This window comes from Erwinia persicina (genome assembly GCF_014838825.1).
Classification (GTDB): Bacteria; Pseudomonadota; Gammaproteobacteria; order Enterobacterales; family Enterobacteriaceae; genus Erwinia; species Erwinia persicina_A.
Genome location: NZ_JACYMO010000001.1, coordinates 172224 through 287566, shown reverse-complemented (window position 1 = coordinate 287566; position 115343 = coordinate 172224). Strand labels below are relative to the sequence as shown.

At 57.6% G+C, this 115343-nt stretch carries 99 protein-coding genes (2 of these 99 cut by a window edge); 40 read left to right on the top strand and 59 right to left on the bottom strand.

All coding sequences use genetic code 11. The features are described from left to right. The 3 genes from IFU29_RS01315 to IFU29_RS01305 form a co-directional block, all read right to left on the bottom strand. Positions 1-1995, bottom strand: partial view of a TonB-dependent receptor domain-containing protein gene (locus tag IFU29_RS01315; RefSeq protein ID WP_191932320.1) — the 5' portion only. Its footprint begins 396 nt before the window's first position; 1995 of the gene's 2391 nt are visible here — the first part of the coding sequence; its start codon is at positions 1993-1995; the stop codon falls past the left edge of the window. Positions 1996-2248: 253 nt separating this feature from the next. Beyond that, positions 2249-2728 carry a GNAT family N-acetyltransferase gene (locus IFU29_RS01310; RefSeq protein ID WP_191932319.1) on the bottom strand — a complete coding sequence of 160 codons (480 nt, stop codon included), beginning with the start codon at positions 2726-2728 and terminating at the stop codon, positions 2249-2251. Between the two features lie 74 nt (positions 2729-2802). Beyond that, complete coding sequence (locus tag IFU29_RS01305; RefSeq protein WP_191932318.1) at positions 2803-4143, bottom strand: LLM class flavin-dependent oxidoreductase; 1341 nt, start codon at positions 4141-4143, stop codon at positions 2803-2805. 234 nt (positions 4144-4377) lie between these two features. On the opposite strand from IFU29_RS01305, the gene IFU29_RS01300 reads away from it, so the two are divergent. Together IFU29_RS01300 and IFU29_RS01295 are read left to right on the top strand one after the other, a co-directional pair. Beyond that, a complete protein-coding gene (locus IFU29_RS01300; protein ID WP_191932317.1) occupies positions 4378-5295 on the top strand; it encodes a bestrophin family protein in 918 nt (305 codons plus the stop codon). A 139-nt stretch (positions 5296-5434) separates the two neighbouring features. Continuing rightward, positions 5435-6466: a Gfo/Idh/MocA family protein gene (locus IFU29_RS01295; protein ID WP_191932316.1), complete on the top strand. Its 1032-nt coding sequence runs from the start codon at positions 5435-5437 to the stop codon at positions 6464-6466. Positions 6467-6546: 80 nt separating this feature from the next. Here IFU29_RS01295 and IFU29_RS01290 read toward each other — a convergent pair whose 3' ends face one another. Continuing rightward, positions 6547-7551, bottom strand: coding sequence for a Gfo/Idh/MocA family oxidoreductase (locus IFU29_RS01290; protein ID WP_191932315.1), 1005 nt, complete (start codon positions 7549-7551; stop codon positions 6547-6549). Between the two features lie 111 nt (positions 7552-7662). Between IFU29_RS01290 and IFU29_RS01285 the strand changes: the two genes are divergently transcribed. Further along, a complete protein-coding gene (locus IFU29_RS01285; protein ID WP_191932314.1) occupies positions 7663-8694 on the top strand; it encodes a substrate-binding domain-containing protein in 1032 nt (343 codons plus the stop codon). Positions 8695-8711: 17 nt separating this feature from the next. Here the strand turns inward: IFU29_RS01285 and IFU29_RS01280 are convergent, their stop codons facing one another. Next, positions 8712-9086 (bottom strand): hypothetical protein, encoded by a 375-nt coding sequence (locus IFU29_RS01280; RefSeq protein WP_191932313.1) that lies wholly within the window; start codon positions 9084-9086, stop codon positions 8712-8714. Positions 9087-9369: 283 nt separating this feature from the next. On the opposite strand from IFU29_RS01280, the gene IFU29_RS01275 reads away from it, so the two are divergent. After that, entirely contained in the window at positions 9370-10524 is a 1155-nt protein-coding gene (locus IFU29_RS01275) for an MFS transporter (RefSeq protein WP_191932312.1), read from the top strand. Here the strand turns inward: IFU29_RS01275 and IFU29_RS01270 are convergent. Continuing rightward, positions 10521-11435 (bottom strand): LysR family transcriptional regulator, encoded by a 915-nt coding sequence (locus IFU29_RS01270; RefSeq protein WP_191932311.1) that lies wholly within the window; start codon positions 11433-11435, stop codon positions 10521-10523. The two genes, IFU29_RS01275 and IFU29_RS01270, sit on opposite strands and share 4 nt — an antisense overlap. 101 nt (positions 11436-11536) lie before the next feature. Between IFU29_RS01270 and IFU29_RS01265 the strand changes: the two genes are divergently transcribed. Continuing rightward, positions 11537-12043 carry a phenolic acid decarboxylase gene (locus tag IFU29_RS01265; protein ID WP_191932310.1) on the top strand — a complete coding sequence of 169 codons (507 nt, stop codon included), beginning with the start codon at positions 11537-11539 and terminating at the stop codon, positions 12041-12043. 58 nt (positions 12044-12101) lie between these two features. On the opposite strand, the gene IFU29_RS01260 is transcribed toward IFU29_RS01265, so the two are convergent. The 4 genes from IFU29_RS01260 to IFU29_RS01245 form a co-directional block, all read right to left on the bottom strand. Then, positions 12102-12659 (bottom strand): hypothetical protein, encoded by a 558-nt coding sequence (locus tag IFU29_RS01260; protein WP_191932309.1) that lies wholly within the window; start codon positions 12657-12659, stop codon positions 12102-12104. A gap of 87 nt (positions 12660-12746) precedes the next feature. After that, a complete protein-coding gene (locus IFU29_RS01255; RefSeq protein WP_191932308.1) occupies positions 12747-13091 on the bottom strand; it encodes a hypothetical protein in 345 nt (114 codons plus the stop codon). Positions 13092-13208: 117 nt separating this feature from the next. Next, complete coding sequence (gene fabV, locus IFU29_RS01250; protein WP_191932307.1) at positions 13209-14408, bottom strand: enoyl-ACP reductase FabV; 1200 nt, start codon at positions 14406-14408, stop codon at positions 13209-13211. A 152-nt stretch (positions 14409-14560) separates the two neighbouring features. After that, entirely contained in the window at positions 14561-15889 is a 1329-nt protein-coding gene (locus IFU29_RS01245) for a D-serine ammonia-lyase (protein ID WP_191933086.1), read from the bottom strand. Between the two features lie 405 nt (positions 15890-16294). Here IFU29_RS01245 and IFU29_RS01240 point away from each other — a divergent pair, with 405 nt between their 5' ends. Continuing rightward, a complete protein-coding gene (locus tag IFU29_RS01240; protein ID WP_191932306.1) occupies positions 16295-17569 on the top strand; it encodes a Glu/Leu/Phe/Val family dehydrogenase in 1275 nt (424 codons plus the stop codon). Positions 17570-18014: 445 nt separating this feature from the next. On the opposite strand, the gene IFU29_RS01235 is transcribed toward IFU29_RS01240, so the two are convergent. From IFU29_RS01235 to IFU29_RS01225, 3 genes are all read right to left on the bottom strand, one after another. Next, a complete protein-coding gene (locus IFU29_RS01235) occupies positions 18015-18440 on the bottom strand; it encodes a hypothetical protein (protein ID WP_191932305.1) in 426 nt (141 codons plus the stop codon). Between the two features lie 47 nt (positions 18441-18487). Next, positions 18488-18934: a DUF441 domain-containing protein gene (locus tag IFU29_RS01230; RefSeq protein ID WP_062743327.1), complete on the bottom strand. Its 447-nt coding sequence runs from the start codon at positions 18932-18934 to the stop codon at positions 18488-18490. Between the two features lie 125 nt (positions 18935-19059). Beyond that, a complete protein-coding gene (locus IFU29_RS01225; protein WP_191932304.1) occupies positions 19060-19692 on the bottom strand; it encodes a hypothetical protein in 633 nt (210 codons plus the stop codon). 254 nt (positions 19693-19946) lie between these two features. On the opposite strand from IFU29_RS01225, the gene hpxO reads away from it, so the two are divergent. Continuing rightward, the gene (gene hpxO / locus IFU29_RS01220) at positions 19947-21104 is read left to right on the top strand and encodes an FAD-dependent urate hydroxylase HpxO (RefSeq protein WP_191932303.1); all 1158 of its coding nucleotides are present in this window, start codon (positions 19947-19949) and stop codon (positions 21102-21104) included. A 25-nt stretch (positions 21105-21129) separates the two neighbouring features. On the opposite strand, the gene IFU29_RS01215 is transcribed toward hpxO, so the two are convergent. The 9 genes from IFU29_RS01215 to ssuD all read right to left on the bottom strand — a co-directional run bounded on the left by IFU29_RS01215 (position 21130) and on the right by ssuD (position 31813). Then, the gene (locus IFU29_RS01215) at positions 21130-22335 is read right to left on the bottom strand and encodes an acyl-CoA dehydrogenase family protein (protein WP_191932302.1); all 1206 of its coding nucleotides are present in this window, start codon (positions 22333-22335) and stop codon (positions 21130-21132) included. Beyond that, on the bottom strand, positions 22328-23791 hold the full coding sequence (locus IFU29_RS01210; RefSeq protein WP_191932301.1) for an MFS transporter: 1464 nt from the start codon (positions 23789-23791) through the stop codon (positions 22328-22330). Before IFU29_RS01210 ends, IFU29_RS01215 begins: the two co-directional genes overlap by 8 nt. A 288-nt stretch (positions 23792-24079) precedes the next feature. Then, complete coding sequence (locus IFU29_RS01205; protein WP_191932300.1) at positions 24080-24955, bottom strand: MetQ/NlpA family ABC transporter substrate-binding protein; 876 nt, start codon at positions 24953-24955, stop codon at positions 24080-24082. After that, a complete protein-coding gene (locus IFU29_RS01200) occupies positions 24952-25656 on the bottom strand; it encodes a methionine ABC transporter permease (protein ID WP_191932299.1) in 705 nt (234 codons plus the stop codon). The genes IFU29_RS01205 and IFU29_RS01200 overlap by 4 nt, the downstream gene beginning before the upstream one ends. Next, entirely contained in the window at positions 25653-26666 is a 1014-nt protein-coding gene (locus IFU29_RS01195) for a methionine ABC transporter ATP-binding protein (protein WP_191932298.1), read from the bottom strand. Before IFU29_RS01195 ends, IFU29_RS01200 begins: the two co-directional genes overlap by 4 nt. After that, on the bottom strand, positions 26663-28069 hold the full coding sequence (locus tag IFU29_RS01190; RefSeq protein ID WP_191932297.1) for an LLM class flavin-dependent oxidoreductase: 1407 nt from the start codon (positions 28067-28069) through the stop codon (positions 26663-26665). Before IFU29_RS01190 ends, IFU29_RS01195 begins: the two co-directional genes overlap by 4 nt. 85 nt (positions 28070-28154) lie before the next feature. Beyond that, positions 28155-29546: an FAD/NAD(P)-binding protein gene (locus IFU29_RS01185; protein ID WP_191932296.1), complete on the bottom strand. Its 1392-nt coding sequence runs from the start codon at positions 29544-29546 to the stop codon at positions 28155-28157. Continuing rightward, a complete protein-coding gene (sfnG, locus tag IFU29_RS01180; protein WP_191932295.1) occupies positions 29539-30630 on the bottom strand; it encodes a dimethylsulfone monooxygenase SfnG in 1092 nt (363 codons plus the stop codon). Before sfnG ends, IFU29_RS01185 begins: the two co-directional genes overlap by 8 nt. Positions 30631-30640: 10 nt before the next feature. Beyond that, the gene (gene ssuD / locus IFU29_RS01175) at positions 30641-31813 is read right to left on the bottom strand and encodes an FMNH2-dependent alkanesulfonate monooxygenase (RefSeq protein ID WP_191932294.1); all 1173 of its coding nucleotides are present in this window, start codon (positions 31811-31813) and stop codon (positions 30641-30643) included. Between the two features lie 278 nt (positions 31814-32091). Between ssuD and IFU29_RS01170 the strand changes: the two genes are divergently transcribed. Both IFU29_RS01170 and IFU29_RS01165 read left to right on the top strand, forming a co-directional pair. After that, positions 32092-33993, top strand: a complete 1902-nt coding sequence (locus tag IFU29_RS01170; protein ID WP_191932293.1) for an aliphatic sulfonate ABC transporter substrate-binding protein — start codon at positions 32092-32094, stop codon at positions 33991-33993. A 457-nt stretch (positions 33994-34450) separates the two neighbouring features. Then, positions 34451-35491, top strand: a complete 1041-nt coding sequence (locus tag IFU29_RS01165; protein ID WP_191932292.1) for an acyltransferase family protein — start codon at positions 34451-34453, stop codon at positions 35489-35491. A 43-nt stretch (positions 35492-35534) separates the two neighbouring features. Here IFU29_RS01165 and IFU29_RS01160 read toward each other — a convergent pair whose 3' ends face one another. Next, positions 35535-36806, bottom strand: a complete 1272-nt coding sequence (locus tag IFU29_RS01160) for an MFS transporter (RefSeq protein ID WP_191932291.1) — start codon at positions 36804-36806, stop codon at positions 35535-35537. Beyond that, entirely contained in the window at positions 36803-38227 is a 1425-nt protein-coding gene (locus tag IFU29_RS01155; RefSeq protein ID WP_191932290.1) for a M20 family metallopeptidase, read from the bottom strand. Before IFU29_RS01155 ends, IFU29_RS01160 begins: the two co-directional genes overlap by 4 nt. A 161-nt stretch (positions 38228-38388) precedes the next feature. On the opposite strand from IFU29_RS01155, the gene IFU29_RS01150 reads away from it, so the two are divergent. Beyond that, the gene (locus IFU29_RS01150) at positions 38389-39312 is read left to right on the top strand and encodes a LysR family transcriptional regulator (RefSeq protein WP_191932289.1); all 924 of its coding nucleotides are present in this window, start codon (positions 38389-38391) and stop codon (positions 39310-39312) included. A 55-nt stretch (positions 39313-39367) separates the two neighbouring features. Here IFU29_RS01150 and IFU29_RS01145 read toward each other — a convergent pair whose 3' ends face one another. Next, the gene (locus IFU29_RS01145; RefSeq protein ID WP_191932288.1) at positions 39368-40960 is read right to left on the bottom strand and encodes an ABC transporter substrate-binding protein; all 1593 of its coding nucleotides are present in this window, start codon (positions 40958-40960) and stop codon (positions 39368-39370) included. A gap of 127 nt (positions 40961-41087) precedes the next feature. Here IFU29_RS01145 and pepT point away from each other — a divergent pair, with 127 nt between their 5' ends. Next, positions 41088-42320 carry a peptidase T gene (gene pepT / locus IFU29_RS01140; RefSeq protein ID WP_191932287.1) on the top strand — a complete coding sequence of 411 codons (1233 nt, stop codon included), beginning with the start codon at positions 41088-41090 and terminating at the stop codon, positions 42318-42320. A gap of 286 nt (positions 42321-42606) precedes the next feature. Here the strand turns inward: pepT and IFU29_RS01135 are convergent, their stop codons facing one another. The 4 genes from IFU29_RS01135 to IFU29_RS01120 form a co-directional block, all read right to left on the bottom strand. Beyond that, entirely contained in the window at positions 42607-42975 is a 369-nt protein-coding gene (locus IFU29_RS01135; protein WP_191932286.1) for a VOC family protein, read from the bottom strand. A 62-nt stretch (positions 42976-43037) separates the two neighbouring features. Then, positions 43038-43739: a helix-turn-helix transcriptional regulator gene (locus tag IFU29_RS01130; RefSeq protein WP_191932285.1), complete on the bottom strand. Its 702-nt coding sequence runs from the start codon at positions 43737-43739 to the stop codon at positions 43038-43040. Positions 43740-43809: 70 nt separating this feature from the next. Further along, a complete protein-coding gene (locus IFU29_RS01125) occupies positions 43810-44586 on the bottom strand; it encodes a transporter substrate-binding domain-containing protein (protein WP_191932284.1) in 777 nt (258 codons plus the stop codon). 24 nt (positions 44587-44610) lie between these two features. After that, positions 44611-45780: a pyridoxal phosphate-dependent aminotransferase gene (locus IFU29_RS01120; protein ID WP_191932283.1), complete on the bottom strand. Its 1170-nt coding sequence runs from the start codon at positions 45778-45780 to the stop codon at positions 44611-44613. A 114-nt stretch (positions 45781-45894) separates the two neighbouring features. Between IFU29_RS01120 and IFU29_RS01115 the strand changes: the two genes are divergently transcribed. After that, the gene (locus IFU29_RS01115; protein ID WP_191932282.1) at positions 45895-46743 is read left to right on the top strand and encodes a LysR family transcriptional regulator; all 849 of its coding nucleotides are present in this window, start codon (positions 45895-45897) and stop codon (positions 46741-46743) included. Here the strand turns inward: IFU29_RS01115 and IFU29_RS01110 are convergent. Together IFU29_RS01110 and IFU29_RS01105 are read right to left on the bottom strand one after the other, a co-directional pair. Continuing rightward, the gene (locus tag IFU29_RS01110; RefSeq protein ID WP_191932281.1) at positions 46740-48386 is read right to left on the bottom strand and encodes a methyl-accepting chemotaxis protein; all 1647 of its coding nucleotides are present in this window, start codon (positions 48384-48386) and stop codon (positions 46740-46742) included. The genes IFU29_RS01115 and IFU29_RS01110 overlap by 4 nt on opposite strands. A 237-nt stretch (positions 48387-48623) precedes the next feature. Further along, a complete protein-coding gene (locus IFU29_RS01105; RefSeq protein ID WP_191932280.1) occupies positions 48624-50153 on the bottom strand; it encodes a carboxylesterase/lipase family protein in 1530 nt (509 codons plus the stop codon). A gap of 165 nt (positions 50154-50318) precedes the next feature. On the opposite strand from IFU29_RS01105, the gene IFU29_RS01100 reads away from it, so the two are divergent. Next, positions 50319-50753 carry a DoxX family protein gene (locus tag IFU29_RS01100; protein ID WP_191932279.1) on the top strand — a complete coding sequence of 145 codons (435 nt, stop codon included), beginning with the start codon at positions 50319-50321 and terminating at the stop codon, positions 50751-50753. Between the two features lie 97 nt (positions 50754-50850). Here IFU29_RS01100 and IFU29_RS01095 read toward each other — a convergent pair whose 3' ends face one another. Next, positions 50851-52176, bottom strand: a complete 1326-nt coding sequence (locus IFU29_RS01095) for an MFS transporter (RefSeq protein ID WP_191932278.1) — start codon at positions 52174-52176, stop codon at positions 50851-50853. A gap of 347 nt (positions 52177-52523) precedes the next feature. Here IFU29_RS01095 and IFU29_RS01090 point away from each other — a divergent pair, with 347 nt between their 5' ends. Beyond that, positions 52524-53447, top strand: a complete 924-nt coding sequence (locus tag IFU29_RS01090) for a LysR substrate-binding domain-containing protein (protein ID WP_191932277.1) — start codon at positions 52524-52526, stop codon at positions 53445-53447. Positions 53448-53450: 3 nt separating this feature from the next. Here IFU29_RS01090 and smrA read toward each other — a convergent pair whose 3' ends face one another. After that, complete coding sequence (gene smrA / locus IFU29_RS01085; RefSeq protein ID WP_191933085.1) at positions 53451-54011, bottom strand: DNA endonuclease SmrA; 561 nt, start codon at positions 54009-54011, stop codon at positions 53451-53453. A gap of 346 nt (positions 54012-54357) precedes the next feature. Between smrA and IFU29_RS01080 the strand changes: the two genes are divergently transcribed. Beyond that, positions 54358-55113: an FNR family transcription factor gene (locus IFU29_RS01080; protein ID WP_062743357.1), complete on the top strand. Its 756-nt coding sequence runs from the start codon at positions 54358-54360 to the stop codon at positions 55111-55113. 116 nt (positions 55114-55229) lie between these two features. After that, positions 55230-56180, top strand: coding sequence for a universal stress protein UspE (uspE, locus tag IFU29_RS01075; RefSeq protein WP_191932276.1), 951 nt, complete (start codon positions 55230-55232; stop codon positions 56178-56180). A 58-nt stretch (positions 56181-56238) separates the two neighbouring features. On the opposite strand, the gene IFU29_RS01070 is transcribed toward uspE, so the two are convergent. Continuing rightward, positions 56239-57642 (bottom strand): PTS fructose transporter subunit IIC, encoded by a 1404-nt coding sequence (locus tag IFU29_RS01070; RefSeq protein ID WP_191932275.1) that lies wholly within the window; start codon positions 57640-57642, stop codon positions 56239-56241. Between the two features lie 200 nt (positions 57643-57842). On the opposite strand from IFU29_RS01070, the gene IFU29_RS01065 reads away from it, so the two are divergent. Further along, positions 57843-58409, top strand: a complete 567-nt coding sequence (locus tag IFU29_RS01065) for a DUF2946 domain-containing protein (RefSeq protein WP_342214435.1) — start codon at positions 57843-57845, stop codon at positions 58407-58409. 252 nt (positions 58410-58661) lie between these two features. Then, positions 58662-58931 (top strand): DUF2534 family protein, encoded by a 270-nt coding sequence (locus IFU29_RS01060; protein WP_191932274.1) that lies wholly within the window; start codon positions 58662-58664, stop codon positions 58929-58931. Positions 58932-59008: 77 nt separating this feature from the next. On the opposite strand, the gene pntB is transcribed toward IFU29_RS01060, so the two are convergent. Further along, the gene (pntB, locus tag IFU29_RS01055) at positions 59009-60397 is read right to left on the bottom strand and encodes a Re/Si-specific NAD(P)(+) transhydrogenase subunit beta (protein WP_062743362.1); all 1389 of its coding nucleotides are present in this window, start codon (positions 60395-60397) and stop codon (positions 59009-59011) included. A 10-nt stretch (positions 60398-60407) separates the two neighbouring features. Then, entirely contained in the window at positions 60408-61937 is a 1530-nt protein-coding gene (gene pntA / locus IFU29_RS01050; protein ID WP_191932273.1) for a Re/Si-specific NAD(P)(+) transhydrogenase subunit alpha, read from the bottom strand. Between the two features lie 516 nt (positions 61938-62453). Here pntA and ydgH point away from each other — a divergent pair. Together ydgH and IFU29_RS01040 are read left to right on the top strand one after the other, a co-directional pair. Next, a complete protein-coding gene (gene ydgH, locus IFU29_RS01045; RefSeq protein WP_191932272.1) occupies positions 62454-63404 on the top strand; it encodes a DUF1471 family protein YdgH in 951 nt (316 codons plus the stop codon). A 209-nt stretch (positions 63405-63613) separates the two neighbouring features. Then, positions 63614-65005: an amino acid permease gene (locus IFU29_RS01040; protein ID WP_191932271.1), complete on the top strand. Its 1392-nt coding sequence runs from the start codon at positions 63614-63616 to the stop codon at positions 65003-65005. Positions 65006-65008: 3 nt separating this feature from the next. On the opposite strand, the gene IFU29_RS01035 is transcribed toward IFU29_RS01040, so the two are convergent. Beyond that, positions 65009-65440, bottom strand: a complete 432-nt coding sequence (locus IFU29_RS01035; protein ID WP_191932270.1) for a hypothetical protein — start codon at positions 65438-65440, stop codon at positions 65009-65011. Positions 65441-65617: 177 nt separating this feature from the next. Between IFU29_RS01035 and rstA the strand changes: the two genes are divergently transcribed. From rstA to IFU29_RS01010, 5 genes are all read left to right on the top strand, one after another. Next, complete coding sequence (rstA, locus tag IFU29_RS01030; RefSeq protein WP_187509203.1) at positions 65618-66346, top strand: two-component system response regulator RstA; 729 nt, start codon at positions 65618-65620, stop codon at positions 66344-66346. Further along, a complete protein-coding gene (gene rstB / locus IFU29_RS01025) occupies positions 66343-67632 on the top strand; it encodes a two-component system sensor histidine kinase RstB (RefSeq protein WP_191932269.1) in 1290 nt (429 codons plus the stop codon). The genes rstA and rstB overlap by 4 nt, the downstream gene beginning before the upstream one ends. A 19-nt stretch (positions 67633-67651) precedes the next feature. Next, positions 67652-69136 (top strand): carboxypeptidase M32, encoded by a 1485-nt coding sequence (locus IFU29_RS01020; RefSeq protein ID WP_191932268.1) that lies wholly within the window; start codon positions 67652-67654, stop codon positions 69134-69136. A gap of 185 nt (positions 69137-69321) precedes the next feature. After that, complete coding sequence (gene asr, locus IFU29_RS01015) at positions 69322-69846, top strand: acid resistance repetitive basic protein Asr (protein WP_191932267.1); 525 nt, start codon at positions 69322-69324, stop codon at positions 69844-69846. A 290-nt stretch (positions 69847-70136) separates the two neighbouring features. After that, positions 70137-70943: a trypsin-like serine peptidase gene (locus tag IFU29_RS01010; RefSeq protein ID WP_191932266.1), complete on the top strand. Its 807-nt coding sequence runs from the start codon at positions 70137-70139 to the stop codon at positions 70941-70943. Positions 70944-71082: 139 nt separating this feature from the next. On the opposite strand, the gene hrpA is transcribed toward IFU29_RS01010, so the two are convergent. Further along, complete coding sequence (gene hrpA, locus IFU29_RS01005) at positions 71083-74982, bottom strand: ATP-dependent RNA helicase HrpA (RefSeq protein WP_191932265.1); 3900 nt, start codon at positions 74980-74982, stop codon at positions 71083-71085. Positions 74983-75218: 236 nt separating this feature from the next. On the opposite strand from hrpA, the gene IFU29_RS01000 reads away from it, so the two are divergent. Then, positions 75219-75824, top strand: a complete 606-nt coding sequence (locus IFU29_RS01000) for an FMN-dependent NADH-azoreductase (protein ID WP_062743373.1) — start codon at positions 75219-75221, stop codon at positions 75822-75824. Between the two features lie 65 nt (positions 75825-75889). On the opposite strand, the gene IFU29_RS00995 is transcribed toward IFU29_RS01000, so the two are convergent. From IFU29_RS00995 to IFU29_RS00985, 3 genes are read right to left on the bottom strand one after another with little or no spacing between them, the layout of a single operon-like run. Continuing rightward, a complete protein-coding gene (locus IFU29_RS00995) occupies positions 75890-76213 on the bottom strand; it encodes a YdbL family protein (protein WP_191932264.1) in 324 nt (107 codons plus the stop codon). Between the two features lie 13 nt (positions 76214-76226). Next, the gene (locus IFU29_RS00990) at positions 76227-76418 is read right to left on the bottom strand and encodes a YnbE family lipoprotein (protein ID WP_191932263.1); all 192 of its coding nucleotides are present in this window, start codon (positions 76416-76418) and stop codon (positions 76227-76229) included. Next, the gene (locus IFU29_RS00985; RefSeq protein ID WP_191933083.1) at positions 76402-79032 is read right to left on the bottom strand and encodes a YdbH family protein; all 2631 of its coding nucleotides are present in this window, start codon (positions 79030-79032) and stop codon (positions 76402-76404) included. Before IFU29_RS00985 ends, IFU29_RS00990 begins: the two co-directional genes overlap by 17 nt. A gap of 191 nt (positions 79033-79223) precedes the next feature. On the opposite strand from IFU29_RS00985, the gene IFU29_RS00980 reads away from it, so the two are divergent. Next, complete coding sequence (locus tag IFU29_RS00980) at positions 79224-80219, top strand: 2-hydroxyacid dehydrogenase (RefSeq protein ID WP_191932262.1); 996 nt, start codon at positions 79224-79226, stop codon at positions 80217-80219. 114 nt (positions 80220-80333) lie between these two features. Here the strand turns inward: IFU29_RS00980 and IFU29_RS00975 are convergent, their stop codons facing one another. Continuing rightward, positions 80334-80606, bottom strand: a complete 273-nt coding sequence (locus IFU29_RS00975; RefSeq protein ID WP_191932261.1) for a putative hemolysin — start codon at positions 80604-80606, stop codon at positions 80334-80336. A gap of 181 nt (positions 80607-80787) precedes the next feature. On the opposite strand from IFU29_RS00975, the gene IFU29_RS00970 reads away from it, so the two are divergent. Next, positions 80788-81444, top strand: a complete 657-nt coding sequence (locus IFU29_RS00970) for an MgtC/SapB family protein (RefSeq protein WP_191932260.1) — start codon at positions 80788-80790, stop codon at positions 81442-81444. A gap of 117 nt (positions 81445-81561) precedes the next feature. Then, positions 81562-81849: a putative quinol monooxygenase gene (locus IFU29_RS00965; RefSeq protein ID WP_191932259.1), complete on the top strand. Its 288-nt coding sequence runs from the start codon at positions 81562-81564 to the stop codon at positions 81847-81849. Between the two features lie 67 nt (positions 81850-81916). Here IFU29_RS00965 and dbpA read toward each other — a convergent pair whose 3' ends face one another. The 5 genes from dbpA to zntB form a co-directional block, all read right to left on the bottom strand. Further along, positions 81917-83296, bottom strand: a complete 1380-nt coding sequence (dbpA, locus tag IFU29_RS00960; RefSeq protein ID WP_191932258.1) for an ATP-dependent RNA helicase DbpA — start codon at positions 83294-83296, stop codon at positions 81917-81919. A 559-nt stretch (positions 83297-83855) separates the two neighbouring features. Further along, complete coding sequence (locus IFU29_RS00955) at positions 83856-83993, bottom strand: hypothetical protein (protein WP_191932257.1); 138 nt, start codon at positions 83991-83993, stop codon at positions 83856-83858. An 89-nt stretch (positions 83994-84082) separates the two neighbouring features. Continuing rightward, entirely contained in the window at positions 84083-84976 is an 894-nt protein-coding gene (gene ttcA / locus IFU29_RS00950; RefSeq protein ID WP_191932256.1) for a tRNA 2-thiocytidine(32) synthetase TtcA, read from the bottom strand. Between the two features lie 181 nt (positions 84977-85157). Further along, positions 85158-85307 carry a hypothetical protein gene (locus IFU29_RS00945; RefSeq protein WP_191933142.1) on the bottom strand — a complete coding sequence of 50 codons (150 nt, stop codon included), beginning with the start codon at positions 85305-85307 and terminating at the stop codon, positions 85158-85160. Positions 85308-85589: 282 nt separating this feature from the next. Beyond that, a complete protein-coding gene (gene zntB / locus IFU29_RS00940; protein ID WP_191932255.1) occupies positions 85590-86573 on the bottom strand; it encodes a zinc transporter ZntB in 984 nt (327 codons plus the stop codon). 341 nt (positions 86574-86914) lie between these two features. On the opposite strand from zntB, the gene bglF reads away from it, so the two are divergent. After that, on the top strand, positions 86915-88798 hold the full coding sequence (gene bglF / locus IFU29_RS00935) for a PTS beta-glucoside transporter subunit IIABC (RefSeq protein WP_191932254.1): 1884 nt from the start codon (positions 86915-86917) through the stop codon (positions 88796-88798). A 20-nt stretch (positions 88799-88818) separates the two neighbouring features. Then, complete coding sequence (locus IFU29_RS00930; RefSeq protein WP_191932253.1) at positions 88819-90213, top strand: glycoside hydrolase family 1 protein; 1395 nt, start codon at positions 88819-88821, stop codon at positions 90211-90213. 50 nt (positions 90214-90263) lie between these two features. Here the strand turns inward: IFU29_RS00930 and bioD are convergent, their stop codons facing one another. The 3 genes from bioD to IFU29_RS00915 form a co-directional block, all read right to left on the bottom strand. Further along, on the bottom strand, positions 90264-90929 hold the full coding sequence (gene bioD, locus IFU29_RS00925) for a dethiobiotin synthase (protein WP_191932252.1): 666 nt from the start codon (positions 90927-90929) through the stop codon (positions 90264-90266). 122 nt (positions 90930-91051) lie between these two features. Continuing rightward, positions 91052-92269 (bottom strand): sugar metabolism global transcriptional regulator Mlc, encoded by a 1218-nt coding sequence (mlc, locus tag IFU29_RS00920; RefSeq protein WP_191932251.1) that lies wholly within the window; start codon positions 92267-92269, stop codon positions 91052-91054. 223 nt (positions 92270-92492) lie between these two features. Further along, a complete protein-coding gene (locus IFU29_RS00915; RefSeq protein WP_191932250.1) occupies positions 92493-93392 on the bottom strand; it encodes a LysR family transcriptional regulator in 900 nt (299 codons plus the stop codon). A 103-nt stretch (positions 93393-93495) separates the two neighbouring features. Between IFU29_RS00915 and IFU29_RS00910 the strand changes: the two genes are divergently transcribed. After that, positions 93496-94764 carry an MFS transporter gene (locus IFU29_RS00910; protein ID WP_191932249.1) on the top strand — a complete coding sequence of 423 codons (1269 nt, stop codon included), beginning with the start codon at positions 93496-93498 and terminating at the stop codon, positions 94762-94764. A gap of 6 nt (positions 94765-94770) precedes the next feature. On the opposite strand, the gene IFU29_RS00905 is transcribed toward IFU29_RS00910, so the two are convergent. Further along, positions 94771-95637 carry a LysR family transcriptional regulator gene (locus IFU29_RS00905; protein WP_191932248.1) on the bottom strand — a complete coding sequence of 289 codons (867 nt, stop codon included), beginning with the start codon at positions 95635-95637 and terminating at the stop codon, positions 94771-94773. Positions 95638-95746: 109 nt separating this feature from the next. Here IFU29_RS00905 and IFU29_RS00900 point away from each other — a divergent pair, with 109 nt between their 5' ends. Both IFU29_RS00900 and tus read left to right on the top strand, forming a co-directional pair. Further along, entirely contained in the window at positions 95747-96721 is a 975-nt protein-coding gene (locus IFU29_RS00900; RefSeq protein ID WP_191932247.1) for a quinone oxidoreductase family protein, read from the top strand. Between the two features lie 172 nt (positions 96722-96893). After that, positions 96894-97823: a DNA replication terminus site-binding protein gene (gene tus, locus IFU29_RS00895; RefSeq protein ID WP_191932246.1), complete on the top strand. Its 930-nt coding sequence runs from the start codon at positions 96894-96896 to the stop codon at positions 97821-97823. A gap of 64 nt (positions 97824-97887) precedes the next feature. Here tus and fumC read toward each other — a convergent pair whose 3' ends face one another. After that, a complete protein-coding gene (gene fumC / locus IFU29_RS00890; protein ID WP_191932245.1) occupies positions 97888-99285 on the bottom strand; it encodes a class II fumarate hydratase in 1398 nt (465 codons plus the stop codon). Positions 99286-99480: 195 nt separating this feature from the next. Between fumC and manA the strand changes: the two genes are divergently transcribed. Together manA and IFU29_RS00880 are read left to right on the top strand one after the other, a co-directional pair. After that, entirely contained in the window at positions 99481-100665 is a 1185-nt protein-coding gene (gene manA / locus IFU29_RS00885; RefSeq protein ID WP_191932244.1) for a mannose-6-phosphate isomerase, read from the top strand. Between the two features lie 136 nt (positions 100666-100801). Continuing rightward, positions 100802-102304: a YdgA family protein gene (locus IFU29_RS00880; protein ID WP_191932243.1), complete on the top strand. Its 1503-nt coding sequence runs from the start codon at positions 100802-100804 to the stop codon at positions 102302-102304. A 40-nt stretch (positions 102305-102344) separates the two neighbouring features. On the opposite strand, the gene IFU29_RS00875 is transcribed toward IFU29_RS00880, so the two are convergent. Both IFU29_RS00875 and malI read right to left on the bottom strand, forming a co-directional pair. Beyond that, a complete protein-coding gene (locus IFU29_RS00875) occupies positions 102345-103691 on the bottom strand; it encodes a hypothetical protein (RefSeq protein WP_191932242.1) in 1347 nt (448 codons plus the stop codon). A gap of 129 nt (positions 103692-103820) precedes the next feature. Beyond that, a complete protein-coding gene (malI, locus tag IFU29_RS00870; RefSeq protein ID WP_274604271.1) occupies positions 103821-104840 on the bottom strand; it encodes a Mal regulon transcriptional regulator MalI in 1020 nt (339 codons plus the stop codon). A 192-nt stretch (positions 104841-105032) separates the two neighbouring features. Between malI and malX the strand changes: the two genes are divergently transcribed. The 3 genes from malX (at position 105033) to add (ending at position 108948) form a co-directional block, all read left to right on the top strand. Continuing rightward, complete coding sequence (gene malX, locus IFU29_RS00865; RefSeq protein ID WP_191932240.1) at positions 105033-106619, top strand: maltose/glucose-specific PTS transporter subunit IIBC; 1587 nt, start codon at positions 105033-105035, stop codon at positions 106617-106619. A gap of 39 nt (positions 106620-106658) precedes the next feature. Continuing rightward, positions 106659-107840, top strand: coding sequence for a MalY/PatB family protein (locus tag IFU29_RS00860; RefSeq protein WP_191932239.1), 1182 nt, complete (start codon positions 106659-106661; stop codon positions 107838-107840). A gap of 109 nt (positions 107841-107949) precedes the next feature. Continuing rightward, positions 107950-108948, top strand: a complete 999-nt coding sequence (gene add / locus IFU29_RS00855; RefSeq protein ID WP_118664198.1) for an adenosine deaminase — start codon at positions 107950-107952, stop codon at positions 108946-108948. 155 nt (positions 108949-109103) lie between these two features. Here the strand turns inward: add and IFU29_RS00850 are convergent, their stop codons facing one another. The 5 genes from IFU29_RS00850 to IFU29_RS00830 form a co-directional block, all read right to left on the bottom strand. After that, on the bottom strand, positions 109104-110144 hold the full coding sequence (locus IFU29_RS00850; protein WP_191932238.1) for an oxidoreductase: 1041 nt from the start codon (positions 110142-110144) through the stop codon (positions 109104-109106). A gap of 75 nt (positions 110145-110219) precedes the next feature. After that, positions 110220-111137 (bottom strand): arabinose operon transcriptional regulator AraC, encoded by a 918-nt coding sequence (gene araC / locus IFU29_RS00845; protein WP_191932237.1) that lies wholly within the window; start codon positions 111135-111137, stop codon positions 110220-110222. 11 nt (positions 111138-111148) lie between these two features. Beyond that, positions 111149-112129, bottom strand: coding sequence for an L-arabinose ABC transporter permease AraH (gene araH, locus IFU29_RS00840; RefSeq protein ID WP_062743402.1), 981 nt, complete (start codon positions 112127-112129; stop codon positions 111149-111151). A 17-nt stretch (positions 112130-112146) separates the two neighbouring features. Beyond that, the gene (araG, locus tag IFU29_RS00835) at positions 112147-113670 is read right to left on the bottom strand and encodes an L-arabinose ABC transporter ATP-binding protein AraG (protein ID WP_191932236.1); all 1524 of its coding nucleotides are present in this window, start codon (positions 113668-113670) and stop codon (positions 112147-112149) included. A gap of 119 nt (positions 113671-113789) precedes the next feature. Then, the gene (locus IFU29_RS00830) at positions 113790-114773 is read right to left on the bottom strand and encodes an arabinose ABC transporter substrate-binding protein (RefSeq protein WP_062743404.1); all 984 of its coding nucleotides are present in this window, start codon (positions 114771-114773) and stop codon (positions 113790-113792) included. A 388-nt stretch (positions 114774-115161) separates the two neighbouring features. On the opposite strand from IFU29_RS00830, the gene IFU29_RS00825 reads away from it, so the two are divergent. Continuing rightward, positions 115162-115343 carry the 5' end (the start) of a ribulokinase gene (locus tag IFU29_RS00825; RefSeq protein ID WP_191932235.1) on the top strand. The gene runs 1504 nt beyond the window's last position, so only the first 182 of its 1686 coding nucleotides appear in the window; the start codon lies at positions 115162-115164; the stop codon falls past the right edge of the window.

The following is a 115343-nucleotide window of genomic DNA, read 5'->3' as shown; positions in this document are numbered from 1 at the left end:
GTCAACATATCTGTCACCGTCATAGCGGGACTTTGCCTGACCTTTGCTGTAGCCCAGCGCAAAGGTGGTGCTCAGGCCGTTTACCTCTTCAAACCAGGTACCATAGTTAATTTTGGTGCTGACTTCCCCACCCCAGATATAGGCTTTATCGCGGTTTTCCGCCTGATAGATGGTGGCAATATTCGCCGGGACATTGACGAACTTGTCCGGTGCGCCCGCGCGGGTGTAGCGGGTGGAGGCAATAAAGTTTTTATAGGTGTTGTAGAACATGGCCCCGTGCAGCGTGACGCCTTCGGTGGCCTGGCCTTTTATGCCCCACTCAACGTTATTGCTGGTTTCAGTATCCAGATCGGTATTGCCTAACAGGGCATACTGACGGTTACCTAAATAGCTGGAACCCAGGTTCCACGAGCCGTAGAGCTGGCTGGCGTTCGGGAACTGCGCACCGCGCCTGTACTGCACGTACGTCATCAGCTGCGGGGTAAGGTCGTAGTTGAAACTGATGGACGGTAACAGCTGAGTGTCGCTGTTGGTTTTCCCGTACAGCTTCTCTGCGTCTTCCGGCGTCAGTACGTCAGTACCGGCGGCCATATTCCCCAGGTTCTGCGGTTTGGTTTCCTGATGCGCAACGCGCACGCCCGGCACCACTGAGAACGCATGACCGTCGAGGTCAAACAGAATACTGTCCTGGACAAAGGCACCCAGCACCAGGGTGCGGCTGTCGCCCTCGGGCTTTGTGGTCATGCCCGTACCGCTCTGTGCCGGTGACTGGCTGAACGGACGTTCCGTTTCCGAGAGGCGTCCGTTGATCCCGGCCAGCAGATCGTGACGGCCCAGGTTTTTTGTCAGCTGTGCCTCATAGCCCCAGGTGTTGACGTTGTAGTCAGAGTAAACGCGCTGCATCGCGCCGCCGGTCGCTAACGGCATCAGCGTGTTGTCGTGCGCTTCCGTATGCTGGTAGTAAATCTTATTGCTCAGGCTGTCGATCCACGCGCTGGCTGGCGTCCACTCATCTTTCAAACTCATGCCCCAGCGCCGGGTATTGCTCTGCTGGCTGGCAGTGCCGTCAATAGCCGTGCCGCTATTGTTCCAGCTGTCGTAATGGGTGTGATTCACTTTGCTGTAGAAGTCGACCGTACCGGTGAGCTTGTGCTCGTCGTTCGGCTGCCAGATGCCCGAGGTTAACAGCGCATCGGAGTGCCAGTTGGCCGGGTAAGCGTCAAACTCATCGCTGTTATTACGCGTCTGCTGGCCATCACGGCGGCTGTACACCACCAGGCCACGCAGCGTGTCATCTCCGGCAGCGGCGGTAATGCCGTTATGCCAGCTGCGGCTGGCGGAGTCGTAATCGCTCTGGAAGCCGAATGCCGTGTGCTTATTCGGGGTGAGATAATCATCGGCAGATTTGGGCAGGAAGGAGACGGTGCCGCCCAGCGCGGTATTGGCGCGCTGTGTGGCCGTGGCACCGGATTCGATCTCAACGCGACCGTAGAGATACGGGTCAATGTAGTCACGCCCGATCCCGAAGGTATTGACCCCGGCACGGCTGGCATAGCTGCGCCCGGTGGCCTCAGGCTGAGGGATCCCGTCGACGTCGAGGGCAACGCGGTTGCCTTCCAGCCCGCGAATGTTATAGCCGGTGTAACCACCGCGATCGAAGCCACTTTTCCCGGTTGAAGAACCACCACTGCTGCCTACCGCGCCGATCAGCGGCTGGTAGCGCATGATGGAGCCAAAATCATTGCCACCGCGCTGCTGCATCTCTGCGGCACTGAGGGTCACCGAACTGCCGGCCACATTTTTTACCACCGGCGACAGCACGGTCATCACCGCGTCGTCGTCAGGCGTTGTGGCTGCATTCTGCTGCCGGGCTTTGGCGGTCACCGCGTTACGGTCGCTATCGGCGGCTGCGCTGCCGGAGAGGGTCACGCTGAGCAGGGTCCCTGCCACGAGTGAGGTGTGCAGTAATCCCTGAGGGGATGAAAACTTAATCATGCGAAATACCTGCGATGTTTTTATTGGTATTCGCTCAACAACAGCTTCAGAAATATCAACGAACAAGGCCCTGCAGGCAGGGCAAAAAGCGTTATAATTTGCGACATCATATACAAATGATAATCATTATCAATCATAATGTGACAGAAATAGTCAATTCATTGCAACATGATACTCAGCGGTCTCTGATGCTGAAATAAAACAGGCACCCCATCCGGGGTGCCTGTTGGTGAAGCGCTCATGCTGTGAGGGGTCAGGACGCGGCGAAGTCCGTCAGTACCTGGCCTTCCATGCGGTAGCGTACCCACTCATCCTGGGGCGCAGCACCGATGCTTTTGTAAAAGTCGATGGCCGGCTGGTTCCAGTCCAGCACGCTCCACTCCAGACGGCCGCAGCCGCGCGCCACCGCCTGCTGCGCAATATGGCGCAGCAGGGTTTTTCCGGCTTGCTGGCCGCGAAAACGCGGACTGACGTACAGGTCTTCCAGGTAAATACCGTTTTTTCCCAGCCAGGTCGAGTAGCTGGTAAAAAACACGGCATATCCGGCCGGTTCGCCGTCCACTTCACACATCAGCGCCTCGGTGGGTGATCCGGGCGCGAAGAGTGAATTTTCAATATCCTGCTGGCTGGCCACCACTTCGTGCAGCGCTTTTTCATAGTCGGCCAGCTCGGCGATCATCGCGAGGATCAGTTTTGCGTCCTGACGCTCTGCGCGACGGATAACAGTAGTCATGCTTATTCCCTGAGTGTGACGGTTGATGACCGTCAGCATAACCGCTTCATCCTGCTGACTAAAGTGAAAATGCCCTAGCCTGCCTGGCGCAAATGTTCACGTGCCAGACTGTAACGGTTAGGCCGCGCCGGGATAGCCAGCCGATCGCGCAGGGTGATGTGGGTATCATCGTTGTGCCAGTAGCCGCGGGCTTCAAGGACAGGCAGCACGTGGCGCACCACATCGTCCAGCGCTTCATTCAGTACCGGCCCGCAGAGAATAAACCCGCTGGCACCGCCCTGCTCCACCCAGCGAATAAAGGTCTCTGCCACCTGTTCCGGCGTGCCAAAGAACTCCCCCTTCGGCAGCGTGGTGCGGAAGGCCAATTCGCGCAGCGTCAGCTGCTCTTCTGCCGCCAGGCGCTTAATCTGATCGGTGGTGGAACGGAAACTGTTTTCTCCCAGCGTACCCAGTTCCGGGAACGGGCCGTCCGGATCGTACTGGCTGAAGTCATGATGGTCAAAGAAGCGGCCGAGATAGTTCAGCGCCTGCTCCAGCGACAGCAGTGACAGAAGATAGCGGTATTTTTCTTCCGCTTCTGCCGCCGTTGCGCCAACGATCGGATTGATCCCGGGGAAGATCCCTACCGGGGTGCGGCCCTGCTGCTGCACCTGCCGGTTAAGCTCAGTGGCATAGGTCCGGGCCTCTTCCAGCGTGCGCGCATTGGTGAATACCGCATCCGCCGAGGCGGCGGCCAGCCGGATACCCGACGCCGAGGCACCGGCCTGGAAGATAACCGGCTGGCCCTGCGCAGACCGCTGGATATTCAGCGGCCCTTCCACTGAAAAATGCGTGCCCTGGTGATTCAGCTTGTGCAGCTTGCTGGCATCGAAGAACTCGCCGCTCTGCCGATCGCGAATGAAGGCCCCCTCTTCCCAGGAGTCCCACAGACCCTGTACGACCTCAATATATTCGCGGGCGATCTCATAGCGCTCACCGTGCTCCGGGTGATCTTTACCAAAGTTACGCGCCGAACCGGCCAGCGGCGAGGTCACCACATTCCAGCCCGCCCGGCCGTTGCTTAACAGATCGAGCGACGCCAGCTGGCGCGCCACAGTGAACGGATCGCTGTAGGAGGTCGAAATGGTCCCCGCCAGGCCAATACGTCGGGTCACCGCCGCCAGCGACGACAGCAGAGCGACAGGTTCGAAGCGGTTGAGGAAATGCGGCGGAGATTTTTCATTGATATGCAGGCCGTCGGCGACAAAGAGAAAGTCCAGCCCCGCCTCTTCTGCCTGATGGGCTAACTGGTGATACCAGCTGACGTTAACGCTGGCATCGGCAGGCACGCTGCGGTGACGCCAGGCGTTCATAAAGCCACCTGCGCCCTGTAGCATCAGGCCGAGCTTGATCCGCTGTGGGGTTTTCTGGCTCATGGTTCTCTCCCTGTGATGGTGAATATGCCCCCAGATTTCCATAAAACCGCTGCGGAATTAAATACCAATATCCGCTTTGCAATGCCGCATTTAGACTATCCAGCGCGCGTTTCCGCCGGCCGGAGAGAGTATGGCAGCAGGTTTACGTTTTCCTCGCCCGTGCGGCCCGGTATGATGTGGCGCTTTGGTTAACCCGATGTTATTTGCCCGCTACTACTCTGGAAGTCCTGCGTTATGATCGTACGTCCCCATCAGCACTGGTTCCCGCGCCTGTTCTCCTGGCACGGGGCGGTATTATCGAAAATTCTGTTCCGCCTCAGCCTTAACCTGCTGATGGCCGTCTTCGCCGTGATCTGTTATCAGTGGTATGAAACTCTCGGCGTTCGCCTGACCACCGCCCCATTCAGCCTGCTGGGGGTGGCGATTGCCATCTTCCTCGGCTTTCGTAACAGCGCCAGCTATGCCCGTTTTGTTGAAGCGCGCACGCTGTGGGGCGGTCTGCTGATCGCCCAGCGTTCCCTGCTGCGCCAGGCCCGTGGCGCACTGCGCCGTGACCCCGCCGCCGTGCGTGAGCTTGGCGGCCTGCTGATGGCGTTTAGCTGGAGCCTGAAGCACCAGCTGCGCGGCACCGACGCCCGCGAGGATATCTGCCGTCTGGCCCCGAAAAGCGTACAGGAAGAGGTACTGGCCAGTCCGTTTCGCGCCAACCGTCTGCTGCTGTGTATGGGGAGCTGGCTGGCAGACCGCCGTGACGAAGGTGCAATTCCTGACCTGCTGTATAACGGCATGGACGGCAATCTTAACGATCTGGCGCATATTCTGGGGGGCTGCGAGCGTATCAGCACCACGCCGATCCCCTTTGCCTACAGTCTGATTGTTCACCGCACGGTTTATCTGTTCTGCACCCTGCTGCCGTTCGCTCTGGTGGCCGATCTGCACTACATGACGCCGCTGGTGTCGGTGTTTATCTCTTACACCTTCCTGTCGCTGGAGTCGCTGGCGGAAGAGCTGGAAGATCCGTTTGGCATCGCCCCGAACGATCTGCCGCTGGACGCCATCTGTAACACCATTGAACGCATTCTCAGCGAGATGAACGACCTGACCCCACTGCCGCCGGCACACCAGCCTGACGCGAAATTTAATCTGACCTGATGGCTGACGGGCGAACCGCCACCGCAGGCTCGCCCGTCTGCCTGCCGATTGATGGGAACCCATCATCAAAGCCGTTCCGCCTGTTCCTGCTGCTGACTATAGTGAAATCATCACCCTACCCCTTATGTCAGGAGCGTTCATGTTTCCTTCGCAGTTACCCCAACCCCGTACCCTTGATGCCAAAACCGTGCCTGTCCTGCGCTGGGGGATTATCGGCCCGGGATGGATCGCCGAACGGTTTGCCAGAGCCCTGAAAACAGGCACCGCACAGCAGCTGGTGGCGGTCGCCTCTCGCTCACAGGAACGTGCCGACGCTTTCGCTCGTGAGATGGCGATCCCGCAGGCTTTTGGCAGTGCCGCAGAGCTGCTGGCCCAGCCGGATATTGATGCGGTATATATCGCCACGCCACACAACCATCACTACCCGGACGGACTGCAGGCGTTGAACGCGGGTAAACACGTACTGATTGAAAAACCGCTGGCGCTCAACGCCGCTGAAGGCCGGGCGCTGGCGGCACTGGCACAGCAGAAAGGCCTGCTGTGTATGGAAGCGATGTGGTGTGACTTCCTGCCAAAATATGACGTCATCAGTCAGCTGCTGGAAGACGGTGCGCTCGGCGATCTGCATACCCTGCTGGCCGACCACGGGGAATATTTCACCCCCGATCACCGTATTTTTAACGCCGATCTCGCCGGTGGCCCGATGCTCGATCTGGGCAGCTATCTGATTGGCTTCAGCGTCAAGGTGGCCGGTGCGCCTGCCAGCATTTATGCCACCGGGCAGCCGGTGCCTGGCGGGGTGAACGGACAGGCCTCGATGCTGCTGACGCACCACAACGGAATGCACTCGGTGCTGAATACCACGCTGTTCAGCAATACGCCGGGCGGTGCGGTGATTGCCGGGCGCGATGCCTCGCTGAATATTGCCGGGTCGTTCTATGCCCCCGGCCCGTTTACGCTGACCGCCAGCCAGGGAGGGAAAGTGCTGCACTTCGACGAGCCGCGTAACCGTTACGATCAACTGTTCCATGAGGCGGTGCATTTTGCCTGGTGCGTCGGTCAGGGGAAAACTGAATCGCCGGTGCGTCCGCTGTCGGCGTCGCTGGCCACGTTAAGCGCGATGGATGAAGTACGTCGTCAGATTGGTCAGGTGTTTAACGAGGAAAAATAACCTTTCCCCCCGGCCCGACGGCTGTACCACGACAAACGGCAGTACACTTTCAGGGGGCCTGTACGGGCCCCCTGCTGATGTTATATCGTCTGCACCTGACAGAAACTGCCTGTTTCCAGCGACCTCACCGCGGCTTCAGCTATCGCCTGCGCCTGCAGCCCGTCCTGCAGGCCGGGAACCGATACCGCCTCGCCGTTCAGTGAGCGCACAAAGGCATCCAGATGCAGATAATAGGTCTCTTTCACCCGGCTAAACCAGTCAGCATACAGGGCCGGACGGGTGATCCCTTCGGTGGTATAGAGCGTGGCTCCCTGCGGGCTTTGTGCGCCGGATTCCGCCATGCCTTTTGACCCCAGTAGGGTGATACGCTCCTCATAGCCATACCCGGTACGGCGGGTGTTATCCAGCTGTGCCAGCGCCCCGCTGGTCATCTTCATCATCAGCACTGACGTGTCCACATCGCCAAATGCGCTGATCTCAGGCATCGCCAGCGCCGAACCCAGTGCGCCGATGGTGTCGACCTCGTCCCCGGTCAGCCAGCGCAGCAGATCGAAGAAATGGATGGCCTGGTCACGCATCTGCCCCCCGGAGGTTTGCAGGTAACTCAGCGGCGGCAGCGCAGAGGCGCGACAGACCATCTGGATCAGCTCGGCTTTACCCAGCAGGCCCTGCTGCAGATGCTGCTTTAATTGATTGTGGCTGGGGTCAAATCGCCGGTTAAACCCGACGGTGACCGGCACCGGATAGCGGGAGACGTCATCCACCACCCGCCGCGCTTTATCCAGCGACAGGTCAATCGGTTTTTCACAGTATACCGCCTTGCCTGCGGCGGCAGCGGCGGTCAGGAACGCCGCATGGGAGGGCGTAGAGGTGGCAATCAGCACGCTGTCGATGGCATCACTATTGATGGCATCCAGCACGGTACTCACCCGTGCGCCGTAACGCGCGGCAACCTCACCGGCGCGGGCGCTGTCCTGGTCAGCCACCATCACCAGCTCAACATCCGGGTGGTCGGCCAGATTTTTTGCATGAACCTGACCGATAAATCCTGTGCCCAGCAGGGCAAACTTACGTTTCTGTGCCATGGTTGCGACGCCTGTTTTGGTTAAATGTTAACGTTTCGTTGCCAGGATAACGTTAACGAATATACTTGCTGAAACGACATTTTGATGGGAAGCCATCATACGGAGTGAAGGGTGAAGAAGATCACGCTGGAAGCGGTGGCAAAGCAGGCAGGCGTGGGCATTGCCACGGTTGATCGGGTTATTAATGAACGGGGTGGCGTGTCACCGGCCACCACGCGGCGGGTGCTGCAGGCAGCAAAAGAGGCGGGGCTGAAGCGAGAACTGCCCGACGCGCATCGTCAGCCCTGGCAGATTGAACTGCTGCTCAGTAGCAGCGACGCCTTTTTCTTCAGCCAGCTTTCTCAGGATTTCAGCCAGCTTGCCGGCCAGCTGGGCTATGGTCATGTCACCCTGCACCGCACGCTGATCGCAGAAGCCGAGCCGGAAAAGCTGGCAGCACATATCGTGCGGGCAGCAGCCAGCCGCGACGGGATTATCGTTTTTGCCCATGAACACCCGGCGATCTTTGCCGCGCTGGAACACTGCCGGGAACAGCAGGTACCGGTGATCACCCTGGTGACCGATCTCCCCGGCGCGGCGCGGTTGTGCCATGTCGGGATCAACCAGCTTCAGGCGGGGCGAACGGCGGGGTTACTGATGGGCAACATGCTAAACGCCCCCGGGGACATCATCATTATCAGCGGACGCTTCGACTACCTGGCGCATCGACAGCGGGTGGAGGGATTCAGTGCGGTGATTGCCGACAGGTTTCCCCATCTGCGGGTGCATAAAGTGCTGGCTGCCCGGGACGACCGCCAGCAGGTCAGCCGCCTGTTGGAAGAACAGCTTTATCATCGCCAGGAGATTCAGGGTATTTACAACACCGGACTGGGAAATCGTGAAATTGCAGAGGTGCTCGCCCGGCACCGGCTGTTGAACCGGTCCCGCTTTATTACGCACGAGCTTTACCCCACCACGCGCACACTGCTGGCAGATCATGCCGTGGTGCTGACGCTGGATCAGAATACGCGTGAACACGCCCGCCGGGCGATGGCGCTGATGTTAAACCGGCTGGAGCGGGAGATCGTCCCCACGGAATATCAGGACGGGAAAGTCGAGTTGATGTTATATACGCGGGAAAATATGTCCCCGGGGCCGGAATAACCTGCCCGGAGATCGCATCAGACTTCTTTAATGATCAGCTGCATCAGCGTACTGCGGATATCTTCACAGACCCGGCGCACGTTGTATTCATATTTCGGGGTGGCGACATCAGCAATATCGCTGCCGATTTTGTCACGTATTTCCAGGTATTTTTCCAGCTGGCCAGTGACCCGGTCGAAGCGCTGATTATACTGCTGATAAACACTGACGTTATACGCCTGCATCACCTGCAATTCATTACGACACTGAGCGACCCGGGAGTCGAAGCTGGATAACGTCTGCGGCTGAGAGACAGGCGGTGGCGGTGGATTACCCGCCGGAGCCGATCGATGAGGCAGGGTACAACCCGTCGCCAGCAGTGCGACTAACAAAACCGGAGCAAATTTATTCATCTTCTCACCAGGTCAGTATCCTGCTGTTGCAGGATTATTTACGATTTTTCCTAATGATAGCAAAAAATGTCGCCAGCTATCCACAGTACTTGCCGGGCAGGGTTAAATTTTATTATTTCCTCCTACGCGACACATTTACAGCATGCCTGAGATAACTGAGGTCAACCCCCGCCCAATATTTTATTAATGCCACAAAGTTACCCTTTCCGCTGCTGACATTGCCCTATTATCCGCTTTTCATCCCGCCATTGAACAATAAATCGGCTATTTCAGGAGCAAAACTATGCCAGCGAAATCAGTGTCCGCCCCCCTTTCATCGCCTGCCGTTCACTTCCCGCCCGGCTTATTTGCTGCGGTGGTCATACTGGCCGCCGTTTCGCCCGGTGTATTAATGATGGCACCGGCAGTCGCCACGCAGTTACACAGCCAGTGGCAGCTTTCGACACTACAGATCGGCCACCTGTTTTCCTGCGAACTCGGCGGAATGAGTGCAGCTACGCTGCCGGCCTGGTGGTGGAGCGGGAAAGTAAACTGGCGGAAAATAGCGGCGCTGGCCGGTGCGGTGTTTATTCTGGGTAATCTGTTGTCGGCGCTGACCCACCGCGTCGACCTGCTGATGGTCTGCCGGTTTATTGCCTCGCTGGCCGGTGGCACGCTGATGATCCTGAGCATCACCTGCGCCGCCGCCGCGGCCAACACCGGGCGCATCTATGCTTACTGGGTGCTGGGCCAGTTGCTGCTGGGCACCGTCGGCCTGCTTGCCCTGCCGCCGCTGTTCGCTCATTTCGGCCTTGCCGTGGTCTATCTGCTGCTGGCATTCCTGATGTTGTGCAGCCTGCCGCTGCTGCGCTACCTGCCTGCGGGGTTTCAGCCTGCGGCGGCCAGCGCCAGTGCGCAGAGACCGGCCCCGAAGCGGCGCAAACTGTGCGCGATCCTTGCCGTCCTGCTGTTTTACGTCAGCCTGAGTGCCGTCTGGACGTTTATCGGTGAGATTGCTGTACGCGCCAGCCTGTCCGCGCAGCAGAGCGGTGACATTCTGGCCGTGGCGACAGTGGCGGGTATTATTGGCGCAGTGGGCGCGGCAGTGACGGCCGCACGTTTCCGCCCCGGCACGTTGCTGTGGACAGGCTATATCCTGCTGGCGCTGGCGATTATGCTACTGGTCCATCATCCGCTGGCGATCCGCTTTGTGCTGGCTGCCATCATCTTTAAATTTACCTGGACCTTTTTGGCCCCCTTCACCATGGCGCACGTCGCCGCGCTGGACAACGACGGAAAGCTGATGAATAACATCAATCTGGTGATTGGCGGAGGCATGGCGCTGGGGCCGTCGCTGGGGGCCACCCTGCTGACCTCTTACGGTGGGATGAACGGCCTGCTGGCAGGGGCGCTGGCGAGCGCCGTGGTCTCCGGACTGCTGCTGTTTGACTTCAGCTAAGAAGAAACTCCGCCCTCCTCTGCCGCAGTTTGCGCCGGGCGCAGGGCACGAAACAGGGTCTGCAGCGTGACGATCTCGCCTTCCTCAGCCTGAACGCGTGGGTCAACCAGCATACACAGCGAGCTGGTGCGCCGCTGGCCGCTGCTCAGGGGCAGCCGCTGCAGCTCCCCGCTTTCCAGCCATGGGGCAATCTGTGACGCCGGTAGCCAGGCGTATCCCACCTGGTGCAGAACCGCCTCAACGGCGGCTTCGATACTGGTAAACGTCCAGTTCTCTGAGGCAGCCGGCTGGCCATCCTGCTGACGCTGACGGTCGCGAATTTCCACCCGAGGAAAGCTGGCCAGCGTGCTGTGGCTCAGGGGGGACGCCAGCGCCAGCAGCGGGTGGTCGCGCTGGGCTACAGCGATAAAATCAATATCCAGCAAGCTTTCGGCCGGGCACTGCCCGCAGCTTTCACGCGTCAGGATCAGAATATCCGCCTGCCGCTGCTGCAACTGCTGTGCGCTTTCCCCGCGCAACACCTCCGTCAGGTGTACCTGGGTGGCCGGGTGGCGCTGCTGAAACTGACGCAGCACGCCAAACAACAGTCCCCGGGGAAAGATGCTGTCGACCACCAGATCAATTCGCGCCCGGCTCCCCGCTTTCAGCGAAGCAGCGCGGTTCTCCAGCTGGTGAAACGCATCCAGTAATGGCCGGGCCTGTGCCAGCAGGATCTGACCTTCCGGGGTCAGCACGGCCCGCCGCCCCTGCGGCGTCAGCAGCGCAATGCCCAGCCGCTCCTGCATCAGCCCCAGCTGATAGCTGATCGCCGACTGGCTGCGATTGACCCGTTCGGCGGCGCGCGCAAAGCTGCCGCAGGCGATCACTTCCTGTAATAGCTCCCACTGTTCAATGCTGGTTTTGCTTAACATGGACTTCTCATCGAAAATTTAGATCATTTTGTCACAAAATTAGCGTTATTCATCGAAAAAATCCAGAGTTACAGTAGGGGCTGACATTATTAAGGAGAAACATGATGACCCGTTTTAATCAGCATGACCTGAGTCAGTTCGTGGGCAAACATCTGGTGTATACCTACGACAATGGCTGGGATTACGAGATCTATGTGAAAAATGCCAACACGGTAGACTACCGTATCCACAGCGGGATGGTAGGAAATCGCTGGGTGAAAGATCAGCAGGCCTTTATCGTCCGCATTGCTGCCGAAGTCTATAAAATTTCATGGCATGAACCCACCGGGACCAGCGTGAGCCTGGTGGTGAATCTGAGCGATAACATTTTCCACGGCACCATCTTCTTCCCGCGCTGGGTGATGAATAATCCGCAGCAGACCGTCTGCTTCCAGAATGATCATATTGCACAGATGGAGGCCTATCGCGATGCAGGTCCAGTCTGGCCGGTTGAAGTGATTGATGAGTTTGCGACGCTGACGCTAATCCGCGACTGCGGAGAGAACAATGAAGAGGTGATTAACTGTGCAGCCAGTGAATTACCAGCAGATTTCCCGGCGGGATTATAGCAGAAGGGGCGGCCCCGTCAGGGCCGCCCCTTGTCACCGTTATTGACAGTATCGGGGCTTATTTAGCGAGGATATTGTTCACGGCGGCAGCGTGGCCGGTTTTGTCTTTGGCGTTCGAGATCACCTGAATCACGGTGAACTTGTTATCTGCCGCAGAAAGCAGCGTGGCCTGCTGCACGTTATTACCATCCATCTTATCGGTGGCTTCGATGTGATAGACTTCCAGACCTTTGACATTTTCTGTCTTTTCGCTGAGAACTTTATAGTCCGGCGAAGCCTGTTTCTGTTTGTCTTTGATGGATTTCATGCCATTAATGAAATCGGCATCCGTTGCACCGCGACCGGCGACCGGGATGTCATCTTCACCGATCAGCATGACGCGTTTTTCCGCCTTGTTGACGTACATTTTGCCCGGGCCACCGCCGGGAACAGGCTGTACTTCATACCCTTGCAGGTTGAAAGCAAGATGGTCGCCCAGCAGCGAGACTTTTTGCGATGCTGCCGCGCCTGCTGTCGTCGTTTTCGCTTCTGCCGCTACGGCAATATTTGCAGCACTGCTTAATGCAACAGCCATACACAGGGAACCAGCCAGAGTCATTGATTTAGTGAATTTCATTTATTCGACCTTCCATCTTCAAATTAAGTTTTATTGTATTAATATTACCGGCGTGGGAACTATCAGATTACTCTCGAAAGAGTCAGTCTATTTACCATACATTTCCCACATGCACAGCCCGACTCCCGTTAAGAATAAAATTAACGGCCAGTAACGCACAGGAACAAAAAAGAATTGATGCGTTATCTCTGCCTGATACATCGGACGGCTGTCCGTCATCCGGGCAATCAGCAGTATAAATGCTTCTTTTCTCAGGGCTAAAACCAGAGCCAGCGACAGGGTGGCGGACAGGATCAGGGTTACCCCCACCGTCCATAAGTGCGCCGAATAATAACCGACCGGCCAGAAAACATCGAATAGCCATTGACAGATGACGTAGGCGATGGAAATAAACACGGCAATAAAAAAACCAACGCCGCTCCAAATCATCATAAATTTGCCTTAAATGCCGAACTACCCTGAAGGTGAAAAATAAGTTTATTCTATTTTCTCTGGATTGCCATAAAAAAAGGGCAGCCTGAGGCTGCCCTTTTATTCTCTGTGACAGAATTACATCTGTACCAGGTTTTTAATTTTCACATCGGGATTCACATCCGCGGCATAATCCACGCCGTCCAGACCAAAGCCGAACAGATGCATAAACTCGGCCTTGTAACCGGCAAAGTCAGACACATCGTTCAGCGTTTCGTCGGTTACGGTCTGCCACAGGCGGGCGACTTCGTCCTGCACTTCTGGCTGCAGCTCTTTGTAATCAGCGCGCAGACGTCCGGTGTCATCCAGAATCGGCGAGGCGTTATAAAGACTGTCTTTAAACAGGCCGTAGACCTGCTCAATACAGCCCTCATGGGTGCCTTTCTCTTTCATCACCTTGAACAGCAGTGACAGGTACAGCGGCATCACCGGGATAGCAGAGCTGGCCTGAGTCACTACTGCTTTCAGCACGGAAACGCGCGCGTCGCCGTTGCCGTGAGCGGCCAGGGTATCGCGGATGGTCAGAACACGCTTATCCAGATCCTTCTTCGCTTCACCGATAGAGCCGTTCCAGTAGATATCATGGGTGATTTTTTCGCCCAGATAGGTGAAGGCGGTTGTTTTAGCACCTTCAGCCAGCACGCCAGCTTCCAGCAGCGCATCAATCCACATCTGCCAGTCTTCACCGCCCATCACCGCCACGGTGCCGTCGATCTCTTCCTGGCTCGCAGGCTCAAGCGCAACGTCAGTCAGGGTTTCTTTGTCGGTGTTCAGACCGCGGGTCGTCAGCGGCTTACCGATGGGCTTCAGGGTGGAGTTAAAGACTTCACCGGTTTTTGGATGCGTACGGCGCGGGGCCGCCAGGCTGTAAACGACCAGGTCAATCTGACCCAGATCTTCTTTAATCAGTTCAATGGTTTTCTGCTTTACGGCATCAGAATAGGCGTCACCATTGATGCTTTTCGCATACAGGCCTTTTTCTGTAGCGAATTCTTCAAAGGCCGCAGAGTTGTACCAGCCTGCGGTCGCTGGCTTGGTTTCTTCACCCGGACGCTCGAAGAACACGCCCAGCGTGTCAGCGCCACAGCCAAACGCAGCAGAGATGCGTGCCGCCAGGCCGTAACCTGTAGAGGCACCAATCACCAGCACTTTCTTCGGGCCGGAGGCGATCGCGCCCTGAGCGGTGACATACTCGATCTGTTTTGCTACGTTCGCTTTACAGCCCTCGGGATGGGCAGTAACACAGATGAAGCCACGGATACGTGGTTTAATAATCATATTGACCTCAGTATATGAAACGCTAATGACCCGTCTTGCTGCGAGTCGTCATTTTTCATGAAATAAGGGCGCTAGAATACCGTTTCTCTCGGTTCAGGCAAAGCCCGGAAACGCGCTTATCACACCACAGCGGCGTTATCGCGGGCATTTGCTCAGAGATTAAGCGCCTTTTCAGCCTGCATCAGATACTCTGCCCTCTCCTTTTCCGGCACCATACCGCCGCCCGTGGCCCACACCAGATGGGTTGCCCCGGCGAAGGCATCTATCCCCTGCTCCGCCAGCTGCTGTGGATGGGCGCTGAGACGCCAGGGTCCGCTCATCCCGGCCAGGGCAGAGGGTTCCAGCGCCAGCGACTCATGCTGCTGCATCAGCCCCAGCAGCGCATACATCTCCTGGTCACTGACCGTATAAAAGGCGCTGATCAATCGCTCCATCGCACGGCCAACAAAACCCGAAGCACGCCCTACCGCCAGTCCATCAGCAGCGGTCAGATTATCAATGCCCAGGTCCTGCACGGCGATGCGGTCATGCAGTCCGGTGTGAACCCCCAGCAGCATGCAGGGAGAGTGCGTCGGTTCGGCAAAAATGCAGTGTACGTGATCACCAAACGCCAGCTTGAGGCCGAAAGCCACCCCGCCGGGGCCGCCGCCCACGCCGCAGGGCAGATAGACAAACAGCGGACGATCGGCGTCCACCGCGATCTTCTGCGCGTCAAACTGCTGCTTCAGCCGTTCCCCGGCCACCGCATAGCCCAAAAACAGGTTGTGCGAATTCTCATCATCTATAAAGAAACAGTGTGGGTCGGCGGCGGCCTGGCGACGTCCTTCCGCCACCGCGACACCGTAATCCTGCTGATACTCCACCACCCTGACGCCACGCTCGCGCAGCATCTGTTTTTTCCACGCTCTGGCGTCGGCCGACATGTGTACCGTGACGTCAAACCCCAGGCTGGCGCTGATAATGCCGATAGAGAGCCCAAGATTACCGGTGGAGCCGACGGCGATGCGCTGCTGGCTGAAAAGCTGGCGACACGCCGGTCCGGACAGGCGCAGGTAATCGTCAGCGGTGGTCAACAACCCGGCGTCGATGGCCAGTTTTTCGGCATGAGCCAGCACCTCATAGATGCCTCCCCGGGCTTTGATTGATCCCGAAACGGGCAGATGACTGTCTTTTTTCAGCCACAGCCTGCCCCCCAGCGTCTGCCCGTAGCGCGCATCCAGGACGGGTTGCAGCTGCGGTAACGCACAGAGTTCAGACTCAATAATGCCCTGCCACGGCCGGGTTTCGGGAAAGGTTTCCATCAGCCAGGGGGCAAAACGCTGCAGGCGCGCACTGGCTTCTGCCACCTGCTCACGGGTCAATCCTACGTAAGGGTAGGCTTCGTTGAGTGTCGTGGACTTGGGATTAAACCAGGTAACCGGTTGTAAGGAACAAAGCTCATTAAGTAGAGGAAAATCCTGCCTGAGGCGTTCAACATCCATTAACATGGTGACTTCTCCTGTCACGGTACAGTGAGCGGACTGATGTTGGCTGCGAGTGGATAAATACCCGCTAAAAGCCAAAGTTTGATCTCATTCAAATTTTTGAAAAATATAAGAAAATTTCTGATATGCATTTTATCTGCATAATTACCGTCTGCCAACTGTTGCCATAGCAGGTCGCAGCCGGGGCAGCTGCTAACTATGCAATCAGGCAGTGAGAATCCCTGCCCACACCGTCATTTCACAATATTTTAAAAACTTTGAAACCTTTTTTTGATGTTAAATTATCCGCGACTTAGTGAGATGTACTGAGTCATCCACGGTATTACAGTATTTATAACTAAGCGCCACCCGCCCGCGATGTCATACGCCACACGGACAGGCGCTAAACAAAAAAGGTTTGTTATGGAAAAGCTCTCTTACGTTTCTGAAGGCAGCAAAACGGCCTGGTCAACTTACTTACAACAGATCGATCGTGTCGCACCCTATCTGGGTGACCTGTCGCGCTGGGTGGATACCTTGCGTCATCCTAAACGTGCCCTGATTGTCGACATCCCCCTGCAGATGGACGATGGCAGCATTCGCCACTTTGAAGGTTTCCGCGTTCAGCACAACCTGTCACGTGGACCAGGCAAAGGCGGCGTGCGTTACCATCCTAACGTCGATCTTAATGAAGTGATGGCCCTGTCTGCCTGGATGACCATCAAATGTGCGGCTGTCAACCTGCCCTACGGGGGAGCGAAAGGCGGTATCCGTGTCGATCCGTTCAGCCTGTCAGAAGGAGAGCTTGAGCGTCTGACGCGTCGCTACACCAGTGAGATCGGCCTGATTATCGGCCCGCAAAAAGATATTCCGGCACCGGACGTCGGTACCAATTCTAAAGTGATGGCGTGGATGATGGACACCTACTCCATGAACCAGGGCACCACGATCACCGGTGTGGTCACTGGTAAACCGATCCATCTGGGCGGATCGCTGGGCCGTGAAAAAGCCACCGGACGCGGCGTGTTTATTACCGGTCGCGAAGTGGCTCGCCGCAGCGGCATCGAGATTGAAGGTGCCAAAGTCGCCGTTCAGGGCTTCGGTAACGTCGGCAGTGAAGCTGCCCGCCTGTTTAACGATGCCGGCGCGCGCGTGGTGGTGATCCAGGACCATACCGCCACCCTGTATAATCCGGCCGGTATCGACCTGGTCGCGCTGAGTGAATGGCAACTGGCCAACAAAAAGATTGCCGGCTTCAGCGGTGCAGAAGTGATCGACGATGAGGCTTTCTGGGACGTGGAGATGGATATTCTGATCCCGGCGGCGCTGGAAGGTCAGATCACCCGCCAGCGTGCGGAAAAACTGCACTGTCGCCTGGTGCTGGAAGGGGCGAACGGCCCAACCTTCCCGGAAGCCGACGATGTGCTGGCCTCACGCGGCATCACCGTGGTGCCGGACGTGGTCTGTAACGCCGGCGGCGTTACCGTCAGTTACTTTGAGTGGGTTCAGGATATGGCCAGCTTCTTCTGGAGCGAGAGCGAAATCAACGAGCGCATGGATAAGATCATGACGGAAGCGATGGTACACGTATGGGAAAAATCGCGGGAGAAATCCTGCAGCCTGCGTACCGCCGCCTACATTGTGGCTTGTGAACGCATTCTGATGGCACGTAAAGATCGCGGTATCTATCCTGGCTGATGCGTGAGCGGGGTGGAGATGTCTGCCCCGCTACCTGCGGTTATCCTCCACCCTTTCAGCGCCTGATAGCATCTATCAAAACTATCACCTCCATCCTTCCCTCCGGCATAAGTTTGACCCGCTTCAAAGAATTTATGTTTCATTCACTTTATAAATGGAATTTAAATTCCCTTTCCCTTACTGTCGTCCGCACTGTTAGCGATAAAAGCGCCTTTCTGTGCGAATCAGCCGAACATAAAAGATAATTTATTATCATTCTTTATGATAGAAAATGAGTGAATCTCATTAAAACGATATGTGCTCCGCTCAGACATCACAGTGCCAACTGACGAACTGACCGGAGAGGTAAAAGGTAGCCCACGCTTGCGGCGCAACGCAGGCGGGATACATTGAAGTAGGGTTGGCAGGATGACTGGCAGGCAACGAACGTTGCCTGCCCTTTTTTTCAGGCTTTGGTGATGCCCGCTTCGGCTTCGGCCTGCTGGTAACGCTGCTTAAAGGCGTCATTCTCCTCCACCAGGCGCAGCGCAGCTTCGATCAGCTCATTCTGCACCAGGGTGGTGGCACCCTCGCTGGTTTTCCAGTGAATGTACATCACGCACAGCGCGGCAACCTGCAGTTTATCCCCTTCGTCATTGCTGCCATCAAAGCCATATTCCGCCAGCGACCAGTGGTAAACCGGCACGACAAACGGCATATCGCCGCTTTCATCCAGCTCCGGCAACGTGGTGAACAGTGCCACCATCTCTGGCGTCGCCTCATAGTTCTGACGGCCGATGGCATCCATCTGCCGGCCGTGGGCGCGGGTTTTATTCGCCTGCTTCTGCTTAAGTTTGGCGCGTTTGTTACGTTTATCCTGTTTAGTGCTCACATGTTTTCCGGTCTGTAAGAATGATGGCGGCAGGATAGCATATCCGGTCAGGATTTCCCGATCATCAGCGACACCAGGCCGGCGGCAATGAGGGGCCCGACGGGCACCCCGCGGAATAATGAAACGCCAATAATCGTCCCAATCAGCAGGCCGCCGACCACGGTGGGTTGACTGCTCATCAGCGTCACGCCGCGCCCGCCAACCCAGGAAACGAAAATGCCTACCGCAATGGCCAGCAGCGACTTCCAGTTTAAAAAGGAGTGCATCAGGGTGGTGGCGGGTAGCGTGCCGCTGGCGATGGGGGCCATCACCCCGATGGTCAGGATAATGATCCCCACCGTCACTCCCTGTTTTTCAATCCAGGGAAAGGTCTGTTGCAGCGGCGTCATGCGGATGGCGACCAGCACCAGCAGGGCGATGGTGACCGTCATGTTATGGCTGAAGTAGCTCAGAGCAGCGAGGAACAGCAGTATGGCGAGGGACAGATCGAACATTTTCATCTTCCTGATAAACAGTGACATAGCATCTTGTGCTAACAGCATAAGCATTTTCCGTAACGACTCTACTATTTTTTCCCTCTTTCTGCGCAATCCCGCCCGCCCGCGGTTCAACGGCGAAATTACTGCACCGCCTCCAGGGCGGCCTGCAGGCTGACCTGCGGACCGCTCAGTACCGCCAGCGTGCTGTTGACACGTTTTTCCGCCCCGCTCATCGACGCCTGCGCCAGCACGATGCAGCCAAGGGCACACTCTGGCCGCTGCTGAATATAGTCGGCGATCTGCTGATGATAGCCGTCAATATCCCCCTGGTTAAACCAGGCCCAGGCGCGGGGTACCAGCTCGACGTAAAGCCGGTTGCCGGGAATAAAGGCGCTGAACAGCTCGGTGGTGGAGGCCAGCGTCGACTGGGCCGTACACAGCACCAGGATGGTACCGTGATAGCGCGAGGCCACTTTCGCCAGCGTCGCATCCACCCGCAGCACCGGCTTGCTGAATTCCGCGTCCCACACCGCCACACCCAGCGTGGTGCAGGTGACGATCACCACATCGGCCTGCTGACACAGCTCTGCAATCGCCTGGCGCGTGGCAGCGATAACCTCCGGCGTGACGCCCTGCTCACCCTGCGTGCGGGCAAACAGATCGGCCTCAACGCGGTGTAACAGCTGTACGTCATCATAATCCAGCGCGTTCAGCGCCTGTTCGAACACCTCAATATTACTCCGCGCCGCGTGCAGGCAGGCAATCGTGGTCATATCCATATCTCTTAAGGAGGCAGAAGGTTACTTTGGCAAAAATCACAGAAATTACCAGCGCAACCTTCAAAGACTGAACAAAAGTTGCAACGGTTACGCACGATACCGGTGCAGTGCATCATTACGACGCGGCATCCTGCTGCAACCTTCGTTTCAGACTGCCCGCAGTCCCCGCCTGCAACGCCGTGGGCGTCGATATCACCGCCTGGTATGGAAATTGCTTCATGATCGCTAAAGAGGCCAAGGAGAATCAGATGAAAGCAATCATTATTGGTGCCGGTATCGGTGGAATGTGCGCCGCTATCGCACTGAAGCGCTGCGGGATCGACAGCGAGGTGTATGAAGCGGTCAAAGAGATCAAACCGGTCGGTGCAGCGATATCCATCTGGCCTAATGGCGTCAAATGCCTGAATTATCTGGGAATGAAAGAGGCACTGCGCGCGATTGGCGGGCCGATGCACGCGATGGCCTATAAGGATGCCTTTAGCGCAGAGACCCTGACGCAGTTCAGTCTGGATCCGCTGGTGCTGGCTGCGGGTGAGCGCCCTTACCCGGTGGCCCGCGCTGAACTGCAGGGCATGCTGCTGGATACCTGGGGACGTGAGCAGGTGCAGTTTGGTAAACGCGTGAGCCACGTTGAGCAATATGCTGATGGCGTGACGGCTTTTTTTGACGACGGCAGTCAGGCTGAGGGCGATTTGCTAATCGCCTGTGACGGCACCCATTCGGTGATCCGCCAGTCGGTACTGGGCTACGCCGCTGAACGGCGCTATGCCGGTTATGTTAACTGGAACGGGCTGGTGGAGATCGATGAGTCCCTGGCACCCGGCAATCAGTGGACGACCTTTGTCGGAGAAGGCAAGCGCGTGTCGCTGATGCCCATTGCCGGCAACCGGTTTTACTTCTTCTTTGACGTACCGCTGCCGAAAGGCTTGCCGGAGGATCGTCGTACCCTGCGCGACGACCTGACCCGTTACTTTTCCGGCTGGGCCGCGCCGGTGCAGCAGCTGATCGCCCGGCTTAACCCGGACACCACCAACCGCGTCGAGATCCACGATATCGACCCTTTCTCCCGGCTGGTGAAGGGCCGCATCGCGCTGCTGGGCGATGCGGCCCACAGTACCACCCCGGATATCGGCCAGGGCGGCTGTGCGGCGATGGAGGATGCGGTGGTGCTGGCAATGACCTTACAGAGCCACTCGCTGGGCATTGAAGACGCCCTGCTGCGCTACCAGCACAGACGCGCTGACCGGGTCAAAGACCTGGTGCTGAAAGCGCGTAAGCGCTGCGATATCACCCATGCCAAAGATCCTGCCGTGACTGCCGAATGGTATGCCGGGCTGAAGCAGGAGTCCGGGGAGCGGATCCTGAGCGGAATGAGTGAAACCATCCAGGGTGGCCCGCTGGCGTAGCTGCGGTGGCGCACGGCCGGGGGCCTTACTCCCCGTTGCCAATCTGCCAGATAAACGTCGGATCCGTGCCGTTAACCTCCCAGTCTCCGACATTACGCGTTTTATAAATCACCGGGTTATGGGATGCCACGGTACGCGCGTTGCGCCAGTGCCGATCCAGCGCCTTACTGGTACGGGTGTCCGACGCGCCCAGTGCGTTAAACAGTTCACTGGCCGCCCGTGGGATCAGCTCGCTGGCGATCACCTGCGCCTGCGCTGACGCCAGTTCAGCCCGCACGTTGGCCTGGCGGATCAGCGCCTCATCAGCACTGTCATGCACCTCGTAAGCATACTGCAGCGCGTGGGTGGCCTGCTGTACGCTGGCTTCCACCGCATACGCCCAGCTGGAGATCTGCCCGACCACCTGCAAGACCTGTACGTCGTTTTTCACCTGGGTGGCATTGCCGTGGCTGTAGATCCGCCTGCGGCTGGCGACGCCTGCGGCCGCATCACGCTTCACCGCCCGGCCAATCCCGGCCAGGGTGGCCAGTAAAACATGCTGATAAAACGCAGTCTGATAACGAAAACGTTCGCTGAAGTCATACACGTGGGCCTGCTCCACCTGCGCCTGGCGGAAACGGGTTGTTCCGCTGCCGGTCAGCCGCTGGCCGAAGCCGTCCCAGTCATCCTCTCGTTCCACTTCCTGCTGATGGGTGCTGACCAGCGCGATCACGTCACGGCCATTGTCTTCCCGCTGCGCGTAAACGTCGATCCAGTCCGCATACAGGGTGCCGGTGCTGTAAAACTTCTCACCGGACAGTTGCCAGCCGCTGTCCGTCGGTGAGACGCGCGTCACCACCTCGCCCAGCCTGAGGTTGCCGATCTCCGTCCAGCCACTGCCCACCAGCTCTCCGTCGGCAAAGCGGCGAAACCAGCGTTGCCGCCCTTCGCTGTCCGGCTGATTCAGCCGGTCTTCGACAAAGGCGAAATGGGCCCGCAGCGCCTGCGGCAGATTAGAATCGGCTTCGGCCAGTTCCGTCAGCAGCTGGAAAAGCTGCGGCAGCGTGACGCCAAAGCCCCCCTGCGACTGGGGGATGCGCAGCGTGCCAAACCCGGCCTCCTTCAGCCAGCGGACAGGCTCCAGCGGCAGAGTACGGTTCACTTCACGCGCCACCGCCCCGGCGGCAATGCGGTCAAATACCGGGCGGAAACGGGCAGCAAGGATTGGGTAATCAGGGGGCAGTTCAGACATGGGCATCTCCATTTTCAGCGGGGTCATCGATGTCCTGCCGGGTCGGCTCGAAGCGGACCGCCAGCAGGAAAATAATCGGAATAATCGCGGCCAGCGAGACAATCCAGAACATATTGGTACCAAAGGCGGCCTGCAAAATCGGCAGAATAAACAAAGCCAGCGCACTGCCAACGCCGGACAGCGAGCGGCCAAAGCCGACGCCGGTAGCACGAATATGGGTCGGGTAAGAGAGAGCCGGATAGATCATCATCTGTGCCCCCGGGCCAAAGCCCTCGGCAAACAGCCACAGGCCGAGCATCAGGATGGCGAACACCACCCCGGCGGCGGCCGTCGGGTGCCCCACCAGCGCCAGCGAAATCAGGGCAATAAACTGCAGGCCAAAACCGGCAATGGCCACGTGACGCGACGGATACTTCCACGCCAGCCGCATCCCCAGCAGGCCGCCGGTAAAGGCAAACAGCGCATTCAGCCCCAGCGACGCCGACAGGGTTTCAAATACGCCCGCACCAAGGAACCGGGCGAGGATCGATGGCAGGAAAAACGCAATCGCGGTGTATTCAAACGAGATACAGATATTCATTACGGCAGTGACCAGGGTGCGTTCGCGGTACGGTTTCTGGAACAGCACGCGAAAACTGACTTTGGGGGCCGCAGGTTTTACCGGTGCCTGCGCGTCCGGTTCTGCAGCGTGGGCGGTGATGCCGTAGGCGTCGCGCAGAATGCGGGCGGCCCCCTTCAGGTCTCCCTGATTTGCGGCCCACAGCGGGGATTCATTCATAAATTTGCTGCGTACCGCAATGATCAGCAGTGCAGGGACCGCGCCAAACAGCAGCGAGGCGCGCCACAGCCAGTCAGCGTGTTCTGCAGGCAGCAGAAAATAGAGCGCAAAAATAATAAAGAAACAGGCGGATGACGCGGCGTACCACATCGGACACCAGGCCGCCAGTCGCGCGGCTTTGTTGCCCTTCCCGCTGAATTTTGAGAATTCAGCCAGGTAGGCCATAGCGACCGGCAGATCGATGCCGACGCCAATCCCCATCAGAAACCGTGCCCCGATCAATACCCAGACATTGGGTGCCAGCCCGGCGGCGATAGCGGAGACCACGAAGAACAGCATATCGGCCATAAATACCGAGTAGCGACCGTATTTATCGGTCAGCCAGCCGCCCAGCAGGTTGCCGGCGATAGTGCCGATCATGATCGATGAAGTGACCAGCCCGGTAATGGCTGGCGTCAGACCGAACTCTTTCACCACATCGTCAATACCGTATGACAGCGTGGTCAGATCGTAGGCGTCGAGAAATACGCCGCCCAGCGCCAGAAAAACAATCCAACGCGCATAACTGTTTTTACGCGTGCTGGAATTAATCAACCTGGCGACATCACTAACGGATCGAACCGGTGTTGAATCGGATGGCGGTAATGCCATGCCATCGTCAATATTTAATGTACTCATATTATCCCCATCTCATATTATTTTAATGACTGACAACACAACGGTTATAAAGAGAATGGTGTATCATAACAAACAAGGAAAAATGATTTGATTGTGCAATAACGTCATAAGCCTTTAGCGATGAATATAACCACCCTCATAATAAAATAACGCAAATACCCCCTGCCACCGACAGAGGGGGAGAATATGAACAGCTCGACACTGAAATAAATAATCCGGATAAAACCTGAAAAGCCCGCATCACCTGCGCGAACACAACGGGTTGAATTAAAATAACTTACAGCATTGTCATTTTAATGATACAGGAACCAACACCCCCTGTACTAGCGGATCGCGGGTTTCTTTCAACCACTGCTGAACACGTGGGTCGGCAAACGCTTTTTTTAATTTGATAATATTTTCATCATTTAAATAAGGCGTACCAATCACCAACTGTGAGGCAAACGTCTGCGGCGCCGGCGGGAATAATATGCCTTTACTGCGGGAAACTTTCCCGGCATCAAACTGAGCCACATAACCAATAGCGGCATCCACCGAATTTAAGGTGCGCGGCATAGTTAACAGATCGAGTTCTTTAAAAGTGAAGTGATGCGGATTCTCTTTTATATCTTTCAGTTTTGCCGTTCGCGGCTCGACCGCCGGATTAAGACCAATCAGTCCGATGCGCTGCAACAGCCACAGCGCCTGGGCCTGGTTAGCGCCGTCGTTCGGCACGACAATGACCGCCCCGTCGGGTAAATCGGCAACTGACGCGTAGCGATCCGAGTAAATGCCAAATGCCCACTGGAACAGCGGCAGGGTTGGGGTCAGAGCGAATTTATTGGCCTCCACCACCTGCTTCAGCCACCACTGATGCTGATAAACCGTGGCGGCGTACTGGCCTTCAGCCACTGCCCGGTCGGCCTGCACCGGATCCTGTAGTCCGACCGCTTCCAGCCTGATGCCATAATCCGGGGCGATATGCTGGCCCACATAGTCAATCAGGCGCTGTTCTCCCGCCATCGCCGGTTCATAGTGAACTTTTAGCGTGGTGCCAAAAGTTACGCTGTGTCGCTGCTGGAAGGTGAAATACCCGACTCCCGCGCCAATCAGCACCATAGCCAGTATCCCTGCCGGCCAGCGCCAGGCTTTCTTCTTTTTCAGTTCAAAATTCGGCTGCGTCATGATGCGTCTTTCCCCTGCCCGTGTTGAAGTGCGGCAACCACGCGGTCGCCAGTAAACTGAATGAGCTGAATAGTGCCGATCAGCACCAGGATGGTGGCGATCATGATGTGGTTGTCGAAACGCTGGTAGCCATAGACCACCGCCAGATAGCCGATACCACCCGCGCCAATCGTGCCGGCAATCGCGGAATATTCGATCATCGAGATCACATTGAGGGTAATGGCGGCGACAATCGCGGGCAGCGCTTCACTCAGCTGCGCGCCCGCGATCACCTGCCAGCGTGAGCCGCCGGAAACCAGTCCGACCGCTGTGACGTCAGCGGGCAGCTCGCGCAGCGCATTTTCCACCAGCCGGGCAAAGAAGGGCGTACCGGCAACAATCATCGGGATCACGGCCGCCGGAATACCGATAGTGGTACCGGTTAGCCAGAAGGTGAACGGAATGATCGCGGCCATCAGTACCAGGAATGGCAGAGAACGGCCGATATTCACCAGCCAGCTCAGGCTGCGGTTCAGCCCCGGCTGCGGGAACAGCCCGCCACGAGAGGTATTGAACAACACCACGCCCAGCGTTCCGCCCAGGCTGATGACAAACAGCATCACGATGCCGACCATCAGCCAGGTTTCGCCGTAGGCAGGCAGCATCAGCAGATGGATCTCGTTCCAGGGAGTGTCCTGGCTGATGACATCAACGGCTTTCATCCGGCCTCCTGTAAGCGGGGACGCTCCGCAATGATCTGTGCCCGGATGCCCATGACGGCCAGCGCGTCGATCAGCACCTGCGGGTTCAGCGGGCGCTGGTTAAAGCGCACCGCGATCTGCATCCGTCCCGCCAGCTGCCCTGACACCTCTTCCAGGTGTGCCGCCAGCAGATCCACCTGCACGTCATAGTGAACGCTCAGTTGGCTGATCCAGTCGGTGGCCAGCGGGGGCGCACAGGTCAGACCCAGCAGCAGGTCGCCGCGCCCCTGAAGCGGGCGCAGTGGGAACAGCTGGGCAGAAAGCGAAGAGTCTGGGGTACTGAGCAACTGGTGCAGCGCCCCGTGCTGCACCAGCCGGCCGTCGCGGATTTCCGCCACGGCATCGGCGGCGCTGCGCACCACATCCATTTCATGGGTGATTAACACAATCGCCAGGCCAAACTGCTGACGTAACTGTTTCAGCAGCTGCAGGATCGCCCCGGTTGCCTCAGGATCCAGACCTGACGTCGCTTCATCGGCCAGCAGCACGGCGGGCTTCAGCGCCAGGGCGCGCGCAATGCCAACGCGCTGACGCTGGCCGCCCGAAAGTTGTGCCGGATAATGATGTGCTTTATCCGACAGCCCGACACTGTCCAGCAGCTCACCAACATGCCGCTGGATCTGCCCCGGCACCACGCCCAGCCACGCCAGCGGCAGGGCCACATTCTGCCAGGCCGTTTTGCGCTGCAGCAGCGCCGATGACTGAAATACCGTGCCGATAGCGCGCCTTTCCCGCCGCAGTGCAGCACCAGAGAGGCGCGACAGATCCTCACCGTTGACGCGGATGCTGCCGGCATCCGGTCGCTCCAGCAGGCTGATACATCTGGCCAGCGTCGACTTCCCGGCACCGCTCGGCCCCACCACCGCCGTGATGGATGCGGCGGGCACCGTCAGCGAAATCCCCTTCAGCACCTCCGTTCTGCGGCCGTCGGATCCCTGATAGTGTTTATGCAGCCCGTCAATCTCTATCATGGCGTCACCCCGTCTTTCGCGGTCGTGAGTGATTCGGTACGACGATAAGTCGCTCCGGGGTGCGGCACTTCCAGCCGCGGGCCACGGCCGAACAGCTTTTCGCGCAGGGTTCCCGGCTGGTACTCTTTTTTGTACACGCCGCGCTTTTGCAGCTCGGGGATCAGATGCGTCACCACGTCGCTGAAGGTTTCATGCGTCACCGCGTAGGCCAGGTTAAAACCGTCAACGTCGGTCTCATCAACCCAGCTTTGCAGCTCATCGGCCACGGTCTGCGCGCTGCCCACCAGCAGCGGACCAAACCCACCGATCCCCACCCAGTCAGCCAGCGCCTGCACCGTCCACTGGCGGTCGGGATCGGCCGTAGAGAAGGTCTCAACCGCCGACTGAATGGCATTGGTATGCAGATGCTTCAGAACCTGATCGGGCTGGTACTGGCCGAAGTCAATGCCGGTCCAGCCGGAGATCAGCGCCAGCGCCCCCTCATAGCTGACGTAGCTTTTGTACTCCTGCCATTTGGCCTGCGCCGCTTTATCCGTCTCATCGACAATCACCGTCTGCAGGTTAAAGATCAGGATGCTGCGCGGGTCACGCCCGGCCGCTGCGGCACGCTGACGAATATCTGCCACGGTTTTTTTCAGCAGAACCTTTGACGGCGCGGCGACAAATACACATTCGGCGTGTCCGGCGGCAAACTGTTTACCCCGGCTGGAGGCCCCGGCCTGATACAGCACCGGCGTGCGCTGCGGCGAGGGTTCGCACAGGTGAATGCCCGGCACCTGGAAAAACGTGCCCTGATGGTTCACCGGGTGGATCTTCGTCGGGTCGCTGAAGATGCGACGCTCGCGGTCGCGCAGGATCGCCCCGTCCTCCCAGCTGCCCTCCAGCAGTTTGTACACCACCTGCAGGTATTCGTCCGCGTAGTCGTAGCGGGCGTCGTGATCGGTCTGCGACTGATGGCCGATATTGCGTGCGCCGCTCTCCAGATAGGAAGTGACAATATTCCAGCCAATGCGCCCGCGGGTGAGGTGATCGAGCGTCGACAGCCGGCGGGCAAAGGGATAGGGGTGCTCAAACGACAGTGAGGCGGTCAGACCGAATCCGAGGTGTTCGGTGACCATCGCCATCGGCGTGATCAACGCCAGGGGATCATTGACCGGGACCTGGGTCGCATTGCGGATCGCGGCGGCGTTATCGCCATTCAGCACGTCATAGACGCCCAGCACATCGGCAATAAACAGGCCGTCGAACCTGCCTCGCTCCAGCAGCCGGGCCAGATCGGTCCAGTAGCTGAGGTCTTTGTACTCCCAGGAGCGATCGCGCGGATGCGCCCACAGGCCCGGCGACTGGTGGCCGACGCAGTTCATATCAAAAGCATTGAGGCGAATTTCACGTTGTGAAGACATAGTACGCTCCGAATTTTACACGGCCGGATCCAGCCCGTCCGCTGCAGGAAATGTTTTATCAGGGGATTAACGTGGCGTTATGGCATCAGGCGGGACATCGCTCCGCCTCTGACCCCAGCAGCTGCCGGGCGACGCTTTCGGCATGCTCGGCCACCTGCGGCAGTCCCATCAGCTCACCAAAATAAGCACGGGCGGCAGGGCCGGCGACATAGAGATGAGGATTGACCCGGCCATCGGCCCGCAGCGTTTGCGACCGGGCATTGACCTGAATGCCCAGCCCCAGCGGATCGGCCCGCACCACGCCTGCGGAGGCCAGCTGGTGCAGCAGCGCATCGCTGTGCAGCAGCCCGCCGTGTGCCGGGCCGGTGGTGATGATCAGGCGGTCAACCGTCAGGCGTTGTACCTCCCCCGCGCGCGGCTGCAGGTGCAGTTCGATTTCGTCCCCGGCGGCCGCGACGGACGTCAGGCGTGCGGCCAGTACGCGCAACTGACCGCACTGCTGCTGCTGGGCCAGCACGGCGCTGACCTGCGGCGCGATGCGGTAACGATGGACGTCCCACCACGGACGCAGGTGGCGCAGAAAGCGCTGCTGTTCCTGCAGCGGCAGTGACTGCCAGATGCGCTGACCGTTCAGACGGATATCATCCAGCACCAGCTGCCACGGCAGGCCCTGGCCTGCGGCATCCGCGACCTCGCGGCGAATGCGGCGCAGCCACGCCAGCACAGTGACCGGGTCGCTGTGAGTATATTCCAGCGGCACGGGGTCAAAGGGGCCACTAAGATTGGGGCGTGGCAGCAGACCACGGCGGGAGAACGCCACCACCGGCCCCCGGTGCCCGTGACGGTGTAACGTTGCCACCACGTCTGACATACTCAGCCCGCTGCCCATGATCGCCACCCGTTCCCCGGGGTCGATCCCGGCAAGGGCATCCTGCCGCCACGGGTCAGCAATCAGGCCCGCATGGCCTTCCAGCGCCAGGGCCACTGCCCGTGGCACGGCCGGGGGCGGATGACTGATCGCCAGTACCACCGCGTCCGCATGCAGTCGTTTCCCCAGGGCCGTGTGCACCACCCCGTGCTCCAGTGCCACGGCACGGTCGCAGAGATGGTGCAGCCGCACCGGCGAGTGCAGCTGCTCACGGGCGAAGCGTTCTGCGACATACGCACCGAACTGCCCGCGCTGGGGATAGACGCTGCCATCGTGCCAGCGCGCTTCCGGGTCAGACTGACAGGCCGGAGAAGCACGGAACCAGCGGTCAAAATCACCCTTTTCTGCCGCCGACAGCTGCATACGGTCAGCAGGCACGTTGATGCGGTGCGACGGGTCCCGGGTACCGTAAGCCACGCCGCGCGCCAGCTGAGAACGCGGTTCTATCACCGTCACCGTCAGCCCGGCGTGACCGAGCCTGGCCAGATGGATGGCCACTGCGGTGCCGGTAAAGCCGCCGCCGACGATAACGATATGACGTTCAGCCATGACGCTGCTCCCGCTGCTGCTGCTGCTCCAGCTCGCGCACCAGGGGGATCACCTCGCGGCCAAAGAATTCAACCTCTTCCTGAAAATGCAGAAAGCCCAGCAGCATCAGGCTGACGCCAGACGCTTTCAGCGCGACAATGCGCCGGGCAATCTGTAACGGCGTACCGATAAGATTGGTTTTAAACCCGTCGTTATACTGCACCAGATCCTCCAGCGTCGATTTCGCCCAGTTACCTTCCCCTTCCGGCGAGGCACTGCCAGCATTTTTGACTTCGTCCCGGAACCCTTTTACCGCATCCGGGTTGGCCTGGTCGAGGATCTGTTGCAGTACTTGCTGCGCTTCCTGCTCGCTGTCGCGGGCAATCACAAAGCCGTTAACGCCCACTTTCACCTGATGCCGGTTCTCTGCCGCTTTCTGCCGGATGTCTTCCACCTGCAGGCGAATGCCCTCCGGCGTATTGCCGTTGGTGAAGTACCAGTCGGACACGCGCGCCGCCATATCCCGCGCCGCGCGGGAGCTGCCGCCCTGGAAGATTTCGGGCTGTGGTTCCAGCGGCTTGGGTTTCAGGGAATAGTCGCGGTAGCGATAGAAATCCCCGGCGAAGTTAAACACGTCCTCCTGCCAGATGCCGCGCAGGCAGCGGATAAACTCTTCTGAGCGCCGGTAGCGCTCATCATGATCCAGCCACGGTTCGCCAATCGCTGTGAACTCGCCGCGAAACCAGCCGCTGACAATATTGACGGCGATGCGCGCCCCGGACAGGTGGCTGATGGTGGCAATCTGTTTGGCGGCCAGCGTCGGATTCCACGGCCCCGGCAGCAGCGCCGCAATCACCTTCAGTTTTTCCGTTGCCCCCAGCAGCGCCTGTGAAAAACTGACCGACTCATGCTGGTTATCCGCCCCGTAGCCTGCGGTAAAGCGGATCTGCGTCAGGGCATAGTCGAACCCGGCTTTTTCAGCTATCTGCGCCAGCTTACGATTGTATTCAACGTCCCAGCTGGTGCGCTGAGGGATATGGCTGATCACCAGGCCGCCAGAAACGTTCGGCACCCAGTAGGCAAATTGTATCGGTTGTTGGCTCATCGTCTCTTCCTCAGCGGCTACTTGCAGGGTTAACCGGACGGCGATCGCCGCCGATGGTTTCACCAAACGGCCCGGTATTGATCGTGCGCTGACGTGGGTCGCGGTTCGACGCCAGCGGCAGCAGCGGCATCACCAGCTCGGCAAAGCGGTGGGCCTCTTCCAGATGCGGATAACCCGACAAAATAAAGTTATCAATCCCCAGCGCCTGGTATTCACGGATGCGGTCCGCGACCTGCTGCGGGCTGCCCACCAGCGCCGTACCGGCTCCGCCACGCACCAGGCCTACCCCGGCCCACAGGTTGGGCCCAATGCGCAGACTGTCGCGGGAACCGCTGTGCAGCGCGCTCATTCGCGCCTGCCCGGTTGAGTCCATACGGGCAAAAATGGTCTGTGCCGCCGCAATCGTCTCCTCATCGAGGTGGGCAATCAGACGGTCGGCCGCCGCCCACGCCTCCTCTTCTGTTTCGCGCACGATCACATGCAGCCGGATGCCGTAACTGAGCTGACGGCCGCGTTGTTCGGCACGCTGGCGCACCACCGCCAGTTTTTCCGCTACCTGTTCCACCGGCTCCCCCCAGGTGAGGTAGGTATCAATCTGATCTGCTGCCACATCGATGGCCTCATCGGATGAACCGCCAAAATAGAGCGGCGGCCCGTCTGGCTGCACCGGAGGGAAGAGGATCTCGGCCCCCTCGACGCGGATATACTCACCGTGGAAGTCGACTTTTTCCCCTTTCAGCAGCCGGGTATAGACCTCCAGAAACTCCCGGGTTACCTGATAGCGATCGGCATGACTGAGGAAAATGCCATCCCCTTTATTTTCCACCGGGTCCCCCCCTGTCACCACGTTGATCAGCAGCCGCCCTTCGGAAAGGCGATCGAGAGTGGCAGCCATGCGGGCGGCCAGGCTGGGCGGCTGCAGGCCAGGACGAACGGCAACCAGATAGCGCAGCCGTTTGGTGATCGGTGCCAGCGCGGCGGCGACCAGCCAGGCATCTTCACAGCTTTTACCGGTGGGGATCAGCACGCCGTAATAGCCGAGGTTGTCGGCGGCCAGCGCCACCTGCTGCAGATAGGGCAGATCGACCGGGCGACCGCCTTCAGTGGTGCCGAGATAGCGTCCGTCCCCGTGGGTCGGAAGAAACCAGAATACGTTGATATTGTCCTGTGCTGACTCGCTCATTATCCGCTTCCTATATAACTATATCTGAATTTAGTCGTTAGAAAATTTCGCTTTGGTTATAAAGACATTAGCAGGAAGCGTGCCAACCATTTTTCTGATTAAAATCACTACAAATCAATAAGTTGCATTTACTCCCCGCCGACCGTCGCTGTTGCATAAGCAGCAGGTACTGATCGGATACTGTTGGATTTGCAGCAAACAGGGCGTTCACCCCCTCGCCACGGGTGCGTTGCCAGGATACGCTTTTCGTCCCTTATACTCCGTGCAGGAAGGACATCATGGCGCATCCCGGCCCGTTACTGATTGACCCGGCTTCTCTGGCTTTTCAGAGCGTACTGGATCGGCTGGCACCGACCGATGCCACCGTGCTGATCGTCGGTGAAACCGGCACGGGTAAGGAAGTTGTCGCCCGTTATCTGCATCACCACAGCCTGCGTCGCGGGCAGCCGTTCGTTGCCGTCAACTGCGGCGCGCTGACCGAAAGCCTGGCGGAGTCGGAACTGTTCGGACATGAAAAAGGGGCATTTACCGGCGCGGCCGAGCGCCATCAGGGCTGGTTTGAGGCCGCAGAAGGCGGCACCCTGCTGCTTGATGAGATCGGCGAGCTCAGTCTGCCGTTACAGGTAAAGCTGCTGCGCGTCTTACAGGAACGTGAAGTCACCCGCGTGGGTTCCCGCCGCCCGGTGAAGGTCAATGTACGGGTCATTGCCGCCACGCACGTTGACCTGGCCCATGCGATCCATGAACGGCGCTTTCGCGAAGATCTCTTCTACCGCCTTAACGTGGCCGCCGTCACCCTGCCGCCGCTGCGCCAGCGGCGTGAAGACATTCCCGTGCTGGCTGACCACTTCCTGACGCTCTATGCCCGCCGCCTGGGCCGGCCGCAGCTGCGGCTCAGTGAAGAAAGCCTTGCCACGCTGATGGAGTATGCCTGGCCGGGCAACATCCGCGAGCTGGAAAACACGCTGCATAATGCCGTCCTGCTGAGCAGGGAGTCGCTGATCTCGCCGCATCAGCTCAGGCTCAACCCCGCTATTGCTGAACGGCAGCCTGCGGGAGAGCGGGCGCTGGATACGTTTATCCTGCAGCAGTTGCAGAGCGACGAGGGGCCGTTGTATCAACGGATGGTCGACGCGCTGGTGCGTAACGCCTTCGCGCTGTGCGGTGATAATCAGCTGCAGACGGCGGCCCTGCTGGGGATCAGCAGGAACACACTGCGCACGCATCTTGGCCATCTGGGGCTGATCAAAGCCCGGCGCAGCCTGGCCACACCGGGGCGGCGCGAACCCACCCGCGATGCCGTGCAGGATCGTGAACTGCGCATCGGCTACCAGAAGTTTGGCAACCTGGGCGTTCTGAAAGCGCGGCAGAGCCTTGAAACCCTCTTCGCCCATCGCGGCGTCAGCGTACTGTGGAGTGAGTTTCCGGCCGGGCCGCAGCTGCTCCATGCGCTGGATAATGGTGAAATCGACTTCGGTACGACCGGCGAAGTGCCGCCGGTATTCGCCCAGGCGGGCAACAGTGCGCTGCGGTATGTGGCCTGGGAGCCTGCTGCCCCGCAGAGCGTAGCCCTGCTGGTGGCGCAGGACAGCCCGGTACAGACGCTGGCTGACTTACGCGGAAAGCGTATCGCTGTAAACAAAGGATCAAACGTCCACTATCTGCTGGTGCAGATGCTGGACGAGGCCGGGATGACGCTGAATGACGTGCGTGTGCTGTATGCTCCGCCCAAATATCCCCTGACGCCCAGCGATTACCATGCGGTCGATGCCTGGATGATGTGGGATCCGCTGCTCAGCGATGCCGAGCAGGATGGTCAGCTGCGGGTCATTGCTGACGGCCGGGGACGGGTCAGTAACAATCAGTTTTATCTCGCGCACCGCGACTTTGCCGCTAACTCTGCCGATCTGCTGCATCCCCTACTGGCCGCACTGGCCGATACCGGAAATTATATTGATGCAAACCGCGCGGAAGCCGCCGCGCTGCTGGCTGCCGAACTGGGGCTGTCGCCGCAGGCGCTCTCACATGCGCTTCTCCGCCGCAGTCATCAGACCCGGCGCATGGATCTGACCGTGATCCGCGCCCAGCAGACCATTGCTGACCGTTTCTTCGCGCTGGGCTTGCTGCCCAGAGCCATCAACGTCAGGGAGGCCGTCTGGCATGAACCCGGCGTGACATAACCGGGGAGCATTTTAGGCTGATCTGCTGAGACAAAATGACCACTTCTGCGTGTGCCTGGCGGGAACAGGGCCATCCAACCGCAGCGAGTTGTTAAAAATCAGAAAGATAACGTAAAGGCGGGATCACTCTTAACATCAAATAAACTGATGAATCCGCAGCAGGAAGAGAACACGATTATCCATAACACAGCGGTTAATTCCTAAATAACTGTCGCGCCTCTGTTTACATTTGGAATTACCTTTACGCTGGAGTAAAGTTTATTCGTCGTTACATCCCGGGCAGTCTTGCACCGTGATATGTTCGCGCATTAAAACACCATGGGATCTTTCCCTATAGCAGACTTATAAATTGGCTGTGAACGGCCTCTCTTTGCTTTTATTTTATTCTGGCTATTTTAATTTTACATCCTTGCTATTAATTGATTCCTGGACACATAAAAATCCACGGAGGTTGGCGGTGAAAAACTCTATCCTGTCGATTACCTATCTGCGGGCAGTTGCCTGTATGCTGGTTGTCGTCTGTCATGCGGAAAGTTTTGCAGGAAAATTAAGTCCGGGCTTTTTTTCCGGCTTATTTGGCTATGGGGGGGCTATTGGAAAACTGGGCGTCTATCTGTTCTTTATGATCAGTGGCTACCTGATGGCCTGCGTACACTGGGAGGACTTCGGCCAGGGTAAGATGGGGCTGTTTGTCAAAAAACGGCTGGTACGGATCTTACCGATGTATTACTTATTTACGCTGGCCACTATTATGGCCTGGGTCGTTAATCCGGGTTGGTTTCCGGCAACGGTATTAACCCCGCTGGATGATATTCTGTCGCTGTTATTTATACCGTCAGTATATATAAAGGAGCTGGGCACGCTGACCCCGGTATTATCCGTAGGCTGGACATTGTGTTATGAAATGCTGTTCTACCTGATCTTTGCTATTGGCATGATGTTCCGCCGCCGCAGTGGGATGACCTTTATTTTCCTCACTATTTTCGTCTTAATAGCGCTGGGCGCATCCGGTCATTCGCAACAGCCTTATTTCCAGTTTTATACCGACAATATCATGCTCTACTTCCTCAGCGGCATTGTCTGCTTTATGCTGCAAAAACGTCTGCGTCAGCGCTATGCCCACAGCGCCCTGTCGCTGACGCTGATTGTCGCGCTGCTGGCGGTTTCCACGCTGTGGTTACAGGGCTTCCTGCAGTTACTGGTTCTGACGCTCGCTTTCTTTATGCTGACCGGCCTGGAGTTTGCCTCACAGCGACAGACAAGCCTGACGCGGCTGATGACCGGCATTGGCCTGGCATCGTATTCCATCTATCTCTGCCACCGCCTGTTTATGGGGGCGCTGGAGAAAGTGTTGCACGTCCTGCTGCCTTCGGCCAGTACCGCCACGCAGTATCTGGCGATGCTGGTGTTAACGGCAGCGTCGGCGGTGGTCGGCTATCTGATTTACTGGCTGATTGAAAAACGCGCCACCCTGGCCTTGCGCTTTAAGGCCAGCTAGCACGGAAACCCCTGTGGCCGGATAATCCGGCCACAGGGGTTGCTTATCGCCCTACCCGTCGCTGACTGTTAAACAACGCCACCGCACTGAACACCGCCAGCAGCATCAGATAGTAGCTGGGGGCCAGGCTGGAACCGGTCATGCTGATCAGCAGCGTACAGATCAGCGGAGCGAAACCGCCAAAAATCGTCACCGCCACGTTATAGCTGATCGCCATGCCACTGGCCCGCGTGCTCATCGGGAACAGATCGGCCATCATCGATGGCACGGTGGAAAAATACACCGACTTCAACAGTGCCATCCAGCCCACCAGCAGGATTAGCGTGGTCGGCGTGGTGTTATTGACCACCATTCTGAAGGCCGGATAGATGGTCAGCGCCAGCAGGATCAGCGATCCCCACATCAGCGGCACACGCCCCACTTTTTCCGCCCACAGCCCCATCAGCGGCGTGACCACCGTCAAAATGATCCCGGCCACCAGCGTCGCGGTAAAGGCGGCTGAACCCGGGAGATGCAGGGTTTTCGTCGCATAGGTGGGCACATAGTTCAGCATGTAGTTCACGCCCGTCGAGATCACCATCAACCCCATCGCCAGCAGCAGCAGCGTTTTCTGCCGACCCATCAAATCCTTCAGCGGCGCGTGGGATTTCGGCTGGGCGACGAAGCTGGCAGGCTCATGGACATGGCGGCGAATATATAAGCCAACCGGGCCAATCAGCAGGCCAAAGGCAAAGGGAATGCGCCATCCCCAGTCCTGGATCTGCGCTTCCGTCAGCCACGCGGTCAGGCCGAGGCCAAACGCCGAGGCCATCAGCGTGCTGGCCCCCTGGGTAGCAAACTGCCAGCTGGCGATAAATGCCCGGCGCTGCGGAAAATGTTCCACCAGGAAGGCCGTCGAGCTGCCGAACTCTCCCCCGGCTGAGAACCCCTGGATCAGGCGTGCCAGCAGGATTAATACCGGTGCCAGCAGGCCGATGCTGGCGTAGGACGGCATCACGGTAATCATCAGTCCACCCAGCATCATCAGGGTGATCGACATCAGCAGCGCTTTTTTGCGCCCCACCCGGTCCGCATAGGCTCCGAGCACCACGGCACCCAGCGGACGGATCAGGAAGGAGACACCAAAACTGCCGAAGGTCAGCAGCAGCGACACCGACGGGTCCTGCGTTGGGAAAAACGCATGGGCGATATAGCTGGCGAAGAAGCCGTACACGGCAATATCAAACCACTCCAGCGCGTTACCGATGCAGGTGGCAAACAGCGTTTTATACAGGTTCGGGGTCACCGCCTGCGGGGACTGTACGATCGGGCTCACTGGCCTTCCCCCTGTGCGCGGTGCGCACGATGACGGGCCAGCAGCGCAGTGCCCTGCTCGCCTAAATCCCAGAACAGGCGGGTCATGATCTGTAATCCTTCCCGGGCGATGGACTTGAGCATATGTTCGTCAACCGCGTGCTGCCCGCAGGCCGGATAGGAGTGCGGGATCCACAGCGTTGGCAGGCCCAGGGTGTGGGCAAAAACATCATTCGGCAGCGAGCCACCCAGGTTAGGCAGCAGCGCCGGTTTTTTCCCGCTGGTTTTGGCGATGACCGCCAGCGCCCAGTCAACCAGCGGATCGCGCGGGTCCAGCCGCGTGGCCGGTGAGCCGCGCAGCACCTCAACGGATACCTGCGGGAAACCGTGAGCATCGAGGTGTTCACGCAGGTGCGTGGCAATATTTTCCCAGTCGGTCCCCACCACAAACCGCAGCTGGCATACCGCCGTGGCACTGCCGGGAATGGCGTTCATCGGTCGGGCTGGATTGCCGGTCAGCATGGAGAGCACCTCCAGCGTGTTCCAGCCGTAAAGGCGCTCGGTCGGCGTCAGCCCTGCTTCGCCCCAGTCAGGATCAATCTGCGGGCCATTTTCATCACCCACTTCGATATCGCTCAGGATGGATTTCACTGCCGCACTGATGGCAGGCGGCTTCAGCGCGTCCACCTGCAACTGCCCCTGCTGGCTGACCAGGCAGGCCAGCGCATTCGCCAGCTGAGTACCGGGGTTGGTCAGCAGTCCCCCCCAGTTGCCGGAGTGATAATCCCGGTCGCGGGCGTGGATGCTGAGGCGGAAGTTGACCGCCCCGCGTGAGCCGAGGAACAGCGTCGGGCGCACCGCGTTGAGGCGGGGGCCGTCAGAGGCAATAAAGATATCGGCCTTTAACCGCTCGCCGTGGTGCTTACACAGTTCCGCCAGGCCGGGCGAGCTGATCTCTTCGCCCATTTCAAACAGGAACTTGCAGTTAAAGCCCAGACGTCCGCCGCGTGCGGCCACCACCTGCTCCAGCGCAGCGATATTGACCGAATGCTGGCCTTTGTTGTCCGCGCTGCCCCGGGCGTACCAGCGGTCGCCCTCCTCCACCAGTGCCCACGGGGTCAGACCGCTGCGCCAGTTTTCATCGTCGCCAAACACCACGTCGCCGTGGCCGTAACACAGCACCGTCGGCAGCGCGGGGTCTTCAATACGGGTGGCCAGCAGAAACGGACGGCGCGGGGCCTGGACATTCTCAATCTGTTCGGTGGTAAACCCCAGCGCCTGCATCGCCGGTACCATCTCCTCCTCCAGGTAGGCCTGGATCACCTCGTCACGATCTTCCCGCTGGCTCTCACTGCGTATCGCCACCCGGCGTGCCAGCACCCGTTTGAATTCGCCACTGTCAAAGTACGCCGTGGCCTGCGCTACCGCCTGTTCACCTGTCATTGTGTCTGTCCATTTTTATGATGTGTGTTTTTTGTCTTTGCCACTCCGTTTTAAGCTAGAATCCTGCCTTGCCACAATTATCAAATAATCAAACTGGCTTTGCCGTAAAAGCAACGCTCCGCTGCACGATAAGTGAACATGCACCCCCAGGAGGCAGACCGATGCACAGCAGTGAGATCCGCTATTTCCTTGCCGTCGCCAACAGCGGCTCGCTCAGTGCCGCCAGCCAGCAGCTGTTTGTGGCAGTCTCCGCCATCAGCCGGCAGATCCAGCGGCTGGAAGCGCGGGTCGGCGCACCGCTGTTTGAGCGGCACGCGCGCGGGATGGTGCTGAATGATGCCGGGCAGATTTTCGAAAACCACGTGCGTAAAAGCATGATGGATATGGAACATGCGATTGCGGAGATCAAAGGACTGAAGGCCATCAGGCGCACCGCCCTGCGCGTCGCCTGTACCGACGGCATGGCGTTCAGCCTGTTGCCGGTGCTGTTCACACAGTTTCGTCTGCTGCACCCGGGCGTCAGCTTTCATCTGACGGTGGGCAGCGCGCTGGAGGTGGCAGAGATCATGCGCCGGGGGGAGTGCGACGTGGCCTTTCAGTTCAGCCTGTACCCGGAGCGCGGAGTGGAAGTGGTCGCCGCCTGGCCCGCACCGGTACTGCTGGTGATGCGGCAGGATCATCCGCTGGCAGAGCAGCAGGTGCAGCTCAGTGACCTGAACGCTTATCCGCTGGCGCTGCCGGATGCCGGGACCACGGTACGGCAGCTGTTCGACCTCTCCTGCCGCATGACCGGCACCTTTGTTGAACCGGCGCTGACCTGCAATAACTTCAGCACGCTGTATACCTTCCTGCTGCAGACCCCGGAGGCGATCACCATTTGCAGCCAGTTTACGGTGATGTACCAGGCGGTGGAGCATGGGCTGGTACTGAAGTCAGTGGGTGCCGACCAGCTCAGTCAGCGCTCGTTACAGGTACAGACCGCTATTGGCCGCAAGCAGGGCCCGGCGCTGTCGCTTTTTCTGGAGTTTGTCCGGCAGGAATTAAAGCAAAAGGATGACAGCATCAGGGCGATCTTCGCATTTTGACAGGGCACGCGGCGGGCGGGAAAAAGGTCGCCCCCGACGGGGGCAACCCGGTTTTTTATTTCATCTCCACCTGATAGAAGATGTGTTTGCCAAACGGATCCACTTCGTAGCCGGTTACCTCTTTACGCACCGGTTCGAAAATGGTCGAGTGAGCAATCATCACCGCCGGGGCCTGGTCATGCATGATCTGCTGCGCTTCGCGATACATCACGACGCGCTTGTCATGATCCTGCTCGGCGCGGGCGGCGGTGATCAGCTTATCAAACGGCGCATAGCACCACTTAGACGAGTTGGAGCCGCCGTTAGCAGAGGTGCAGCTGAACAGCGGACCGAAGAAGTTATCCGGGTCCCCTGTCGCCGTGGTCCAGCCCATCAGCGCGGCCTGATGCTCGCCGTTTTTCACCCTTGAGAGATATTCGCCCCATTCGAAGCTGACGATGTTGGCTTTAATGCCCACCTTCGCCCAGTCCGCCTGGATCATCTCTGCCATACGACGCGCGTTCGGATTATAAGGACGCTGTACCGGCATCGCCCACAGATCGATGGTGGTACCCGGGGCGATGCCCGCCTCTTTCAGCAGTGCTTTGGCCTGTTCCGGGGCGTAATCATAGTCTTTCAGATCCTGATCCGCGCTCCACACGCCCGGCGGCAGCAGGTTTTTGGCCGCCGTACCGGTGCCCTGGAATACCGCTTCAATAATCGCGGGCTTGTTAATGGCCATGCTCAGCGCCTGGCGCACTTTGACGTTGTTAAGCGGGGCTTTCTGGGTGTTAAACGCCAGGAAACCGGTATTCAGCCCGGCCTTATGCATCATGGTGATGTTGGGGTTGGCCTCAAGGCGCTTGAGATCGGCAGGATTCGGGAACGGCATCACCTGACATTCGTTCTTTTCCAGCTTGGCCGCACGCACCGAGGCATCCGGCGTGATGGTGAAGATCAGACGGTCGAGCTTCGCTTTCCCCTGCCAGTATCCCGGGAAGGCGCGGAACAGAATGCGGGAATCTTTTTGATACTGGGCCAGTTCAAACGGCCCGGTGCCAATCGGTTCCCGGTCGACTTTTTCCGGCGTGCCGGCTTTCAGCATGGCATCGGCATATTCTGCCGAGAGGATCGAGGCAAAATACCAGCCCAGGTCGGCAAGGAACGGCGCTTCAGCATGAGCCAGGGTAAAGCGCACGGTGTGATCGTCGATTTTATCGATGCCTTTCAGCAGGGTGCCAAACTCCAGGCTTTCAAAGTTGGTGTAGCTGCCGTTCGAGACTTTGTGATACGGATTGGCCGGATCTTTCTGGCGCATAAACGAGAAGATCACATCGTCAGCGTTAAAGTCTCGCGTCGGCGTGTAGTTTTTATTACTGTGGAACTTCACGCCCTTGCGCAGGTGGAAGGTGTAGACGGTGCCATCGGGGCTGATCTCCCAGCTTTCCGCCAGTGACGGGATCAGTGTGGTGGTACCGGGCGTAAAGTCGACCAGGCGGTTGTAAATGGGTACCGCGCTGGCATCGACGCTGGTGCCGGAGGTGTACAGCTGCGGGTTAAAGTTTTCTGGCGATCCCTCAGAGCAGAACACCAGCGTCTTCGCTGAAACCGCTGACGCGACGGTCAGCGCCAGAGCCGCCAGTACCGTGCGTAATACCGCTTTCATCATCTCCATCCTCGCTTTTTATTTGACATTATCAGGGGGTGGTGCGTAAACCTGTAAATAACCCATTCATGAATAACATGATTTCGCACATTACCGAAATCATGCCGCCCGAGACAAATAAGGAAAGCTTATGACAGATTCACTGGCACGCCAGCTTACTCAACGTTTTTATCGCTATCTGGCCGTTACCAGCCAGAGTGATGCGGCGGCCACCGTCCTGCCCAGCACCCCGGAACAGCATGAGATGGCCAGGCTGCTGGCTGACGAACTGCGCCAGCTCGGCCTGCAGAAAGTGGTTATCGATGAGTTTGCTACGGTAACGGCGGTGAAACCCGGCAATCGCCCCGGTGCCCCACGTATCGGTTTTATCACCCATATTGATACCGTTGATGTTGGCCTCTCCCCGCATATTCATCCCCAGACCCTGCGCTATGAAGGGGAAGACCTGTGCCTGAATGCTGCGCAGGATATCTGGCTGCGCCGGTCGCAACACCCGGAAATCGAGGCCTATCACGGCCAGGATATTATCTTCAGCGACGGTACCAGCGTGCTGGGAGCCGATAACAAAGCCGCCGTCACGGTGGTGATGACGCTGATGGAGAACCTGACCGACGCCCAGCCCCACGGCGATATCGTGGTGGCCTTTGTTCCGGACGAAGAGATTGGCCTGCGCGGCGCAAAGGCGCTGGATCTGAAAAGTCGCTTTGACGTGGACTTCGCCTATACCATCGACTGCTGCGAACTGGGGGAAGTGGTGTATGAGAACTTTAACGCGGCCGCCGCAGAGATTACGCTGACCGGCGTAACGGCGCATCCGATGTCGGGCAAGGGGGTGCTGGTCAATCCGCTGCTGATGGCCTGGGATTTTATCAGTCACTTTGACCGCCAGCAGACCCCGGAGCATACCGCCGGACGCGAAGGCTATACCTGGTTTAATGATATGCAGGCCAACGCCAGCGAGGCGCACCTGAAAGCCTCCATTCGTGATTTCGATCTGGCCGGCTTTGAGCAGCGTAAACAGCAGATCCATCAGGTGGCGGAGATCATTCGCCAGGCCTATCCGACCGGCAAGGTCGCCGTATCGATTTCGGATACCTACAGCAACATCAGCAATGCGATCGGCGACGATCGCCGCCCGATTGACCTGATCTTTGCCGCGATGAAGGCACTGGAAATTGAACCAAAGGTGATCCCGATGCGCGGCGGCACGGATGGTGCAGCGCTGTCTGCGAAAGGTTTACTCACGCCGAACTTCTTTACCGGGGCACACAATTTTCACTCGAAGTTTGAGTTCCTGCCGGTGCCGTCGTTCGTGAAATCCTACCTGCTGGCGGAGAAAATCTGTCTGCTGGCAGCGGAGTAATCGTTAGCGGGTAGACTGAAAAAAACATCCTGCCGTAGGGCTGAAAGATCATCAGTCATTTTTTGTGGCTGACAGTTCGGTTTCAGGGCTGAGGCCAGTTTGAGCACGCCGGATCGGCAAAGTCCGCATCCCTGCGGGCCCCGGCACGCGACGCCCTGTCGCGTGACGTCTGGCTTACCTCAAACTGACCCCATCCCGGCACCAGGGTTGCACGCTGCCGGTGTTAAAACCGGCAACCCGATGTGCCGTTAACGACCGTTACGTCGCTGAGCGACGCTGACCCGCCTCACTCCTCATAAACATACACACGCAGACGATGCCCGTCCGGGTCGCAGGCGGTAAAGGTATATCCGAAATCCAGCGTTGCTGGTGGGTCGAGGATCTCAACGCCCCACGCCTGCCATTGGCTGAAGAGACTATCCACCTCTTGACGACTTTCGGCAGTAAACACAATCTCCGACTGGCTGGCGCCGGCACTGATCGGTGGCGTCACTCCTGATGTAACCCACAACCCGAGACGACCGCCGGAAGGCAGGATAAACATGGCAAAGGTGGGTGAAAATTCGACGGCATCGACGTTCAGTATCCGCTGGTAAAAAGCGGCGCTGTTAGCCGGGCTGGCAACATACAGAATGGTGAAATCAAGTGCTTTCATTTGGGGTTTCCCGTTTAGTGGCTGGACGGGAACAGACTATGCGATGCGACTGACAGTTTTTGTCAGTAGCCAAATCCCTGAGCAGAAATATTATGGCGTTCCCGCCACTCTTTCAGCAGCTGTGTGCGGGCGCGTGGATACCGCTGCGCGGTGACCTGTAGGTGGGTGAAACGATCAAGGCGAAAATGGCGGTAATCATCGCGTGTTTCGCACCAGGCTACGAGCACCTGAACAGAGTCAAAAAAACCAATCGCAATGGGCCAGACTCTGCGCCGGGAGCTAACGTCTTTCAGATCAAGGTAGTCGATTTCTATGATGTTCTGCCGGCTGATAGCCTGACGTAATGCGCCAACGTCGATACTGATAGCCAACTCCGCCTTCGCCGGGCCAACCATCAGCGGGGATAGTTCCAACTGCGAACGCAGTTCGGGTGGCAAAACGGCGGCAATCTTGCTTAATGCGGAGTGCGCCGCCGCCGCGAGTTCATTATCGGTCCGGCGCGCAACCCAACGGGAACCGAGTACCAGCGCCGCAATTTCCGCGGTGTTAAACATTAACGGCGGCAGGGTAAACCCGGGTCTTAAAACATAGCCCAATCCAGGTTCACCCACGATATCCGCCCCTTGTTGCTGCAAAGTGGCAATATCACGGTAAAGCGTTCGCGTACTGACACGCAATTCGCTGGCAAGTTGTTCAGCCGTAATGGGGAAACGGTGGTTACGCAAAAGTTGCAGCAGATCGAGCAGACGTTGAGCACGTGACATAGTGGTTATCGGCGATTCGGGGAAGATGTCAGGGACGGCCAGCAGGGCTGGCCGCCGGAGTGGCGAAACGTTATTTCACCGCCACATCAATACCAGGGAAGAACTTCGCGGCCAGTTTGGTGACGGTACCATCGTTTTGTATCTTAACGATAGCGGCATCCAGCGCTGCTTTCAATTTGGCATCGTCTTTACGCAGACCAAAACCAATGCCGACACCCAGTACCACCGGATCTTCCACGGCCTTACCGGCAAAGCTAAATGCTTTACCCTGCGGTTTTTCCAGGAAGCCAGACTGACCAGCAGCCGACATCACCAGGGTTCCGTCCAGGCGTCCCGCGACCATGTCGTTGTAAACCTGATTCTGATCCTGATACGGCGTCACCGTCACACCCTGCGGCTCCCAGTGTTTTTTCGCATAGGTCTCCTGCACGGAACCCTGCAAGACCCCGATGCTCTTGCCCTTCAGGCTCTCCACGGTAGGCAGCAGCCCCGACCCTTTTTTGGCAATCAGCATGTTGGGGATACGGTAAATAGGATTGGTGAAACCGATGCTTTTCATGCGGGCATCAGTGATGTTCATCGCCGAGTTGATGGCATCGAATTTCTTCGCGGCCAGCGCCGGGATCAGGGCATCAAAACTGCTTTCCACCCAGCTGCATTTGAAATTGCCCACCTGGCAAATCGCTTTGCCCAGTTCGATATCAAACCCTTCCAGCTCGCCTGAGGCGTTGCGGCTTTCAAAGGGCGGATACTGTGACTCCAGACCGTAGCGCAGCGTATCCTGCGCCAGCGCTGACACCGATGTCAGTAACCCGACTGCCACAAACAACGCATTCAGTTTTTTCATTCATTTACCCTCAAGGTGATGCTGTTAGCGAGGCTTGACCTGACAGAGTGCGCGTGCGCCTGCCTGCAAGGTGGCTTCGTCTTTTGCGAAAGAGAGACGGATCAATTTATTGTCTGTCCCATCGGTATAGAACGCTGACAGCGGAATAGTCGCCACGCCGTGATCAACGATCAGCCGTTTTACCATTTCACTGTCAGCCTCGTCACTGAAATCTGCGTAGCTGGCCAGCATAAAGAACGATCCCGCCGACGGCAGCAGCGTAAACGGTGAGTCTTGCAGCAGTCGGGCCATCTGGTCACGCTTACGCTGATAAAACTCGCCCAGCCCCAGGTAGTTAGCCGGTTGCTGCAGATAGTCGGCAAAGGCCACCTGCATAGGTGTATCGGCAGAGAACATCATAAACTGATGCACCTTCACCACCTCTTCCATCAGCTCTGACGGGGCCAGCAGGTAACCCACGCGCCAGCCGGTGACGTGAAAAGTTTTCCCAAAGGACGAGACAATGACACTGCGCTGCGCCAGCTCCGGATGGGTGGCCATGCCGTGATGCTGACGGCCGTCAAACAGGATATGTTCGTACACCTCATCCGACAATACGACGATATCGGTATGGCGCGTCAGCGCCGCCAGGCGGTTCAAATCCTCCGCCCCCAGCACCTGGGCGCTGGGGTTATGCGGCGTATTGATGATGATCATGCGGGTCTTCGGCGTAATAGCGGCCGCCACCTCATCCCAGTTAATGGCAAATTCCGGTACCTGCAATTTCAGGCCGACCGGGGTTGCGCCCTGCAAGCGCACGATCGGCGCGTAGCTGTCGAACGCGGGTTCAAAGAAGATCACTTCATCACCCGGGTGCACCAGCCCGGCGATAGCCGAATAGAGCCCTTCGCTGGCGCTGGCGGTGATCAGTACTTCGCTGGCGGCATCATATTTTTGCCCGTAAAGCGTGTCCACTTTGCTCGCCAGAATCTCTCTCAGCGCAGCCAGCCCGGTCATCGGAGCATACTGGTTATGACCCTGCTGCATGGCGCGGGTCACCCCGTCCACCAGCAGCGGATCGCATGGAAAGTTCGGTGCGCCCTGTGAGAGGTTAATGGCGTTGTGCCGCGCGGAAAGCTGGCCTATCACCGAAAAAATCGTGGTGCCAACATCCGGTAATTTAGAGCGCTGCTGTACCGCAGAAGGGATGGTCATAGAGACTCCGGTCGGGGGAGAGTAATGCTGCCAGTTCTACGTGGCGGCACTTGAGGCGACAAGCGAATTGTTGTCATAATAGCCATGACTTTTCCTCATTGCTCAGAGAACCCGATGCCCCAGCGCACGCTGCCGTTAAATGCTATCCATGCTTTTATCGTGACCGCCCGTCACCTTAATCTGACGCACGCCGCCGGCGAGCTGTGCATCACCCAGGGAGCGGTAAGCCGTAAAATCGCCGCGCTGGAGGCCTGGCTGGGGTTCTCGCTGTTTGACCGCCACGCGCGCGGCCTGCACCTGACGCCGCAGGGGGCCAGCCTGCTGCCCGCGCTGCAGAATGGGTACCAGCAGATGCACGATGCCGCACAGCAGGCCAGCAGGCAGCACACGACGATCCGACTGAAAGCACCCACCTGTGCCATGCGCTGGCTGGTACCCAAACTGGTGGCGCTGGAAAAAGCGCGCCCTGAGCTGCACGTGTCGCTGACCACCACGGTGGATCACCACAGTCAGTTAGCGCATTTTGATGCGGCCATCCTCTACGGCAGCAGCCCGCGCAACAGCATACTGCTGTTCGAAGAAGCGCTGACCCCGGTGATGGCACTGTCGCTGCACCCCGAGAAGCCGACGATCGACACGCTGGCAGAGATGACGTTTTTGCATCCCACGGCCGACGGCCGCGACTGGCAGCTGTGGTTACAGGCGCAGCAGCGCACGCTGGTGATGAAGCGTAATCAGCATTTTTCCACGATGGATCTGGCAATTAGCGCGGCCATTCAGGGGTTTGGGGTGACGGTGGCCGATGTGACACTGATAGCTGAGGATATCGCCATGCGGCGCCTGGTCGCGCCCTTTGCGGGCAGTGTAAAAACGGGCGCGGTCTATAGCCTGATCCGTCGCCCGCCTTCAGTATCGCCACCGCTGCTGGATGAGCTGGTGGCGTGGTTAAGTCAGCAGCCTTAGAAAGAGACCCACTCGTCGGCCGCGCCGGCCTTCTTCCCACCCGGTGTTTTCAGCGGGCTTTTCAGCGCCGCCGGACGGGCAGCCGTATGTCCTGCAGGCGCACTGATGGCGGAAAGGCGGAATTTGGCCACCGACAGCGTCAGCTCTTCCGTCTGGCGTTCCAGCGCACTGGCCGCCGCCGAAACCTGTTCAACCAGCGAGGCGTTCTGCTGGGTGACGCTGTCCATTTCGGAAATCGCCGTTCCGACCTGGGAAATCCCCTTGCTCTGCTCTTCCGAGGCGGAGGCAATCTGCTTCATGATTTCCGTGACTTCAGCCACCGACTTTAAAATATCGTCCATGGTGCTGCCCGCTTCACCGACCAGCTTCGACCCCGTATCCACGCGGGAAACGGAGTCGGCAATCAGCGTTTCAATCTCTTTTGCCGCCCCGGCGCTGCGCTGCGCCAGGTTACGGACCTCGCTGGCGACCACGGCAAACCCCCGCCCCTGCTCCCCCGCACGCGCGGCTTCTACCGCCGCATTCAGCGCCAGAATATTGGTCTGGAAAGCGATGCTGTTAATCACCGTGGTGATTTCTGCAATTTTCTTCGAGCTTCCGGCAATGCCCTGCATGGTGCTGACCACTTCCCCGACCAGCTTGCCACCCTTACTGGCGGTCAGGGAGGCATTATCCGCCAGTGAACTGGCCTGACGGGCGTTATCCGCGTTGAATTTCACCGTGGCGGTCAGCTGCTCCATGCTGGCTGCCGTCTGCTCAAGGGCCGATGCCTGCTCTTCCGTACGCGAGGAGAGATCGTTATTCCCCGAAGAAATTTCTGCGGCACCGCGATGGATATTTTCAGTCCCGCTGCGGATCGAACTGACCGCATCGCGCAGGCTGTCCTGCATCGCCTGCAGCAGTGGTACCAGCTTCCCGACGCAGTTGCGGCCAAACTCGTTGACCGGCTGGGTCAGGTCACCATCGGCAATCACGCGGAAGTGTTCCCGGATGGTAGCCAGCGGACGCACCAGCATCACCACCAGGTAGCGGTCGGTAAACAGCAGGATCAGCAGTCCGGCAATCACCGCCATCACCAGTACGGCTTTGGTGGTGTGGGTCAGATGATCGACCGTAATGCGCGTGGCATCGAGTTTATCGGCGGCAGCGGTATTAAATTTCTCCACGCTGGCGCCAAAATCGCGGCTGAGCGCTGGCGTCACGCTGGCTGCGTGGCGACGATAGTCCTCCGGCGAACCCTGCTGTGCCAGACGGACCTGGGGTGTAACCCCCTCATCCAGCAGTTTCTGCCAGCTGGCAATCGCACTGGCGGCATACTGCGCATCCAGCGGGCCCGGTGACTGTTGTTTGAAATCGGCCAGCAGCGTGGTCATGTTATCCAGCGCTTTCTGTACCGAAGCCATGTCCTCCGGTTTTTTGGAATCTATGGCGCGGGAAAGGCGGGTGATAACGCGAAAATACTGGTCGTTACCTTTACTCAAGGTGCTCATCTGACCGACCAGATGGCGATCGACGGCATTGCCCTCACTCAACTGGTTCAGTGAATAAACGCTGTACAAACCCACAGCGCCCCAAAGCAGGCAGAAAATGCCCAAAATCCACAATAATACTGCGCGGATCGTATAATTTTTTAAGAATTTCATAGTGACTCCGTGACCTGGTGATACCGATTAAAATGTTGTTATCTGAGGGCAATCACCCTTAGTTATCGGCACCACGGCAGAGGAAACTCAAAAAAATAACACGACTTTTATTACAGCGTTTTTGTCCTTAGTATTGCTGGGGCGAATCATAACGTATTGCTATGACGTATATTTATGGCAGTTTAGGACAGCCTGAATACAGCAGAAAATATTAAGTATCAGGCTGGTAATGTGGCTCTATTCATGGCGCAGATGGACAAATGCCTTCATCAGCAGACGAAACACCTGCATTCTGCGTCGCATAAAGCGTTTTTCAATCGTGATCCCGGCCTGGCCGTTCTGACCGAAACGCAGGGTCATATCCTGCCGGGGACGCCAGGCAGGCCAGTCCGTTTCGCCGCTAATCTGTGGTGAAAACACCGTCGCTTCCCGGGCAAAGCGCAGCCAGTATTCGCTGACACGCCGGGAAAACGCCTGGTCTGCCGCAGTGAACGGGCGCTCGCCGTCGGTGGGTTCCATCTGCGCCAGGGTATTGAGGACATAAGGTATTTCATTGCCATGCCAGGTGCCATGCCGGTACAGGTCGCGGGCATGCTCTGAAACATAATCAAAGTAGTAGCGCCAGGCTGGGGTCCCCGTCCGGTGGTGGGCCAGCGCCGCAACATAGCCCAGGGTGGTAAAGGTCATGTCGCGGGCCACCTGTCGTCCGAGCTCCGCATCATCCCACACGTCGCGGTACAGCAGCTTGATCAGCCGCAGCGCCAGCGGGCGCTTCGCTCGCATATCGGCGATGACTTTTGCGGCATCCACGCCAAAAAAGGCCAGCACGCTCGCTTCATCGCTGTTGCTGCCGATCATCAGCGGTAGCCGCTGCTGCCCGCCGGAAGCGAAGACGCTGAGCATAGGCTGCGGCAGAACGCAGTCACCGTGGATGGCCACCGGCCCCAGTGTCAGCGAGCGTGCCAGCGGCCAGAAAGCATCCGCAGGCAGGGCGCGAAGCTGCTCCGCGCTGGCATCCTGCAGATCGAAATGACGGGCCAGCGCCTCGCCTTTTTGCAGGGCTTCTGCCCGGGAGACGTCCGGGACGCTGTAGGCGCTCTGTGCGATGCCCTTGTGGAACAGCCCTTTTGCCATCGGCGAAGCAAACAGGGACAGTACACTGCGTGCGCCGCTGGATTCGCCCATCAGTGTGACATTTTTTGGATTACCGCCAAAGGCCCGAATATTGCGCTGTATCCACTGCAGGGCGGCGATCTGATCCAACAGCGCAAAGTTATTCACCACCTCGCCATCCGCGTACTCGCGATCCAGTGCAGGGTGCGCAAAGAACCCCAGATGTCCCAGACGGTAGTTAAGCGTTACGACCACTGCGCCGCGCGCCGCCAGCGGTGCCCCCAGGTAGGGTGTTAACCCGCCGGACCCGACGGTATAGCCTCCGCCGTGGATCCATACCATGACCGGCAGCGGCGTAGCCGGTTCAGCGTCCGGCGTCCAGACGTTCAGATACAGGCAATCCTCGCTGAAGCCGCCGGGGTCTCCCCCACCTACCGCCAGACAATATTCCAGGCTCTGCCAGCTGGCGGGCCCCCACGTCATGGCCTCTTTTTCTCCCTCCCAGGGGGTGACCGGTTTTGGGGCTTTCCAGCGCTGTTCGCCCAACGGTGGAGCGGCATAAGGGATCCCCTTAAAGACGAAGACGTTCTCTTCCCTCTTCCCGCGCAGGCAGCCTTCTGCCGTCATAATCCGTAGTGTTTGTTCGTTTTTCATGGGGGCTTCCGTGTGATATCCGCGGTAATTATTTGCAGACTAAGAGAGAAAGTCCATCATGGCGTGTGATTTGCAGATTATGCTGATACAAGCACCGCCTGCACGGGTGCGATGATCGCCAGCCGCTGGCGGCAGCCTTCCGCTTTGAACTGCAAGGATCACATTATGTTTACCGCAATAAATAATGGTTTTTCCCGCCTCTGCGATCGCCCGGACCTGGGCCGGCTGCTACTGCGCGTGTCTCTCGGTGTCCTGCTGCTGTTTCATGGCGTGTTCAAGGTTGAGCATGGCGTTGGCTGGATCGCCCGCCTGCTGCATGCCCACGGTGTGCCCGGCTTTGTAGCCTATGGCGCTTACATTGGGGAAGTGCTGGCCCCTGCGATGATCATCATCGGGCTGATGACCCGCCCGGCGGCGTTTATCATTGCGGTGAACCTGGTGGTGGCGACGCTGCTGGTGAAAACCGGCGCGGTATGGGATCGCACCGGGGTCGGTGCCTGGGCACTGGAAGGGGAAGCACTCTACTTCTTTGGCGCGCTGGCCGTGATGTTCCTCGGCGCTGGCCGCTTTACGCTGGTCAGTAACAGTAGTCTGCAATAGGACGGGTTGACCGGAAAAAAGGTCAGCCACTGACTCTGAAGGGGGCGACTTTTTTCGGTCGCCCCTGACGGACAGGATGATCTGCGCTGATGACTCTTCAGCTTACCCGCTGGTAGCCGTAACGGTATTTAGCTACCAGCATCAGCGTGGTCAGCACGGCCGGGATGGCCAGGAAGGAGAAAACATCGGTGATATTCCAGCCAAGCGACAGCATTTGCGCCCCGGCAAAGGCGCTGAGGATCGCACCAATGCGGCCCACGCCGTGCATCCAGCTGGAGCCGGTAGCCCGCGCATGGGTCGGATAGTAGCTGGCCGACAGCGCATTCATCCCGGTATTCGCCCCGTTAAGACAAAAACCACTGCAGAACGCCACGCCACCCAGCACCCAGACCTCCGCAGGGGCATAGCCGATACAGACCGTGGCTATCGCGCCGGTGAAATAGATCGCCGCCAGCGCCAGGTTGGCATTAAAACGGTCCATCATCCAGCCCGCAAACAGCGAACCCACCGTGCCGCCCGCCTGATACATAGCGGTGACCAGCGCGGCCTGCGTCACCGTCATGCCCACGTCTTTAACCAGCGACGGCAGCCACGAGCCAATCAGGTAAACCAGGAACAGCCCCATAAAATAGCTTCCCCACAGCATCAGGCTGCCAAACAGGTAACGCGGCGACACCACAATCCTGACGGCCCCTTCACTGCTCACGGCCTCACTACGGGTGAATACGCTGGTTTCATCCACCCGTCCCGGGTGCATTTTTTCCACGATCTGGCGGATTCGGGCAGCCGGGGCGTTACGGGCAATCATAAAGCGCACGGACTCGGGTAAACCGCGCAGCAGCAGCGGTACCAGCATCAGCGGCAACACGCCGCCCATGATCAGCACCGCGTGCCAGCCATAGTTCGGGATCAGCCATGAGGCGGCAAAGCCGCCGGTAGCCGCACCAAAGGTAAAGCCGCAGAACACGACGGTGATCAGAAATGCACGACGGCGTTCAGGGGAGTATTCCGCCACCAGCGTGCCAACGTTCGGCATCGCCGCCCCCAGGCCCAGCCCGGTGAGAAAGCGGAAAAGCATCATCTGGTCAATATTCTGCGAGAACGCTGTGGCCAGCGTCCACAAGCCAAAGAAAAAGACGCTGTTAATAATAATCACCCGGCGGCCAAAGCGGTCGGCCAGCGGCCCGGCGACCATGGCACCGAGCGCCAGGCCAATCAGTGCTGCGCTGATCACCGCACCGAGCTGATGATTGCTTACCCCCCAGGCGCTTTTCAGCGCTGGGGCAATAAAGCCCATCAGGGCGATATCCATACCATCCATGGCGACAACGGCAAAACTCAGGGCGATGATGCGTTTCTGATAACGGCTCAATGTGCCCTGATTAATCAACGTACGGATATCGATCGCTGCGGTACTGTCCACTTCGCGCTCCATCACAGGCAATAGCAACCCCTGGCGGATAACGATTAGCGCAAAGGTTGGTAGAAAAAGTGTCGGCTATCATAGCGGATTGTTATGGAATACTCCTGGGAAAATATGTCCGTATTGTGCAAAGAGGCCAGCCCCGCCAGCGTCACCTCACTAACAGGTTGTCACTCCCTGTTGGCAGAAGATCAATAACGGCCGCGCATAGTGTTCCACCGTTATCCGCACCAGAGGTAATAGATACGGCGTCAAAAGGGTGAAATGTTAATCAAATTTTGCAATAAGGTTAACAAATTGACGACTGAGAACTTGCCAGCCTGTCCGGGCCATTATTATTCTGCGGTATGGACAAAAAATATCAGTTTAATCAGCGTATTCGCCTGCGCCATCTCCATACCTTCGTTGCCGTTGCGCAACAGGGGACGCTGGGTCGCGCCGCCGAAACCCTGTCACTCAGCCAGCCCGCGCTGTCCAAAACCCTCAACGAGCTGGAAGAGCTGGCTGGCGTACGGCTGTTCGAACGCGGTCGTCTGGGCGCACAGCTCACCACGATGGGGGAGCAGTTCCTCACCCATGCAGTGCGGATTCTGGATGCGTTAAACCATGCCGGACAGTCGTTTACGCTGCCGCAGGAAAAATCGCCGGAAGTGATGCGGCTTGGGGTTCTCACCACCGTGGCGCTGGGCATGCTGCCGTCCATCCTCGACCGTTTTCATCAGCAGCAGCCGCAGGCCATTGTTCAGGTTGCGACCTTACATAACAATGTGCTGATTGCAGCGATTAAAGCCGGTGAGTTTGACGTCGGCATAGGCCGGATGGCCGATCCCGAACTGATGGCCGGCCTGACCTATGAACTGCTGTTTCTGGAGTCACTGCGTCTGGTAGTGCGGCCGGATCATCCGCTTTTAAGTGACAATGTCACGCTATCAAAAGCCCTCTCCTGGCCAGTAGTGATTTCCCCCGAGGGCACTGCGCCGCGCCGCATCGCCGAGGCGATGCTGAAAGAACAGGGCTGTACGCTGCCGGGCACGCTGGTGGAAACCTCTTCCACTTCCCTCGCCCGTCAGCTGGCGCTGCGTTACAACTATGTCTGGTTTGTGCCGTCAGGAGCAATCAAAGAGGACTTACTGCATCATTCGCTTGCCGCACTGCCGATCGCCTCGCACGGGCCGGGCGAAGCCATAGGCATTATGACCCGCTCTGGCGACCCACTGACCCTGAGTGCGGAGATACTGCTGGCCACCATCCGCAAATCACACGCCGGATAACCCTTAGCGGCTGCGTTTGGCATGGCGCTCACGATTTTCCTGGCGGGCCTGCTCGTTTTTACGCAGGCCCACATAACACGCCCCGCTACCGCCGTCCTTCGGCGTGGCGCAGCAAAAAGCCTGCACCTCCTCAAACTGCGGCAGCCAGCGCATCAGATAGCTGCGTATCACGTTGGCATGTGCGCGGTCATCACGCCCTTTGCCATGAACGATCAGCAGATTCCTCAGCCCGTCCCGGGTTGCCTGCTGCATAAAAAGGTACAACGCCTGGCGGCACTGTTCGACAGAGTGGCGAAGTAGATTCAGGGTCGCCTCCGGGGGGTATTTCCCCTGAGAAAGCTTGTCCAGCACCCCCTGCTGGATCCCCTCTGCCCTGAATTCCAGCGGCACCGTCAACGGCACGATATCCAGCAGGCCGCTGGTCAGTGGGTTATCCCACTGCACATCAGCCGACACCGGCGTCTTCGACGTTGCGGGTTTCAGCCATAGCGTACTGGCACAGTCTTTCAGCGGCCTGACGTCTTCCATCGCTTGTTGAAACAGCGCCTGCTCATCAAGTTTGATAGCCATCATTTACCTCCTGATTACCGCGCCCCCGGGCGCAAAACGGGTTAGGTCGCAGGAATGAGTTTAGCAAAAAAGTCTCACCGATCACCCGATTACATCCCGTGACGCTATCAATAAGCCGGATTTATCGGTTTGAATAACTCAAAAGTGAAAACCGGCGTATTTCAGCCTAAATTCCTACGAATCATCCGATTGCGTGGTTAATTTTCACACAACCTTTACACCAATTTAATTAATTAATAACGTCCACATATTTATTGTGCCTAAAACTGCTCAGATGAGTTCCCTTGTGTGCGCGAAAAATGGTAAATTGATGTCAGTCAATTATCATCGAGCGTACATTATGATTCCGGAAAAGCGAATTATCACTAGACGCATACAATCAGGTGGCTGCGCCATTCACTGCCAGGATTGCAGCATCAGCCAGCTTTGTATTCCCTTCACGCTTAACGAGCATGAGCTGGACCAGCTTGATAACATCATCGAGCGTAAAAAGCCGATTCAAAAAGGGCAGACTCTGTTTAAAGCGGGTGACGAATTGCGATCTCTTTATGCGATTCGCTCCGGGACCATTAAAAGCTACACCATCACCGAACAGGGTGACGAGCAGATCACCGGCTTCCATCTGGCGGGCGACCTGGTGGGCTTTGATGCTATCAGCGGCAGTCAGCACCCCAGCTTTGCTCAGGCGCTGGAAACCGCCATGGTCTGCGAAATCCCGTTCGAAACGCTGGATGACCTGTCAGGCAAGATGCCCAGCCTGCGCCAGCAGATGATGCGTCTGATGAGCGGCGAGATCAAAGGCGACCAGGAAATGATCCTGCTGCTGTCGAAGAAAAATGCGGAAGAACGTCTGGCTGCCTTTATCTACGGCCTGTCACGTCGTTTTGGCCAGCGCGGCTTCTCTCAGCGAGAGTTTCGTCTGACCATGACCCGCGGAGACATCGGTAATTACCTGGGATTAACCGTTGAAACCATCAGCCGCCTGCTGGGCCGCTTCCAGAAAAGTGGCATGCTGGCAGTGAAAGGCAAATACATCACCATCGAAAATCATGAAATCCTCTCAGAGCTTGCGGGCCAGAGCCACACCGCCGCCTGATGTCTGCCGGGTCAATATTTCTTATTTTATTGATCCGGCAACGACTTTTTCCTTTCTTCCTGTAGAGCGATTGGGCTATCTTTAAACTGACACGCTCAGTGTAAGGAGAAACCGTTATGGCTCAGTATCAAAACATTCTGGTAGCAATCGATCCGCAACAGGACGACCAGCCCGCTCTTCGCCGCGCGGTCTATCTCAATCAACGTCTTGGCGGCAAGATCACCTGTTTCCTACCCATTTACGACTTCTCCTACGAGATGACCACGCTGTTATCGCCCGATGAGCGAGTGACCATGCGTAAAGGCGTCATCAGTCAACGTACCGAGTGGATCCGCGAACAGGCGCAGGCCTATCTCGCCGCCGGTGTGCAGATTGATGTTAAAGTGATCTGGCACAATCGCCCTTTCGAGGCGATCATCCAGGAAGTGCTGACCAACCAACATGATCTGGTGATTAAGATGGCACACCAGCACGACCGTCTGCAGGCGGTGGTGTTTACCCCGACCGACTGGCACCTGCTGCGTAAGTGTCCGTGTCCGGTATGGATGGTTAAAGATCAGGCCTGGCCGGAAGGCGGCAAGGCCGTGGTGGCGGTTAACCTCGCCAGCGAAGAGCCGCATCACGACCCGTTAAACAGCAAGCTGGTGAAAGAGACCCTGGCGCTGGCCGAGCGGGTCAATCATACGGAAGTCCATCTGGTCGGCGCGTACCCCGTGACGCCGATCAACATTGCTATTGAGCTGCCTGACTTTGATCCCAGCGTGTATAACGACGCTATCCGTGGGCAGCATCTGGTCGCCATGAAAGCGCTGCGTCAGTCGTTCTCCATCGACGAAAAATTTACCCACGTTGAAAAAGGGCTGCCTGAAGAGGTCATCCCTGAACTGGCCGGCCATCTTGACGCCGGGGTGGTGGTGCTGGGTACCATTGGCCGTACAGGACTGTCGGCAGCATTTTTGGGCAATACGGCCGAACAGGTTATCGACCACCTGCGCTGCGACCTGCTGGCCATCAAACCTGACGGGTTTGTCTCACCCGTTGAGCTTGACGACGACGAAGAGGATTAATTCCTCATACTGATGGGGCAAACCTGGCACACCGGTTTGCCCCCGCCCCCCTTCCCCTTTAAGCAGCAGCCGTTTCTGTTACCTCCTTTTTCAGGAACCACAGGATCAGGGCGGTCAGCAGTGACCCCGCCGTAATCGCCAGCAGATAGGCCGCCAGGTGAGTAACCACATTCGGAATAAACATCACAAAAATCCCGCCATGCGGCGCGCGTGAGGCGCAGCCCAGTGCCATCGACAGCGCGCCGGCCAGTCCAGAACCCGCGACGATGGCCGGGATCACCCGCAGCGGATCCGACACGGCGTAGGGAATGGCCCCTTCGGTGATAAATGACAGCCCAAGGATCCACGTCACCTTACCGGTTTCACGCTCGCTGCGGCTGAATTTTCCCCGGAAAAGGACGGTGGCGAGTGCAATCCCCAGCGGGGGGACCATCCCGGCCGCCATGCAGGCAGCTATCGGGCCGTAGATGCCGCTGGACATCAGCCCGATGGCAAACATGCAGACGGTTTTATTCAGCGGGCCCCCCATATCAAAGGCGACCATCATGCCAAACAGCAGGCCGAGCACGGCGGAGTTGGTCTGCCCCAGGGCATTGAGGAAGGCGGTCAGCCAGCCGAGCAGCAGCTTGATCGGCTCACCGATCAGCCAGACCATCAGCACCCCGGTGATCAGGACGCTAAACAACGGCACAATCAGGATAGGTTTCAGACCGGCGACAGCCTGCGGCAGGCGAATATGGCGAACGATTAACAGCGTCACATAGCCCGCCAGAAACCCGGCCAGCAGCGCGCCGAGAAAACCCGAACCGGTATGGATGGCCATCATTCCGCCCACCGCCCCGGAGACCATGCCCATTTTGCCGCTGATCGACTGGCTGATCCCAAGAGATAAAACCGGCAGCATCAGCGCAAAGGCCGATCCCCCGCCGATATCAGATAACATTTTTGCGACAGGGCTGAAATGCGCATCCCCCGGGGTGGCGGCAGTAATGCCGAAGGAGAAGCTGAGGGCGATCAGGATCCCCCCTGCGACGACAAACGGGATCATCAGATTGACCCCGGTGATCAGATGCACATAGAGCGTGGCGTACCAGCGAGTGCCACGCGCTATTGGTTCCTCCTCCCCGTCCGGTAAGGGAGCTTCCTGCCGGTGTGGGGCCAGCTCGCCGGCGGCAATGGCGGTCAGCAGGCCTTCGGCGTCTCTTGCCGCACGGGCAACCGGGACTTCAACTATGTTCTTGTGCTGAAAACGCGTCATATCGACTTTTTTATCAGCGGCGATGAGAACAATATCTGCGGCAGCAATATCATCCGGGCTGAGAATGTATTTGCTCTCAATGGCACCCTGCGTTTCAACCCGCAGGGACAGACCCAGTTTTCTGGCGGCTTTTTTCAAATTACTTTCGGCCAGATAAGTATGGGCCACCCCGGTAGGACAGGCGGTGATGGCAATAATATTCATGGGTATTCTCCGGTAACAATAAAATAACTCACGGTTCCGGCCGGAGTCTTATCTAACCAGAGGCGACATGGGAAAACACTACCAAACCCTGTCCCGCAATCGGGACAAACCCTGTACTGCAACGCGGCAGCGGCTGATTATTCTCTGCGTGAACGTAAGGCAAAAAAACGTGGCGAAAACAGGCGCTGAACGGACCATTAGTGACATTGATCGTTAACATTCGCGGTAAAAATCGCTACACTCTGGCCACCTTTTTGATTCTGCTATGGGTTGCCTGTTTGGTCTCGTTGTATCGCCTGTCGCAGCGCCGGTTACCTGCCCTGATCGCTATGATAGCGGTCCTGTTGCTGTTTATAGCCCCGGATGTCTCTAAAACGCTGGAACATCAGCGGATGTCTGCGCCTGTAGGGTTCGTGAGCCCTCCGCTGATGGCGATACATGATATGCCCATGGGCGTCATGTCCCATGACGGTATGACCACCCTGCATGCTCACCCATCCTCTGCGAAAGAGGGTCTGCCTGACGGGATCCACTCGTCTTCCACAATGCCTGTGGACGGGGGAATGATGGATGACTTCGCCTGCGGCTACTGCCAGCTGCTGGTGCATTTACCCTTACTGCTGTACCTGTTTATTCCGTTAATCTGGCTGCTGTTTCGCCTGGCATCGCAAACGCCAGCGACGCGATACACGCCCTGGTTTGCTTCCGCTTTTTTCCCCGGCCTTTCACAGCCGCGAGCCCCCCCTGACTGCCCGTCGGCGTTATAACGGCATTAAGGTTCTGTCTGTTTATCTCTTCCTGCAGTCGGGAATAAGCCGATAATAACGCCGCGTTTAACATCCTCAGCAGTACCCGCCGCCGTTGCGCACTGGGGGATCATTTCCCCTCTTCAGCCAGCCAGCGGGTAGCGCTACACTACCCACCTGCAGACGGCCGGACGCCGGGTTACCCCTTACGGCGGGTGCGGATGGGCAAAGAGAGAACGTTATTTTTCAGGAAATCGTACAGGAGTACACATCATGTCATTATTCCCTCCAGGCAAGAAACGCCGGAATTTCTTTATCGCCCAGGCCTGTCTGTGGATCTGCGTGGCGATTGTGATGACCAAAGCCATCATTGGTGGGGCCATCGAAGAGTACAACATGCCCTTCTCGACCTGGCCGGTCGAACTGTATGTCTCTGAATTCTTCATGATCATGATCTACAGCTCTGTCTTCACCCTGCTACTGTCCATTCCCCTGTGGTACTGGTTTATTGGTGAGCAGGATCCTGAAAACAAGAAAGGCTGATCACCTTCGGTGATCAGCCTCGTCGTGGGCGACCTTCTCATCGGGTCGCCCTCTAGCCTGCAACCCGATCAGCGCATTTACAACGCCTTCAGAATCGCTTCCACCGTCGCCTTCGCATCACCGAACAGCATCTGCGTATTCTCTTTAAAGAACAGCGGGTTCTGTACGCCAGCGTAACCGGTGTTCATTGAACGCTTAAACACCACCACATTCTGCGCTTTCCACACTTCCAGCACCGGCATACCGGCGATAGGACTGCGGGGATCTTCCTGCGCCGCCGGGTTAACGGTGTCATTCGCGCCGATGACCAGCACCGTATCGGTATCGCTGAAATCGTCGTTGATCTCATCCATTTCCAGCACGATGTCATACGGCACTTTGGCTTCCGCCAGCAGCACGTTCATATGCCCGGGCAGACGCCCGGCCACCGGGTGAATACCGAAACGCACCTTAATGCCGCGCTCACGCAGTCTGGCGGTAATTTCAGCCACCGGATACTGCGCCTGCGCCACCGCCATACCATAGCCCGGCGTGATAATTACCGAGGTGGAGTTCTTCAGCAGTTCTGCGGTGCCTGCGGCGTCGATTTCGCGATAGTCGCCCATCTCTTCACTTTCGCCGGTTGAGCTGCTGTCCGTTCCGAAACCACCGGCAATGACGCTGAAGAACGAACGGTTCATCGCTTTACACATGATGTAGGAGAGAATGGCACCACTGGAGCCGACCAGTGCCCCGGTGACAATCAGCAGGTCATTACTGAGCATAAAGCCCGCTGCCGCTGCCGCCCAGCCGGAGTAAGAGTTCAGCATCGACACCACCACCGGCATATCTGCCCCCCCGATGGACGCCACCAGATGCCAGCCAAAGGCCAGCGCGATCAGCGTCATCACGATAAGGGCAAACGTCTGCGTCCCCACACTGTCAGTGCGCACAAAGATAATCAGCAAGGCGAAGGAGACCACCAGGGCCAGCAGGTTCAACCTGTGGCGGTGCGGCAGCGCCAGCGGTTTTGATGAAATCTTGCCGCACAGCTTGCCAAACGCCACGATAGAACCGGTAAAAGTCACCGCCCCGATAAAGATACCGATAAAGATTTCGGTCAGGTGAATATTTTCCATCACCGGCAACAGGCCCGGACCGTGGTCAAGATAGCTGTTAAAGCCGACCAGCACCGCCGCCAGCCCGACAAAGCTGTGCAGCATTGCCACCAGCTCCGGCATTTCGGTCATTTCCACCTTCTTCGCCAGGCGAATGCCGATAGCACCGCCAATCACCATCGCCAGCAGGATCCAGGCGACGTTGCCGGTCTCCGGGCCGAAGATGGTGACGACCAGCGCCAGCGCCATTCCGCTGATACCGAAAATATTCCCCTGCTTCGAGGTTTCATGTTTAGACAACCCGGCAAGGCTGCAAATAAACAGGATCGCAGCAATGATATAGGCTGCAGTCACTAATCCGCCAGACATGGACTACCTCTCAGTTTTTACGGAACATTTTCAGCATACGCTGGGTGACGGTAAAGCCGCCGAAGATATTGATGCTGGCAATCAGCACCGCCACAAAGGACAGGAAGCTGACCCAGCCGCCATGGCCAATCTGCAACACCGCGCCGACCACAATAATGCCGGAGATGGCATTAGTGACCGACATCAGCGGCGTATGCAGCGCATGACTGACGTTCCACACTACGTAGTAACCGACCACGCAGGAGAGCGCAAACACGGTAAAGTGCGACAGGAACTCAGGGGGAGCGACATTGGCCAGCCAGCCAAACAGCACAATGGCCAGCACGATCAGACCATATTTACGCAGCGGCGAAGCAGGTTTCTCCGCCGGTTTTTCCAGCGGCGCGGCCGCTTTGGCCGCTTTTGGCGCAGCCGATACCTGAATAGGCGGCGCAGGCCAGGTGATTTCGCCATCGCGGATCACCGTCACGCCACGAATCACCACATCATCAAAGTCGATGGTGATCTCCCCGTTTTTTTCTTTACACAGCAGCTTCATCAGGTTGACCAGATTGGTGCCATAAAGCTGTGAAGACTGGGTTGGCAGACGGCTGGGCAGATCGGTATAACCTATGATTTTAACGCCGTTCGGGCTGGTCGTAATGGTGTCGGCAACGGTCAGCTCACAGTTACCCCCGTTTTGTGCCGCCAGATCGACGATCACACTGCCCGGTTTCATGGATGCCACCATCTCCGCCGTGATCAGCGTGGGGGCGGGTTTACCCGGGATCAGCGCGGTGGTCACAATAATATCGACCTCCTCTGCCTGGGCAGCAAACAGTGCCATCTCAGCCTTGATAAAGGCCTCTGACATCACTTTGGCATAACCGTCACCGCTGCCTGCTTCTTCCTCAAAGTCCAGCTCAAGGAATTCAGCGCCCATACTTTGTACCTGCTCTTTAACCTCAGGGCGGGTGTCGAAGGCGCGCACGATAGCCCCCAGGCTGCGTCCGGCACCGATGGCGGCCAGACCGGCCACGCCTGCACCGATCACCATCACTTTCGCCGGAGGCACTTTACCGGCGGCGGTGATCTGCCCGGTAAAGAAACGGCCAAACTCATGCGCCGCTTCAACAATGGCACGATACCCGGCGATGTTCGCCATAGAACTCAGCGCATCCAGAGACTGGGCACGCGAGATACGCGGCACCGCGTCCATTGACATGACGGTGACGTTACGCGCCGCCAGCTTCGTCAGCAGTTCCGGGTTCTGTGCTGGCCAGATAAAGCTGACCAGCGTGCTGCCGGCACGCGTCAGCGCAATTTCTTCCTCGGTCGGCGCGTTGACCTTCAGGACGATGTCGGACTGCCAGACCGTCACCGGGTCGGTGATGGTGGCTCCGGCAGCCTCAAATGCTGCATCTTCAAAACTGGCCAGCTTACCTGCGCCGCTTTCAACAGCCACGCTGAAGCCCAGGGCAATGAGCTGCTCCACCGTTTTCGGTGTGGCAGCCGCACGGGCTTCGTTAGGTAACCGCTCTTTGGTGATACCAATAAGCATAATCTTCCCTTTCTTCAGAGAGTACGAGGGGTGTTCTCCTGTTTCCGGCCTTTATGGCCGAAACACAGCCTGTTTCAAACTGCCTATAACCTACTGAATATACGTGATTCGATCCAGCCGCAGAGGGGGTGTTCGATGACTAACCTATAAAAATTCAGTTCTTACCCCTGCAAGCGATATATTGAGCCTGAATCACGGGGTTTCGAGCGCATAACGTGCTGCGATAAAATTTAACAATCAGAGATTTTTCTTAGTAAAAAACATTGATTAACAAAGCGTTAACGTTATAAGTACTAGCATTTACCACCTTAAGTGGTAAATAAAAGAAAAACGACACGATTCAGCCAGCTTTCTTCCTTATTCTGAAAACAGGAATGGTGCTGGCGCGCATTCCACACAAAATGGCTGAGACAGCGAACATTATTACATGTAATAATCATCCGCTAATCTGTTACACATCAAGAGTCCAGCACGTTTTCGTACTCATTTTTTGCGTAAGGCGAAGGATTAATTTTTATGAAGCTGAAGAACACCATTCTGGCATCAGCCCTGTTATCACTCACGGCATTATCCGCCCATGCGGCACAGGAACTGACGCCGGAGAAAGCCGCTGCGCTGAAACCGTTTGATCGGATCACCATTAACGGACGTTTTAACGCTCTCTACGAGGCCAGCGACGCCGTATCGAAACGTGCTGACGCATTGGGAGCCGCCTCCTACTATATTCAGGGTATCAATGATACTAACGGCAACGGCGGCAACTGGAATGTGACCGCTGACCTGTATCACGCCGATGCGCCTGCCGCGCCAAAAAATAAAGATCGCATCATTAACGGCGTGCGTGAGCTGACCAAAGCCGAAGCCTTCAGCCTTGAGCCTTACGATACCGTCAGCACCAGCGGCTTCTTCCGCAGCCAGCCTGATGTTAATGACGCCATCACCCGGGCAGCGAAAGAGAAAGGGGCGGCATCCTTCTTTATCGTTCGTCAGATTGATACCAACAGCGGTGGCAATCAGATGATCACCGCTTATATCTATAAGTCTGATGCACCGAAACGTCAGGTTCAGTCTCCTAACCTGATCCCGGCCGACTCTGAAGCCGGTAAAGCAGCGCTGGCAGCAGGCGGTGCGGCCGCGAAGAACGTCGAAATTCCAGGCGTCGCGTCCAGCGAGTCACCGAGCAAAAACGTAGGGCGCTTCTATGAAACGCAGAGTTCCACCGGGAAACGTTACACGGTAACGACGCGTGAAGGAAAAAGCGTACAGGAAGTCAATGCCATTACGGCCGCTCAGATGCAGCCGTATGACAGCGTGACCTTCACCGGCCACTTCAGCACGCCGACCGAGGTCTCTGAAGAAGTGGGCCGCCGGGCGATCGCCAAAGGTGCCAAGTACTACCATGTGACCCGCCAGTGGTCCAGCCAGAACGGTGGTAACCTGACCGTTACGGCCGATCTCTTCAAGTAAGTTCTTTCTGCAGGGCAGCCAGCGGCTGCCCTGTCATGCTGAATAATTCCCGCCTGTATTTGCATAGTAAGTCATTGCATCCTGCCGCCGCTGTCCGTAAAATCTCCCGCCACTTTCAGGCGTTTCTTTGCCTTTTCTGGTCTGGCATCCTGAGTTAAATCCAACATGGTCGTTACAACTGGTTTTTTATTCTGTAACCGGAGTTTTTTTTGGACAAAAAGTTAGGTCTTACCGCGCTGACAGCGCTGGTACTCAGCTCAATGCTTGGCGCGGGCGTATTCAGCCTGCCGCAAAATATGGCGGCGGTCGCCAGCCCGGCCGCCCTGCTGATTGGCTGGGCGATCACCGGTGTCGGGATTGTGCTGCTGGCGCTGGCCATGCTGCTACTCAGCCGCTTAAAGCCCGAACTGGATGGCGGAATTTTTACCTATGCCCGGGCCGGTTTCGGTGAACTGACTGGCTTCTGCTCAGCCTGGGGTTACTGGCTGTGTGCGGTGATCGCCAACGTCTCCTATCTGGTCATTGTCTTTTCCGCGATGAGTTTTTTCACCGACTCGCCGGGCCATGTGATTTTTGGCGACGGAAATACCTGGCAGGCCATTCTTGCGGCCTCGGTGCTGCTGTGGCTGGTTCACGGACTGGTTCTGCGCGGCGTTCAGACGGCGGCCAGTATTAATCTGATCGCAACGCTGGGCAAACTCCTGCCGCTGGGGCTGTTTATCCTGCTGGCGATTGCTGCTTTCCACTACGACCGCTTCTCCTTTGACTTCACCGGTCTGGCGCTGGGGAAACCCGTCTGGCAGCAGGTCAAGGACACCATGCTGATCACCCTGTGGGTGTTTATCGGGATTGAGGGGGCCGTCGTGGTCTCATCGCGAGCCAGAAACCGCCATGACGTTGGCCGCGCCACGCTGCTGGCGGTCAGCGCAGCGCTGGTGATTTACCTGCTGGTCACCCTGCTGTCACTCGGTATTGTTCCGCGAGCCGAACTCGCCGGAATGCGCAACCCCTCGATGGCCGGCCTGATGACGTCGCTGATCGGCCCCTGGGGCAATCTGGTGATCGTCGGCGGGCTGATCCTCTCTGTCTGCGGTGCCTATCTCAGCTGGACGATTATGGCCGCTGAAGTGCCGCTGGTGGCCGCGCTGCATGGTGCCTTCCCCCGCACCCTCAGCCGCCAGAATACCCGCGGAGCGCCTGCTGCCTCGCTGTGGCTAACCAACGGCTGCGTGCAGGTGTGTCTGATCCTGATCTGGCTGACGGGGGCTGATTACAATACCCTGCTGACGATCGCCTCTGAGATGATCCTGGTGCCGTACCTGCTGGTGGGGGCCTATCTGTTTAAAGTGGCGCGTCATTTACACAAGCCTGGCGCAATGATGATTGCGGTGGGGGCCAGCATTTACGGACTGTGGCTGCTGTATGCCTCCGGGCCCCTGCATCTGCTGCTGTCGGTCGTGCTTTATGCGCCGGGAATGGTACTGTTTCTGTTTGCCCGTCGCGGAGGACGCGGCGAAACGGCACTGCTTAAAGGGGAGAAAATGATGATGGTCATGCTGGTGGTGGCCACCCTGCCCGCCGTGTGGATGCTGACCCGCTGAGGGTCAGTATGCCGTCAGGGGGATCATCACGCTCAGTCGTTCGTCCTGCTGCTCAAGATCCACTGGCCGGGCGTACTCCTGACGAATCGCAGTCAGCTGGTTTTCTGACAGCGGATAAGGCAGCTGGATATCAAACGCATCAATCTGCTGCTGGTGCGCCAGCGTAATCAGCCGGGCGATATTAATCTCATCGCTGACCTGCGTTGAGATGATTTGCAGCGCCAGGTCTTTCAACGGGGCTTCCGAGGTCTGGGGTTCGCTGGCAGGCTTGCGGGTGATCATGCCAAAAAACGGGATCACGCCATAAATCGCGTCGACGAAGCTCCAGCGTTTCTTACAGGAAGCGGACAGGAATTCGGTATAGTTGAGGCAGATGCGATCACTGTACTGAGCTGAAGCCAGCTTCTCTTCTGACACTCTCTTCTCCTTATCCATTTCGACTCAAGAACTGCCCTGACAGGGGTTTGCAGGGTACGCCATCGCAGGCGGGGAATATAATGACATATTCGGCCAGGATTGTACTACATTCCCCCTACTATTTAACGCGGATTAATGGTCGTTGCGCTCAGGAAAGGATAAGCTGTCGTTCTCTTTAGCCAGAAAATCGGCCCTATGAACAAAATTGTATTTGTCGAAGACGATCAGGATGTCGGTGAACTGATTGCGGCCTATCTTGGGCGGCATGACATTGATGTTATTGTTGAAAACCGGGGCGATCGCGCAGAAGAAACCATCGCTGCAGCCAACCCTGACCTGGTGATGCTGGACATCATGTTGCCGGGGAAAGACGGGATGACGCTGTGCCGGGATTTACGCACGCGTCACAGCTGGACGGGGCCCATTGTCCTGCTTACCTCACTCGATAGCGACATGAACCACATTCTGTCGCTGGAGATGGGGGCAAACGACTATATTCTGAAGACCACCCCGCCGGCGGTGCTGCTGGCCCGTCTGCGTTTACACCTGCGCCAGGCGGGGGTCAGCGGCCAGAATGAAGAGATCGCACCGGGGATTGCGGGGCAGAAAGCCCTGCGCTTCGGCACCCTGAGTATCGATCCGATTAACCGTCAGGTGACGCTGTCAGAAGAGATCGTTGCCCTGTCGACGGCAGATTTCGACCTGCTGTGGGAGCTGGCCACCCACGCCGGCTCGATCCTTAACCGCGACGCACTGCTGAAAACCCTGCGCGGCGTTACCTACGACGGGATGGACCGCAGCATTGACGTGGCCATCTCACGTCTGCGTAAAAAGCTGCTCGACAGCGCCACGGAGCCTTACCGAATCAAAACCATTCGTAATAAAGGCTATCTGTTTGCACCACACGCCTGGGATGCGCAATGAAGAAACTGTTTATTCAGTTTTACCTGCTGCTGTTCGTCTGTTTTCTGGTGATGGCGATGCTGGTCGGGCTGGTTTATAAGTTCACTGCCGAACGTGCCGGCAGGCAGTCGATGGACGATCTCATGAAAAGCTCACTGTATCTGATGCGCAGTGAGCTGCGAGAGATCCCGCCGCGTGACTGGAATAAAACTATCGATAATCTCGACCTCAACCTCTCTTTCAAACTGCATATAGAGCCGATGAGTAAATATCAGCTCGACCCGCGTACGCTGCATCGCCTGCGCTCGGGCGAGATCGTGGCGCTGGATGATGAATATACCTTCCTGCAGCATATTCCGCGCAGCCACTATGTTCTGGCAGTGGGACCGATCCCCTATCTGTTCTATCTGCATGAAATGCGCATTCTCGACATTGCCCTGCTGGCGTTTATTGGTATTTCGCTGGCCCTGCCGGTGTTTATCTGGATGCGTCCGCACTGGCAGGACATGCTAAAGCTGGAAAACGCCGCACAGCGTTTCGGTCAGGGGCATCTGGATGAGCGCATTCATTTTGACAGTGCCTCCAGCCTGTTACGCCTGGGCGTGGCGTTTAATCAGATGGCCGATAATATCAACACCCTGGTCGCCAGTAAGAAACAGCTTATCGACGGGATAGCCCATGAGCTGCGCACTCCGCTGGTACGCCTGCGCTATCGCCTGGAGATGAGTGATAATCTTACCGGAGCAGAGTCTGCTGCGCTGAACCGGGATATCGGGCAGCTGGAAGCACTGATTGAAGAACTGCTGACCTACGCCCGTCTTGACCGGCCGCAGGTCAATCTGAACTTACAAACGCTGGATCTCGCCCGCTGGTTAGACGAACGTCTGGAGGACATCCGCTCCGTTCACCCGGAGTTTGATATTGCCCTGGAGACACCGCAGCGCGAAAATATTGGCGTGGCCGACACCCGCCTGATGGAGCGCGTGCTGGATAATCTGGTCAACAACGCCCTGCGCTATGCCAGCCAGCGCCTGCGGGCCAGCCTGTGGTTTGATGGCGAGATGGCATATCTGCAGGTGGAAGATGACGGCCCGGGTATTCCTCAGGATGAACGTCAGCGGGTGTTTGAGCCGTTTGTTCGCCTTGACCCCAGCCGCGATCGTGCCACTGGCGGCTGCGGGCTGGGCCTGGCGATAGTCCACTCCATAGCCCAGGCTTTTGGCGGCTATGTCACCATTGACAGCAGCCCGCTTGGGGGGGCCAGCGTGCGTTTCTGCTGGCCGGTTACCCCGGATCACCACTCTTAATCTGTTAATAAGGAATTCTATGTCTTCTGCCTATGCCCATCTGACACGTACCTTCCAGCGCCTCTCCCGCTTTGGCCATCTTTCTGCTATTGCCGGATGGGACATGATGACCATGATGCCCGCCGGGGGGAGTCAGGCGCGCGGTGAAGCGCTGGCCGAACTGAGCGTATTGCGCCATGAGATCCTGACGGCAAAAGACGTTGGTCTCTGGTTGCAGCAGGCACAGCAGGAGGATCTGGACGATGTGGCACAGGCAAACCTGTTTGAGATGCAGCGTGCCTGGCAGCAGGCCTCTTTGCTGCCCGCCTCGCTGGTTGAAGCTAAATCCATTGCCGGGTCTCGCTGTGAACATGCCTGGCGCACACAGCGTCCGGCCAATGACTGGACGGGGTTTGCCGCCAACCTGAAAGACGTGGTCAAACTCAGCCGGGAAGAGGCGGAGATCCGCGCCCAGGCCAGTGGCCAATCCCGCTATGATGCCCTGCTTGACGTCTTCGAACCCGGTATGACCAGTGAAAAACTGGATAAAACCTTTGGCGATCTGAAGCAGTGGCTGCCTGACTTGCTGCAAAGGATCGTGGACCAGCAGGCGGGCGAAAAAGTTGACCGCCCTGTCGGCCCCTTCCCACAGGCTTCGCAGCAGGCGCTGGGGCTGGCGATTATGCAGCAGCTGGGCTTTGACTTTACTGCCGGTCGTCTGGATATCAGCGCCCATCCCTTCTGCGGTGGCGTGCCGCAGGATGTGCGTATTACTACCCGCTACAATGAAGACGAGTTCATCAGCGCCATGATGGGGGTGATCCATGAAACCGGCCATGCCCGCTATGAGCAGAACTTACCGAAGCAGTGGGCTGACCAGCCCGTGTCGCTGGCACGCTCAACGGCCATCCATGAGTCACAAAGCCTGTTCTTTGAAAAGCAGCTGGGCCGCAGCCCGGCTTTCCTCAGTCTGATCCGCCCGCAGGTACAGCATTTGCTTGGCGACAGCCCGGCGCTGAAGGAAGCGAACTTTATTGCTCTGAATCAACGGGTCAAACCCGGGCTAATCCGCGTTGATGCCGATGAGGTCAGCTATCCGGCGCATATCATTCTGCGCTATGAAATCGAAAGCGCCCTGATCGCCGGTGAGATTGAGGTGGATGACATTCCCGCGCTATGGGATGAGAAAATGCTGGCCCTGCTGGGTCTGGACACCCGGGGCAATTACCGCGACGGCTGCATGCAGGACATTCACTGGACTGACGGTGCGTTCGGCTACTTCCCGACGTATACGCTGGGGGCAATGTATGCGGCACAGCTGTTCCAGGCGCTGAAGCGGGCTCTTCCTCAGGTGGATGAGCAGATCCGCCAGGGGGATTTGCAGCCAGTATTCCATTGGTTACAGCAGAATATCTGGCAGCATGGCAGCCGTTTCAGCACCCGCCAGCTGATCGAAAACGCCACGGGCGAAGATCTGAATCCGCACTATTTCCGCCAGCATCTGGAAAGCCGCTACCTGAAATAACCGCGTCATTACCCCGCCCCCTGTGCGTCCCGCGCAGGGGGAAATCACCACGATCTCCCCGCTTGTACAATCGGTTACACGCCGATACCAATCACTCACGGAAAGCCCGCATTGATTCCCTTATAGTCTTTTCACCGGCCCCAGAGTGGGCTGACACCTGAACTAAACACCTTGAGGGTTTTGCAATGAAAAAATTATTTGCTCTGGTTGTCGCTGCTACAATGGGTCTGTCTTCTGTTGCCTTCGCTGCTGAAACTACAGCTGCACCTGCAACCAGCGCTGCACCTTCTGTCGCCACCACCACGACAGCGGCTCCGGCGCCAGCGAAAGCGTCTGTTAAACACGTTAAGCATGTGAAAAAACACAAGAAAGCGGTAGCCCAGAAAGCGCAGGCTGCTAAAAAACACCATAAAGCAAAAAAAGCAGCGGATCAGAAAGCTCAGGCCGCGAAAAAGCATCACAAAGCCGCTAAAAAACCTGTCGCTCAGAAAGCCCAGGCCGCGAAAAAGCACCACAAAGCAGCAACCAAGCCGGTAGCACAGAAAGCTCAGGCCGCTAAAAAACACCACAAAGCAGCAACCAAACCTGTTGCTCAGAAAGCCCAGGCTGCCAAAAAACACCACAAAGCCGCTAAAAAACCTGTTGCCCAGAAAGCCCAGGCTGCTAAAAAACACCACAAAGCAGTAAAGAAAACCGCGCCTAAAGCGTAAGACTGACGGACGGGGTGCCCGCCACCCCACGCACATGAATTAACTTAAACACCCGGTCTTACCGGGTGTTTCTTTAAGGAGTTTCGGATGATGGTGCGTCGCTATTTATTCGAAATCATTCTGACTGTTATGATCATCTGTGGCCTGATTGCCGCCAGCTTTTACTTATAATGATGGTTACTGTAGTGTGCTGATATTTCATATTAATCTCCCTTTTCCAGCACTATCCGTCTATAGTTACTTCTCTAAGATAAATACTTATATCCACGCTTTTTCAGCCTGAGAAAAATATGCGTCTGACCGCTGTGTTATTGATGGGTTGCCTGGCTTTTTCGTTTTACACACACGCTGATGAAGAGGAACGGAGCGCCGCCGACACGAAAACGCTGTTCTTCGGTCAGGACGATCGCCAGCCGGTCCGTGATACCGGCTCTGCCCCCTGGGAAGCGATTGGTCAACTGGAAACGGCAAGCGGTAACCTGTGCAGCGCTACGCTGATCGCCCCTCACCTGGCCCTGACGGCAGGACACTGCCTGCTGGCCCCGCCGGGTAAACCGGACAAGGCCGTGGCGCTGCGGTTTATCTCCAGTGAAAACAATGGCTGGCGCTACGAAATCCACGATATCGAAGCGCGCGTTGACCCGGCGTTGGGGAAAAAACTCAAAGCTGACGGTGACGGCTGGATCGTACCGGCCCAGGCCGCCCCTTATGATTTTGGTCTTATTGTCCTGCGTAATCCGCCATCGGGTATTACCCCTATTCCGCTGTTTGCCGGGTCACGCAAAGATCTGACCGCGGCGTTAAAAACCGCCGGACGACGCGTAACCCAGGCAGGTTACCCGGAAGATCATCTTGATACGCTTTACTCTCATAGCGACTGCCTGATCACCGGCTGGGCGCAGAAAACCGTCCTGTCACATCAGTGCGACACCCTGCCCGGCGACAGTGGTTCTCCGCTGTTATTAAAGGTTGATGGCGAGTGGCAGTTGATTGCAGTACAAAGCTCGGCTCCGGCGGCAAAAGACCGCTATCTGGCTGACAACCGCGCCATCGCGGTGACCGCTTTCCGCGACAGTCTGGAAGCGCTGGCACAGTAAAAGAAGACGCAGGCGATTGCGGCCGCACTGGTGGCAAAATATCGCCCGGACAATCCCCTGCTGCTGACCAGGCCAGATAATGATGACACGATATACATCAGGTTAAGGTTGCCTCCCCGTTTGTCCGGGCAGGCAAAATTTACTGTGTCACCTGTTCCATCGCCTGCAGGATACGTTTTTCTGAGATTGGATAAGGCGTCCCCAGCTGCTGTGCGAAGAAGCTGACGCGCAGCTCTTCAATCATCCAGCGAATGTCCTGCACCTCTTCATCGTCCTTACGCTCTGGCGGCAGCTTGTTAAACCACTGCGTCCAGGCCTGCTGCACGGACTCCACCTTCAACATCCGCGCCCGGTCGCTGTGCGGATCGACCGCCAGCTTCTCCATCCGGCGTTCAATTGCCTGCAGATAACGCAGCGTGTCACCCAGCCGTTTCCAGCCATTACCAGTGACAAAGCCCCGATAGACCAGGCCGCTCATCTGCGCTTTGATATCCGACAGCGCCAGCGCCATGGTCATATCCACGCGCCCTTTCAGACGCTTGTTAATCGCAAACACCGACGTCAGGATCTGCTCGACCTTTTTGGCAATCTCCACCACCGTATCGTTAAGTTCCGCACGGACCTTATCGTGCAACTGCGTGTAACCCTGCTCCTGCCAGGAAGGACCACCGGCTTCAGCGATCAGTTTATCGACACCGCAGGCAATACAGTCGTCAATCAAATCCAGCACTTTGCCGTAGGGGTTAAAATAGAGCCCCAGCTTGGCTTTGTTGGGTAACTTTTCGTGCAGGTATTTAATCGGCGAAGGGATGTTCAGCAGCAGCAGGCGTCGCTGCCCGCGCCACATCGCTTTTTGCTGTTCATGCTGGGTGTCGAACAGGCGAATGGCCACGCTGTCCTTCTCATCCACCAGGGCGGGCCAGGCTTTCACGCTGTAATGACCGCGCTTCTGCTCAAAGTGATCCGGCAGGTCGCCAAAACTCCAGATGTGCAGCCCACTCTGCTCCAGCCCGTCGTCTGCCACCTTTGACAGCGTTTCCTGCACCTTGCCTTTAAGCTGCAGTTTTAACGCGGAGAGATCTTTGCCCTCCGCCAGCCTGCGGTTATTTTCATCCACAATACGGAAGGTCATTTTAAGATGATCGGGCACCTGTTCCCACTGCCAGGCTTCGCGATCCAGCGTCACACCTGACATGCGACGGAACTCACGCTCCAGGGCGTCCAGCAGCGGCAGGGCCAGCGGCGTGACGCGGCCGAGAAACGCATCCGCATAGTTGGGTGCCGGCACGAAGTTACGGCGTAACGGCTTCGGCAACGATTTGATCAGTGCAATCACCAGGTCACGGCGTACACCCGGGATCTGCCATTCAAAACCTTTTTCTTCCACCTGGTTGAGCAGCGGCAGTGGCACATATACCGTGACCCCGTCGGCGTCCGCCCCCGGTTCAAACTGGTAGCTAAGACGCAGCTTCAGGTTCCCCTGATGCCAGAAATTAGGATAATCAAGTTTGCTAACGTTCTCCGCGCCCTGCTTTATCAGCATCTCACGGGCAAAATTCAGGCGCTCAGGCTCTTCACGACTGACGGTTTTCCACCAGTTATCAAAATGCCGGGCCGAGATCACCTCCGCGCCGATGCGTCGGTCGTAAAAGGCAAACAGCGTCTCATCATCGACCAGAATATCGCGACGGCGGGACTTGTGTTCCAGCTCCTCGACCTCTTCCCGCAGCTTCAGGTTGGCTTTAAAGAAAGCGTGACGCGTCTGCCAGTCGCCCTCAACCAGCGCATGGCGAATAAACAGCTCACGCGACAGCATCGGATCGATCGGACCGTAGTTCACCTTACGCGCCGCCACAATGGGCAGGCCGTAAAGCGTCACTTTTTCACTGGCCATCACCGCGCCCTGCGCTTTTTCCCAGTGGGGTTCACTGTAGCTGCGCTTGAGTAAGTGCTGCGCGACCGGTTCGATCCATTCCGGTTCAATTCGGGCGGCAATGCGTCCCCACAGGCGGCTGGTTTCCACCAGTTCAGCGACCATCGTCCACTTCGGGGGCTTTTTGAACAGGCCCGACCCCGGGAAAATGGCAAAGCGGGCGTTACGTGCGCCAGTAAACTCCTGCTTGTCGGCATCTTTCTGTCCGATATGCGACAGTAAGCCGGTCAGCAGCGCCGTGTGGATCTCCCGTATTTCAGCCGGTTCGCTGTTCACCGGCAGGCCCAGCTCCCGCACCACCTGGCGCAGCTGGGTGTAAATATCCTGCCATTCGCGCACCCGCAGGTAGTTCAGGTAGTCTGTTTTGCATAAGCGGCGGAAGTGGCTGGATGACAGGGCTTTTTGCTGCTCCTGCACATAATTCCACAGGTTCACAAAGGCAATAAAATCCGAGTCTTTATCCGCAAAGCGCTGATGCTTCTCGTCGGAGGCCTGTTTTTTCTCTGCGGGACGTTCGCGCGGATCCTGAATGGAAAGCGCGGCGGTAATAATCATCACCTCGCGCACACAGCCATATTTCTGCGCTTCCAGCACCATTTTCGCCAGGCGGGGGTCAACCGGCAGTTGCGCCAGCGACCGTCCTGATGGCGTCAGCTCATAGTGCTGATTTTCACGCAGGGTGATGGCCCCGAGCTCTTCCAGCAGGCGTACGCCATCCTGAATATTACGCGGGTCGGGGGCTTCCACAAACGGGAAGGCGGCAATATCACCCAGCCCCAGGGCGGTCATCTGTAAGATCACCGATGCCAGGTTAGTTCGCAGAATTTCCGGGTCGGTAAACGCCGGCCGGTTGAGGAAGTCATTCTCGTCATACAGACGAATACAGATGCCCTCTGACACACGGCCGCAGCGGCCTTTACGCTGGTTAGCGGAAGCCTGAGAAATTGGCTCAATCGGCAGCCGCTGTACCTTCGTCCGGAAGCTGTAGCGACTGATACGTGCGGTACCCGGGTCAATCACGTATTTAATGCCCGGCACGGTGAGCGAGGTTTCCGCCACGTTGGTTGCCAGCACGATGCGCCGCCCGACGTGAGACTGAAACACGCGGTTCTGCTCGGCGTTGGACAGGCGGGCGTACAGCGGCAGCACTTCCGTATGCGGCAGATCGCGCTTCATCAGCGCATCGGCCGTATCGCGGATCTCGCGCTCCCCGCTCATAAAGATCAGAATATCGCCACGGCTTTCCTGGCCCAGTTCGTCCACCGCATCGAAAATAGCCTGCAGCTGATCGCGATCGGTATCTTCCACGTCTTCGACCACTGGCCGGTAGCGCACTTCGACCGGATAAGTCCGCCCGGACACTTCAATGACCGGAGCATCATGGAAATGGCGTGAAAAACGCTGCGGATCGATGGTCGCGGAGGTGATGATCACCTTCAGGTCGGGGCGCTTTGGCAGCAGCTCACGCAGGTATCCCAGCAGAAAGTCGATGTTCAGGCTACGCTCATGCGCTTCGTCGATAATGATGGTGTCATACTGCATCAGCAGGCGATCCTGCTGGATTTCCGCCAGCAGGATACCGTCCGTCATCAGTTTAACCTGGGTGGTATCCCCCACCTGATCGTTAAAGCGCACCTTATAGCCGACGCAGCCGCCTAAGGAAGTTTCCAGTTCGGCCGCAATTCGGTCGGCGACGGTGCGCGCCGCCAGGCGTCGGGGCTGCGTATGGCCAATCAACCCACGGATACCCCGCCCCAGCTCCATGCAGATCTTAGGCAGCTGTGTGGTTTTACCTGACCCGGTTTCCCCGGCCACAATCACCACCTGGTGATCGCGTATCGCCTCTGCGATGTCCTGCTTCTTCTGGCTGACAGGCAGATTTTCCGGATAACGGATAGTCGGCGTGGCGGCCCGGCGGGCACTGATGCGCTGCTCTGCCGCCGCGATATCGCCTTCCAGCGTTTCGATCAGCGCCTGGAGGGATGCGGGATTTTTTATTTTTTTCGCCCCGTGCAGGCGACGCTGCAGACGCTGGCGGTCGCGCAGCATCAGCGTGTCCAGCCGGGTAAAGAGCGGCGTCAGGGCAGAATGTGGCATGTCAGACATGGTAGTAAAACTCGCTTTGTCGCCGTTAATACGGGCAACATGGATTAAACAGGGGGTCAGAATTTTGCGTAGTGTAGCACAGACAGCGACTTAGCGTTTTATCCGCCCCCTTCGTCTTATTCAATATTTTCGAACATTGATATCGAAAACTCGCACTTACACTGTCCGGCATTTATCCGTAGAGTGTCAGGCATTGAGCGGAACGTTATCCGCATGACACAACAGGAAAAAACGCCATGAGCAAAGTATTAGTACTGAAATCAAGTATTCTTGCCGGTTATTCACAGTCTGGTCAGCTGGCCGACCACCTGGTTTCCGAATGGAAAGCCGCTCATCCGGGCGATGACGTCACCGAACGCGACCTGGCCGCCAATCCGATCCCGGTTCTGGACGGCGAGCTGGTCGGCGCACTGCGTCCTTCCGATGCGGCCCTGACTCCCCGTCAGCAGGAAGCGCTGGACCTGTCCAACGAACTGATTGCCGAACTGCAGGCGCACGATACCATCGTGATCACCGCCCCGATGTACAACTTCAACATCCCAACGCAGCTGAAGAACTACTTTGACCTCGTTGCCCGTGCTGGCGTGACTTTCCGCTACACCGAGCAGGGCCCGGAAGGCCTGATTAAAGGGAAAAAAGTGGTGGTTCTGTCAAGCCGTGGCGGCATTCACAAAGATACACCAAGCGATCTGCTGACCCCTTACCTGACGCTTTTCCTCGGCTTCCTGGGGATGAGTGATGTTCAATTTGTGTTTGCTGAAGGGATTGGTTATGGCCCGGAAGTGGCTGCCAAAGCGGCCAGCGATGCGAAAGAAGTGATTTCTCAGATTGTCACTGCCTGATAGCGTTCGACCAGGTTGAGCTTACCCTCCTCAACCTGCGCGGTGGCACTGTGTCAGTGCCACCGCTACTTCTGTAACCACTGACCGTTAATTCCGCGAACATACTCCCCACTTTTCGCCCGCTCTATCAGCTTTTTACCCGCAATACCGGCCACTTCACGCGTGGTGAGATTATTCTGCTGCGCCAGACGTTGATACTGATGCTCTCGCCCTTGGTTAATTTGCTTCACCAGCGTCAGGGTTTCCGCATCCTGTTGTACGGCGGCAATATAGCCATTTAGCGTTTCCCCTACCCGCCCCTGCTCACGCGCCTGATCGAGCGTCAGGGCCATCGCCGCTGGCGACATCAGCAGACAACTCAGCAGTACGCCGCAGTAAAATCGTTTCATTTTGGCACTCTCCTCAGAACAGCCCGCTCTGGTTTTTTAACAAGGCTTCCACGTCCTTATCCACCTTGATATGAATTTCATGCTCAATTTTGACATTCATATTGATGGTGATCGGTTCTTTCGGCGCGGCCAACTCAATGCGGGGGATGCACCCGCAGAGCAGGATCGTACCGCTGGCGATCCACAGGTTAGTCAGGGCTTTCATCACTGGTTTCCTTTTGCGACGGCAGGGTGGCGTTCTGTTCCACCCAGGATTGCAGGTTATCGCCAAAGCGCAGGCTCCGCCAGAGCTGGAACAGGTTTTCCTGCTGCGTATAATTGAGCGATACCCGCTGATTTCTGTTACTGAAACGGCTGGTGCCATCCACTTTAGCGGCCATGTTCATCACGCCAAGGTTATCAAGATCCAGGGTCGCCCAGCTGCGCGATATTTCCATGTAACGCAGCCAGTCAATCGCCATCCCGGCGGCCATGTTATTGCTGCTGATCGTATCAGCCATGTCTTTATCCATGCGTACGGTCAGCGGCCCGCTATTGGCCACCCAACCGTCCTTAATCAGCCAGTGGGCGTTGTTCAGCCACAGCGGCAGCGCACCGTTAATATGTCCGGACATCGCCACCTGTTTGATTTTCATGGCGGTGACAAGCTCCGATAAGCTGAGGTGGCTGACCTTTATCGTCGCGGCCTGCGTCTGCGGCATCTGCAGGCTGGCAAGGCTGAGTTTTCCCCCTAACAGATCGAGACTGACGTCGCTCAAGGTAAGCGGATAACGCGCACTCCAGGGATACCAGCCCTGCAGGTCTGCCGCGATATTCTGCATGGCAAACTGGTTTTTGATCTCCCGGATACGCAGCGATACCGGGCCACGGGCACCAAAATACCAGCGGTGATCTTCAAGACGGAAAGGTAATGAGAAATCGACACCGTCAAATTCATTGCCAGGCAACAGTGCGCTACCGTCACTGACCAGCCAGTGACCGCCCGCCTGCAGGCCCTGATCGCTGGCCGCAGAGAAAGCCACCTGCGCTTTCAGCGTCCCTCCCTGAATAGCCAGCTTGAGGTCAGGGCTGATCAGCGGCTGAAATACCGTCAACGGCTGCTCCGGCCACCACATCTGGCCGCGCAAGCGGTCGCCATCCCAGCGGCCGCCTACCTGAACCGGGCCGATTCTTTGTGCCTGCAGGCTCCCGCGGAACAGGAACCACGCGGGATCGCGCCCCTTCACCACCAGCTTCAGCGTCGAGGGAGGCAGGTAACCTCCACCGCCAAAGCGGGTATCTTTCGCTTTCAGGTTAAGCTGCCCGTTAAAGGAGGGCGCACCCGGATCTCGCTGCCAGCGAATCGGCGTGTCCAGCGACAGCCTGGGGGCAGACATGGTGACGCTACCGTAAGCCAGCCGATCGAAGCCGGTGGACAGTGACGAGAGTTCGATTAACCGGTCCTGCCAGCGCCCGTGGCCTTTGACATCCCACCTGGCCGCCAGTGGCATCAGATAGCCATCACCCCAGTAACGCCACAACCACTGGCCTTTGTCCGGCCAGAACGCCGTGGCACGTCCGTCCAGATGCAGGCGAAAACGTCCCGTTTCTGCATCATGAGCGCTGAGAATAGCCTGCAGGCGGCCCTCGATCCCGGCCGAGGAGATCGAGACGCCCGCCAGTGGCCAGCGTGCCTCATCCACCTCCAGCGTGGACAGCAGCCGCCCTTTCATACGCAGTAGCGCACCCGGCCGCATCAGCACCTGCGGGTCGAGCAGCGGCCCATGAAGATCCCCGGGCAGCCCGGCAAAAAATTGCAGTCGGTCCAGCTTGCTCTCCCCAGTCAGGCGAAACGGCAGCTGGCTGTTGACCCAGTCCAGACGACCGGGGCCAAGGGTAAGCACCACGTTGCCTTTGCCGCCACGACCCTGAGTCAGCATGTTGACGCGCCCCGCCACTTTCGTTGCCGCCAGCCCCTGCGTCCAGCCATCGGCAGTGAAGGCGAAACCGCCGGAGAGCGGCTGTCCGGCCCAGGGCCAGTTCCATCGCCCCTCGCGGACCGAAATGCTTTCCTGGTTAATAAACCAGGGCAGGATCAGCAGCGGCTCAGGCTGTTTGCTGGCCGTCACCACCAGCAATCCCTGCTGCTGCTGCCAGCTTAACGTCAGATGCAACGGGTCCGGCACGGCGGCCAGCGCCAGATCGCCCTCCAGCGACCCGTTTTCCGGCACGCCATCGGGGATCGCGGGCAGGGTCAGCGTTCCGCTCAGTCTGACGGGCTCAGGGACACCCGGAGCCTGCAGGGTCAGGGTGTTCAGCGCCAGCTGCTGGCCGTTAAGTTCGGCATCCAGCGACAGATTTTTGCCCTGATAATGCAGGTGCTGCCGGCGGGGATCCAGTTCCAGCTGGAGCTGACCGGCCCAGGTCTGCCACGGGTCAATGCTTAACTGCCCGACGGTAACACTGGCGGCAGGTAACAACTGCTGCCACTGCGCCAGCGTACGCGGTGCGCTGTCATCGTCTGCGGCCGCCAGCGCGCTGGCACAGACCGAGCGGATGGTCGCCGTATCAACGGCAAGCTGCCAGCGACCCTGGTGATAACCGAGCGCCACACCCTGCACATCGGCCAGTTCACAGTCGCCGGCGTAGTAATGGATACCCGGCAGGTGCAGCGCACCCTGGTGCCAGCGGGGATTACCGTCAAGGGAGATGGTGGTATTGACAGGCAGCCAGATGCCCGCCAGGCGGGGAAGCCACTGGCTGACGGTCAGATAAGTACCGGTCAGCAGCAGGGCTGCGACGATCAGTACCGCAAGCGTAATTTTCCAGCCCCGGTTCATGGCTGCCATATCCTTTTCACTCCGTGATTATCCTGTGAATGATGGCATGGAAAGCCAGCAGGGTGAAGTTTTTCGCCATTAATCAAGTGATTCGCTGTTTTTTACATCAGCTAACTGCACCGGCCCCTGCCGTAATGCCGATAACTTGTTACACTGCTGTATTACTTACGCACGGCTAAAGGAAAACGGCGATGAAACTTGCGGTATATAGCACTAAGCAGTATGACCGGAAATACCTCACACAGGTCAATGAAGACTACGGGTTTGAACTGGCGTTTTTCGACTTCCTGCTGAGCGAACATACGGCGAAAAACGCCGTGGGCTGCGATGGCGTCTGTATTTTCGTTAACGATGACGGCAGCCGTGCCGTGCTGGAAGAGCTGGCTGAGCTGGGCATCAAGTTTATCGCCCTGCGCTGCGCCGGGTTCAATAACGTCGATCTTGATGCCGCGCGTGAACTGGGTATCCAGGTGGTCAGGGTACCGGCATACTCACCTGAGGCGGTGGCTGAACATACGGTGGGGATGATGATGACCCTGAACCGGCGTATTCACCGTGCCTATCAGCGCACCCGCGATGCGAACTTTTCCCTCGAAGGCCTGATTGGTTTCAATATGCACGGCCGCACCGCCGGGGTCATCGGCACCGGGAAAATCGGCATTGCTACAATGCGTATTCTGAAAGGTTTTGGCATGAAGCTGCTGGCCTTTGATCCCTACCCCAGCCCACAGGCGCTGGAGCTGGGCGCAGAGTACGTTGATATCAAAACCCTGTTCAGCCAGTCCGATGTTATCACCCTGCACTGTCCGCTGACCGACGAGAACCATCACCTGCTGAACAGCGCGGCATTTGCCCAGATGAAAGATGGCGTAATGGTGATCAACACCAGCCGGGGTGCCCTGATTGATTCCCAGGCGGCAATAGACGCGCTGAAGCAGCAGAAAATTGGCTCCCTGGGGATGGACGTCTACGAAAATGAGCGTGATTTATTCTTTGAGGATAAGTCTAACGATGTGATCCAGGATGATATTTTCCGCCGCCTGTCTGCCTGCCATAACGTGCTGTTTACCGGGCATCAGGCCTTTCTGACGGCAGAAGCCCTGACCAGTATTTCGCAGACTACCCTGGAAAACCTGCGTCTGCTGGAAAAAGGCGAACCCTGCGATAACGTGCTGAATGCCGGTTAATCCCCGGTGCCTGTAGATAAAGACGGAACACTCAGCTGAGCATCGCGTGCCGACCGGTAAAAACGGTCGGCTCCCGCAGCGGTACCTGGGCCCTGACTGACTACGTTAACTCACTCAGCGCGCGCAGCTGCCGTTCATCAGCGCAGTTTCACCGCAACGACGTCCGTTCGCCATCTGACACATTCCCACTGAACTGCCGTCCAGCTGGCGGGACAGCGCCAGCGTACCGCCAGCGTTTGAGCAGGCGCTCTCTGCCAGGTCAGCCATCACCACCCGGGACGGCACGTGGGCCGCTGTCGCCTGCTGAGGCGGTTCATTATCACTGTCGCTGCTACAGGCTGAGAGTAATAAAGCGGCTGCCGCCAGCAAAAATGTCGCTGCTTTCATCTGGTAAACTCCGGGTAACGTGCGCTGAAATGCGAAGGCCAGCATATGCTACGTTCCCTGTCAGGTCGATAGTTGTCACGTATTTTTACAAAATGATCTTCAACTAAATATCAATAGCCTGCCGTCTTATTTTATAACTAGCTGTTTGAGTTAAGTGAATGGCGCGGTGAGGGGCCGTTTTATGATTGTCGATTTGTTATTACGCATTGCGCTGGCGGGGGCGCTGGGTGGCCTGATCGGGCTTGAGCGCCAGCTGCGGGCTAAAGAGGCCGGGCTGCGAACCCACATTCTGGTCGGCATTGGCAGCGCGATGTTTATGATTGTCTCAAAGTATGGCTTCGACGACATTCTGGCCCGCGATCACGTGGGTCTGGATCCCAGCCGAATCGCGGCTCAGGTGGTCAGCGGTATGGGGTTTCTCGGGGCCGGGACGATTATCATTCAGAAACAGGTAGTTAAAGGACTGACGACCGCTGCCGGGCTGTGGGTCACCGCCGCCATCGGCCTGGTCATTGGCAGCGGCATGTATGAGATTGGCATTTACGGCACGCTGCTGGCGCTGCTGGTGCTGGAAACGTTTCGTCGCATCAGCTACTGGCTGATTGGCCGCCACCATACGCTGATTTTTCACCTGAAGGCGAAGAGCGTGCCGCTGGTCCTGATGGCATTACAGCACCAGCAGGTGCGGACAGGCCAGGTTTCGGTGGTCAACCGGGATGCCGAAAGTGGATTGTGTGAAATGATGGTAGATGTGACACTGTCACGAAAGCGTGAACCGCATCAGCTCTATGATGTGCTGCTGGAAATCAAAGGCGTGCAGTCAGTAGAAATGCACTGAAGCCTGAAAAGATCATGTCAGTCAGGCAGAATCGTGCCAGGCTGGAGGCACTACGTTTTGGTACGGACTGACGTCACGTCATCTGCACCGTTTTTAACTTTGTTACAGGAGAGAAAAATGTCTGATAAACCGATTATGGTGGTGGCCACCTTTGCTGCGGCAACCGGTAAAGGCAATGAGCTGTATGACGTGCTGAACCGCTGCGTGGCCCCGAGCCGCCTTGATGAAGGCAACGTGCATTATGATTTATACCGCAGCGTGGAAAACAGTGACCTGTTCCTGTTCCACGAAACCTGGAAAAGCGCTGCTGCCATTGAGCTGCACGAATCGCAGCCTCATTTTCAGGCCCTGCTGGCAGGTGTAAAAGATCTGCTGGCCGCACCGCCCGTGATCACGAAAATGTAAACCGTCATGATGTGGGTCGATCGTGACAAACGATCGACCCTTTACCGCCCTCTTTCCCTTCAGCGGTTTATTTCAGTAAACGCGCCCGGCACGATTTCCCTTTGATCTTCACATCTTTCAGCTGCCCCATCACCTGGCGCGCCTGTGACTGACGGATGGCAACATATGCCTGCGTCGGACCAATATCAATCTTGCCGACCTGATCGCCGGTCAGCCCACCGTCGCCGGTCAGGGCACCGAGAATGTCTCCCGGTCGGATTTTCGCTTTACGGCCGCCGTCCAGGCTCACCGTGACCATCTCTGCCGGCAGCGCTTTCGCCGCCACAGACTTCAGCTCTGATACGTTGCGCCAGGCCAGCTTCTGTTGCAGATAATCTTCCAGCGCATGGGCGCGCACCATCTCATCCTGGGCGACAAAACTAACCGCGCATCCTTCCTGACCGGCGCGGGCAGTACGGCCAATACGGTGGACGTGCACTTCCGGGTCAAAAGAGAGCTGATAGTTAACCACCATCGCCAGGGACTTGATATCCAGCCCGCGAGCGGCCACATCGGTAGCGACCAGTACGCGGCAGCTGCCGTTAGCAAAGCGGATCAGAACCTGATCGCGATCGCGCTGCTCAAGGTCGCCGTGCAGCGCCAGCGCACTGATGTTCGCAGACTCCAGCGCATACGCGATGTCATCACATTCCCGTTTGGTGTTGCAGAACACGACGCAGGAGGTGGGCTGACGGTCACTCAGCAGGCCAATCAGCGCGGTCAGTTTTTCCCGCGGGCCGGCCTCGTAGAAGGTTTGTTCAATAGACGGTAAATCGGAGACATCGCCCGTTTCCACAGTCAGCGGATCGCGCTGAATACTCTGGCTGATCTGGGCAATACCCTGCGGCCAGGTAGCGGAAAACAGCAGCGTCTGGCGGGCCTGCGGACAGTGGCGGATAATGCTGTCGATATCGTCGCGGAAGCCCATTTCCAGCATGCGGTCGGCTTCATCCAGCACCAGCATATTGATGCCATCCAGCTTCAGGGTTTCACGCTTCAGATGGTCAAGAATACGCCCGGGTGTGCCGACAACAATCTGCGGAGCATGCACCAGCGAATCACGCTGTGCGCCGACTGGCTGGCCACCGCACAATGTGAGAATTTTAATGTTCGCGGTAAAACGCGCCAGACGGCGCAGCTCTTTAGCCACCTGGTCGGCCAGTTCGCGGGTCGGGCACAGCACCAGCGCCTGAGTGACGTACTGGCTGGCATCTACGCGATGCATCACGCCCAGACCAAAGGCGGCAGTTTTACCGCTGCCGGTTTTCGCCTGTGCGCGCACATCCCGCCCCGCAAGAATAGCAGGCAGCGATTCAGCCTGTACCGGCGTCATGTCGAGGTAGCCCAGTTCAGTAAGATTTTCGATCTGGCTGGCGGGAAGTTGGGTCAGGGTAGAAAAAGCAGTCACGGAAGAACTCTCTGATAAAACGGACAGGATTAATGGCGCTGATTGTAGCAGATAAGCGCAAGGGACGGGGAGAAAAGCGCTGGCGATAACGTCGCGCAGCGCTGTGTATTATGTAGTCCGACTAAGATAAAACCAACGCGATTAACAGCCAGAAAATCAGACAGGCTGCCACCATCGCAATCCAGGTATTTCTCCGGTTCCATTTCATGTGTATTCCTTCTCCTTCGTTTCGTTCTTAGCCGTTATATCAATCTGCTCACGGCGTAAGACGAAAGTCTCGGCGGCAATTATAGTAAAGCCTGGCCCTGAATGTCGCCTGTTTATTCGCATTCCGGGCGTAAGTTAAGGCTCAGGGAGTTTTCCTGACGGGCAGGCGCTCTGAGAAGAAAAAATTAGCACTGACGCTTACGGTGTTAACGGCATCCGGGCAGAAAACTTGAGGGGTTTAATATATTTCGTCATTGGATTGTGCTGGGGCGGGAAAAAATAAGAGGAATGAAGCGTCAACAGCGGGACCCCGCCCTGTCAGCAACGGTGACAGGACGGGCCACTGACGGGATCAGCGATCGTTGAACGGATCTTTTTTATCGTCGTCGCTGTCATCCCGCGTGCGCGGAATTTCACCGTGCTCGTTGGGATTATCCCTGGCCGGGTGCGGATCTTTTTCCGGTTTGGTCTTTGATTTATCCTGTGACATTACGCCCTCCTCTCGTTGAGATGATTAAGCGTAGTTGATGGCGCGCCGCCCTTCAATTAACGCAGGTCAATGAATGCCTGCGCCAGCCATTACAGGTTAGCAACATCTATATAGAGCGATTTATCTATATTGGTCGACGAGACGGTGGCTTCAGTAAAGGCATACTCTGCTCTGTCACCACTGCGATCCAGCGGCAGGGCCTCGAAATCGAACAGTTCCCTGTCGGCTAACTGGCTTGGGCTGATGTTCTGGATCGACTTAAAGACGCTGTCGACCCGACCCGGCGTTTTTTTATCCCACTCGGTCAGCATGGCTTTGATCGCCTGCCGCTGAAGGTTCTCCTGCGAGCCGCACAGATTGCAGGGAATGATCGGGAAGTCTTTATGTTCCGACCAGGCAATCAAATCTTTTTCCCGGCAGTAGCTCAGCGGACGGATCACGACGTTTCGTCCATCGTCAGAACGCAGCTTCGGGGGCATCGCCTTCATTTTTGCACCGTGGAACATATTGAGGAACAGCGTCTCAACGATGTCATCCATATGGTGGCCAAGGGCGATTTTGGTGGCACCAATTTTCTCGGCAAAGGAGTACAGCGTGCCGCGACGCAGGCGTGAACATAAACCACAGGTGGTTTTTCCTTCCGGTATCTTTTCCTTCACCACGGAATAGGTGTCTTTATCCACAATATAATAAGGGATATCAAGACTGTCGAGATAGGCGGGTAAAATATGTTCCGGGAAGCCAGGTTGTTTCTGATCCAGATTAACCGCAATGACTTCGAATTTGATGGGGGCTACTTTTTGCAGCGCCAGCAAAATATCCAGCATAGCAAACGAGTCTTTGCCGCCGCTCATGCAGGCCATCACAACGTCATTCTCTTCAATCATGTTGTAATCAGTGATGGCAAGGCCAACATTTCTTCTGAGGCGCTTCTGGAGTTTATTCATCTCCAGGGTTTCTTTTCGTACATCGACTTGATTCATAAATACTTCTCTGGATCCTGATGGCTTTAGAACGACGTGATTCTGATTACAGTCTGGAGGGCCATTATACGGAAGTTTCCCAGCCCGGGAAACATCAGAAATACAGAGGGTTCTCGCTGTCCGGCGCAGGCGGGTGGATGTCTCTGCCCGCCCTTAAGCCAGCCCGGGCCGGGTCACGACGTTACTGGTAAGGTGGTGGGTCAATAATCGGATGGGGATCGGCCGGTGGCGGATCGGGTAAGGGCTGAGGTATCGGCGTCGGGCCCGGCACGGGAACGGGGTCGCTTAGTGGTTCTGACAGGCGAATCGACGTTATCTGGTTAGTTAACATGTCTTCCTCCTCATACAGTGTAGGAATAGTAAGCGTAGGACATCTGACGGCGCTGGCAAACGCGCAAAAAAAAGCCGGCGGTTAGGCCGGCCTTGTACGAATCAAATGTGCTATGCATTAATTCAAAAAAAGGAAGTAAGACAATATGGAGCGCAACGCCCATCGCTTGACGTTGCATTCACCTGCGAGAAAGAGTTTGCCCTGATCGACACCAGAATTTATTGACGTCGATCAGCTTTCGTCACGTTATTGCCCCATCCCTGCCTCACATATTCTTATTTATCACAACCATTTACGTTTCCGTAACCACCAGGCAACGCCAATAACCAGCAGCATCAGCAGCATGCAGAACGTGGGGAAACCGTAGCGCCACTCACCGCCGGGGATCCCCCCCAGATTGACGCCAAACAGCCCGGTAAGAAAAGTCGTCGGCAGGAAAACCATCGCCAGCAGTGACATGGTATAGGTTCTGCGGTTCATGGCCTCGGCCATCACCGTGGTGATTTCATCGGCCAGTACGCCGGTGCGCGCCACGCTGGCATCCAGATCGTCCAGCCCTCGCCCTAAACGGTCAGCAATATCCTGCATCCGGCGGCGATCGTCATCGCTCATCCACGGCAGGCGTTCGCTGGCAATACGGGAAAACACGTCACGCTGTGGGGCCATATAACGACGCATAATAATCAGCTGCTTGCGGATCATCGCCAGCTCACCGCGCGGCGGCACCTGCTGATCCACCACCGCGTCTTCCAGCTCGATAATTTTATCGTGCAGTTCCTCGATAAACTCACTGGTGTGGTCGGTCAGCGCATCACAGACGTCCACCAGCCAGCTGCCACCGTCTACCGGGCCGATGCCGTTCTTCAGGTCGGTCAGCACTTCATCAATGGCAAACACTTTGCGCTGCCGGGTGGAAACGATCAGCTTTTCATTAATAAATACGCGGATCACCACCAGCTGCTCCGGCCGCGATTCGCTATTAAGATTAATGCTGCGCAACGTAATCATTGTGCCGTCGCTCAGGCGGTTAACGCGCGGGCGCATGCTGTCTCCGCCCAGCGCGTCGCGCACCGTGTCCGGCAGCAGCGGGGTAGATGCCAGCCAGTCCGCACTTTCACGATGGGTATAATTCAGGTGCAGCCAGCACGGCCTGTCACAGGTCAGCACATCGCTGTCGTCAATCGGGATTAACCCGCCCTTTCCATCCAGCTGACACGAAATGATCGCATCTGAGACCTGTAATGATTTACCCGCAATGACTTCCACGTTTGTATCACCCTTAACCTAATCAATGCGATACAGTCTAGCTTGAAGGACGCCAGTTGCAAAATGTGCTATCGCCGTCTGCCGCAGGATTGCCGCCGGCAGCCCGGCCGTTAAAAGTCGATCCCCGTCACGAAAAACAGTTATTCCTGCCCGCCCCCCTTGCTAACCCACGGCGACTAAGGAAATATCGCTGCAACATACACAGGATTGCTACTGATTTTCAGGCAAAACCTAAACTGCTTTGATGCGCCATGCCGGCGACGTTGAAGCAGTTTAGGTTTTTTTTTGGCCTGAATTCACTAACGGGCCACAGACAACGATGTCGGAACCAGGAGCATACGATGAAGTACCAGCTTTTATCAGAAGAGATCCTGCAGGGAGTGGGCGGTAAAGAGAACGTCAGTTCGGTGGTGCATTGCGCCACCCGCCTGCGCTTTAAACTGAAAGACAGCCGAAAAGCCAATACGGCTGCGCTCAAGGCCAATGCCGGTGTGATTATGGTGGTAGAAAGTGGCGGCCAGTATCAGGTGGTGATTGGCAACCATGTCAGCGAGGTGTATCAGGCGCTGCTGTCGACGGCGGGCCTGAGCGAGGGCGATGACGACCAGCAAGACACGCAGGACAAGGGGTCGCTGTTTGCCCGCTTTATTGACATCGTTTCCGCAATTTTCACCCCGTTTGTCGGCGTGATGGCCGCGTCCGGTATTCTTAAGGGCCTGCTGGCGCTGGCGCTGGCCTGTGGCTTAACGTCAGAAACCACCGGGACCTATATCACTCTCTCTGCGGCCGGGGATGCGGTGTTCTACTTCCTGCCTGTTCTGCTCGGCTATACCGCCGGGAAGAAATTTGGCGGCAATGCGTTCACCACCATGATTATCGGTGCCGCGCTGGTACACCCGATGATGATGGCCGCGTTTACCGCCTCTCAGGCGGGCAGTCCTCCGCTGCACTTTTTCGGTATCCCGATGATCCTGATTAACTACAGCTCTTCCGTGATCCCGATTATCTTCGCTGCCTGGTTCTCCTGCCTGATCGAACGCGTGGTACACAGCCGCCTGCCGGGGTCGGTGCGTAACTTCACCACGCCGCTGATCTGTCTGGCCATTGTCGTTCCGGTCACTTTTATGCTGATAGGCCCGGTCGCCACCTGGGTAAGCCAGATGCTCGCAGCGGGTTATCTGCATGCCTACAGCTTCAGCCCGACCTTCGCCGGGGCCTTTATGGGGGCTTTCTGGCAGGTCTGTGTGATCTTCGGCCTGCACTGGGGGCTGGTGCCGATCATGCTCAATAACCTTGCTATTCACGGCGCAGACACCCTCCTCCCGCTGCTGATGCCCGCAGTTCTGGGCCAGGCCGGGGCGACACTTGGCGTGCTGCTGCGTACCCGGGATGTGAAGCTGAAAGGGATTGCGGCTTCGGCCTTTAGCGCCAGCCTGTTCGGTATTACCGAACCTGCCGTGTACGGCGTCACCCTGCCGAACCGTCGTCCGTTTATCTTTGGCTGCATCGGTGGTGCCATGGGGGCTGCTGTACTCGGCTTCTTCCACACCACCAGCTATTCATTTGGCCTGCCCTCGGTGTTTACCTTCAGCCAGGTGGTGCCAAAAACCGGTTTTGATGCCAGCGTTGTCGCCGCCATCGTCGGCGCGCTGATCGCCTTTATTTTCGCGGCCCTCGCCACCGCGCTGTTTGGGCTGCCGGCGGTGAAAGAGGCAGAGGCTGTGACGACGGACCTTCCGGCTGCCGCTGCCAGTCCCGATCTGCTGCATAAGCAGACGCTATCCAGTCCGATGAGCGGTGCTGTCGTGGCGCTGGAGCAGGTGCCGGATGAAACGTTTGCCAGCGGCCTGTTGGGAAAAGGCATGGGGATCCAGCCGACGGAAGGCCGTGTGCTTTCCCCGGTAAACGGTACCGTGGCGTCCCTGTTCCGCACCCGCCATGCCATTGGACTGGAAGCGGACAACGGCGCTGAAGTCCTGATCCATGTCGGCATCGACACCGTCAAACTCGATGGCCTGCACTTTACCGCTCACGTCAGCCAGGGCGACACCGTGCGCGTCGGTGATCTGCTGCTGGAATTCGATATCCCGGCGATCCGGGCGGCGGGGTATGACCTCACCACACCGGTACTGATCAGTAACAGTGAAGACTACATTGATGTGCTGGCCGCCAGCCCACGGCAGGAAGTGGCCGCCGGTGAGCCGCTGCTGACGCTGATTAAATAATCATTTATAAGGAGAGCACAATGACACAACGTTTCCCACAACATTTTCTCTGGGGTGGCGCCGTTGCCGCAAACCAGGTCGAAGGCGCATGGCAGACCGATGGCAAAGGGATTTCCACCTCTGATTTACAGCCTCAGGGTATCTTTGGTCAGCGCGTGGTGCGTCAGGAGGGAGATTTTGGCATTAAGGACGTGGCGATTGACTTTTATCACCGCTACCCGGAGGACATCAGGCTGTTCGCAGAAATGGGCTTTACCGTGCTGCGGACTTCCATTGCCTGGACGCGGATCTTCCCCGAAGGGGATGAAAGCCAGCCGAATGAGGCCGGGCTGGCCTTCTATGACCGCCTGTTTGACGAGATGGCGAAATACAATATCGCGCCGCTGGTCACCCTTTCCCATTATGAAATGCCGTACGGACTGATTAAGAAGTACGGCGGCTGGGGAGATCGTAAAACTATCGACTGCTTTGTCCACTATGCCGAAACGGTGTTCGCCCGCTACAAAGAGAAAGTGAAGCACTGGCTGACCTTCAATGAAATCAACATGTCGCTCCACGCACCGTTTACCGGCGTAGGTCTGCCGGAAGACAGCGATAAACAGGCCGTCTATCAGGCTATCCATCATCAGCTGGTGGGCAGTGCGCGCGCGGTAAAGGCCTGTCACCGGATCATACCGGATGCAAAAATCGGCAATATGCTGCTGGGGGCGATGCTCTATCCGCTCAGTCCACTTCCGGCCGATCTGCTGGAGACGCAAAAGCAGAACCGTGACTGGCTGTTCTTTGGCGATGTCCAGACGCGTGGCTACTACCCAGCCTATATGACGCGCTACTTTAAAGAAAACGGCATCCGGCTGGCGATCACGGAGCAGGATAAACAGGATTTGCGCGAGCCGATCGACTTTATCTCGTTCAGCTACTATATGACCGGCTGCGTGACCACCAATGAAGAGCAGAACCACAAAGCACGCGCCAATATTCTGAATATGGTGCCGAATCCGCATCTGGAAAGCTCCGAGTGGGGCTGGCAGATCGACCCGGAAGGGTTGCGTTTTCTGATGAACGAGCTGTATGACCGCTACCAGAAACCACTGTTTATCGTGGAGAATGGCCTGGGGGCGCGCGACACCGTTGAAGCTGACGGCAGCATCAATGATGATTACCGCATTGCCTACCTGAACGATCATCTGGTGCAGGTCCGGGAAGCCATTGAAGACGGTGTTGAGGTGCTGGGTTACACCTGCTGGGGCCCGATTGACCTGGTGAGCGCTTCAAAAGCCGAGTTCTCCAAGCGCTACGGTTTTATCTATGTTGACCGGGATGACCAGGGGAACGGCACCCTCGCCCGCAGCCGTAAGAAGAGTTTCTTCTGGTATCAGAACGTGATCAAAACGCACGGGGGATCACTGAAGTAATCCCACCGGGGCCCACCCCAGCCGTTTGGCAGGGGCGGGCTCCGTCGACGTTATAAATCCAGCGCGGTCAGATCAAGATAGTGGGCCAGGTCACGCGTTTCTGCCCGGGGCAGATAGGGCAACTCCCCCAGCAGAGGAGCCGGAATTTTATCCCGCAGCACATCAATAATTTCTGCATAGTGCGCCAGGCCGGGGTTAATCCGGTTAGCCACCCAGCCTAAAAGCGGCAGACCGTCGTTGATTACCGCCTGCGCCGTGAGCAGCGCATGGCTGATGCAGCCCAGTTTAATGCCGACCACCAGCACCACTGGCAGCTGTTCCTGAACCGCCCAGTCAGACAGCGGACGCAGATCGTTCATCAGACTGCGCCAGCCGCCGGTCCCCTCCACCACAATATAGTCAGCCTGATCGTTCAGGGCATGCAGCCCGTGGCTTAAGGTTGCGTAACTGATCGGGGTTGCGCTGGTACTGATCTCATCGTCGAGCAGGGTGATGGGATTAATCGCCTGATACGGCAACTGTACGGATGAAGAACCCTGAAGAACCAGGGCATCCTTATTGCGTGGTCCTTCTTCCGTTTGCTGGCTGCTTTTAGCAACCGGTTTGTAGCCTACGGCGCGTTTATTGTTTGTCGCCAGCTTTTGTAACAACGCGCGCGATACCACCGTTTTTCCTACTTCAGTATCGGTTCCAGTGACAAATAAACGTTTCAACATGGGATGACTCCGACAGGCACAGCCTGGCCTCATTAATAATTTTCATACTCGGTAAATGAGCGAAAATTGTAGGGGAGTGCCGCCGGTCGGAGATTGCGTTAGCGCAATGTTTAGTGAATTTATCAGCCTTGTAGCAGTTTGATTAACAATGACCCGTTATAGAGCGCATCTTTGACCAGCGCTGCCCCCGGCATCGTGCCCAGATTAATAAAGGCGGTGGGTTCCACGCTGACAGCTTTACTGTAGCTGGGTAAGGCCTGTTGACGAATACAGGTCACTATTGCCGGGTAAAGGATGCTCTGCGCCCGGTTAAGCGGCGATCCGATGAGAATTTTCTGCGGATGGAACAGGTTGACCATCACCGCCACAATGCGCCCCACGCTGTTACCCACGCCGGAAATGATGTCGCAGGCAAGCTGATCCCCGGCCAGCGCGGCATCACAGAGGGCATCAATGGTTAACGACTGATTATGCAGCGTGGAACTCATGGAGGCCTGCATCCGCTGCGCGGCCAGCTCCAGCATGCTGTCCGTGCTGGCTACTGTTTCCAGGCAACCGTGATTGCCGCAGTAGCAGCGTTTGCCCCACGGATCGACCTGGGTATGGCCGATCTCCACCAGCGTGCTGCTGCCACCGTGCAGCAAGCGCCCCCCGGTGATCACCCCCGCGCCCACATTATGGTCAATCACCACCTGGAGGACATCGCGGGCATCCCGCGAGGCCCCAAACAGCGACTCGGCCATCGTCCAGGCGCAGATATCATGCTGAATATAGACCGGCAGACCGGTGTGGCTGGCCAGCGACGGGCCAAGCGGCATATCGTCCACGTCATAATAGGGCATCCGGTGCACAATCCCGGTCTGGCTGTTCATAATGCCCGGCAACGTGATAGCAATGGCGGTCAGGCGTTCCAGCTTGTGCTGGTGATGGATAAAGAACTGGTCGATCTGCTGGATGATGCGGGTCAGCAACGGCAGTGCGTCTTGCGCCGGCAGAGCAAACTGCTGCTCCACCACCATTTTACTGCTGAGGTCACGCAGGGCGAGTGTGATATCGCCAGCGCCGATGCGCACGGAAAGGAAATGCCAGGCCTGGGTGTCCAGCAGCAGTCCGACGGCCGGGCGGCCACGGCTTCCGGGCTCCTGAAACTCTGTCTCCTGCACCAGGTGGGCTTCCAGCATCTCCCGCACGATTTTGGTGATACTGGCCGGAGCCAGCTGCGCTTTTTTTGACAGCTCAATACGCGAGATAGGGCCAAACCGATCAATCAGTCTGTACACCGCTCCGGCATTAGTCTGTTTAATCTGGTCAATATGGCCAGGCTGACTGTCCGCAATCACACCCTACTCCCGCTTATTACCGTCAAAACAGCGTTTGTCGCTTTTCTGAACCAACCGACAGTCGTCAGAAACTGACGATGATGGCCGACCGATCGGCTCTTATTTTCGCGCTTCAAAATAAAGCATCCGGCTCATGGTGAAACACTTATCAGATGGCGTCAAATATTTGATTCGATATGTGATTTGCCGCACATAAACCACCTTCACCTGCTCATGTTTTCCGCTATTTATGCTGCGGTAACGGCAGCAAGAGTTTCATCATGGAGGCGACCACCGCCGGCATCTCCCGCTGCCGGGACCACACCAGCCACACTTCCGATTGCGCATCCTGCTCGGTCAGGGGTATCCACACCACGTCACTCAGCCGCACGCGGCGAAACGAAGCGGGAAGAATAGAGACGCCGAGTCCGGTAGACACCAGGCCAATAATGGTCATCGCTTCGCCCACTTCCTGAGCAATGTCGGGCTGGATTTGGTAACGCCCCAGCAGGTCGAGAATTTCGCCATACAGCGCGGTCCCCACCTGCGGGTCAAAAAAGACAAACGGTTCCTGCGCCAGCTCGCTCAGTGCAATACGCGGCCTGCCGGCAAGACGGTGGGCGCGGTGAACCAGCGCGAACATCGGCTCGCGCAGCAGCAGCTGATGATCGAGGCTTTCCGGCAGCAGCGTGTTGCGCATAACGCCCAGGTCAAGGCGTCCTTCGCTGAGCGGGGCCAGCTGCTGGCGGGTGTTGATCTCCTGCATCTGGATATGCACCGCAGGGAAGCGCTGGCGAAAGGTGAATAACGCATCGGAGACCACGGTAATAAAGGGGGCCGAGGAGGTGAAACCAATACGCAGCTCCCCTTCATCTCCGCGATGCAGCCGGGAGGCTTTATCGGCGGCCTGTTCGACCTGCTGCAGGATCTGACGGGCATCCTGCAGAAACTGCTTCCCGGCGGCCGTCAGCTGCACGCTGCGGTTGGTTCGGGCCAGCAGGCGAGCGCCAGTTTCCTTTTCCAGAATCTGGATTTGCTGACTGAGCGGAGGCTGCGAAATATTCAGCCGCTGGGCAGCCCGGCCGAAATGCAGTTCTTCCGCCACGGCGACAAAATAGCGCAGATGGCGCAGCTCTATATTCATAGGTTTAACATATCATTCGAGATTATTAATATATTAGACATCATAATCTCAGTTTCTTACCCTTTACAACGTCATCCCCCCATGAACTTGCTAAGGAACCGTTGTGAACCGCTCATCGCCTGCCGTCAGACCGCCCGCTTCTGCTGACCGGGCCACTCCCGCCCTCTCCGGCCAGCCAGCCGCGGATAAGAATATTTTGATAAAACGCGGAACCCCTCAGTTTATGCGCGTCACGCTGGCGCTGTTCTCCGCCGGTCTGGCGACCTTCGCCCTGCTTTACTGCGTACAGCCGATCCTTCCCGTGCTGTCGCAGGAGTTTGGCGTCTCCCCGGCGGCCAGCAGTATTTCCCTGTCGGTTTCTACGGGGATGCTGGCACTGGGCCTGCTGATCACCGGCCCGTTATCCGATGCGGTCGGACGTAAGTCGGTGATGGTCACCGCCCTGATGCTGGCGGCGATTTTCACCCTGCTTTCTGCCACCATGACCAGCTGGCACGGCATACTGATGATACGCGCGCTGATCGGACTCTCCCTAAGCGGCGTGGCCGCTGTGGGCATGACCTATCTGAGCGAAGAAATCCACCCAAGCGTGGTGGCGTTTTCCATGGGCCTGTACATCAGCGGGAACTCCATTGGCGGCATGAGCGGTCGATTACTCAGCGGGGTGATCACCGATTTTACCAGCTGGCGGGTGGCTGTGATGGCGATCGGCTGCTGCGCGCTGGCCTCCGCACTGATGTTCTGGAAAATCCTGCCGCCCTCCCGCCATTTTCGCGCGGCCTCGCTCAGGCCCCGCAGCCTGCTGATCAACTTTCGCCTGCACTGGCGTGACAGCGGATTACCGCTGCTGTTTGCCGAAGGTTTCCTGCTGATGGGAGCTTTTGTCACGCTGTTTAACTATATTGGCTACCGGCTGCTTTCACCGCCCTATTCAATGAACCAGGCGGTCGTCGGGCTGCTGTCGGTGGTCTACCTGACCGGGTCATGGAGCTCACCCAAGGCCGGCGCAATGACGGCAAAATATGGCCGCGCTGCGGTCCTGCTGTTTTCAACCGCGCTGATGCTCACCGGACTGCTGGTGACGCTGGCGACGAGTCTCTGGCTGATCCTGCCGGGCATGATGCTGTTTACCGCTGGATTTTTCGCGGCGCATGCCGTGGCCAGCGGCTGGATCGGCGCGCGCGCACGGCGCGCCAAAGGACAGGCCTCTTCATTGTATCTGTTCAGCTATTATCTGGGTTCCAGCGTGGCAGGAACGCTTGGCGGCGTATTCTGGCATCACTTTGGCTGGCACGGCATTACCGCCTTTATCTCCGCCCTGCTGATACTGGCGCTGCTGGCGGGCGCCCGCCTGCGGGGTAAAAAACTCTGATACGGTTCACCGTCGCCGGTCGGGAGGACAGGCGCTCCCGACAATCTCCGCTAAAAAATCCATCACCCGGATCGCCGCCGGTAAGCGCTTCAGTTCCGGGTAAGCCGCCAGCCAGATATCCCTGACCGGAGGCGGGGTTGCGACCGGCAGGGAAACCAGCGCAGTATCCGCCTCGCCCATAAAGCAGGGCAGCACTACGGCTCCCAGCCCGGTGCGGGCAGCCTGCTGCTGCGCCATCAGATCGCTGGCACGGAACACCACGGCGCGTCCCGCCAGCAGAGTGTTCAGCCATTGTTGCTGAGTGACATAATCGAGCCGATCTTCATAGGCGATAAACGTCCAGCGGTCCGGTGAGAGGGCGCTGAACGCGGGCGACGCATACAGTCCAAAGCGCATCGTGCCGATGCGCCTGATGAGCAGGTCAGGGTCGTCCGGGCGGGTCAGACGCACGGCAATGTCGGCTTCGCCCTTATCCAGCAGTGCGTGCCCGGACATGCCGGACAGCGAGAGCGTTACTCCCGGATGCTGATGCGAAAAGCGGCCCATTGCCGGGGCGATCAGCCGTGCGGCGACGGCGGGTGACGCGCTGACCCTGACCACCGTGTTTGTCGTAGCCGCCAGAGACTGGGCCTGCAGCTTAATGCGGTCGGCAATCCTGCCCATGTCTCCGGCAACCGCCGCGATCATCTCGCCGTGTGTGGTCAGGGTGGTACGCCGCGGCAGCCTTTCCGTCAGCCGCAGGCCGAGGGCGCTTTCCAGTGAAGCAATGCGCCGGCTCACTGTGGCGTGATCGACCTTCAGCGCTTTGGCCGCTGCCGACATCGAGCCATGACGCACCAGGGCGAGAAAATACGCCAAATCCTGCCAGTCCATCCCCTACCTCATATGCAAAAATTCACGTATATCGGTATTTTATACGCGTATTTTCCCGTTGCAGACAGTTATAAACTTCCCCTACTACTTAAACCCTGAGGAGAAGAAGATGCCCATCGCGATCAGCATCAGTCAGCCGGGAGGCCCGGAGGTGTTAAAACCGATTGAGGTGTATCCGGGAGAACCGGGCCCGGATGAAGTCCAGATCCGCCACGCCGTTATTGGCGTTAATTTTGTCGATATTTATTACCGCTCCGGCCTTTATCCCCTGCCGTCCTCTCCTGCGATACCCGGTTTTGAGGGGGCTGGCGTGGTCGTTGCCCGCGGGTGTCACGTTGAGGGGTTTTCCCCCGGCGATCGCGTTGCCTATACCGGTAACCCTTTGGGTGCATACTGCGAGTGCAGAAACATTCCTGCCGCGCGGCTGATAAAGATCCCCGAGGGAATAGATATGCGTACCGCCGGAAGTTCAATGCTGCGTGGCCTGACGGCGCATATGTTGCTGCATAAAGTCTGGCACGTACAGCCGGGCGAGTGGCTTCTGGTTCATGCCGCTGCCGGGGGGCTGGGTCAGTTGGTCACACGCTGGGCAACCCTTAAAGGCGCACGGGTCATCGGTACCACCAGTACGCCTGCCAGAGCCGCGCACGTATCAGCCGCCGGGGCGGTCAGTGTGCTGCTGCATACGGACCCCGACTGGGTCAGTCAGGTGGCTGAAATTACCGGGGGCTCCGGCGTACACTTTGCTGTAGACGGTATCGGCGGGAGTATGCTCTCCGCGACGCTCGGCGTCGTGCGCCCGTTCGGTATGGTGGCCAGTATGGGCCAGCCGGCGGGCCCCATCCCTCCGGTACCGGTTGAGGATTTAGGCTTCAGCCGCTCCATCGCCCTGATGCGCCCGAGCTCGATAGCCTACGCTGACGATGCTGTGCTGTACCAACGGGGAGCGGCAGACCTGATGGCCGCCCTGCAAAACGGACTGATCAACCCTGTCGGCGCTGAGTTTCCCCTGATGGAAGCAGGACGGGCCCATGCCAGTCTTGAAGCCGGCCACACGACGGGCAGCGTGATCCTGACGGTCTGACAGCCGCACAGTCTTAGCAGGTAGTGTCCGGGGGACGCCCTGCTGTTTCCCGGCAACCTGACGAGTGCAGTACCGCCCTTTTTCGCTGCGGACGCAAAAAACGCGTTTGCTGATGTTCATCTCCGGTTTCTCCTGCTATAGTCATTAGTATGTTGTAACTAATGGAGGTCTGATGACACGTTACGATGCCGTTGATCAACTTCATCACTGTGTCAGTCAGCTGGAGCAGGAACTGGCGGTGCTGCAGCAGCAGATCCTAGCCCTGCGTCTGCTGGCCGCCCGGGTGTTTGAACTGCCGGGGGTGGAGAAAGGAAAAGAGCACGACCCACTAACCCAAGTGGCCGTGACACAGCTGACCGGTACAAAGGCGCTTGAACGCACCCTGACCCATTACGGCCGTCTTTTTATGCAACATCAGTCGGAGAAACTGAGTACTAAAGCCGCTGTACGCCTGCCTGGTGCCGTCTGCCTTGAGGCCGATGGCGCGCAGGCTGCCCTGCTGCACCAGCAGGTGGCGACGATTAATCAGCTAAAACAGCGGCTGGAACAGATCATCACGGTAGAGTCTGGCCTGCCCGCCGAGGAGCGTTTTGAGTTTGTCCACCGCCATCTGCGCGGGCTGATCACGCTGAATGCCTACCGCTCACTGACTCTGCTGGATGCGCCGGACTCCGTGCGCTTTGGCTGGGCCAACAAACATATCATCAAGAATGTCAGCCGCGACGAGATGCTGGCAACGCTGCAAAAAAGCCTGAAGGCCGGCCGGGCCGTTGCCCCGTGGACGCGCGAACAGTGGGCAGAACGCATCGCTGATGAAATAGACGCGGTGAAATCGCTGCCCGCCGGGGCGGCGCTGAAGATCAAACGTCCGGTGAAGGTTCAGCCGATTGCGCGGGTGTGGAACAGCCAGGACAGGAAACAGACCCAGCTGGCCTGCCCTTCTCCCCTGCTGGTGCTGTGCCCGGACGCCAATAGCGTGCCGGCGCTGGGGGAACTGTTAAATTACGATGCCGCCAGGGTGACGCACCGCTACAAACCCGATGCCCAGCCGTTATTTTTGCTGATCCCGCGCCTGCATCTGTATACCGATCGGCTGGTTTAACATAAAAAAAAGCGGGACGACCGATAAGCCGGTCGTCCCGCCTGGCCAGAGAGGGTATCCGGCGTTACACCTTCATGCTGCCGACCATCGCTTCCGGACGCACCCAGGCATCAAACTCTTCTTCCGTCAGATAACCGAGCTTCAGCGCCGATGCTTTCAGCGTCAGCCCTTCTTTATGCGCTTTCTTGGCTATTTCTGCCGCTTTATCGTAGCCGATATGGGTGTTCAGCGCCGTTACCAGCATCAGGGACTCGTTCAGCAGCTGGCTGATGCGGTCACGATTTGGCTCAATGCCGATGGCACAGTGGTGGTTAAAGCTGTCCATCCCGTCGGCCAGCAGACGCACCGACTGCAGGAAGTTATGGATCACCATCGGGCGGTAGACGTTGAGCTCGAAGTTACCGGATGCCCCACCGATGTTCACCGCCACATCGTTACCCATCACCTGGCAGCAAAGCATGGTCATGGCTTCACACTGGGTCGGGTTGACTTTACCCGGCATGATCGAGCTGCCCGGCTCGTTTTCCGGAATGGCGATCTCGCCGATGCCGCAGCGCGGGCCGGAAGACAGCCAGCGTACGTCGTTGGCGATTTTCATCAACGAGGCTGCCAGGCCTTTCAGCGCCCCGTGGGCGTGTACCAGCGCATCGCAGGTCGCCAGGGCTTCAAATTTGTTTGGCGCGGTGACAAACGGCTGTTTCGTCAGTTCAGCCAGCTCTTTTGCCACGCGGACGGCATATTCCGGGTGCGTATTCAGTCCGGTACCCACAGCGGTGCCGCCCAGCGCCAGTTCAGCGACGTGGGGAATGCTCTGCTCGATGTGCTTAAGATTGTGGTTAAGCATCGCTACCCAGCCGGAGATCTCCTGGCCCAGGGTTAGCGGCGTGGCATCCTGCAGGTGGGTACGGCCAATTTTCACGATGTCTTTAAACGCCTCTGCCTTTTCATTCAGCGTTTGATGCAGTTTTTTCAGTTCGGGGATCAGGTGTTCCTGTACCGCAACCACTGCCGCCACATGCATGGCCGTCGGGAAGACGTCATTCGAACTCTGGCTTTTATTGACGTCATCGTTAGGATGCACCAGGCGCGACATACCGCGTTCGCCACCGAGGATCTCGCTGGCGCGGTTGGCCAGCACCTCGTTCATGTTCATATTGGTTTGCGTACCGGAACCGGTCTGCCAGATGGCCAGCGGAAACTCGCCAGGATGCCTGTCGGCCAGCACTTCATCGGCGGCCTGAATAATGGCTCCACTGCGATCGTCAGGTAGCAGCCCGAGGTCGTTGTTCACTTTGGCCGCTGCACGCTTGGTCAGCGCCAGGGCATACACCAGCTCAACCGGCATTTTTTCTGTGGAGATACGGAAGTGTTCCAGCGAACGCTGCGTTTGCGCCCCCCAGAGTTTGTCGGCAGGGACATCAATCGGTCCCATTGAATCTTTTTCAACGCGGTTGGCAGCCATTCCTGTCTCCTTTGGCACAACGTATAATAGGGTCGCGCTTTAGCCCGACACGGCGGTCAAAAGCGCGGCAATAGTCTGACACAGAGAGGGATACGATTATGCGACTCATTCGCGTTTATTGCATCCCGATTGTTCTTCCAGTGTAGTTTTCTGTTTTAATACTGCCAGTAACCGCTGAATGGCCAGGGAGAAAGAATGCAAAAGTTAATCAATTCGGTGCAACAGTACGCCTGGGGCAGTAAAACAGCCCTGACGTCGCTGTACGGCATCGCGAATCCGACCCAGCAGCCGATGGCTGAATTATGGATGGGAGCGCATCCGAAGAGCTCGTCGCAGGTGATGGTGGATGGCCAGCCGCGTGCGCTGCGCGATCTGATTGATGCTGACAAAGCCGGTCTGTTAGGCGAAAGCGTGGCCCGTCGCTTTGGCGAGCTGCCCTTTTTATTCAAAGTCCTGTGCGCCGATCAGCCGCTGTCGATCCAGGTACATCCCAGTAAAGCCGCCGCTGAAGCAGGCTATGCGCGTGAAAATGCTGCCGGCATTCCGCTGGATGCCGCGACGCGAAACTATAAAGATGCCAATCATAAACCCGAACTGGTCTATGCCCTGACGCCGTTTAAAGCGATTAATGGTTTTCGCCCTCTGTCAGACATTGTCTCACTGCTGCAGCCGTTAGCCGGTGCGCATCCGGCGATTGCCCATTTTCTGAATCATCCCGACACCGCCTCTCTTTCCGCGCTGTTTGCTGCCCTGCTCTCGCTGAAGGGGGAAGAGAAGTCGCTGGCGCTGGATATTTTGCAGGCCACCGTCGCCAGCCAGCACGGCGAGCCCTGGCAGACGATTGCCGACATCGCCGGGGTCTATCCCGATGACTGCGGTCTGTTTGCGCCCCTGCTGCTGAATGTCATCACTCTGCAGCCTGCCGAGGCGATGTTTCTGTTCGCCGAAACCCCACACGCGTACCTGCATGGTGTGGCGCTCGAGGTGATGGCGAACTCCGATAATGTACTGCGCGCCGGGTTGACGCCGAAATACATTGACGTGCCGGAGCTGCTGGCCAACCTGCGATTTGACTCCCGCGCCGCCGGTACGCTACTGACCACGCCGCAGCAGGAGGGTGCCACGCAGCACTTCCCCATCCCGGTGGAGGATTTTTCTTTTTCCATTCACGCGCTCGACACCCCGCCGCTCACCGTCAGCCAGCAGAGCGCCGCGATTATCTTCTGTATCGATGGGCAGGCGACATTGAACTGTGGCGGGCAGTCGCTGTCACTACAAGCGGGTGAGTCAGCCTTTATTAGCGCCCGTGAGTCGCCGCTCACGCTGAGCGGAAACGGTCGCGTGGCCCGGGTATTTAACGAACTACCGAATTGCGGCTGACGCCGCTGGCCATAATTGCTAATATTATCCACGAATTATTAAAAACGCCGTCAGGCGTTTTTTATCGCCAAAAGGCAACCTGCAGGACCTGAACAGGTTTCCGGTGTTTGTGAACAGTAAAAGGATGCTATTACAGATGAAAAAAACAAAGATTGCTGTGGGTGTGGTTATTGCTCTTGGCGTAGTCTGGACTGCCAGTGCCTGGATGACGGGCAAGCAGTTAGAAAAAAACATGGATCAGGTCGTTCAACAGGCTAATGCACAGATTCAGAAAAGCGCACCGGAAAGCCGTCTGAAATTAAGTTATCAGGACTTCGAGCGTGGCATCTTCAGCAGCCATGCGCGTTTTGTCCTGCAGTCAAGCTCACAAACGGAAGATAACTCCCTGCTGAAACCGGGACAGAGCATCATCTTCAGTGAAAATATTGACCACGGCCCTTTCCCCCTGGCTCAGTTGAAAAAATTCAATCTGACCCCGAGCATGGCCTCTGTTCACACCGAGCTTGAAAACACCGAGGCGGTGAAGAAGCTGTTTGAGATCGCCAAAGGGAAATCCATTATTCAGGCTGAAACCCGCATTGGTTACGGCGGCAGCACTGATTCCGCTATCACCCTGCTGCCTGCGGATTACAGCAAACCCGAATCCGGTGAGCGTTTTGCCTTCGATGGTGGCACCCTGAACATCAGCGCGGATGGGGAAGGCAATAAAGTCGACTTCAGCAGTGACATCAACAGCCTGGTGATGTCCTCCCGCAATGAGCTGGATATGCCGGTTCTGGTCACGCTTAACGGCCTGAAGGTCGATGCCAACACCCACCTCAGCCCGGAAGGTGTGCGCATTGGCGATCAGACGATTAATCTGACAAAGCTGACTGCAGCGGTTGACGGTAAAGAAGCGATGGTGGCCGAAGGGCTGAAAGGGAAATCAAACTTTGATTCCACTAACAACCGCGTTTCTGGTCTGATTGACTACACCCTTGACGGACTTAAGCTGCAGGGACAGAGCTTTGGTCAGGGCAAGCTGGCGATTAAGCTGGACGGGTTTGATGGTAAGGCACTGAAAACTTTCTCTGAAACCTATAACCGTCAGGTGCAGGCACTGACCAGCGACCCGGCGCTGCAGGAAAACCCAGAGCTGTATCAGCAGCGCGTCTCCGAACTGCTGACGCAAAACGTGGCACTGCTGCTGAAGGGGTCGCCTTCCGTCAGCATCGCGCCGTTTAGCTGGAAAAATGACAAAGGTGAAAGTAGCTTCAACCTGAATGCCCAGTTCAAAGATCCGGCCGCCACCACGGCTCCTGCGCAGAATCTGGGTCAGCAGGTGGACAGCGTGCTGAAATCGCTGGATACCACGCTGACCATCTCCATGCCGATGGCCACTGAAATGATGACTCACGTCGCCATGTCAGAAGGTTACAAGCAGGAAGATGCCGCGAAGCTGGCCGATCAGCAGGTGAAAGGTCTGGCTGCGATGGGACAGATGTTTAAACTGACCACGCAGAAGGATAACAACATCACCACCGGCCTGCAGTACAGCACCGGACAGGTCACCATGAACGGTGAAAAAATGCCGCTGGAACAGTTCCTCTCCCGCTATATGCTGGGTGGCGGTATTGCACCGGAAGGTATGCCGCAGTAAACCGCGTTAATGAACGGGCCGCTTCTGCGGCCCGTTTCTTTTACAGTGCCTGGGGGTCAGATTCTAACAGCACCCCGGTACCAAAATCTGGCAGCGAATGCTGGCGCAGATAATCCGCAAAGGATACCCGCGAATTCTCTTTTTCCCATGCTGCCTGTAGCTTACCGAGCAAATCGGTTGATTTCGCCATCTGTTGCGGCGTGGTCGTATCCGATGCCAGCCAGCCTTTCACATACTTTTGCTCACGGGTTGAGGTTGTCGCTGACTGATCCAGCATGGCCGACACCAGAGCGCCCTGACGATACTGCACATCAGTGGTGCTTTCCGCTTTGTCATCAATCTGGGTAAAGAGGTAATTCTGCGAGTTTCTGTCCGTCGTCAGGTTGAGCGACGATCCGGACGTTAACGGTTTATGGTAGCTGGCCGTCAGATGCGACTGTTGTTTCTGCGTAAAATGCCGATTCTGATCGCTGGTGCCCGTGATCGTCGTGGCCTGAGACACGCTGTAAGAGAACGTATCAACTTCGTTCAGACGCATCGGGTTAGGGGTGGCCGGCGCTTGCGTCACGGAAGCCTTAAAGTCTGCCAGGCCGGTCAGCATGTTTTTATCTGAACGCGTCAGTGAGATAAAGAGGGTCTGCTGACTGTTTCTAGAGGGAGAGGCACTGTCGCTGTAATGCGTATTCAGCGCAGTAAACGCATCCCTGAACATCGTCATCAACGTACTGTTACCCGCTCCCCGGCTTTCCGCACGGTCAAACTGCGTCAGATACTGACTGAGCGCGCGTTGCTGCTGGCTCTCGCTGCCGTGAAGGGCTCTTTTGCTCATGTCCACGCTGATATCAACAGTGCCCAGGCTGCCGGTCGATTTTACCGAACGGGTCTGGCTGTCTGCGTGGAAATCCAGCGTCAGCTTATTCTCACCCGCGACGGTTGCATGCAGGTCCACTGATGTCAGTACCGAAGTATTAAATTTCGTCAGCGCACTGAGATCCAGCCGTGGCGGCTGAGCCGTCAGTCCATCCAGCGCTTTCTGGAAACTGTCAGACAGTTTTTCCAGCGCCGCCCGTTCAGCTTCGTTGAGCGTTCCCTCCTTCACGGCGATCTGCATGCCGGTGCCATTGCTACCGGGCGTCAGTTCGACCCGCGCACCGCTGGACGTTTTGACACTCAGGGTACCCTGACTTTCACTGGAAGCGGGGGCAACAAACAGGCGTGGTGGTGAATAGACCGGTGAGGCGTTCCTGGTCTGCCCCAGCGTGACCTCAGTAGACGATGAGGCGATCGCCTGCGCGGGTTCTGCCTCAGATACGGACCTGGTGAGCGTCGTCGCATTGAGCAACGAAGTGCTTAGAGACAGGTTTCCAACCGATGAAATAACAGTCATTGTGCAATCCCTTGGTTTACGCCAGCGCGTCACAGTTGATGTGGTAGTTCTGTGACTATTTTCGGTAAAACATCAGAAAACTTTAATGATAGATGCTTCAGACAGGGAAGGAACAGGAGGTGACAAACGCTACGCCATTAACTGCGGAGATAAAATGATGTGCTGGGGCGCATCATCCGGGTGCGCTATTTTTTGCAAAAGTCGCGCCGCCGCACTTCGGCCAATATCCCGCGCGGTACTGCTAACGAAGGTCAGAGCCGGGTCATCCAGCGCGGCATCGGCGACATCGCTGAACCCCACCAGTGCCATCTGCCGGTCATAATAGCTCCCCACGGCGTCTTTGCTGATAGTGCGCCCGCTGCGCTGTACGCCTAAATAGCAGCCGAGTGTCACGGCGGCGTTATGGCACAGGATGGCGGTTATGCCCGGATACTGCAGCAGTAACTGCTCCGCCTGCGCCGGGATCTCCCGGGGATGTGCGCATCCTTCAATGATCCACTCACTGCGAAAAGGCAGCCCGAACTGCAACAGCGTGGCGCAGTATCCGCCAATGCGTTCTGCGCGGGTTAATGACGCACCAGATCCGCCCAGCAGCGCAATGCAGCGATGGCCGCGGGCGATCAGGTATTCCGTCGCCATTTTTGCCGCAGCATGATTATCCGGCCGCACCGAATCAGTCTGTTCCAGACTACTGGCGCGCGATGCGCAGAGGACGGCGATATTCTTCTCCTGCGCTTTGCGGATCAGAGGGCCGGTGTCGCCGCCGCCACCACCCAGAACGATGCCTTCCACGCCCTGTTCCACCAGCGAATCAAAACAGCGCTCAAGATGCTGGCCCTGTGCACCGCTTTGCGTCAGAAACAGCACTTTTCCCTGCTGCTCCAGCGTCTCACTCAGCCCGGCGGTCATTTCAGCGTAAAACGGGTGACAGATATCGCGCACGATCAGGCCCACGACGCCGCTTCCACCGCCGCGCAGCATGCTGGCAGAACGATTACGCACAAACCCCAGCGCTTCAGCCGCGCGGTTAACGCGCGCGGTCGTAACGGCAGAGATCCGCCCCTTACCGGACAGCGCCAGCGAAACCGTCGTCACCGACACACCGGCTTCGGCGGCTACATCATGGATGGTGATTTTCTTCTGAGACATCATTTTCTCATGGAATGGTTCAGCCGTGTGCGAACAGCAGGAACGCTAAAGGTAAAACGTGACAGGCCGATTGTCGCAGAGAAAAGGTCCCCTCGCCAGAACCCTGTGATCTGTCACTCGTTTTTAAAAGGTAAAACGTTTTATCTTATTTTACCTCAGCAACCGCTGAGCACGAATTCGCCAGGAGAGCGTATGTCAGCCACACGTCAGAAAATTACGGTTTGGGAATTTTTTCAGAGCCTGGGGAAAACCTTTATGCTCCCCGTTGCCCTGCTGTCCTTTTGCGGCATCATGCTGGGTATCGGGAGTTCATTAAGCAGCCAGGATGTTATCACGCTGATCCCGTTCCTTGGCGAGCCGGTACTGCAGCTGGTGTTCACCTGGATGAGTAAAATCGGCTCATTCGCCTTCAGCTATCTGCCCGTGATGTTTGCTGTTGCTATCCCCCTGGGCATGGCGCGTAACAACAAAGGGGTGGCGGCGTTCTCCGGCTTTGTCGGTTTCGCCGTGATGAACCTGGCGGTTAACTTCTGGCTGACGGCCAAAGGCATTCTGCCCACCACCGATGCGGCTGTCCTCAAGGCCAATAACATTCAGAATATTATTGGCATCCAGTCCATCGATACGGGCATTCTCGGCGCGGTGATCGCCGGGATCGTGGTGTTTTATCTGCACGAACGCTTCCACGATATTCGTCTGCCGGATGCCCTCGCCTTCTTTGGCGGCACGCGATTTGTGCCGATTATCACCACGCTGGTGATGGGCCTCGCCGGACTGGCGATCCCGCTTATCTGGCCGTGGTTTGCCAAAGCCATTGCCGGCCTCGGCTGGGTGATCAATAGCGCGGGGGATTTTGGCCCGATGATCTTCGGCACCGGTGAACGCCTGCTGCTGCCCTTCGGCTTGCAGCATATTCTGGTCGCGATCATCCGCTTTACCGATGCGGGCGGCACGCTGGACGTTTGCGGTCACAGCGTCAGTGGTGCCCTCACCATCTTCCAGGCGCAGCTTTCCTGCCCGACCCCGGGCGGCTTTGCTGAGAGCGCCACGCGCTTCCTGTCACAGGGGAAAATGCCGGCCTTTCTCGGAGGGTTACCCGGGGCCGCGCTGGCCATGTATCACTGTGCCCGCCCGGAAAATCGGCACAAAATTAAGGGGCTGCTGATTTCCGGCGTGGTCGCCTGCGTGGTCGGCGGAACCACCGAACCGATTGAATTTCTGTTCCTGTTTGTGGCACCGGTCCTCTATCTGATCCACGCCCTGTTAACCGGTCTGGGCTTTACGCTGATGGCGGTATTAGGCGTCACAATAGGCAATACTGATGGCAATATTATCGACTTCGTGGTGTTTGGTGTTCTGCACGGGCTGCAAACCAAATGGTACTGGGTTCCCGTGGTCGCGGCTGTCTGGTTTGCCGGCTATTACCTGATCTTCCGCCTGGCCATTACCCGCTTCAATATCAAAACGCCGGGACGTGAAATTGACACCGTTAACGACAGCAGCCCGGCACGTGAGGTCAGTGGTAAGTCGGGGTATAACACCCCTGCCATTCTGGCGGCACTCGGCGGGATCGACAACATTACGTCACTGGATAACTGCCTGACGCGCCTGCGGTTATCGGTGAAGGATATGAGCCTGGTTGACGATGCTGCACTGAAGGCCCATCGGGTGATCGGTGTCGTCCACCTCAGCCAGCACAACCTGCAGGTGGTGATTGGGCCACAGGTTCAGTCGGTGAAAGATGAAATCGCCACGCTGATGCCCGCCGCTTCCGCGTAAACCGGGAACTGTGCTGCGGCACAGATTGAGGAGCACACAATGTTTGATTTTGATCGGGTCATCGATCGCCATGGCAGCTGGTCCACCCAGTGGGATTTCGTTGCTGACCGCTTTGGCCATGACGATCTGCTGCCCTTCACCATTTCTGATATGGATATTCCCACCGCCCCGGCAGTGATAGCGGCGCTGCAGCAGTGCGTCGCACACGGGATTTTCGGCTACAGCCGCTGGCAGCACAGTGATTTTCTTGATGCCGTCAGCGGCTGGTATCAGCAGCGTTTTGCAGAAAAGGTCGATCCCCGGCAGATCGTTTACGGTCCGTCGGTGATCTATATGGTGGCACAGATGATCCGCCACTGGTCACAGCCCGGTGACGGGGTGGTGATCCATACCCCGGCCTATGATGCCTTTTATAAGGTGATTGAGGGTAATCAGCGCCGGGTGATGGCGCTGCCGCTCAGCCTCTCACAGGGCCTGTGGCAGTGTGATATGGCCGCACTGGAAGCCTTACTCGCCGATCCGCAGTGCAAGATCCTGCTGCTGTGCAGCCCGCACAATCCGACCGGTAAAGTCTGGCTCCACAGCGAGCTGGAACAGATGGCGCAACTCTGCGCACGCCACCAGGTGCGGGTGATCAGCGATGAGATCCACATGGATATGGTGATGGACGGGGCGCGCCATATTCCGTGGAGCCGCGTGGGCCAGGGACGCTGGGCGCTGTTTACCTCGGCATCAAAAAGTTTCAACATTCCGGGCCTGACCGGGGCCTATGGCTTTATTAGCAATGAGGCGGATCGGGCCGCGTGGTTTCAGGCACTGAAAAACGCCGATGGTCTCTCCTCCCCGGCACTGCTGGCCGTGGCGGCGCATATTGCCGCCTACCGGCATGGCGCAGAATGGCTGGACGCGCTGCGTACCTATCTGCGGGATAATCTCCACCATGTAGCCCGTCGTCTGAATGCGGCCTTCCCCACGCTGAACTGGCAGCCGCCGCAGGCCACTTACCTGGCGTGGATCGATCTGAACCCGCTGCATATTGATGAGCAGCGACTGCAGGAGGTGCTGACGGAGCAGCAGAAGGTCGCCATAATGCCGGGATCGACCTACGGGCCACAGAGCCGGGGCTGGCTTCGCTTTAACGTCGGCTGTCCCCGCAGCAAGGTCGATGAGGGCCTGAACCGGCTGATTGCGGCACTGCAGTGCTGTTCAGCGTGCGATTAAGCAGCAGTTAACATCGGCAAACAGCGCTTGTTGCGCAATTTAGTGGCATTGTTGCGCAATAAGTTTTTATAATGCTCCGCACTTTATTAAAAAAACAGAGAGTGCCGACATGATCGATTCCCAGCTTCCCCTCACCGACATTCATCGCCATCTTGACGGCAATATCCGTGCGCAGACCATCCTTGATTTAGGCCGTGAGTTTAACCTTGCGCTGCCCGCCACTACGCTGGATACGCTGCGCCCGCACGTGCAGGTGATTGACGCCGAGCCGGACCTGGTCAGCTTCCTCAATAAGCTGGACTGGGGGGTCAAAGTGTTGGGTTCCCTTGATGCCTGCCGCCGCGTTGCGCAGGAAAACGTTGAAGACGCCGCCCGCGCCGGTATTCACTATACCGAGCTGCGCTTTTCGCCGGGCTATATGGCCATGACCCACAACCTGCCGATTGCGGGCGTGGTGGAAGCGGTGATTGACGGCATTAAAGCCGGCTGTAGCAATCACAATATCGACGTGCGTCTGATCGGTATCATGAGCCGCACCTTCGGCGAAGAGGCCTGTCTGGACGAGCTGAACGGCCTGCTGGCGCACCGCGACAGCATCACGGCTCTGGACCTGGCGGGTGATGAACTCGGTTTCCCAGGCAGCCAGTTCCTCAGCCACTTTACCCGCGCCCGCGATGCCGGACTGCGCATTACGGTTCACGCCGGAGAGGCCGCTGGCGCTGAGAGCATCTGGCAGGCCATCCGCGAACTGGGTGCGGAGCGTATCGGCCACGGGGTGAAAGCGGTGGAAGATCCGGCGCTGATGGACTTTATGGCGAAGCACGGCATTGGCGTCGAGTCCTGTCTGACCTCGAATATTCAGACCAGCACCGTGGCCTCACTGGCACGTCACCCGCTGAAAACCTTCCTGGATCACGGTATTCTTGCCACCATCAACACGGACGATCCGGCGGTTCAGGGGATTGAAATTGGTCATGAATACGCCGTTGCCGCACCCGCTGCCGGGCTGAGCCTGGCGCAGATGCGCGTGGCACAGGAGAACGGCCTGAAGATAGCCTTCCTCAGTGATGCTGAGCGCGCCGCCGTTCGGGCACGCGTCGCCGCCTGATATCCACCCGGGCGGGTGATATCCCGCCCCAAGTGGTAAGAACATCGGTCAAACCCGGGCGAGCGTAAAAAATGTTGCCCCTTTTGACAGGAGCCCACGGACGTCGCAGGGGCTGACCTTCATGTGTGGTCAGCCCGTTAGCGACCGTGAACGGCTTATTTCAGCGACATCGTCTGGCGTTTTTCAGCCGACTGCAGACCCAACTCGATCAACTCCATCACCTGAATCGCCTCTTCTGCTTTCACCGGGTTTTCCCCGACGCCGTTCACCGCATCGCGGATCGCCGCGTAGTAAGCCGGATAGTTGCCAGGAATGGTCAGCAGCGTTTTTTCCACCAACCCCTCCCCGTCGGCCAGCGTCAGGACGCCGTCGCGCATATCATAGCCCCAGTCCTCCTGCGGCGGCCGCGCCCCGGACTTCAGGCGGTCTTCCTGCGGATCCAGACCGTATTTCACAAAGCTGCCGCGCGTGCCGTGTATCTGATAGCGCGCCGACTCTGCGGCCACCAGCATACTGCCGTGCAGCACCACGCGCCGCTGCGGGTAGATCAGGGTGGCGTGGAAATAGTCGGTGGTCACGGCACCGGGACGCAAATCGGCCGTATCCAGGGTGATCGCCACAGGGGAGCCAAACAGCTGCAAGGCCTGGTCAATGACGTGCGGCCCCAGATCGTACCAGATGCCGCTGCCCGGCCCCTGCTGCTCACGCCAGCGCTGCTGGACCTGCGGACGGAAACGGTCGAAGTGCGATTCAAAATAACGCACCTCACCCAGCGTCCCTTCCGCCAGCAATGCTTTCACCGTGAGGAAGTCGCTGTCCCAGCGGCGATTGTGGAACACCGACAGCAGCAGACCTTTGGCTTTCGCCAGCGCATCCAGTTCGCGCGCCTGTGACAGTGTCACGGTAAACGGCTTGTCTACCACCACGTGCTTACCGGCCATCAGGGCAGCCCGGGCTAACGGAAAGTGGGTGTCATTAGGGGTTGGGATAACAATCAGCTGAAGCGTGGGGTCGTCAAATAACGCCTGGGGATCGGACACGACCTGCACCGACGGCCAGTCTGCATGGACCTTGCCCGCATCGCTGCTGGAAATGGCCGACAGCGCCATTTCAGATGTCCCGGCAATTAATGGCGCATGGAAGGTTTTGCTGGCAAAGCCGTAGCCGACCAGGCCAACACGAATTTTATCACTCATTTTAATCCCTCTCGTGGTTACCCGTTGATTTAAGACGATCAACGGGGCAACCACAAGGAGGATTTGCCCGAAAAGCTATTCGTTGGCGCGGCGCGGCAGGTGCCAGGTCTCCTGCGCCACCAGCGCGTCGTGCGCGTCAAGGCTGCGGCGGCGGAAGTCGCTGGGGCTGACCCCGGCACGCTTGCGGAAAACCCGGGAGAAGTAAAGCTGATCGTCATAGCCCACTTCGCGGCCGATGCTGGCAATCGGCTCCTGGGTGGTCTGCAGCAGCAGCTTGGCGCGGATCACGCGCTGATCTTCCCGCCAGCGCAGCAGGTTGACGCCCATCTGTTCGCGAAAGAGATGCGCCAGCCGCGACGGCGACAGGCAGACGTGTCTGGCCACCTCTTCAATTTTCACCTCTGCCGCCAGGTTGTTGGTGACGTACTGGCAGGCCTCAACCACGCGGGCGTCGCGCACCTGCTGCTGGCTGCGCGGATCTTCCTGCACCGCCCGCAGCAGCAGACGCTCCAGCAGATTCATCGCCAGTTCCTCGGCAAACGGACGTCCGGAGTTGTGCGTGTGTTCGATATTGGCAAACAAGCGGTCAAACTCCCCGCGCAGCGACTCCGGCAGGCGCAGACGCCCCACGCCCTGAGCCTCATCCTGCCACTCCAGCCAGTCGCTCCAGTAGGCGCGGGGGCGGAAATAGACCCAGCGGTGATACCAGCAGTCACTGTCCGGCAAACGGCCATAGTAATGCGGCGTTTTCGGCTGAAACAGCAGCAGATCGCCAGGCTCACAGTCAAACGCCTCCTCACCGTCAAACACCCGCCCGCGGCCTTTAATGGTCAGGTTAAGAATGTAGCCTTTCATACCGTGCGGGCGGTCGATAAAGAAATCGAGCGGCCCTGCTGCATTAATCGGCGTCAGCCCGGCCACCAGCCAGGCGCTGAATGGATACCCGGGAAGTAACGGATTGGACTGCGCCACCGGCGCCAGACGATGATACATAACGCCTCCTGTCAGACCGCTTTCGCTTTTTGTTTGTAACGGTCAAAAATAACCGCTGCTAACAATATCAGACCGCGTACTACGTACTGTGAGAAAGGCGATATATTCAATAAATTCATCGCATTTTCCACGGTGCCAAGGATCAGTACCCCGGCGATAACATAAGAAATTTTACCAATGCCGCCCTTCAGGGAAACGCCCCCCAGCACGCAGGCTGAGATCACGATCAGCTCGTAGCCCAGGGAGGTCATCGGCTGCCCGCTGGTCATGCGTGAGGCCAGAATAATCCCCGCCGCGGCGGAAACCAGCCCGGAGAGAATAAAGATAATAATGCGCGTACGCACCACCGGCACCCCGGCCAGACGTGCCGCCTCTTCATTACCGCCAATCGCCAGCGTGTTGCGGCCAAAGGTGGTTTTATTCAGCAGGAAGGCAAACAGCGCCAGGGTGATGATTGTCAGCCACACGGGAGCCGGCACGCCCAGCCAGCTGGCATAGCCGAGCGCAAAGAAACGCTCATCTTCAATCCCCACCGCTTTACCGTCAGAGAAAATATAGGCCAGACCGCGCACGATCTGCATGGTCGCCAGCGTGGTGATCAGCGCATTGATCTTCAGTTTTGCGATGACAAAACCGTTGACGAAGCCGCAGGCAACCCCCAGCACCAGGCCAGCGGCGATACCAATCCACAGGCTCTCCGTCATATTGATCACCACGGCACACACCACCCCGGCGCAGGCAATGACCGAGGCCACCGACAGGTCAAAGTCCCCGGAGGCCAGGCAGAACAACATGCCGCAGGCCACCATGCCGGACATCGACATCGCCAGTCCCAGGCCTTTCATATTGATCAGGGAGCCGAAGTTCGGCACGAACACCGTACAGGCAATAAACAGGGCGGCAAACACCACCAGCATCCCGAAGTTGTCCCAGATACGGCCCAGACTGAAGCGGGACGGTGCCGCGGGTGTAACGGATGAGGTCGTTGACATAGGTTTCTCCTGCATATTCAGGCCACGTGTGTGGCGGGTTTGGCGGTTTTCGGCATCGCCAGACTCAGCGTCAGGGCTTCCGTGGCGTCGTTGTGATCCAGCTCTCCGGCTATTTCACCCTCGCGCATCACCAGAATGCGGTCGGCCAGCCCCATGACTTCGGGCAGGTCGCTGGAGGCAAACAGCACGGCAATCCCCTGCTCCGCCAGGGCGTAGATCAGCTGATAAATTTCGTTTTTCGCCCCGACGTCAATACCGCGCGTCGGTTCGTCCAGCAGGATCACCTTCATCTCTTCTGACAGCCAGCGGCCGAGGATCGCTTTCTGCTGGTTACCACCGGAGAGGTTCATGATCAGCTGGTCCGCTGAGGGGGTTTTAATGTTCAGGGAGCGGATATGCACGCCGGCGTTGCTGGCTTCCCAGCCGTTGTTAATCAGGCAGCCCGCTTTCAGATTATTTCGCCTGGCGCTGATGTTGATGTTGTCACGTACGGAGTGTACCGGGATGATGCCGTCTGCCTTACGATCTTCAGGGCAGAGCATGATGCCGGCGCGAATGGCTTCTATCGGCTCTTTAATACTGATTTTTTTTCCGTCCAGCCACAGCTCACCGCCGATCAGGCGCGTGGCACCAAACAGCCCTTTCATCAGCTCACTGCGTCCGGCACCGACCAGGCCAAACAGCCCGACGATTTCTCCGGCACGCACGCTGAATGACACCGGGCTGCGGACACCTTTGGCGTGTACGTTGTTGAGCTGCAGCCGGATCTCACCCTGTTCGCGCGGGCGGTAACCGTAGATATCACCGATTTCACGCCCGACCATGGCCTGAACCAGCTCGTCGTTGCCGGTGGTCGCCATATCGGTAAAGGTGCGCACGTAGCGACCATCTTTAAATACGGTAATCGCATCGCTGAGGGCAAAGATCTCTTCCATGCGGTGGGAGACATACAGCACCACGCGCCCCTCAGCGCGCAGCTGGCGAATGACGCGGAACAGCTGGTCAATTTCACGCGCCGACAGTGAACTGGTCGGTTCATCAAAGGCGATTACCTGAGCATTACGGGTCAGCGCCTTAGCGATCTCCACCATTTGCCACTGGCCGAGGGAAAGGTATTTCAGGGGCATGTCCGGGTCAATATTCATCCCCAGCGCTTTCAGCTGGCGGCTGGCCTCCGCGCGCAGGCGGGAACGATTGACCAGTCCCGCGCGCTGCGGCAGCTGACCTAAAAAGATATTTTCTGCCACCGACATTTCCGGCACCAGATGCAGTTCCTGATAAATAATCGCCACCCCGGCGTTAAGCGCATCGGTGGTGTGCTGGAAGTTAACCGGCTGGCCCTGCAGGCGAATTTCGCCGCCGCTGGCCTGATAGCTTCCGCTAAGAATTTTTAACAGCGTCGATTTACCCGCGCCATTTTCCCCCATCAGGGCATGAACCTGGCCGGCATAGCAGTCGAAGCTGATGTCCTGAAGTGCCTTCACGCCAGGAAAGGTTTTGCTGATGCCGTGAAAGCTCAGATACGGCGTTTGTGAGGTCATGGTGTCTCCTGCGACATAGGCAACCACTGCGGGCGGACCGGAAAAAGGTCCGCCCCGATAAATGTCCTGGCATCGCCTTTCGGGCGGACCGGAAAAAAGGCCCGCCCCTGCGCCAGGCCTTACATCAGGCCTTTTTTCGCCAGTTCGGCTTTGAAGTTGTCGCGGGTGATCAGCACCACATCAGTCACTTCGGTGAATTTGGCGGGCTCAACATCTTTCGTCACCCAGTCATGCAGCATCTGAATGCTACGGTAGCCGTGGACATCCGGGCTGGGCAGCAGAGAACCGTAGAAGCCGGTTGCCTGGCCCTTCGACAGTTCGCTGACCGCATCGACGCCGTTGATACCGATGCCGATTACGTTCGGTGCTTTAAAGCCCTGACCTTCGGTGGCCCGCACGCCGCCCAGCACGGTGTTATCGTTCATGCCCACAATCAGCCAGTTTTTCACTTCCGGGTGCTGCACTAACAGTGAGTTACCGGCATCGAAGGCACCGGGGATATCGTTTGATTTGGTAGGAACCTGATAGATCTGTTTTTCAGGGAATCCGGCCGCTTTCAGTGCGTCAATTGAACCACCGGTACGACGGCGGGCGGTGTCCAGCTCATTGGCGGTGATCGCCATCACGGCGGTGGTTTTCACATCCCAGCCGCGTTTCTGCATCTCTTTGTACAGCTCCTGGCCCTGACGCTCGCCGATTTTGGTCGCCGCCATCATCACCAGCGGCACAGTGTCCATCGGTTTGCCTTTCGCAGTGACGAACTGGTCATCGACCGCGATCACTTTCAGGCCATAGCTGCGGGCTTTCGCCACAATCGCCGAGCCGAGTTTGGGGTCTGGCGTACAGATAACAAACCCTTTCGCCCCGCTGGCGGCCAGGCTGTCGATAGCGTTCAGGGTTTTTTCACCATCCGGCACCGCGATTTTGATCACTTCAAAGCCAAGATCTTTACCGGCCTTGTCGGCAAACTTCCATTCCGTCTGGAACCAGGGTTCTTCCGGCTGTTTCACGAGGAAACCGAGTTTCATGGTTTCCGCCATAGCGGATTGTGACATAACGGCAGCAAGGCCAATCGCGGCCAGCGCTTTAGTGAATTTGTGCATGAGGCTCTCCGGCTCAGTGCCCGCCTGTGGCGGGATTGTGTAAACGGTAACAATCGGTTGTTGAAAAAATTAAAAGCATTTAAACAAGACCTTACCTGAGCACTGACGTCATAACAGTGGCGGTAGTGCGCTAGTTTTACCTGCAAGCGCGTGAAAATTTGTAGAGCGCTATCACACCCTGAAATTACAGTTGTTTTGTCCATCTTTTCAGCCGATTTAACCGATACGCAACATTTGAACCCCATCACACTCCTGCCCCTGATGGCAGAAAAGTGCATATATGCAGCCAGCCGCACCTAACTACTCTGCCGCCATGTTTCCAGGATAGAGGAACATTACGATAGAGGAACATTACTTAAGCCTGTTCTGAACATAACGGAGAGCAACTATGCACAAGGGTGCGATTACCCTCGGTCTGGATTTCGGCAGCGATTCGGTGCGTGCGCTGGCCGTGGAGTGCGCCAGCGGCCGCGAACTGTATAAGCAGGTGGTGGCCTATCCGCGCTGGAAAGCAGGGCGCTTCTGCGATGCAGCACATAACCAGTTTCGCCACCATCCTCAGGACTATAT

Coding starts and splice junctions, on each gene's coding strand:
- IFU29_RS01310 (WP_191932319.1), bottom strand. CDS start 2,728: ATGACTACTGTTATCCGTCGCGCAGAGCGTCAGGACGCAAAACTGATC.
- IFU29_RS01305 (WP_191932318.1), bottom strand. CDS start 4,143: ATGAGCCAGAAAACCCCACAGCGGATCAAGCTCGGCCTGATGCTACAG.
- IFU29_RS01300 (WP_191932317.1), top strand. CDS start 4,378: ATGATCGTACGTCCCCATCAGCACTGGTTCCCGCGCCTGTTCTCCTGG.
- IFU29_RS01295 (WP_191932316.1), top strand. CDS start 5,435: ATGTTTCCTTCGCAGTTACCCCAACCCCGTACCCTTGATGCCAAAACC.
- IFU29_RS01290 (WP_191932315.1), bottom strand. CDS start 7,551: ATGGCACAGAAACGTAAGTTTGCCCTGCTGGGCACAGGATTTATCGGT.
- IFU29_RS01280 (WP_191932313.1), bottom strand. CDS start 9,086: ATGAATAAATTTGCTCCGGTTTTGTTAGTCGCACTGCTGGCGACGGGT.
- IFU29_RS01275 (WP_191932312.1), top strand. CDS start 9,370: ATGCCAGCGAAATCAGTGTCCGCCCCCCTTTCATCGCCTGCCGTTCAC.
- IFU29_RS01270 (WP_191932311.1), bottom strand. CDS start 11,435: ATGTTAAGCAAAACCAGCATTGAACAGTGGGAGCTATTACAGGAAGTG.
- IFU29_RS01265 (WP_191932310.1), top strand. CDS start 11,537: ATGATGACCCGTTTTAATCAGCATGACCTGAGTCAGTTCGTGGGCAAA.
- IFU29_RS01260 (WP_191932309.1), bottom strand. CDS start 12,659: ATGAAATTCACTAAATCAATGACTCTGGCTGGTTCCCTGTGTATGGCT.
- IFU29_RS01255 (WP_191932308.1), bottom strand. CDS start 13,091: ATGATGATTTGGAGCGGCGTTGGTTTTTTTATTGCCGTGTTTATTTCC.
- fabV (WP_191932307.1), bottom strand. CDS start 14,408: ATGATTATTAAACCACGTATCCGTGGCTTCATCTGTGTTACTGCCCAT.
- IFU29_RS01245 (WP_191933086.1), bottom strand. CDS start 15,889: ATGGATGTTGAACGCCTCAGGCAGGATTTTCCTCTACTTAATGAGCTT.
- IFU29_RS01240 (WP_191932306.1), top strand. CDS start 16,295: ATGGAAAAGCTCTCTTACGTTTCTGAAGGCAGCAAAACGGCCTGGTCA.
- IFU29_RS01230 (WP_062743327.1), bottom strand. CDS start 18,934: ATGTTCGATCTGTCCCTCGCCATACTGCTGTTCCTCGCTGCTCTGAGC.
- IFU29_RS01225 (WP_191932304.1), bottom strand. CDS start 19,692: ATGACCACGATTGCCTGCCTGCACGCGGCGCGGAGTAATATTGAGGTG.
- hpxO (WP_191932303.1), top strand. CDS start 19,947: ATGAAAGCAATCATTATTGGTGCCGGTATCGGTGGAATGTGCGCCGCT.
- IFU29_RS01215 (WP_191932302.1), bottom strand. CDS start 22,335: ATGTCTGAACTGCCCCCTGATTACCCAATCCTTGCTGCCCGTTTCCGC.
- IFU29_RS01210 (WP_191932301.1), bottom strand. CDS start 23,791: ATGAGTACATTAAATATTGACGATGGCATGGCATTACCGCCATCCGAT.
- IFU29_RS01205 (WP_191932300.1), bottom strand. CDS start 24,955: ATGACGCAGCCGAATTTTGAACTGAAAAAGAAGAAAGCCTGGCGCTGG.
- IFU29_RS01200 (WP_191932299.1), bottom strand. CDS start 25,656: ATGAAAGCCGTTGATGTCATCAGCCAGGACACTCCCTGGAACGAGATC.
- IFU29_RS01195 (WP_191932298.1), bottom strand. CDS start 26,666: ATGATAGAGATTGACGGGCTGCATAAACACTATCAGGGATCCGACGGC.
- IFU29_RS01190 (WP_191932297.1), bottom strand. CDS start 28,069: ATGTCTTCACAACGTGAAATTCGCCTCAATGCTTTTGATATGAACTGC.
- IFU29_RS01185 (WP_191932296.1), bottom strand. CDS start 29,546: ATGGCTGAACGTCATATCGTTATCGTCGGCGGCGGCTTTACCGGCACC.
- sfnG (WP_191932295.1), bottom strand. CDS start 30,630: ATGAGCCAACAACCGATACAATTTGCCTACTGGGTGCCGAACGTTTCT.
- ssuD (WP_191932294.1), bottom strand. CDS start 31,813: ATGAGCGAGTCAGCACAGGACAATATCAACGTATTCTGGTTTCTTCCG.
- IFU29_RS01170 (WP_191932293.1), top strand. CDS start 32,092: ATGGCGCATCCCGGCCCGTTACTGATTGACCCGGCTTCTCTGGCTTTT.
- IFU29_RS01155 (WP_191932290.1), bottom strand. CDS start 38,227: ATGACAGGTGAACAGGCGGTAGCGCAGGCCACGGCGTACTTTGACAGT.
- IFU29_RS01150 (WP_191932289.1), top strand. CDS start 38,389: ATGCACAGCAGTGAGATCCGCTATTTCCTTGCCGTCGCCAACAGCGGC.
- IFU29_RS01145 (WP_191932288.1), bottom strand. CDS start 40,960: ATGATGAAAGCGGTATTACGCACGGTACTGGCGGCTCTGGCGCTGACC.
- pepT (WP_191932287.1), top strand. CDS start 41,088: ATGACAGATTCACTGGCACGCCAGCTTACTCAACGTTTTTATCGCTAT.
- IFU29_RS01135 (WP_191932286.1), bottom strand. CDS start 42,975: ATGAAAGCACTTGATTTCACCATTCTGTATGTTGCCAGCCCGGCTAAC.
- IFU29_RS01130 (WP_191932285.1), bottom strand. CDS start 43,739: ATGTCACGTGCTCAACGTCTGCTCGATCTGCTGCAACTTTTGCGTAAC.
- IFU29_RS01125 (WP_191932284.1), bottom strand. CDS start 44,586: ATGAAAAAACTGAATGCGTTGTTTGTGGCAGTCGGGTTACTGACATCG.
- IFU29_RS01120 (WP_191932283.1), bottom strand. CDS start 45,780: ATGACCATCCCTTCTGCGGTACAGCAGCGCTCTAAATTACCGGATGTT.
- IFU29_RS01115 (WP_191932282.1), top strand. CDS start 45,895: ATGCCCCAGCGCACGCTGCCGTTAAATGCTATCCATGCTTTTATCGTG.
- IFU29_RS01110 (WP_191932281.1), bottom strand. CDS start 48,386: ATGAAATTCTTAAAAAATTATACGATCCGCGCAGTATTATTGTGGATT.
- IFU29_RS01105 (WP_191932280.1), bottom strand. CDS start 50,153: ATGAAAAACGAACAAACACTACGGATTATGACGGCAGAAGGCTGCCTG.
- IFU29_RS01100 (WP_191932279.1), top strand. CDS start 50,319: ATGTTTACCGCAATAAATAATGGTTTTTCCCGCCTCTGCGATCGCCCG.
- IFU29_RS01090 (WP_191932277.1), top strand. CDS start 52,524: ATGGACAAAAAATATCAGTTTAATCAGCGTATTCGCCTGCGCCATCTC.
- IFU29_RS01080 (WP_062743357.1), top strand. CDS start 54,358: ATGATTCCGGAAAAGCGAATTATCACTAGACGCATACAATCAGGTGGC.
- uspE (WP_191932276.1), top strand. CDS start 55,230: ATGGCTCAGTATCAAAACATTCTGGTAGCAATCGATCCGCAACAGGAC.
- IFU29_RS01070 (WP_191932275.1), bottom strand. CDS start 57,642: ATGAATATTATTGCCATCACCGCCTGTCCTACCGGGGTGGCCCATACT.
- IFU29_RS01060 (WP_191932274.1), top strand. CDS start 58,662: ATGTCATTATTCCCTCCAGGCAAGAAACGCCGGAATTTCTTTATCGCC.
- pntB (WP_062743362.1), bottom strand. CDS start 60,397: ATGTCTGGCGGATTAGTGACTGCAGCCTATATCATTGCTGCGATCCTG.
- pntA (WP_191932273.1), bottom strand. CDS start 61,937: ATGCTTATTGGTATCACCAAAGAGCGGTTACCTAACGAAGCCCGTGCG.
- ydgH (WP_191932272.1), top strand. CDS start 62,454: ATGAAGCTGAAGAACACCATTCTGGCATCAGCCCTGTTATCACTCACG.
- IFU29_RS01035 (WP_191932270.1), bottom strand. CDS start 65,440: ATGGATAAGGAGAAGAGAGTGTCAGAAGAGAAGCTGGCTTCAGCTCAG.
- rstA (WP_187509203.1), top strand. CDS start 65,618: ATGAACAAAATTGTATTTGTCGAAGACGATCAGGATGTCGGTGAACTG.
- rstB (WP_191932269.1), top strand. CDS start 66,343: ATGAAGAAACTGTTTATTCAGTTTTACCTGCTGCTGTTCGTCTGTTTT.
- IFU29_RS01020 (WP_191932268.1), top strand. CDS start 67,652: ATGTCTTCTGCCTATGCCCATCTGACACGTACCTTCCAGCGCCTCTCC.
- asr (WP_191932267.1), top strand. CDS start 69,322: ATGAAAAAATTATTTGCTCTGGTTGTCGCTGCTACAATGGGTCTGTCT.
- IFU29_RS01010 (WP_191932266.1), top strand. CDS start 70,137: ATGCGTCTGACCGCTGTGTTATTGATGGGTTGCCTGGCTTTTTCGTTT.
- hrpA (WP_191932265.1), bottom strand. CDS start 74,982: ATGTCTGACATGCCACATTCTGCCCTGACGCCGCTCTTTACCCGGCTG.
- IFU29_RS01000 (WP_062743373.1), top strand. CDS start 75,219: ATGAGCAAAGTATTAGTACTGAAATCAAGTATTCTTGCCGGTTATTCA.
- IFU29_RS00995 (WP_191932264.1), bottom strand. CDS start 76,213: ATGAAACGATTTTACTGCGGCGTACTGCTGAGTTGTCTGCTGATGTCG.
- IFU29_RS00990 (WP_191932263.1), bottom strand. CDS start 76,418: ATGAAAGCCCTGACTAACCTGTGGATCGCCAGCGGTACGATCCTGCTC.
- IFU29_RS00985 (WP_191933083.1), bottom strand. CDS start 79,032: ATGAACCGGGGCTGGAAAATTACGCTTGCGGTACTGATCGTCGCAGCC.
- IFU29_RS00980 (WP_191932262.1), top strand. CDS start 79,224: ATGAAACTTGCGGTATATAGCACTAAGCAGTATGACCGGAAATACCTC.
- IFU29_RS00975 (WP_191932261.1), bottom strand. CDS start 80,606: ATGAAAGCAGCGACATTTTTGCTGGCGGCAGCCGCTTTATTACTCTCA.
- IFU29_RS00970 (WP_191932260.1), top strand. CDS start 80,788: ATGATTGTCGATTTGTTATTACGCATTGCGCTGGCGGGGGCGCTGGGT.
- IFU29_RS00965 (WP_191932259.1), top strand. CDS start 81,562: ATGTCTGATAAACCGATTATGGTGGTGGCCACCTTTGCTGCGGCAACC.
- IFU29_RS00955 (WP_191932257.1), bottom strand. CDS start 83,993: ATGTCACAGGATAAATCAAAGACCAAACCGGAAAAAGATCCGCACCCG.
- ttcA (WP_191932256.1), bottom strand. CDS start 84,976: ATGAATCAAGTCGATGTACGAAAAGAAACCCTGGAGATGAATAAACTC.
- IFU29_RS00945 (WP_191933142.1), bottom strand. CDS start 85,307: ATGTTAACTAACCAGATAACGTCGATTCGCCTGTCAGAACCACTAAGC.
- bglF (WP_191932254.1), top strand. CDS start 86,915: ATGAAGTACCAGCTTTTATCAGAAGAGATCCTGCAGGGAGTGGGCGGT.
- IFU29_RS00930 (WP_191932253.1), top strand. CDS start 88,819: ATGACACAACGTTTCCCACAACATTTTCTCTGGGGTGGCGCCGTTGCC.
- bioD (WP_191932252.1), bottom strand. CDS start 90,929: ATGTTGAAACGTTTATTTGTCACTGGAACCGATACTGAAGTAGGAAAA.
- IFU29_RS00915 (WP_191932250.1), bottom strand. CDS start 93,392: ATGAATATAGAGCTGCGCCATCTGCGCTATTTTGTCGCCGTGGCGGAA.
- IFU29_RS00905 (WP_191932248.1), bottom strand. CDS start 95,637: ATGGACTGGCAGGATTTGGCGTATTTTCTCGCCCTGGTGCGTCATGGC.
- IFU29_RS00900 (WP_191932247.1), top strand. CDS start 95,747: ATGCCCATCGCGATCAGCATCAGTCAGCCGGGAGGCCCGGAGGTGTTA.
- tus (WP_191932246.1), top strand. CDS start 96,894: ATGACACGTTACGATGCCGTTGATCAACTTCATCACTGTGTCAGTCAG.
- fumC (WP_191932245.1), bottom strand. CDS start 99,285: ATGGCTGCCAACCGCGTTGAAAAAGATTCAATGGGACCGATTGATGTC.
- manA (WP_191932244.1), top strand. CDS start 99,481: ATGCAAAAGTTAATCAATTCGGTGCAACAGTACGCCTGGGGCAGTAAA.
- IFU29_RS00880 (WP_191932243.1), top strand. CDS start 100,802: ATGAAAAAAACAAAGATTGCTGTGGGTGTGGTTATTGCTCTTGGCGTA.
- IFU29_RS00875 (WP_191932242.1), bottom strand. CDS start 103,691: ATGACTGTTATTTCATCGGTTGGAAACCTGTCTCTAAGCACTTCGTTG.
- malI (WP_274604271.1), bottom strand. CDS start 104,840: ATGTCTCAGAAGAAAATCACCATCCATGATGTAGCCGCCGAAGCCGGT.
- malX (WP_191932240.1), top strand. CDS start 105,033: ATGTCAGCCACACGTCAGAAAATTACGGTTTGGGAATTTTTTCAGAGC.
- IFU29_RS00860 (WP_191932239.1), top strand. CDS start 106,659: ATGTTTGATTTTGATCGGGTCATCGATCGCCATGGCAGCTGGTCCACC.
- add (WP_118664198.1), top strand. CDS start 107,950: ATGATCGATTCCCAGCTTCCCCTCACCGACATTCATCGCCATCTTGAC.
- IFU29_RS00850 (WP_191932238.1), bottom strand. CDS start 110,144: ATGAGTGATAAAATTCGTGTTGGCCTGGTCGGCTACGGCTTTGCCAGC.
- araC (WP_191932237.1), bottom strand. CDS start 111,137: ATGTATCATCGTCTGGCGCCGGTGGCGCAGTCCAATCCGTTACTTCCC.
- araH (WP_062743402.1), bottom strand. CDS start 112,129: ATGTCAACGACCTCATCCGTTACACCCGCGGCACCGTCCCGCTTCAGT.
- araG (WP_191932236.1), bottom strand. CDS start 113,670: ATGACCTCACAAACGCCGTATCTGAGCTTTCACGGCATCAGCAAAACC.
- IFU29_RS00830 (WP_062743404.1), bottom strand. CDS start 114,773: ATGCACAAATTCACTAAAGCGCTGGCCGCGATTGGCCTTGCTGCCGTT.